We start from the raw sequence: 115,343 nt of genomic DNA on the forward strand, positions 1-115,343 counted from the left end.
CAGCCGTGGCGCTCAAGGATGCCATAAAGCTCATGCCTGTCATCATCAGTAAAATCGTAAAGAACACGGTAACCATAGCGGCAAGACACATAAAGCCCATCACAGAATGACGAACATCTGCACTGATCGTTCGCCCCTGAAACTTCATTGCAAAGACACCATTTGGATGCACCAAACGCTTTAATTCCAAAGAAATAGATTTCAAAGAAATAATATTCCGAATCACTTTATTACCGCCCGCTGTAGATCCTGCACAGCCGCCAATATAACCAACAAAAATCAATACTATTGAGGTCACTGCAGGCCAAGCACCAAAGTCGGTTGCGGCAAATCCGGTGCTGGTAATAAACGAAATAACATGAAAGAACGACTGCGTAATAGATACCCAAAGCCCGTCTTCTGAACCTGTCTGGAAAAGAAACAAAGCCAATAATAACGCCACAAAAGTAATGATTTTAAGAAAGCCACGCGTCTCTTCGTCTTTCCAATACAGTCTAATGCTACGGGCAATATAAATACGATAATGCAAAGCAAAGTTGACCGCGCCTAGCACCATGAAAAGATTACAAATCCACAAGATTAACGGGCTTTTAAAATAGCCCATGCTGGCATCATGAGTTGAAAAACCGCCAGTGGATACCGTGGTAAAACTGTGGCCAATGGCATCAAACGCCGACATACCAGCAAAGTAGTAACTCAGTGCACACAAGCCGGTAATAGCCAAATACACCATCCATAAATAATGGGTTGTACTAGATACACGAGGAGAAAGCTTATCGTCTTTAATCGGCCCCGGCGTTTCCGCTTTTAACAAACGCATGCCACCGATGTTTAACATAGGAAGAATCGCCACCACAAAGATCACCACACCAAGACCGCCCATCCATTGCAAAAACTGGCGATACATCAAAAAGGTCGGCGGCATATCATCCAAACCAGACAACACAGTAGCGCCCGTAGTCGTCAAAGCACTAATGGATTCAAACACGCCATCGGTAAAGGAAATATGCGTAACCGATATGATAGGGATCGCACCCAATACACCAACAGCTAACCAAGTTAACGTGGCAAACAGCATGGCTTCACGAGTATTTACGGAGGGTAAAGGGTATTTTTTAAAGCCCAATAAAAGAACCAAAGATATGGTAAACGTAATCAAGGCTGGCGTCGCAAAAGCACGCCCAACATCATCTTTAAATAACATAAAGGACAATTCACCGAATACAAACTGCACCACACTCATCCATAAACACGGCATAGTCAGCAAACGCATAATCAACAATGGGCGAATCATGAGTCGTCACGACTCCTATAAACAATCTGCACGGTATAAAAACATCTTTTATAGAGGGAATATTTCAACAGAGCTATAGGACCGAGGCACGCTATTGATCCTGATGCACACTATAAGTCAATAAAGCTAAATTCAAAACTTTTCATTACCGCAAACAAACATTTTAAGAAAGCCTATTTCGCAAATAGTATGGACGAATTATGAAACCTGTGCTTTTATTAAATAAAATAACAATGAATAAAAGCGCCAACAAAAGGAACGATCTATGGAAAACATGCTACTCGTTGATTTTTTTCACCTTTCAGCTCTTGCCACCACAGTTTGCTGTTTTTTAGTTATCAGCGGCAAACGCGTCATTGAACTTTGCTCGCAAACCAATTCAAGCAAATAAAAAAACCGAGCCTAAGCTCGGTTAAAGTCACCAAATTCACAACAGACTGCCTAACTTAATGCTAGGCGGTCATATTATCTATACTCTAATACAATTCTAAAGTTTGCTTGTCATTTCAGGAAGCACATCAAAAAGGTCGCCGACCAAACCATAATCTGCAACTTGGAAAATAGGCGCGTCTTCGTCTTTGTTTACCGCCACAATCACTTTTGAATCCTTCATGCCAGCCAAATGCTGAATGGCGCCAGAAATACCAAACGCCATATACAAATCTGGCGCAACAATTTTACCCGTCTGCCCGACCTGAAGATCATTCGATACAAAACCCGCATCAACTGCTGCACGAGAAGCACCAACCGCTGCGCCTAGTTTATCAGCTAAGGCTTCAACCAGCGCAAAGTTATCGCCACTACCAACACCACGACCACCAGATACAATACGGCTAGCACTAGCAAGATCAGGTCGCGCCGACTCGGTAATGTCATCTGATTGCCAACTAGACAAATTACTATCAGCAATAAAATCTACCACTTCAACAACACAGGCTTGATCATTCTGTTGAGTACTTTTATCAAATGAAGATGCTCGCACTGTAATGACTTTTTTGTCGTCTAACAGGGTTACCGTCGCAATGGCATTACCGGCATAAATTGGACGTTTAAACTGATCTGCGCTCAATACAGCGGAAATATCAGACACTTGACCAACATCTAATAAAGCGGCCACTCTTGGCATAAAGTCTTTCGATTCAGAATTAGACGGCGCGACAATATGCGAATAACTCGCAGATAAATGCACGACTAAATCGCCCATTGGCTCAGCCAATGCGTATTCATAGGTATCAGCATTTGCGCAAAGGACCTTAGTGACGCCAGACAAACGAGCTGCTGCATCCGCGACCGATTCAATGTTTTTACCTGCCACCAGCACATGAATCTCATTACCAATGACTTGAGCTGCCGTCAACGCAGATAAAGTAGAAGACGAAAGTACGCTTGAATTATGTTCTGCAATTAATAAAGTCGTCATTAGATCACCTTCGCTTCGTCTTTTAATTTACTGATCAATTCATCCACCGACGCCACTTTAATACCGGCACTACGAGTTGCAGGCGCTTCAACCTTATCTATTCGGCAATGCGCCTTTGATGTCACACCTAAATCTGCCAAAGATAGAGTCTCTAGTGGTTTACGCTTGGCTTTCATAATATCAGGCAATTTAGCGTAACGCGGTTCATTAAGGCGTAAATCTGTCGTAACTATCGCAGGCAGTGTCAGTGCAATAGTACGTAAGCCGCCATCAATTTCACGAGTAACGAGTGCTTTATCACCGTCAATAACCAGCTTAGAAGCAAAGGTTCCCTGTGGACGTTTTGTCAAAGCCGCCAACATTTGTCCCATTTGATTATTGTCTGAATCAATCGATTGCTTGCCAAGAATAACTAATCCAGGTTGCTCTTTTTCAACCACGGCAGCAAAGGCTTTGGCGACATTTAAAGGCTCAACGTCGCTTTCAGCTTCAACCAAGATGGCACGATCGGCACCTAACGCCATGGCGTTGCGAAGTTGCTCTTGGCTTTGTGTTGTTCCAACACTCATCACGATGACTTCTGACGCAACACCTGCTTCTTTAAGGCGAACCGCTTCTTCAACAGCGATTTCACAAAATGGGTTCATCGCCATTTTGACATTGGTTAAATCCACATTGCTTTGATCTGCTTTAACACGAACCTTGACGTTGTAATCAATGACTCGTTTAACACCCACTAAAATTTTCATTCTTTCACTGACCTTTCTGTTTAACCATGACTCAACATTTTGGCTCTGATGTCATCTGGGATTGGTTTGGCTTTAAGAACACCTTCTGCATTATGACAAGCCCAGACACGTTTTTCCGTGCATTCGACCGCTAAGTTACCATCATTAAAAAGCTGATGACGAATCCCAAAGCTAGCACGACCGACTTCAGTAATTTCGCTTTTGATAACCACCTTATCACCGAACTTAGAAGGCTTAAAAAACTGCGAGCGAGTATCGACCATTGGAAAGCCAACATCCTTTAACTCGTCTCGAATATGTCGAAGCGTATAACCCATCGCTTCAAACAAGGCGCCAGTTGATGCATCAAAGAATGCAAAATAACGCGGATAAAAAACAATATCGGCAGGGTCACAGTCGCCCCACTCGATTTGTAATTGACGCTCATTTTTAAACATGATGCTGCCTCTTTAAAATTATGGTTCTTCTTAAAGACTGATAACTAAGTCCGATAAGGGTTCTTGGTACAAAAGCTCAATTTGATCTTCTCGATGAGCTTGTACCGCACGCTGATTCAACGAACCTTTATCAGTAACTTCATGGGCATCAATACTGGGTGGAATCGCCTGCAACAGGATGCGTTGTACGACTGTTGAACTGCCCGTACTGTTATTCGAAAACTCAACCAACTTTTGTTTGAAAGCTTCACGAACTGCAAAATGTGCAATGATTTCTTCATTTGTCTCCATCAAATCATGAGGAAGAATCGCCTGACAATGAGCCCAATCGGGGAAAATCAACGCACTGATATAACCACGGTTTGTGCCACATAAGACAACATCCTGTACAAATGGCGCAAACGCGCTGATGAACTTGGCACGCAATGTCCCAGCACTTACCCAAGTACCGCTATCTAGTTTAAAATCTTCCGACACCCGGCCATCAAAACGGAAGCCGCGCTGTGGTTCGTTTTCATCAAGATAAGCGAAAGCATCGCCTAGACAGTAATAACCATCTTCATCAAACGCCTTTGCGGTCAACTCAGGTTGACGCCAATAACCTGGCATCACGGTTTCCGCTTTGACACGTGCTTCTAATTTGCCCTCGTTTGGAACAAGCTTGATAGACACACCCGGTGCTGGTACACCGATAACGCCTGAAGCGGATTCCTCAACCGAAGCAAATGTCGCTGACGGTGCCGTTTCGGTACATCCTAAACCAGTTACCATGGGGATTTTCTTGCCAGTATACTTAATCGCCAAGGCATCCAAATCGTCCCAAATATGCTGAGCCAAGCCTGCTGCGGCAAAAAATGTAAACTGCAAGCGTGAAAAAAACTTCTCAGCCAAATCATTATCGGCTTTTAAATTTTTCACTAATAACTCAAAGCCCTTTGGCACATTGAAATAAACAGTTGGAGAAACCTCAGCCAAGTTCTTTAAGGTCTTAGCAAACAATTTTTCGGTTGGTTTGCCATCATCAAGATACAAACTACCGCCATTGTACAAAGCAATACCGATATTATGATTGCCGCCAAAGGTATGATTCCAAGGAAGCCAATCCACCATAATAGGCGGCTGATCTTTAAAGAACTGCATAACCTGATGAATCATCACTTGGTTGGCGCAAATCATTCGCTGAGTATTGATAACGCCTTTTGGCATACCCGTTGTGCCAGAAGTGAAAAGCACTTTAGCAATGGTATCGCCATTCACTTGAGCGTTCTTTTCATTTATCGAGTCAGATTCAGGAAAATCCCAAAATGACTGAAATGAGAGCGTTGGATTTTTAATTTTCTGCGGAGTAATGTCGCCTTTAATAACAGCAACTGGCGTGTCCAGATCTTTGCAAACCGCTTGAATAGCATTTTCATAAGGTGCAAGTTCATCCACCACAATTAAACCAGGCGTCAATATATCGAAGATATGCTGTAACTTGCTATAGTCTGTAGCAACCAAAGAGTACGCTGGAGACACAGGGGCATGGGCAATTCCCACATACATACCAGCCAGCGCCAACATCAAATGTTCTAGACTGTTGCCACATAGAAAAACGATAGGACGCTCAACAGAAACTGGCTGAGTAATTAACCAAGATGCAATTTTACGCACTCGGGTTACTGCTTGTGCGTAGGTCACTTTTTGCCATTCACCTTGATCATCACGTTCTGCAACAAACATTTGATCAGGTGTTTTTGCCGCCCAATATTCAAGCTGATCTGTCCAACAACGTGCATACTCATCCAGCGCTTTTTGGCTATTGATGATTTGCACTCCGCCTTCGCGATTTTCAATGTGGATAGGATGCGCTACGACCTTAATTGGATGAAATTCACCGTTCATTTTTTGCTCCCACTCTCATCTTTTGCCCTTAAAAGGCACTTTGATTATTTTTATGGCTAGAGTTTTAGGGAGTGGTTTATAAACCACTGCCGAATTGTTATTGTTTTCTCGACTTCAGACCTAAACAGTCTGTTTAAAATTCGTACTCGCTGACACCCGCACCAGCGTTTTCAACGACCTTCAAAGCAGCCATCGCAGAAGGCAAACGATAAGCACCATAGAATGCTGCCAATGCTCTAAGATTCTGCATATAGGACTCGTCAGTGTTCTCTTGTACTTGCTGATAAGCCAACACATTTAATAACTGCCAAGTGCAACATAAGATGCCCATCGCTTCTAAAAAAGGCACCGACACAGCATGTAAAGACGTTGCATCGCTGCTACTGGTATTCCCCTGAGAGTTAAGCAAGTGAGAATCCAACAAAGACGTCACTTTAGTAACCACTTGCTGGGTTTCTTTTGCCATGGCAGCGAACACTTGGTCAGATTCAAATGAGCTCGCCAACTGAGTAATATCTGCAAGTAACTCAGTCAAGGCTTTGCCCTGATCACCACGGACTTTTCTAAACATCAAGTCACGGGCTTGAATGCCGGTTGTGCCCTCATATATCGTCGTGATTCGAGCATCCCGCATGATTTGCGCAACACCAGTTTCCTCAACAAAGCCCATACCGCCAAAAACTTGAATCACCTGTCCCGCCATGACATTGACACGCTCTGTCGCAAAGGCTTTAAAAATCGGAGTAAGTAAAGCGACTCTGTCTTTTTTGATTTGATTGCTTTCCGTTTTATCAACAGCTGATTCAGTTGCATCAATTTGTGCTGCAATCTGATAACCCAATGCGCGTAATGCAAAAGTTTCTGAACGCATTTCTAACAACATACGTTTCACATCAGCATGTTCAACAATGGCCACTTTTTCGCCTTGGCTATTTGTACCCTGAGTTCTTTCTTTGGCATATTCCAATGCCCGTTGATACCCTAACTCACCTAACGCTACACCTTGCAAACCACAACTTAAACGAGCTTCGTTCATCAGTACGAACATAGCCATTAAGCCTTGATTCAATTCGCCAACCAATTCACCGACACAGTCGTCTTGATCGCCATAACTAATGGAGCAAGTTGGGCTGCCATGAAGTCCCATTTTGTGCTCAATGCCAGTACAGTGAACATCGTTAAACTCACCCAAAGAGCCATCTTCAGAAACACGATATTTAGGTACGATAAAAAGCGAAATACCACGGCTACCCGTTGGCGCATCAGGCGTTCTCGCGAGCACCAAATGGGCAATATTATCGGTAAGATCATGATCACCATAGGTAATGTAAATCTTCTGGCCTTTGATTTTATAAGTGCCATCTTGTTGTGGAATAGCCTTGGTATTCAATGCGCCTAAATCAGAGCCAGCATTGGGTTCTGTCAACGCCATGGCGACGGTCCATTCACCGCTAACAATCTTTGGCAAATAGCGCTTTTGAATAGATTCGTTGGCAAAGGCCAATAAAATTTCAGAACCACCTTGTGCCAAGGCATGAAACATCACAAAGGCCAAATTCGCCGACAACCACATTTCGTTCACAGGTTGAGCTATGTACTTTGGCAGACCTTGACCACCAAACTCCTCGGGCAACGCCAAGCCAATCCAGCCCGATTCAGCAAATTGCTGATACGCATCTTGCCATCCATCTGGTGTGATCACATTGCCGTCCTGAAAGCGGCAACCTTGCATATCACCAACTGAGTTCAGTGGTGCAAGCACTCCAGCAGCAAATTTCGCCGCTTCTTCCATCACAGCATTGGCAAGCTCTGGATCAAAACCATCCAATGATTCGAGAGCATCCAAGCCTTGTTGCTGATAAGCTTGCGCCACCAGCAACTGCATGTCTTTATAAGGCGCTTGATAAGTCATCATCGGCTCCGTATCACTTCGCGGCCATACGAATGGCGCCGTCAAGACGAATCACTTCGCCATTCAACATGCTGTTTTCGATGATATGTTGAGCCAAAGAAGCGTATTCATCAGGTTCACCAAGACGTGGCGGAAATGGTACAGATTCACCTAAAGACTTTTGTACTTCTTCTGGAAGCACATCCATCATTGGTGTTTTAAATAGACCCGGCGCGATAGTCATCACACGAATACCGAAGCGCGCTAGTTCACGGGCAATCGGTAACGTCATGGCGCAAACACCACCTTTGGAAGCCGCGTAGCCTGCTTGACCAATCTGACCATCAAATGCCGCTACAGATGCGGTATTAATAATCACGCCACGCTCTAAATTGGCTTCTTGTTCGTTGTGCTGCATTTTGTCTGCAACCAAACGAATCATGTTAAAAGTACCAATTAAATTAACCGATACCGCACGCTGAAATGATGCTAAACGATGTGGACCTTCACGGCCGACGATACGTTCTGCGCCTGGAATACCAGCGCAGTTCACCAAACCACTAATAGGACCAAACGCTTCTAGGGCTTTATCGACCGCATTTTGTACCGATTCTTCGCTGACGATATCTGTCACGCAACCTTGTACACGTTCACCTAAAGAGGCTTTCACACGTGCTAAACCTTCTTCATTTACATCCGCTAGAGTGACTTTTGCCCCTAGACCATGTAAACGACGCGCAACCGCTTCACCAATACCAGAAGCAGAACCTGTAACCACAAAATGTTTGCCTTGAATTTGCATAAAATACACCTTTAATTTGCTTTGTTATTTTTAGAGCAACATCATTTACAAAAGAAAAATCTCTTACAGAAAAAAGCGCCTAGGATTTTTTACGATTCAAAAAAGCATCAATACGAGCTTTTACTTCGTCGCTGGTTTGCGTAATACCGCAAATCAATGACTCGGTGTACAAACCTTCTTGCGCAGACATATTGCTAATACGGCTAAGCCCTGTTGTCATTGCCCAGTTAGAATATTTAGAGTTTTTACCAATGCCTTCTGCGATCTCAAACGCCTTCGCCAACGCTTCACCATTACCAACAACATAATGTGCTAAACCAATACGCAAGCCTTCGTCAGATCTTACGTCTCGCCCTGTTAGCATCATTTCTGTCATACGGCTTGCACCAATAACACTCGCCACGTTTACAGAAGCACCACCACCGACAAAAATGCCGTGCTTGCCTTCAGGTAAACGGTAAAAAGTATTTTCTTCGGTGACTCGAACATGAGCACAAATAGCCAACTCCAAACCACCACCAATAACCGCACCATGCATCGCTGCCACAACAGGAATACCAGAATCACGGATATGACCAAAGACGCGATGCCACATATTCGAATGCTTAACCACCTCGAAAGGCTCGCGGGCTTTATGCTCTTGCAAATCAAGGCCAGAGCAGAACTCAGGACCATTTCCGGAAAAAACAATGACATTTACGTCATCGGTTAAATTCAAAAAAACGTGTTCAATCTCAAGACATAAGCTGTCATTGATGGCATTTTTCTTTTCTGGGCGATTAAGCTGCAAATGCGCCACGCCATTCTCTACGGAATAATTAATAAATTGATAAGTCATCTTGGATTACCTTTAATCTTATAATTAGCGATCTGAAACCTTGATTACTACGGCCATTCCAGTGTCCCCAGCAGCACACCCAGTGAACAAACCATAACCGCCGCCGTTGATAACCAGCTCTTCAATCAACTCAATAATGGCGCGCATGCCGGTTGGTCCTTGAGGATGCCCCCAAATCAAAGAACAGCCGTAGTTGTTCATTGTCATCACATCAATGCCCATGGCTTTTGCAAAGGCCACATCGTTAACCGCAAATGGATTGTGTGTTTTGATGGCTTTGACTTGTTTAATATCGATACCCGCAACCGCTAGCGCACGTTTCGCAGCTTCTATTGGTGCAGCTGGCATGAAAGCAAGATCATCACGTGCTTGACCAAAACCTAGTACTTCAATCTTGATTTCAGGACGAGAAGTAAGAGAAGTCACTTCTTCAGATCGGCAAAGAATTGCAGAGGCATTACCATCAGCAGGATGAGTTTGATTACCGAACGTAATTACTCCGCCTTCTTGAATCGGTTTAAGCTTCTGCAAACCTTCTAGTGTGGTTGGAAAAACTCCTTCATCACCCGTGATCACGGTCTCTTCTTTTTTGAAGTTAGCCGTTGGAACAGATAAAGGCAGCGTCATGTAACGCTTTTGAAAAGCTTGATCATCTTTTAATGCATCTTGGTACTGTTCGTAACGACGATAAGTGACTGTGTCTAATTCTTCACGAGTGATATCAAAACGCTTGGCAACGTTTTCACCAGTTTGCATCATCGAATGACCGCCAATACAATCGTTCATCATGTTGTAGGTCACTTGATCTTCTGAAGATCCAGCTGGGCCTTTCGCATTCGGGTAATAAATATGCGGACCATTTGAACAACGGTCTGCTGTCATCAAAAATGAGACATTCGCCATACCGCACACAATCTCTGATGCGGCAGCAAACAAACCACGCGCACTGGTCGCACATACCTGATTGACCGCATGACCCGCTGTATTCACAGCACCAATTTCATATAAAGGCCAAGGTGCGCCGTTAAAAGATTGATATTGGTTGATCGTCATGCCCAATACGCCAGAATCAAATACCAGCGGATCAATATTGCGTTTTGCCAATTCGGCTTTTGCCACATGAGCAGCAAACTTCATCGAGTGCAAATGCTGCAATGAACCTTGCCACTTGGTAAACGGAGTACTCCAATAAGCACCGTAAGGGATTTCTACATTCTTGATCGACATAAAATTTTCTCGCTTATTTATTCTTGTTGTTTTTACTGACCAGCCGCAGCCATCATGTCACCCAAACCGCCCCACTGCTCAGCAAAGATAGCTGCTGGCATGGTTTTAAGATCGTCAGCTATGATCGGACAAAACGCCATCACACTTAGTACATCTTTTTCTAAATCTAATCCCGGTGCAATTTCGGTTAATACCATGCCTTCTTGGCGCAGCTCTAACACGCAGCGTTCAGTTACAAACACCACTGGCTTATGGTTTTCTCGCGCTACAGCACCACTGAAAGTAATGTGATCAACGGCTTCGACAAATTTCTGCACCTTGCCTTCTTCTAATACTTTCATCTTGCCGTTTTCAAAGCCTAGTTTGGCGCCATTCACTAAAGTGCCGCAGAACACGACTTTTTTAGCGCTCTGAGAAATATTGATAAAACCACCCGGCCCGACTACTTTTGGACCAAATTTACTAACGTTTAAATTGCCTTCTTTATCTGCTTGCGCCAGTCCCAAGAACGCAATATCCAAACCGCCACCGTCATAAAAATCGAACTGAGCTTCATGTTCAATAATGGCATCTGCGTTCCACGCAGCACCAAAATCACCACCAGATGCAGGAATACCGCCGTAAGTACCAAGTTCGGTCGTTAAGGTAAATAAATGAGAGACTTTTTCTTCCGCAGCGATGGCCGCTACGCCATCAGGCATACCAATACCAAGGTTCACCATAACGTTGGCTTTTAGTTCCATTGCAGCACGACGGGCAATCACTTTACGGTCGCTGAACGGCATTGGTGGTAAGGCATTTAGCGGCACTCGGGAATTACCCGCTAAACCTGGGTTGTAGATTGTTGTGATGGTTTGTTTGTGATCTTCGGCTGGGGCAACGGTGATGTAATCCACCAACACACCAGGAACTTTAACTTCTTTTGGATGAATAGAATGGCGTTCGGCAATGTATTTCACTTGCGCAATAACAATACCGCCACTGTTTTTAGCGGCTTGAGCCATAGGCAAAATTTCCGCCAACATGGCCTCTTCTTCTACTGATAAATTTCCGTCTTCGTCGGCAGTAGTCGCACGAATCACTACGACATCTAATGGGAATTTTTTATAAAGCAGCCATTCTTCATCTTCAATTTCAATGCGTTTAACCAGATCTTCTGTAGTTAAAGACGTAACTTTACCGCCGCTAATCAAAGGATCAACATAGGTTCCCATGCCAATTTTAGTAATCACACCTGGTTTATTTCCCGCAATTTGACGCCACATGGTGGTCAATACACCTTGTGGCAGTAAATAAGCTTCAATGGCATTATCCGTGATCATCTGCGCCATTTTGGGCGCTTGGCCTGTGTGACCAGAGATCAAACGTTTAACTAGATTTGGATGCGCCATGTGCGACATGCCAGCGTCTTTTCCATCACCACAACCGCAGTCATGAATAAGTGTTAACTGCTGCGGATGGCCTGTTTCTTTAAAACGTTGCTCAACCGCTTTGGCTACAGCTTCGGCAAAATAAGACATGCCCACTGTTGACCAAGCAACGTTGGCACCATCAGAAATCAAGTTAGCGGCTTGCGCTAGGGAAATAACCTTACTCATTTTTACCCTCACATCTCTTTTATTTATTTGGTTAATCGGGCTTTAGTTTGTCGACTTTATTTTGTCAGGAATAATTCTGTTGTACACCACAACTATTTTTTTTACAAACATTTTGTCTGGGTGTTACTTTTTTTGAATACCTTGGGTGAAAATTAAATAAATACAAATGTTGAAAACAACAACAATTTATGTGAAAAACAAACTATGGTTTAGAGGGTAACAAGAAAAGCGGCCAGATAACGACTATGGCTGACTGTGCTAAAAGCTCACTGAACGACTGAATGAATGAAAATAGCGCTATAAATAACAATAAAATCAAAGGTGAAAAAATGAAAAAAATCCAACTAGCAGGTTTGGCGTTAATGGCTGGCTCAATGATATCTATGAATTCATTAGCTGCGGAGCCAGAGTATAGCCTCAAGCTACATCACTTCCTTCCGCCGATGTCTATGGCTCATACCCAATTTCTTGAGCCTTGGGCTAAAAAAGTAGAAGTCGAGTCAAATGGTCGAATTAAAATAGATGTCTATCCTGCAATGCAGTTGGGCGGTAAAGCGCCACAACTGTTTGATCAAGTGAGAAAAGGCATTGTCGATATTTCTTGGACTGTGGCTGGCTACACTCCTGGCCGTTTTCCTAAAATGACGTCATTTGAACTGCCATTTATTCCAGGCACAGCCAAAGCTACCAGCATGGCATTGCAAGAATACGCAGAAACAGAAATGCAAGATGAACTAAAAGATGTGCATTTAATTGCAGCTCATACTCATGCTCCCGGATCTTTTCATTCTAGAGACAAAGCCATTAAAACATTAGAAGATATAGAAGGGCTAAAAGTACGAGCGCCAAACAAAGTCATGTCAGATGCATTTAAAACTATTGGTACAAACACAATATTTCTACCGGTGACTGAAATGCCAAGCGCACTATCAAAAGGCGTAATTGATGTCGCTGTATTACCATTCGAAGTCGTTCTACCAACAAAAATTTATGAGCTAGTTAAACACCACACCGAATTTAAAGGGGCTGGCTTATACGCCAACACCTTCATATTCTCTATGAACAAAGATCTCTATGACAGTATGCCAGCAGATTTACAGAAGGTTATCGATAACAATTCAGGTATTACGTTAGCCGGACATATTGGTGATTTGTTTGATAATTATGAAGTTTTTGCTCGTAAATACGCAGTTGACCAAGGCAACAGCTTCGATTACATCGAAGGGGCTGAACACCAACGCTGGGAAAAGGCTATGGCTCCTGTGACAGAGCAGTGGCTTCAAGATATGAACAAGGATGGCTATGACGCTCAGCGCCTTTTAGACAAAACCAAATCTCTTATCAAAAAATATAATGACTTTTAAGCGATAGGTTTATTGCAATAAAAAAGCAACTACCGACATGAAGCGCTCTTTTCTAGAGCGCTTTTTAGCTTTTTTAAGAAGAATGTTTTTTTTGAATACCTTGAGTAAAAATTCTATAAACATGATTGTTGAAAAGCACAACAATTTATGTCACAAAGGATATAATTCTTAAGCATAAGCTAGAAAAGAAACAAAAATGACATTGTATTCAGCGATTATGGAAGGTTGTGAAATGTCATTAGAAATAGCAAAAAAACACTTAATAACAAAAACCACTTAATAAAAAAAATAAAGGTGATAAAAAATGAAAAAGTTCAAACTACAAAGCTTAGCGTTAATTGCTGGCTCTATAATGTCAATCAATGCGATAGCTGCAGAGCCTGAATACACCTTCAAGCTTCACCATATGCTTCCTCCTGTGTCTAATGCACACACAAATATTCTTCAGCCTTGGGCAGATAAAGTAGAAGCTGAATCCAATGGCCGTATTAAAATTGATATCTACCCAGCTATGCAATTAGGTGGCAAGCCACCACAGCTTTTTGACCAAGTTCGTAAAGGCGTTGTCGATATCACTTGGACTGTAGGTGGCTATACCCCAGGACGATTCCCAAAAGCGACAGTATTTGAATTACCTTTTATTCCGCTAAACGCTCGCATTACGAGTATGGCATTACAAGAATATGCTGAAAAAGAAATGCAAGATGAATTAAAAGACGTTCATCTGCTTGCCATGCACACTCACTTCCCTGGCTCACTTCATTCTCGTGATAAAGACATCAAATCACTAGAAGACCTTAAAGGTCTAAAAGTTCGTGCGCCAAACAAAATGATGGCTGACATCTTCAGCCAACTAGGCGCTAATACTATTTTCATGCCAGTACCAAGCATGCCGAGCGCCCTCTCAAAAGGCGTTATTGATGTAACAACGCTGCCTTTCGAAGTGGTTAAACCGCTCAAAATTGAAGAATTAGCACCACATCACACTGTGTTTAAAGGTGATCACGGCTTTTATACTCAGTTCTTCATTTTCGCAATGAATAATGATTCGTACGCAAAGCTTCCAGATGATTTAAAAGCCGTAATAGATCGTAACTCTGGCGTTAATTTAGCGGGCTTCTTCGGTGATGCATACGATGCTTATGAAATTGGGGCTAATGGTGATGCAGTAAAACGCGGCAATACGTTCAACTCAATTGAGGGTGCTGAGTTTGATCGCTGGAAAGAGAAATTTGCTCCAATTACAGCTCAATGGCTGAAAGAAATGAATGCTGACGGTTACGATGGACAGCGTCTATTAGATGAAGCTAAAGATCTTATCAAGAAGTATGAAAACTTTTAAGCCATACCGCACGTAGGATAATTAAACATGATACGTTTTACTACCGACTTACAGCGCTCTCTCCTAGGGCGCATCTCGGACATATTTGCACTGACAGGTGGGTTTATCATGTTAGTGGTAGCGGCGGTTACCGTCGCTAGCATTATTGGTCGAACCACTATAGGTCAATCGATAGAAGGCGATTACGAAATTACAGAAATGGGCCTAGGTATGGCCATATTTCTTTTTCTCCCTGCTTGCTATATACGCAAAGGCCACGTCATTGTTGATTTGTTTACAGCCAACTGTAAACCAAGCACCCTGCTCACTTTAGAAGTGATTAGCGACATAGTGTTTACCGTTGTTTCTTTTACTTTTGCTTATCGTATGAGTTTGAGCGGCATGGAAGCAAAAGAATATTTAGAACAAAGTATGCTACTTGAACTCCCCACTTGGTGGACTTTTATTATTGGTGTCGTTGCAATGACACTGTGCGGCCTATGCGGTCTATATCGCTTGTTCGCTACGCTTCGTGGAGGTAATCATGAGTAATATCGAATTGGCTTTTTTGATGATGGCGGTGCTACTGGTTTTAATGAGCATCCGCATTCCAATTGCGCTATCCATGTTAGTGTGTGGTGCTGTTGGTTACTCGATGATTGGCGGTTTTCCCGCTTTATTAGAATACCTAGGAACCACACCGGTTTCTAAATTTTCAAGTTATGATTTATCGGTCGTACCACTGTTCCTACTAATGGGCGAACTTGCTACCCGTTCTGGCATTACTGCTGAACTTTTTAGAACCTGTAATACTTGGATTGGACGTCAACGTGGCGGTATTGCTATGGCTGCGATTGCTGGTTGTGCAGCCTTTGGTGCCATTTGTGGATCATCATTAGCAACAGCATCAACCATGGGTAAAGTTGCCTTACCAGAAATGAAACGACTCAATTACTCTGGTAGCCTTGCTGCGGGTGCTCTGGCTGCGGGCGGAACACTGGGAATTTTGATTCCACCTTCAATGGTGCTAATCATCTTTGCGGTACTTACCGAGCAAAATATTTCAAAAATGTTTATCGCTGCGTTTATACCGGGTTTTTTAGCGGCAGGCGGTTACATTCTCGCCATTGCGATTTATGTGCGTCTATACCCTGAATCAGGTCCACGCGGTGAAAAAACCACCTTTGCGCAAAAGATAAAATCCACTAAAGACGTTTGGCACATTACAGGGATTTTTCTCATTGTGTTGGGCGGTATCTATCTAGGGATTTTCACGCCTACTGAGGCTGCATCTGTTGGTGTTATTTTGACAGCAATCCTAGCATTCACTCACGGAAAAATGCGCCTAGATGGTTTGCTAGTCTGCTTGATGAAAACGGCCGTATCTTCTGCAATGATCTTTTTCATTGTATTGGGCGCGGATCTTTTTAGTGTCTTTATCGCTCTATCAAGATTACCAGACTTGGGTGTGGAGCTTATTCAAAACTCCGGGCTTTCGCCTTATACCATCTTAGTCGTCATGCTTTTAACCTATTTGGTTATGGGTTGTTTCTTGGACAGCTTAGCGATGATATTGCTAACAATTCCAATCTACTTCCCTATGATTATGGCAATGGATTTTGGCATTCCTCAGGCAGACTTAGGAATTTGGTTTGGCATACTCGCCTTGATCGTTGTTGAAGTGGGGTTAATTACTCCCCCGGTTGGTATGAACGTCTTTATTATCAAATCGTTTGACGACTCACTAAAACTAAAAGAATGTTTCAAAGGCGTGATTCCATTCTTGATTTCTGACTTTGTTAGGGTTGCTTTGTTAATCCTCTTCCCTGGAATCACTCTTGGATTAGTCCACCTAATAGGCTAATACACATCAACAATAGCTGGAAACCAATCCAGCTATTGTTGTATAGAGAAGATTCTCAACAGTTTAGTGTTACACCAAATTAGTATTTTTATATTACAATGCTGGTTTATTTGATTAAAAATGAGACTTACATGGCAGACGATACAAAAAAAACAGACCAACCAGTAGACTTTGGAATACTAAATAACTTAGTTGGTTATCGCCTACGTCGAGCCCAAATGAACTTTTTCAGCAAGTTTTCGGAAGTCTGTTCTGACCTTGGCATCAGCCCTGGTTTATTCGCTATTATTGCTATCGTGGAACGTAACCCAGGGTTAACTCAAACAGCGGTAGCTCAAGCCCTTGGCAATGACAGATCTGCCATGGTTGCAGCGGTCGATAAACTAGAAAAAATGGACATTCTCGAACGCCGCCCAGCCATAAATGATCGTCGCTCTTATGCTTTGTTTATGACCAAAAAAGGTGAGAAGTTTTTCTTAACTCTAAGCGAGCGCGTCATGGAGCATGAACAAATCATGGCTGCACGTTTAGAAGGCGACAATGAACTAGATTGGTTACTGAAGACACTAGACACCTTATCCCATGGCTAAGGTTATTCTTGAAATCTAAGTCTATTCTTGAAATCTAAGTCGATGGGAAAGCTATCAGGTTTAAACACGACCTAATTGAAATACTGTTATAGATAAAAAAGCCTGATCATCACTTCATGATCAGGCTTTTTTTGTGTCACACGCAACAGATTACTTTAGCTGAGCAATGATAATAGCGAGCTCTTCTTCTAGCTCAACATGCAATTCAGTCGTGTTAATAGAAGCTAAACACGCTTCAATTTCTGCACTGCTCTCAGAAGTTTTTAATACATTTTCAAAAGCAAACAAGTGATTTGAAAGTTTCAATAATCCCATTGTCAATGCCGCACCTTTAAAAGTATGAAGGTACTCGCGTGTTTTCACTTTGTCTTTCTCGTTCACGCCTTCTTTTATCTTTTCTAATAAATCGTTTGCCTCAAGAGTAAAGCCTTCAACGACGCTTTTATAAAGATCAACACTGCCACCAAAGCGACTCAAGATAGACTCTATGTCTTCGTATTCATTAGACTCTGTCGCTGGCTCGACAGGATCAGATGACGTGCTCTGACCTTCCTTATGTTCATTGTGCTTGTGCGAACTTGCCTGATGTTCACTTTCCTGATGCTTAATAACAGTGTACTTAAGGATACAGGCAACCATTTGGTCGATGTCTAATGGCTTACCAATGTGGTCATTCATACCGGCATTAAAACAAGCCTGACGATCGACTTCCGATACATTAGCAGTCATGGCAATAATAGGAAGTGTGGTAAATCTCGCATCTTTACGAATTTGTTTGGTCGCTTCCAAACCATCCACATCAGGCATTTGCATATCCATTAGTACCAAATCGAACATTTCTTCTTTTCGATTCAATACCATAGCAACGCCTTCTAATCCGCTTTCCGCAACCATTACACTAGCGCCTTCAGCAATCAATAATTCTGTTGCTACCTGCCGATTAAAAACATTGTCTTCGACTAACAGCAACGACACGCCACTTAAGCGCCCTTCTTCACGACTATTACTGTGAACTATCTCTATTGGCGTTTTCATATCAGAGAGGGATTGATAAACAGCTTCTGATAATTTACTTAAGGTGACAGGCTTCAATAAATAGCCAGAGACAGACTCAAGTTCGCTTTCAGATTGATCGCTCATCATGCTGGTTAATAAGATTATTTTTGGATGACTTTCAGATGAAAAAGTTACCGCGTTAATGCTTTCGATACTTTTTTGTCCGCTGAAATCAGATGTTTTTGTGTCTAATAAAACAACATCATAAGGCTTATCCTGTTCGATAGCCTCATGAACTAATTTGCTAGCATATTCAAGTGATTCGGCTTTTTCACTCATCCAGCCCAGACTAAATGCCATACGAGCAAAAATGACTTGCGTCGCAACATTCGTATCAACAATTAAGATGCGTAGTGATTTTGACGATGTTTGATTAGGTATTTTTTCAACTTGAATATCAGCAAGGGGTAAGTCAATCGTAAAGTAAAAACGGCTACCTTCACCAAGAACACTGTCTACCTGTAAGGAGCCTCCCATTAACTCCACAAAGCGACGACAGATAACCAAACCTAAGCCTGAACCACCGAAGCGTCGCGCCGTAGAAGACTCCCCTTGAGAAAACACATCAAAAATAGAGTCTATTTGATCTTTCGCAATACCAATACCGGTATCTTTTACAGATACAGACAAACGTGACATTCTTGAATCAGTAGATAGCTGCTTGATTTCTAAAACTACGCTACCTTCTAGGGTAAATTTCACGGCGTTGCTTACTAGATTAATCAATATTTGCAGCAGGCGTAATTTATCGCCAATAAGATAAGCGGGAATGTCTTTATCAATATCAAAAATCAGCTCAACATCTTTTTCTAACGAACTTCCAGACAAGACAGTAGATAGTTCACATAATAATTCTTCGACTTCAAACGGCGCTTTCTCTAACTCTAACTTTCCAGCATCGACTTTAGAGAAATCTAAAATATCATTAATCAAACTCAACAAGGATTTCGCTGATATCTGCGCTTTTGACACATAGTCATTTTGTTGATGAGTTAAAGTCGTACGTTTGACTAAATGGAGCATGCCGAGAATTGCATTCATCGGTGTACGGATTTCATGGCTCATGTTAGCAAGAAAATTGGACTTGGCCGCGCTAGCAGCATCCGCTTCATCTTTGGCTTTTCGTAGCCGATCTTCTAACTCTCGCTCTTGGGTAATATCACGGTTAATGCCTGTTACTTTCGTCATCTTGCCTTCGGCATTTTTGTGCAAAGAAGCTCTGGCAAAAATAAAACGGACGCTATCATCTGGCAACACGATTCGGAACACTAAATTGTATTCATTAATTCCCTCAACAGCCTCTTTTAAAGCATTTTCGGCCATGTCTCTATCATCAGGATGAACTCGGTTATACCAATGTGCGTATTTAATCCCTTCTTGTTTTTGAGATTTAGAAAGGTGGTATATTTCAAACATTAAATCACTCCACTCAAGAGTGTCGTTTTCTATATCCCAAGTCCAAATCCCAAGCTCGGCAACTTCGGCGGCCAATAACAACTGATCTCTGGTAGAAATTAACTCACGCTGGGTTGTCTTTTGCTCGGAAATATCCATCGCGATACCAAGAAAACCAATCACTTCATCATCGCTACTTTTCATTGGTGTGACTACCAAGGAGACGGGACGAGCAATGCCATTTTTAGCAATATAAGTCCATTCTTGACTATCGTAGTTCTCGCGTAATGCTTTAAAGATTAAGACTTCCAGATTATCAGTAACATGCGTTCCCGTTGCTTTAAATATATCAGCACGCTGCTGCTCTATCTCAGATTGTAAGTGAAACCCCACTGGTGTTCTCTGGCCGACTACTTCATCAGTGGTATAGCCCAGCATTCTCTGTGCACCATGATTAAATAGCGTAATGATGCCCTTCGTATCAGTTGCAATGATTGAAACTTCTGACGACGCATTGACCACATCATTCAAGAGTAAGTTCAGATCAAGTAGTTCAGCGGTTCGCTCCTTAACTTGATGTTCTAAATTAGTATTCAACTCTCGGATTTTAGCTTCTGCCTTTTTACGCTCTGATATATCTCGAATACTTTGAGATACACCAATAATTCCATAGTCATCATTAAAAATAGGAGAAAATGTTAAAGAAACGGGAACTTCAGTACCTGCTTTAGTCGTTCTTCGAGTCTCTATCGATATCGACTCCTTTTTATCTTTGACACTAGAAAATATGCTTTTGTCTTCGTCTTGAAGTGAGTTTGGTACTAGCAGATCAAGTACTTTTTGCCCAATAACCTCCTCCTTTGTGTAACCGAAAATTGACTCAGCACCTTTATTCCAGCTAACAATAACGCCATCTAAATTTTTACTAATAATACCATCGGCTGAGCTTTCTACTAACGCAGTAATTCTTGACTGATGGGCCATCACTTCGCGCTGACGAACCATGTTAACTCTAACCACGATCACCAAAATAGTACTCAGCAAACTGATTAAAAAGCCAACCACTAAAAATACAAATGGATCGGAAAGGTGTAGATCAGCAATAAAGGCTGGGGAAACATGTAATCTACTCTGCCAATGACGACCATAAACTAAAGTCGTTTGAACCTGTTCATAACCGTCATCTTCTATTTCACCGCTATTATAAAAGAGAATAGGGTCGTCTAAATCCGTAATATCAATAAGCTCATAATGAAATTTAGTAGGATCATAATTTAAGCCAGCCAGCACTTCTTCCATTATCAAAGGCGCGTAACTCCAACCAAAACCTTTTTCTATTCTCTCTGCCTGAGTTACTGGAGTACTACCACCACGGTAAATCGGCATTAAGATTAAAAAAGATTGCTGTGGTTTTCCTGAGGCTTGTACCAAGGTAATTGGGCCGGTTAGGCGGACTTCACCTGAGTATAAAGAGGAAGTCGCGGCTTCCCGTCGATTTTTCTCAGAAGCAATATCCAACCCAACAGCCTGACGATTGCGCTCCACAGGTTCAATATATTGAATGACATAATGCTCGTTGAAATTAGGATTAAGCAATTTTATAGAAAAGTCCGGCCAACCGTCTTGGCGAGCCAGTGATGTAAAATTATCTACGTCTGATTGTGGCACGCGACGAATAAAACCGAAACCACGGGCACCAGCGAACTCATTATCCACATCTCTCGATCGGCTATAATGTTCAAAAATATCGCGCGTTATCGTATTTTCACCAGCCGTAAGTACAGCACCGCGCGCACCGCGAAGTCCATACTGGTAGAGCTCTATTCTTGAAGCAACTTCCTGCTTTAAGTTAACGGATGTATCGTAAGCAGCCTGCTTAATTCTTTCTTCGTTTGAGTGCTGAACGTTATAAGTAATGACGCAAGTTATCAGCGTGCCAGTCAGCAAAGTAACCATCACCCAGCGGTTATAGATATTTTCAGATGATATCCAATTCACATTTGCCTCCTGGCAAGGATCTTATTCAGCATGGACACCTAAAAAAGGCGTAATGAAGCCAACTAAATTAATTTTTAAGTGTAGATGAATTAATAACTTATAACTTAATAATGTGCGATAAAAACTAGCTGAGATTACAAAATCTTACGCTCTTTAAATAAGGTAAACTTTCCTTTATAAGCAAAAACCCATTGCCATAAATCAACACATTAACTATAAAAAGCACATCATCAGCCTTTTTTAAGTTATAACTGGCATAACCTTTTCTAACAAAACGACAGGATCACGTTTTATGAAAGTCGCTGTTTTCTCCTGCAAGCCTTACGACAAAAGAACTCTTTCTACCTTCGCCGACATGACAGACTTATCCATGACCTACTTTGAAAGCCGTCTAAGCATGGAAACTATCAGCTTAGTAAAAGGTTTTGATGCCGTCTCTTGTTTCGTCAACGACGATGTTAATGCCGAAGTCATTCAGTGTTTAAAGCAACAAGGCGTCAAAACCATCGCCTTGCGCTGCGCAGGATTCAATAACGTCGATCTCGATGCTGCAAAAAAAGAAGGCATCAAGGTATTTCACGTGCCAGATTACAGCCCAACCTCCGTGGCCGAACACGCTGTCGCACTCATCATGACGTTAAACCGAAAAACGCATCGCGCATATCATAGGGTAAAAGAAGGTAACTTTGCTTTAGAAGGGTTAATGGGCTTTAATTTAGAAGGAAAAACCGTCGGTTGCATTGGTACAGGAAGAATCGGCGCGGCGTTTTGTCGCATAATGAAGGGCTTCGGCTGCCATGTTTTATGTTATGACCTTTATCCATCACAAGAACTTATCGATCAAGGCTGTCAATACATTCCACTCGATGAAATCTACCAAAAAAGTGACATCATCAGCCTGCATTGCCCTTTGAACCCTTCGACTCATCACCTGATCAACAAAGACAGCCTAGCCAAAATGAAAGACGGCGTGATGATCATCAACACCAGCCGTGGCGCACTCGTCCATGCACAAGAAGCAATCGACGCACTTTACAGCGGAAAAATCGGCTATTTAGGTTTAGATGTCTACGAACAAGAAAACAAAATTTTCTTCGAAGACATGTCATCACACATCATTCAAGACAGCGTTTTCCAGCTCATGCTCACCTTCCCTAACGTCGTTGTTACAGGACACCAAGGCTACTTCACCATCGAAGCCCTTAACCATATTGCCGCCACAACAATCGACAACTTATTGCATCACCAAAGTGACAGTAGTGGCGCAAGACAATTGGCGTAGTTTTTAATTACTACTTTGAAAAAAGTACAAAGTTTATTGTCTTGTTAAAAAGGCAATAAACTTTCTAATTCAGCTCTAAAAAATCCTTTCTTACTGATCAACAAACCATCATCCTCATCAGGTATAATCCCATCTCATCTAAGTCAGATAAAAGGAATGGCGGCGTATGAACCTCGATAAACCAACTCAAGAAAGACTGATCAGCATCGTCCGTAGAGCAGGCCAAGAGATCGTCATGCCAAGCTTTCGCCAACTTAGTGCCACAGACGTAGAAACCAAAAGCAGTCTAACGGACCTTGTCACCATTGCCGACAAAGCCAGCGAAGCCTTTATTACCGATGAAATTCAGCAAGCGTTTCCTAATTGGGAAATCGTCGGCGAAGAAGCGGTAGCCGAAGATCCATCGACTACTGATAAAATTGGTACAGCAGATACTTGCGTAATCATCGACCCAATCGATGGCACATGGAACTACGCCCATGGCTTATCAGATTTCGGTATCATACTTGCCGTGGTAGTGAAAGGCGTAACGCGTTTTGGCTTGCTTTATGATCCCGTCAACGACGACTGGATTTACGCCAACCTAGGCGAAGGCGCATTTTTCCAACGCACCGCCATGAATGAAAAAGGCAAGAATCAAACTCCCGCTCAAGCGCCACTGGCCTTGCACATCACTGCAGAACCAGATCTAGATAAACTCGCTGGCATCATGTCGGTTAACTCTTATACCGGTCAGAGAAAACAAGACTTCGCACTAAAAGCCTCTCGCTTTGTACGCATCAACAACCTACCCTCTTGCCCAGCTTATCGACAAATCGCCCTAGGTCACTTTAACTTCAGTTTGACCTACAAAATGCTTCCTTGGGATCACGCCGCTGGCGTACTGGTTCACACCCAAGCTGGCGGCATCTGCCGAACACTAGACGGTCAAGAATACAGCCCAACCATGCTAGACGGCGAAATGCTCGCTGCTCAATCAGAAGAGCAATGGCAAGAGCTAGCGGAACACTTTAGGAAATAGGCTGAACGAACCCCCGCACTTTTACTCAAAGTAATCTGTGGCATAATACCAGAACGTATAGGCCAAAGAGACGACAAGGGCATGACCGAAGAACATCTACCAACGGAACGGTGGAAACAACGGTTACAAAATTATAGCGTAGTGCTTCAACATCTAAACGAAGCCGTAGAAGCCTACGACGAAAAATCACCAAACATCATAAAAGAAGGCGTGCTACAGAGATTCGAATTCACTCACGAACTCGCTTGGAAGGTTTTAAAAGACTACCTAGAATACGAAGGTCATCAAAACATCACAGGATCAAGAACCGCAACAAGACTGGCGTTTAACCTTGGTCTAATCCAAGACGGTCAAATATGGATAGACATGATAGAAAGCCGTAACAAAACGGTACATGCCTACGATGCGAGTATTCTTGAAACAGAATTTTCAAAAGTACGAGAAAGTTATAACGCCTGCTTCATCCAACTAAAAGAAAAACTGTCCACCCTATGACCCTTTCCCAATTCGGCATTCCAACAAACTTGTTACAAAAAATGTCTGAGACTTTTTCGAAGTATCCAGACATTGAAAAAGTGACTCTGTTTGGCTCCCGCGCCACAGGGAATTTTCGAAACTGCTCAGATATAGACCTTTCTATTTCAACACCAAAAGCAGACATCATCCCCACTCTTCGTATTGAACTAGACGATTTAAACAGCCCATATATGATCGACTTAGTTGATGAAAACAACCTCACCAACCAAGCCTTGTTGAAACAGATCCGAGAATCAGGAATAATCATTTATACCAGTTAAACGCTCGAGTTTCTTGCCCAACCGAATTTGGCAAAATCAATCTATCGCCAGCAGCTTGATCTCACTAATAGTGGTGGTTTCCCATACTTTGTGCACTGTGAATAGATCAGAATCCAACCAAGCTTGTACAGCGTCTAAATCAGGAAACGCTACATGAACGTTAGAGCCAATCATCTTGCCTTGATCATTAACCATGGCACCACCGCTAATAAAAGCCCCTTGCTTTGCCATGGCTCGCAGACCATTCAAATGCGCTTCACGATGTTCTAAACGACGCTCCAAAGCATCTTCATAATCAAACGCCGTTACTACAAATTGCATATCAACCTCTTTTTATTTTCTAGAAATTTTTTGTTTCAGTATGCGCCAAAATGGCGTGCTAGAAAGCGCAACAAACACAATAATAAACAACAAAGTAAGCGACAGCGGGCTGCTGAAAAGATTCGCCCAAAATGCCCCCAAATCATTACGCTCCACCAAAATGGCACGACGCCAATTCTCGTCCATAAGATGACTTAAAATCACCCCTAAAATAATAGGGCTCAGCGGATATCCATGACGACGCATGAAATATCCCATCACGCCAAATGCCAACATCCACCAAATATCCGACACACTGTTATGAATCGAATAAGCCCCAACAATCGATAACAAAAAGATAATAGGTATCAAGATACCTTTTGGGCACTGAATAATTTTAGAGAATACCTTGATGCCTGTGAGGCCAAAAATCAGCAGAAATACGTTCGCTAACAGTAATGTGCCCACAATAAACCAAAACATATCTGGGCGAGTCTCAATCAACAAAGGTCCAGGATTCACACCATGAATAAACAACGCACCGATAAACACAGCTGTCACAGCATCGCCCGGAATACCAAGCGTCAACATGGGGATAAACGCTCCACCCACAGCAGCATTATTAGATGACTCGGCTGCGATTAGACCTTCTTTTGCCCCTTCACCAAAAGGTACCTCAGGTTTTTTCGTTACACGACGAGCATGGTCATAAGCCATTAAAGAGGCTATTTCACCGCCTGTACCAGGCAAAGCACCAATAACCACCCCTATAAACGAACTTTGAATACTAAGCGGCAAATACTTTTTAATATCACCAAGCTTAGGAACAATCTTATCAACCTTCTGTTTGATCATTGCTTTATCAAGATTATGCAATTGCACCAAGGCTTCGGTTAAACCGAACAAACCAATCATCACGACAACAGGACTAATACCACTCCACAACTCAACATAGCCAAAAGTGAATCGCTCTTCTGCCGTAAGCGGGTCTAACCCCACTGTGCCGATACCAATACCTAAAGCACCAGCGAAAATGCCTTTTATTAAACTTCTACCCGATAAAGCCCCAACCAAGGTGATCCCCATAATACCCAACAGCAAATAATCACGAGGTTGAAACAACAAAGCAAAATCACTTACCGCAGGGGCAGCCACCGCTAACACGGCAATACCAACAAAGCCGCCAATCACCGACATAATGGTAGACAAACCAATAGCCTGCCCTGCTAAACCTTTCTTCGCTAATGGATAGCCATCAAGCGCGGTTACAATTGCTGCTGGAGCACCCGGAATATTCAACAAAATAGCAGTACGTGACCCACCGTAAACTCCGCCCATGTAGATACCAATCATCAAACACAAGGCATTGTTAATATCCCAAGAGAAAGTAAATGAGATCAAAATTGAGACAGCCATAGTGACAGACAAACCAGGAATGGCGCCCACATAAATACCCAGTAACGTCCCCAGTGCCGTCAGTAACACGTAATCAAGGGATACCCACGCATTGAGCATATACATTAAAGAATCCAAAGCCTTCTCTCCTTTAATTAAACAAGTTCTTTAGGTAAAACAAGATTTCACGCTCAGGAATCATTCCCTCAGGTAACATCACCTTAAAAACAATTCGGAAGACAAGGTACGTCACCAACACCACCAGCAAGGCCAAAGCAAACGACGTCACTAAGCGAGAGCCATTAATTGCGAAAACCAAAACGCCAATGAACACCAAAGAAGAGATCAAAAAACCAATTTCTTCTAAAAAAAGCGAATACAGCAGAATCATCAACAGAACAAGGAACACAGCCCTAGGTATTTTCTCGACTGGCCTAACACTAGAAAAAATAGACTTACCAAGAGCCATAAGAGATGCCATCACCATCACACTAAAGGCCATAATCGGAATCGATGCCGATGACCCTAAACCACTGTCTTCCGTAATGTGAAAAGCGTGGTATAGAAAAAATGAGCTGAATACAAGCAACAACAAATTAAATAATTGCTCAGAAGTAATACACATTCGGTTCATAACAAAGAATTACCTACTAAAGAAAGCAAAGGCGATTGCAGTAATAGCATCGCCTCCTTTGCGCTGATTATGGACGCGGGATGTTAAAATCTGCTGGCGACTTTTTCGAAAAGCCTGAGTCGTAAACAATCCAAGACGAAACCGAACGGTAACGTTCTAGGAAAGCCTCTGCCGAAGCACCAGACTCATTCATTATTTCAAAACCACGCTTCGCCATGAGCTGCTTAAATGACTCATTTTCAGCGGCAGCATGGAACGCCGCGACAAGCTTATCAATGGCCTCTTTGGGTGTGCCTTTCTTCACAAAAATACCGAAGAATGGCCCCCAAGGTAGGTAAGACGACAACTTAGGATAAGTATCGGTAATGGGCGCAATGCCTGGTAATAGGTTGTTCTCTTTCGCATCAATGACCGAGATCACCTTCATACGCCCCGCCTGAATGTGATCCAGAGCCGCACCAATCACTGATGACATCACATCAATGGTGCCACTTTGCAAAGCGGTCAAGGCAGGACCATCGCCATTATAAGGTACAGGCGTTAAATCTAATTTCACCTGAGACTCCAGCATTGCCAACACAATGGAAGTTAAACCACCATTCCCCGTCATCCCCGTTCTCACTTCGCCCGGATGCGCTTTTACATAAGCAACAAACTCCTCAAACGTGTTATAAGGCGCGTCATTATTGGCAACAATGATCGGCGTACCACGGGCCAGAATATTAATCGGAATCATGTCGCTGTAGTCGATAGAAGATAACCCCAGTACTTTATGCATCTGTGGGTTTTCAGCCCCCATCAACAAGGTGTAGCCATCTGATTTTTGGCTGTAAACATATTTGGTAGCAATCGCTCCAACACCACCAGAGCGGTTGGTCATGATGACATCGACACCCAACTTTTCTTCAGCATAAGGCGTAACTGATCGCATGACAGAATCGGTTGAGCCACCCGCACCCCACATGATAATGCCCTGAATATCTTTATTCGGATAGTCAGCCAAAGACTGCCCAGATGTCACTAAAGCAATGGAGGTTAACGATCCAAGCAGGAGGTTTTTTATTTTCATAGTGGTATCCTCATTCAATTATTTGTTTTTCTTTTGAATTGATTTAGAAAATCATATCGCTCTAAAGTAAATTGATTGATTTTCAAGTTAGTAAAAAGCTCTGAAAGCTGGTTACAAAGCCGCTCGGCATCATCAACCTCGACTAACACAAGCATTTTTTGCACGTCTTTGGCCTCCTTTTGTGACGCCCAAGGCAGTGCCACTACCGTCGTATCCTCCATGGCAAAACGCCAAGACCTTACCTGCTCAGCAAAGTGGGCTACGCATTTCTCCTTAAAAACATTCGTCGACAACTGTGCAGCCGCCACCGTAATAACCAACAAGGCTTGCGCAGGCTCTCCAAGATTGGGCGACGACTCGATGCCATGACACACCACCCGTCGGATATGTTTAAAATGCTGACGCATTTTTTGCGACCAAAGCGTCGGATGAGACAACAAACGCTTGTACTCTGGTGTATCCAATGTTGAAAGATCACGCATCTCATAGAGCGTAAAATATGGATACAAGGTATTTGCTGCATTTTTATAACGATAAGCATTGAGCATACCGGGTACTGTTAATCGCTCAGGCACATGCTCACCGGCATGCCATTCATTGTATTCTTGATCCAACGTAGGCTCAGTATCGTTCCAGAGAGCGAGCAAGCCTTTCCCATTACAACGCATTGACTACTCCGGCTTTATCACGATTTTGGTTGCTTTGCCCTCAATCGATAAACGAAAGCCCTCTTCGCCACGCTCAAGAGGCAAAACATGAGACACCATGGGTTTTAAGCGTTCGGCATGTTGACACAAGAATTCAACCATCTGTGGCCAAATACTTTCTAAGGGACGGAACGAACCTTTAATCTGAAATTGTTTACGAACCAGACTGGTCAGGTCCACAGGCACATCTTGCCCGTATATTCCCGCCACCACCAAAACGCCGTTTGGCTCAAGGATCGACATAGCCTTAGCCAACACGGGCGCAGCGCCCGCTGCTTCAAATACAACATCAAAAGCGCCATCATTAATCATACAATTTAAACGCGTATCAAAGTCCGCATCATCCCAATCTAAGGTGCTTTCGATTCCCACTTCGCGGGTACTTTGTAGACGGAACGCATCATTTTTACCAATGACAGTCACACGGCAGCCCGCCTCTTTGGCTAACACAGCAATGGCTTGACCAATAGTGCCAGGACCAAACACGGCTACCTTTTGATTTGATTTGAGTTCCGCGATATTCACCGCTTGCGCGGCAATGGTGAAAGGTTCGGTTAACGCAGCAATGTCTGCAGACAGGGAGTCAGGAATAACCAAGCAATTTTTTTCAGGAGCAAAGACTTGGCGAGCGAAACCACCATCACGTAGCATTCCAATGCTATCACGGGTACGACAACCATCAGGATTATTCGCCTTACAAGCCGTACACTCGCCACAGGTTACAGACGGACGAACAACAACCCGCTGCCCAACTTTTAGCCCTTGAACCTCATCGCCAATGGCATTGATCTCACCCACAAACTCATGACCGAGAGTAACGGGCAATTTAGAACGCATCCATTCGTAGCTCTTCGTCCACTCATAAACATGCAAATCACTACCGCAGATGCCTGCCGCCAAAACCGAAATACGAACTTCCTTCGCCTCAGGCAAGCCCAACTCAGGAACCTCAATTAACTCAATGCCCAATTCAGGCTTCGACTTTCTTAACGCAAGCATCAGATCTATCCCCAATCATCACCAAGCTCCATTGCATACTTTACAAAAGGAACCATGGAAAAATTCATTATTGTGGGAAGCAGTATCTGACATTCAATTGATATATAACAAATATCAATTTAGTATGCTTTCTATATATTAAAGATATAGGTAAAGCATGGAATTAAGACATTTACGCTACTTTATTACCGTCGCAGAAAGCGGTAGCTTCTCTGCCGCAGCGGAAAAGCTATTCATTTCTCAACCTCCTTTATCCATGCAAATTAAACAGTTAGAGGAAGAAGTGGGCGTCCCCTTATTAACTCGATTACCCAGGGGCGTGCGACTCACCCAAGCTGGCATTCGCTTCTTAGAAGAATCAAAAGCCATCCTGAACCACATTGAGCGAGCCAAAGATCTAGCGAAACATGAAGACAACGAACACGGTGGTCTCCTCAGCATTGGCTTCGTCCCTTCTGCTAGTCACACCGTTTTGCCCAAATTGATCAGCAAACTTCGTAGTCTGCGGCCTAATATCGAAATCAAAGTCAAAGAAATGGTCACGGCAGAGCAAATTACCGCCATTGAAGAACACAAAATTGATGTCGGCATTGCACGACCTTCCACAGTCACACGAAATAATACCAACATCGTCGCTGAGCTTAATGACCCTTTTTGCCTAGCTTTGCCTCTGCATCATCCTTTAGCTAAGCAAAAATCGTTAACACTGGACCAAGCAGAACATGAGCCATTTGTTTTCTTCACCCGTTTCATTGCGCATGCCTACTACGACCAAATCATTGGATTGTGTATCGATGCAGGCTTTTTCCCAAAGACTCAATGCGAAGCCAGTACCATATACGGCGTACTGGATCTTGTCAGCTCGGGACTTGGAGTGGCCATCGTACCCGCGTCAACCGTATTGCTGAGCACCAAAAACGTACAAATCGTTCCCCTCAAAAACCCAAGCCGCCCCAGCGGCATCGCACTCATGCACTCAGAAGAATCCGACAACGCTATAATCAAACTCGCCTCATCCTGTATGAAAGAAGCCCTATCAGAGATTGAAGCCGAAACCCGCGAACGGCTAATGCTCTGATGAACAAGTAATTAAAGGAGAACACACACATTCACCAAGGATGCTTAGCAAAGTAGCTGTCTAGATGATCGATTAAAGTGCGAACATTGGGCGATAAATGCTTTCGAGACGAGTAAAGCGCGTAGATAATCAGGTCTTTGGGTTTCCATTCAGGCAAGACATGGCACAAACTGCCGTCGTTGATGTAGCGATTCGCTAAATAAGTGGGTTGCAGACAAACGCCCATTCCATTCAATGTCGCATGCAAAAGCGCCGTTGCTTCATTGATACTTAAACGACAATCCAAAGAAACAGATTCAAATTGGTCATGCTGGGATAGATGCCAGATGTGACGTTCTAAGTTTTTGTACCCCAAACAATCGTGCTTAATTAGGTCTTGCGGATGTTGGATCTCGCCTATGGTTTGGCGAGATTTTTCAAGATAAGCCGGAGACGCTACCAAGACAGATTCACAAACAGCAATGGGTTTACCGATTAGGGAAGGATCTGGATTCGAGGCGATTCGTATGGCAAGGTCGATGCTTTTTTCAGTTAAATCTGCAGTGCTGTCTTCTAAATCAATATCGATATGAACTTTAGGATGTTGATCCATGAAATCTTGAATAGCGGGCATAAGTTGGGAGAAGCCAAACGACATGCTCGAGGTGATTCTCACCAAGCCTGACAACTCCTCGCTGGTATTCACCAGGGATATAAAATTATCGGCTTGCTCCAACCAAAGCTCGACGTCTTTTAAGCAGGCTTCACCAGCGCTAGTCAGTGATATTTTTCGTGTTGTGCGATGCAACAAACGAATCTTCAACCAGTCTTCCATTGCTTCTATATACCGCGTCACCATTGGTCGTGACATATTCAAACGATCTGCGGTACGAGAAAAGCTCCGCGATTGGGCAACATCGATAAAAACTTTAGCGGCTATCACTCTGTCCATAATTCTACTCACCCACTTGCACGATATAAGAAACAATCATGCTCATTTTTGTGTATTTTTCCGAGCACGTCAATTCTCTATTATGGCCACATGAATTAAACAATCACTCTTTGGAGAGAAACATGAAAAAATTGATTACATTGGCGGCTTCTGCACTTATCGCTCATTCTGCTTTTGCTGCAGACACTAAACCATTAACTCTAGATATATATAATGCAGCGCCTGGCAGCTTTGGTGTTACGTCTACTTTGGTTTATGGCGAAACCGAAGCCATGGTTGTTGATGCTGGTTTTACTAAAGCCGATGCTCTTCGCATTGCTGCAAAAGTATTGGATTCCAATAAAGAGCTAAAAACTATTTTTATTAGCCAAGCGGACCCTGATTATTACTTCGGTGCCGAGACTCTGCACGCTATTTTCCCTAAAGCCGACATTATTACGACTCCTGCGGTAAAAGCTGCAATTGAACAGAAATTGGCTGGTAAATTGGCTTTTTGGGGACCTCAAATGGGTGCAAACGCACCAGTTAATCCTATCGTTCCTAAGGCTTACACTCAGTCTACTTTGACTGTTGATGGTCAGACTATTGAGATTCGTGGTACTGAAGGTATTTTGGCAAGCCGCCCTTACCTTTGGATTCCTGCAAACAAAGCCATTTTGGGTAACGTAGCGGTATTCGGAAATATGCATTTATGGATGGCGGATGCGCAGTCTGATGAGACTCAAGCTGCTTGGAAAGCACAGTTACAAGAAATGCTTGCGCTTAAACCGACAACAGTTGTTCCTGGTCACATGACTCAAGGTACCGAGTTGACTGCAGATAACATTACCTTCTCTCTTAACTACATCACAGACTTCCAAAAGGCGAAGAAAGACAGCAAAGACAGCGCTGAATTGATTAAGACAATGTCAGCAAAATATCCAGATGCTCAAGGTGCGTTGAACCTAAACATTGCTGCGAAAGTACATAAAGGTGAAATGAAATGGTAAAAGTTCACTACTTCTTCGATCCTATGTGTGGTTGGTGCTATGGCGCAACAGCCTTAGTCGAAATACTGGCAGAAGTGCCTGAGTTTGAAATCACTTATCACCCTGGTGGCATGATTCCGAAACGAGCAATTGATCCGTCTTTTAGGCAGCATATTTTGCAGGCTGATAGTCAAATAGCCACTATGACGAAAGCACACTTTGGTGATGCTTATAAAGCGAGAGTTGCTGGCGCTGGCGATTTTATCGTGGATTCGTATTCCACAACTCGCGCCTTTCTTGTTGGTCAAGACATGGGGATCGAAGCACACAAGATGCTAGCAGCGATTCAAAAAGCACATTACCAAGATGGTAAGCATTTAGATGAGTTGAATGTTTTAGCGGATCTAGCTGTTTCTATGGGATTAGACAAAACCACATGGAACGAAAAAATGGCTGGCTCTGAAGCGAATATGATGAACCAAGTGGAGGAAAGTCATCAACTCATGGGGCAAATGCAAGTTAGCGGCTACCCTACTTTTATCATAGAAAAAGATAATCGTTTAATGCGTCTGCCACACAGTAATTATTATGGCAAAGCTGAAGAATGGAAAAACTATTTAGCGGGATTGGTTTAATCGCTCGCATTAAAAATCCCCTGTTATGAATAACAGGGGATTTTTATTAGTGGTAAATTCTCACACCACAAAGCAGTACTAGTTCAGAGTTAAGCAATCGTTGCTCTTGCACGAACATGCTTGTCTTCTAGTTCTGTTTTATCGGTTTTTAGAACATCTAGGTTAAACTCAACGTCTAAATATTCTTCATTAAAACCATGGCTATTATCATTTAATGTCGTTGCCTCTACGACCAATTCGTCACGAGTCGCAAAAGCGAAATCGTCATAAGTGTATTCATCACCCGCTAAGTTGATCTGCGTAGTTAGATGCTTAAAGCCTGGTTTAGAAACAAAGTAATGAATATGAGCAGGACGATTACCATGACGGCCAAGCTGACGAAGAACCTTCATTGTAGAGCCATCTGGTGGGCAGCCGTAGCCGTTTGGCACAATACTACGAGCGCGGTAGCAACCTTGCTCATCCGTTACAATTCTACGACGTAGATTGAATTCACTTTGTGTTGGATCAAAATAAGAGTAACCACCTTTCGAATCTGCATGCCAAATATCGACAATCGCACCTGCAACTGGATTACCCTCTTCATCCAATACTTTGCCGTGAAGCCACATACCCTGCCCCGGCGTTTGACCATCGTCCATGCGTGCTTCACCATCAGATATTGGCGCATTCTCTACATATAGAGGGCCTTCAATAGTACGCGGTGTTCCACCGGCTAAACCTGCCGCTTCGTCTTTAGCGTCTTCACGAATATCTAGGTAGTGATCAAAACCTAAACCAGGAGCAAGCAAAACCGCTTCTTTATTAGTGCCTAGCTCATTTAGGTAATTCACGCCATGCCAAAATTCATCAGGGGTAATATCTAGGTCTTCAATCATCTTATAGATGTCTGACATTAAACGAAAAATGATTTCTTTCGTGCGAGGACTACCTTGGTTATTTTCCAAGCCAGCCACTTTTTTCAATAGGGTTTGTACTGCTTCTGTTTGAATTGTTTTAACAGTCATTTTAATCTCTCCGCTTTTGGGTGCCATAACAGCACTTTTATTAAATTTATTTTTATTTTAAAAAGTTAGAGCTACTTTATAGACGATGGATGCTGACATAAGGCTGTCACTTCCATCGTCATAAATGGGTACAAAGGCAAGCCAGTAAGGATTTCATGCAAGTGAGCATTATCTTTCACGTCAAAGATACTCACATTTGAATACTGTCCCACTACGCGCCACAAATGCACCCAAATCCCAGCTTCTTGTAATTCTTGAGAATATTTTTTTTCCTTCAACTTAATGGCATCTGCCTCTGCCACCGGAAGGTCTTTAGGAATATTCACCGTCATTTCAACTTTAAAAAGCATGTTCATTTCCTCGTTATTGTTTACGTTGGTGCTGTGTTATTTACGTCGATAAAGCGCAAGCTTTACCTCGTCAATTTCGATTCCTAACCCTGGTAACTGTGGAACATCCACGCCGTTATCATGATAACGAAGCGGCTGTTTAATGATGTCGTCTTGCAGAAGAAGAGGACCAAACATTTCACTACCCCAATGCAATTTAGGTAACGTAGACCAAGCATGAATAGAAGCCGCGGTGCCGATAGAACCTTCTAATAAAGTACCACCATATAATCCCATACCGGATGCAGAGGAAACGGTAGCGGCATAAAGCGCCTCAATCGGTCCACCTGCTTTGGCAATTTTTAAGGCGATGCCACCATTAAAACCACGTTGAGCTAATTGAAAAATATCTGCAGCATCCGCCACGCCTTCGTCTGCCAAAATAGGAATAGTAAATTTTTGCGACAATCGAACCAAGGCATCCCATTCTTTTGCTGGGGTTGGTTGCTCAACTAAATCCACGCCAGCATCTTGTAACGCGGCCATGCCTTTTGTTGCTGTTGATTCGTCCCACGCTTGATTCACGTCAACTCGCACACTCGCGCTATTGCCCAATGCCGCTTTAATGGCGGCCACATGAGCAACGTCTTCATTAACATGTCGAGAACCAATTTTAAGTTTGAAGTCACAATGTCGACCGCTGGCAATAAGTGCTTTAGCTTCGGCAATGTCTTTATCAGTATCACCAGACGCCAATACCCAAAGGCAAGGAATATGTTGGTGAATAGCACCACCCAACAAGGTGGAGACAGGAACGCCTAAATGCTTGCCTTGCAAATCTAATAACGCGGTTTGCAAAGCGGATTTAGCAATCATATTACCTCGTACGGACATGCTTAAACGTTGAACAAGCAGCTTTATGCTATGAAGCGGCTGACCGATAAGCAAAGGGGCAAGGTAGGTATCAATGTTCATTTTGATGCTTTCAGGGCTTTCAGGACCATAGGCCAAACCGCCAATTGTAGTACCCTCTCCCAAGCCTTCACGACCTTGATCATCTTTGATGCGAATAATCACCATGGTTTGTACGGCCATAGACGTCATTGATAATTTATGAGGGCGAATGGTGGGAATATCCACAAGCATTGTTTCAATATGGGTGATTTTCGATGTCATGCTAAGGTGCTTCCGTTTATTGTTTTTTTCTACACTAGACCCACTCTAAACAGAGGACAAATATCAATTTAGTTCCCAGCAATACTCTTTAGGTATTGCTAGGGCAAATTCTTTGTCAAAATATGTTTTTCGATTTGATCTATGTTGCTGATTAATTTCCTGCTATGTGCCACTCTTTATTAGGCACCCGCTGCGGTTTCAATCAAGTCTTTACCAATTGAACCTTCAAACTCTTTCCATATCGGAGCCATTGTATTGACCCATTCAGCTCGTTGTTCTGGTGTTAAAGTATTTATTTTGCCACCGGCACGAAGAATATTTTCTCGATTCACCGCGTCTTTTTCTTTTACCAATTTATTCGCAGATTGCGTTGCTCTATCAACAAGATCTAAAAATTGCGTTCGGTCCTCATCAGATAAGCTGTTTAAAAAATCAGCAGAGGTCACAAATAAATAAGCTAAAACTTGATGGTTGGTTTCGGTAACACTGTCTTGTACTTCGTAAAACTTTTGCGTGTAAATATTTGACCAAGTATTTTCCTGACCATCGACCACGCCCGTTTGCAAAGCACCATAAACTTCAGAGAATGCTATGACTTGTGGCGAAGCCCCCATAGCTCTGATCATTTCTTTTGCAATTGTGGACGATTGGACACGAATCTTTAACCCTTTGGCATCACTCGGCACAAGCAAAGGTTTGTTCGCGGTAAAGTATTTCATACCTGACATCCAATAACCTAAACCAACAAAACCGGCGGAATCTTCCATAACATGAAGTAAGTCTTTAGCTTCTGGCGTTTTTGTAAAGCGGATAATCTGATCGAGATCTTTGAACAAAAATGGCAAATCAAATACGGCGTATTTATCCGTAAAAGCACCAAACTTTGCGATAGACGGAGCTAATAATTGAACGTCACCTAAAAGCAAGGCTTCCAGCTCTTTTGAATCGCCAAAGAGAGTAGAGTTCGGATACACCTCAACACACAATCGACCATTCATCTCACGATTGACGTTTGCAGCAAACTCATTAATCAAGATGACTTTAGGATGTGTTGTGCCACCAGTAACATGGCTAAATTTAACAACACGTTCTCCAGGATCGCATTCAGAAGCATGAAGAAAACCACTGAATAAAGAAGAGCACAGCGCTAGAGTAGTAAAGCAGGAAGATATTTTTTTCATTACGAATAACCTATTTTTATAATTATTATTTGCTGGATCAAGTGATGTGACGTAAGTTGCTTACTGCCTCATGCAAGTGATTATGCTAGAAGTGTATGTTTCATTATTTTTAGCTGCTCTACGTTAAACTCTGCAGATACATAGAACCAATATCAATTAAGTTGTTAGTAATACCTTGGAGGTATGATGGAGTTAAGACATCTACGTTATTTCTGCGCTGTTGCCGAGGAGAAAAACCTAACTCGTGCTGCTGAAAAGCTCTTTATTGCTCAACCGCCACTAACAAGACAGATAAAGCAATTGGAAGAAGATGTTGGTGCGCAACTTTTCGATCGTCACTCTAGAGGATTAACACTGACACCTGCGGGAAAATACTTTTGGGAGCAAGCAAAGCAGATGCTGGCTAAAGCCGATATGGTTATCGAAAATACCCGCCGAATAGCTGAAGAGCAAAAAGCTGTATTCAGTATTGGGTTTGTGCCTTCGGTATTTTATGGTCAATTGCCATCGCTGGTTAGGGATTTACGCCAACAAACCAACGCCAATATTTTGCTGCACGATTTAAAAACAGGCGAACAAATCGAGGCATTAAAAACAGGGAAAATTGATATTGGTTTTGGTCGTTTAACGATTCCCGACGAACAAGTGGAACAAACTATCTTATTCCAAGAACCCTTATTAGTTGCATTACATGTCGGGCATCCGCTTCTTAAAAAAGGTGAACCGACTCTGGAAGAGCTAGCGAAGATGCCGATGATCTTGTATCCGGCAAACAAAGCCGCGACTCCTACCTTCGCGGATATTTGCACTTCATTGTTTACCAGTCGAGGAATGACAACAAATGTAACTCAACAAGTAAATGACTTACAAACGGCGTTGGGCTTAGTAGCTTCTGAAATGGGGTTTGCTCTGGTGTCCGAACAAGTAAGGCATTTTGGACGAGATGATGTAGTGTTTATTCCTTTGCAGGATAAATCCATCACCTGTCCGGTTATTTTTAGTCGTAGAAAAGAACCTATGGATTCCATTACAGCGCTGGCCGTTAAGATCCTCAAAAATCTGGTTGAGAATCATCAAAGCAGTTTATAACTATTAATGAATACCAAGGTTATTTGGTGTGCAAACGAATTTGTTCTGCTACTTCCCGCAGCACAGGTAAGTATTCTTCTATCAAAGTTTGGTGGCTTACTCGCGATGCATTAGTGCTGAGATTAATCGCCCCAAGCAAGGATCCATCAAAAGTGAACGCTGGAACAGCCAACGAACGTAGACCAAGATCTAGCTCCTGATCAACTATGCAGAAATTCTGTTCAGCGACTTGTACAAGCATCTGCTCAAAGGCAGGCTTATCGACAATACTATGCTGAGTGAACTCCTCAAGAAAAACATTTTTGAGCCATTCTTTTTGTTCTTCTGATGGCAACTTAGCAACCAGCATACGCCCCATAGAAGTATAAGCAGCAGGCAATCGTGTCCCAGCACTTAAGGCTATCGACATCAAGCGATGGGCTGCTGGCGAACGAACCACATACATGATGTCTTGTTGATCCAGCACGGCAAGAGACGAAGATTCACCAAGCTGTGCGGTGATGTCATGCAGATAATGCTCAACCACATTGAGATGATCATTACTGGCATTATAGGCATAGCTGAGCGCCAATACTTTAGGCGTTAACGTAAACTGTCGCCCTTCCCGCTTAATGTATCCAAGCGCATGCAGGGTTAACAAAAAACGTCGAGCTTTTGCTCTGTCCATTCCTGTTTGCTCAGCCACTTCAGACAGCGTCATTTCCTTATGCTGTGGATCAAATGCCATGATGACATCCAGTCCTGACGCCAATGCACCTACATAATCTCTATTATCCGGTGACAGCTTTTCCTCATTCATACCCAGTTTACTCATTGCCATTAATAACCTCGCCATTATTTATGATTCGTTACAGGCTAGCTAGAGGGAAGAGACTTTTCATCGCATTTTTTATCTAAATCCAGATAAAAAAGACAAATACAAAATTTTGGCTTGACCATTAATCCTAGATTGATCTATCTTGTTCGTATTGCAAACTTAAATTCGTATAACGAACAGGATACATTATGACGAAGTTTATGACACTTAAAGACGCTGTCGCTACCTACGTAAAAGATGGTGACTCCATTGCACTTGAAGGCTTTACACATCTAATCCCTTTCGCCGCAGGGCACGAAATCATCCGTCAAAAGCGACGTAATTTATCCCTAATTCGTATGACACCAGATCTTATCTATGACCAATTAGTAGGCGCGGGTTGTGTTCGAAAATTAACTTTTTCTTGGGGCGGAAACCCTGGTGTTGGCTCGCTTCATCGGGTTCGTGATGCCATAGAAAATGATTACCCTTGCGCACTAGAAACGGTTGAACACAGCCATGCTGCTATGGCGAATGCTTATGAAGCTGGTGCGGCTGGTCTCCCATTGGCGGTTTTTCGCGGTTACGTGGGCAGTGAGTTGCCACTCGTCAACAAAGAGATAGCCTCCATAATTTGCCCTTTTACTGGCGAACAGTTAGCAGCCATTCCAGCCATTAAACCTGATGTGGGTATTATTCATGCCCAAAAAGCAGATCGCGCAGGCAATGTGCTTATCGAAGGAATTATTGGCGTTCAAAAAGAAGTTGTTCTGTCAGCCAAACGCAGCATTGTTACAGTAGAAGAAATTGTCGATAACTTGGAAGTCACACCAAACGCTTGCGTCTTACCAGCATGGACAATTGACGCTATTGCAGTCGCACCGGAAGGCGCGAAACCTTCTTATACGCTTGGTTATTACGACAGAGACAACAACTATTACAAACAATGGGACAACATCAGTCGCGACAGAGACAGCTTCAACCAATGGTTAGAATCCCATGTGTTTGGCCAAGGAGATGTTTAATATGACAACACATAACGATACGACTCAATATACTTCTGCAGAAATGATGACCATCACAGCAGCACGCGCCTTGACTAATAATATGACCTGCTTTGTGGGGATTGGTTTACCTAGCGAAGCCGCTAACGTAGCGCGTCTGACTCATGCTCCTGATGTTACCTTGATCTACGAATCCGGCACCTTGCAAACCAAACCTGAAGTGTTGCCTTTGTCCATTGGCGATGGTGAACTATGTGAGTCTGCTCTCACCACCGTATCCGTGCCAGAAATGTTCCGTTATTGGCTACAAGGTGGCCACATCGATGTTGGCTTTTTAGGGACAGCGCAGATCGACCGTTTTGCTAATTTGAATACCACGGTTATTGCAGCTAATCATCCTGAAGGCGGCAAAAACGGCGCTCACAGTTATGCAAATCCAAGAGTCCGTTTACCGGGTGGTGGCGGTGCGCCGGAAATTTCTACTAACGCCAAAGAAGTCTTTATTACGGTTAAGCACTCAAAACGTACTTTTGTAAAAGACGTGGACTTCATCACCACTATTGGTTTTGGCCGTGATGGCAAAGGCAGAGATAATTTACCAAATATCGGTCGTGGCCCAAGCGTGGTTATTACGGATTTATGTATTTTAAAACCTGACCCAGCGACCAAAGAGCTGATTGTCACCAGCTTGCATCCTGGCACAACAAAAGAAGACGTAATTGAAGCGACTGGCTGGGAAATTAAATTTGCCGACTCTCTTGAGACCACCCCAGTACCAAGCGAAAAAGAACTGCACGTATTACGCGAATTAAAAGCACGAACTGAAAAAGCACACAGTGCTCAGGAGGCAATATGAGCACTGTTTACATCTGTCACCCTAGACGCTCAGCCGTTGGCCGTTATGCAGGCTCCCTTGCGGCCGTTCGCCCAGACGACATGTTAGCTCAAGTCATTCAAGCGGTGCTAAGTGATGCACCAGGTCTTGATCCAGCGGCCATTGACGATGCTATTTTTGGTTGTGCCAATCAATCAGGTGAAGACAATCGTAACGTGGCGCGCATGGCTACGCTACTTTCTGGCATGCCTTATAGCGTGTCTGCCACAACGATGAACCGTTTATGCGGATCAGGTATGGATGCTGTCGGTACCGCATTTCGAGCCATTCAAGCCGGTGAAGCTGAATTAATATTAGCTGGCGGCGTTGAATCCATGTCTCGTGCTCCATTCGTTATGGGCAAACCAAGCGCAGCGTTTGATAGACAGCAAACATTAGAAGACACCACTATGGGCTGGCGTTTTATTAATCCAGTCTTAAAGTCATTGTATGGCACTGAATCCATGCCAGAAACGGCGGAAAACATTGCTGAGCGCTACAAAATAACGCGCCAACAACAAGATTTATTCGCTTTGCGTTCTCAACAAAAAGCCAAAGCGGCACAAGATGAAGGCCGCTTTGCTGAAGAGATAACCCCTATTACAATTAAGCCAAAACGTGGTAATCCAATTATCGTCGATCAAGACGAGCATTTACGCCCTGATACCACTTTGGAAGATTTAGCAAAACTGAGAGCACCGTTTAGAGACAATGGCTCAGTAACGGCGGGCAATGCATCCGGTATAAACGACGGTGCCGCTGCAATGTTGATTGCCAGTAAAGCAGCGGTCGAAAGCCACAAGCTTGAACCTTTAGCGAAAATTATTGGTATGGCAACCGCTGGTGTGGAACCAACAGTGATGGGCATGGGACCCGTTCCCGCAGTGCAAAAATTGCTAAAACGTACCGGCCTTACTCTCGCCGACATGGATGTGATCGAATTAAATGAAGCCTTTGCTGTACAAGGGTTAGCCTGTATACAAGAACTGGGGCTTTCACCAGAAGATGAACGCATTAACCCAAATGGCGGCGCGATTGCCCTTGGACATCCATTAGGTATGTCAGGCGCTCGTCTATTACAATCCGCCGCTATGCAGTTAAAACGCACAGGCGGACGCTATGCTATTTGCACCATGTGTATTGGCGTCGGACAAGGCATTGCCATGCTAATCGAACGGAGCGACATTTAATGAAGAACCTATTTTTTACACTTGAAGGCGATAGCAGCAAACCCGCTATAGTGCTTGGTCATCCTTTGGGAATGAACAGCCGAGTTTGGGATGGTATTGTTCCAGACTTATTGAAACAGTTTCGCGTCATTCGCTGGGATCTTCCTGGACACGGACTAAGTGCTGCCCTTGATTCAAATTCTTCACCATTAACAGCGAATGCTTTGGTTGATACATTAATTGAAAAATGCGATGAACTTGGTATTAAGCAGTTTCACTATGTGGGGACATCCATTGGCGGCATGATTGGTCAACAATTAGTAACTCAATATCCTGAGCGTTTATTGAGTGCGACCTTAACCAATACTGGGGCAAAAATTGGCAGCAAAGATGCGTGGCTAACCCGCCAACAGGACGTTATGGCTCTGGGTTTGAAGAGTATGGCGGCAACCTTAGTACTACGTTGGTTTAGTGAGCACAGCGTGCAAACTAAGCCTGCTTTGGCAAGCTACTGGCAAGAACAGCTCGCCCACGTCGATGACTTCAGCTACGGCGCACTCTGTGCTTGGCTTGGTAATATGGATCTCACCGATACATTGGGGCCAAGTTCACTACCGATACAATTAATCTGTGGTGAAAAAGACGTCGCAACGACGCCAGAACTGATGGGAACTCTCGCTTCGTTGCTACAAGTCGACAAGCTAGAAGTTATCAATCAGATTGGTCATGTTCCATCGGTGGAATCACCAGATCAACTCACCAGTCTACTTAAAAACTTTATCTCTCAGTGAGCGGTTCTCAGTAACCTGCTCTGCGTGATCCATGCTTAGACTTAAGGGCGTTAGGATAACGCTCTTAAGTTAATAAATGATCACTACTATAAGCTTTTACGGCTGCTGTGCACGCCAATAAAGTGTTAAAAATAGACTCAAAATGCTCATTTATAACTCGTTAAGAAACTAAAAAAATTGACTGAAAATTAGGCGTTGCTAGCTCCACAAAGTTCACCTAATATAAACAAACTAATAATAATTACAAAAATGGTCGTCAACTATGTTTACTAATGCCCTAAGCAATGCCGTTATTTTTAATCAGGCTCATCCGCTAGAAGTATCAGATTACATAAACAGCCACATTGGGCATCATACTTTGCTGTCTGAGTCTGTTAAGGATTCAGACGAATTCTGCTCCCAACTAAAACATCGAGATTTTGCCGAATTAGGATTATCTTCAATCCATTATGGTAACGAAGTTAAAATTCACTGTGCTGATTTAAATGACATTTACCACTTTCAAGTCGTCACTCATGGTCAATGTTGCTGGCAATTTGAAGAAGAGTCTTTATTGCTAAAGCCTGGCCAAGCTTTGATGATGAACCCACACGAAAAAATGGATATTTCCTATTCTGCAGATTGTGAAAAAATCATTGTCAAAGTTCCACAAGCCTTTATTAGAGATTTGTGTCTGGAGCAAAACAGGGTTATTTCAAGCTCTGGAATTTTATTTGAAAGGAAGGTTATTGAATTAGATAAGTCTTTGGGATTTCTTAGCTTGATGGGAGCTATTTTGCACGAAGCAAATGACGCTGAACTCGATTTATTGCAAATGCAATTACCTTATCGCGACCTACTTATTCGCAAGCTATTTCAACAATTCGACAATAATACCCCTGCCCTCTTAGACTCAGACTTGAACGATCGCAATTTCAATGCATTACTCAAACATATTGAAGAAAATATCAAAGAGGATATTGATGTAGAAGAGTTAGCAAATGTGGCCCATATCAGTATCAGAAAAGTCTACAACCTATTCGCCAAGCACTACCACATCACTCCAAAAGTTTTCATCAAGCAATCTAAGCTTAAACACTTAAGAAAAGAAATTATCATGAATAGTGACATACGTAATGTCACTGAAATTGCGCTGGATTATGGTTTTTCCCACCTTGGACGCTTTTCGTCTGATTACCGAAAAATGTTCGCAGAATTGCCTTCGGAAACACTAAAGCGTCGATAAATAAAATCCGTGGACAAGGAAGGGATTTCCTATTCCATGGTCAAAAAACAAGACTTAAAAAGAAGCCGCACCACATATTTCTTCAGTCACTTTATTCGCGTACTCTTTGACCAATCTTGGGTATAAGCTATTTACTTTAGTGCAACAGTCATTAGCCATTCCCATTAGGCTGATAACAGAAGATACATTGCCATTGATGTCATAAATACCACTACCAATTACATTGATATCCGGTAGGAAATCGCCAGAAAATGTACAAAGATTACTTTCTTTGATTGCATCTAAATGCTCATTAAAGGCTTCTTGATTCAGCGGCTTTCCCTGAAAGCGAGGTTTTGCAGGTAAATCTGAATAAAAGTCTTCTACCAGTTTTAATCGTCTAGCCAAAGGCAGATTGGCTAAAAAAATACGCCCAGAAACAGAAAAAAACGGTGAGAGTTCAGTGCCTAATCTCACATTCACTGCAATTTGCTGACTCGCATCTAACCATTTAATAACCAATGGCGCGTAACCATTCCAAATAGTCACAGATACTGTTTTATCCGTTTCCTCAGATAAACGCTCCACGGCTTCCAACGCTTGCTTGATTGGATCTATTTTTTTAATTGATGCTATGCCTAAGGTCAAACTGGCCTTTCCCAAAGCATATTGACTGCCATTTATTTGAGTGATGTATTCCATTCTTAATAGACTAACAAGATACTTATGCAAGCGGCTTGGTGAGTGAGACAGCTGATCGGATAAGCTTTTTAAAGTTGGAGGCTTAGGAGATTGAGCAATAATATTTAGAATTCTTAAACCAATTTCCAAAGAACCAATTCCTTGACGCGTACTATCTTGTTTCATTTCCGTTGTCTCAGACATCCGATATACACCTATAAAAACATAAAAGCAGTACTGTCATGACAAAGAAGCGTGTAAACGCCTGGCTCTAAGAGCCAGAATTCCGTTAATTAGATTGCCGTTAATAGAACAAACTACAGCGCGTTCCTTGTCATGCATAACTTAAACACATCAGTATAATCATATTGTCTGACTGACAGAAGACGGATAAAGCCATTACACGCCTAAATAACCTTCAACTTGGGCTAAGTTAGATTGTAGTTGCTCTGCGTCAAGGTTCATTACGACTTTCCCCTTCACAAGTACCACATGACGATCACAAAGCTTTTGTAAAACTTGAATGTTCTTGTCGACAATAATGGTCGATATACCGCTTTCTTTTATCGTGCGGATCACTTCCCAAATTTCTTTGCGAATGAGTGGCGCAAGCCCTTCTGTTGCTTCATCTAAAATCAACAATTCTGGGTTGGTCACTAGAGCTCGGCCTATCGCTAACATTTGCTGCTCACCACCAGATAATTGTGTGCCTAAATTTGAAAGTCGTTCTTTTAGGCGTGGAAACGTATCAAGTACGCGATCATAGTCCCAAATTTTTTCGCCTTGGTTATTCGCGCGAGCTGCCACTTGCAAGTGCTCTTTAACCGTTAAGTTATGAAACATTCCTCGACCTTCTGGAACATAAGCAATGTCTCGTTTCATCCGCTGCCAAGTGGCTAAATTGGTAATGTTCTCACCCTTAAACGAAACCGTGCCACTTCTAGGTGTCACTAGCCCCAAAATAGACTTCAAGGTGGTGGTTTTTCCCATGCCATTTCGCCCCATCAAACTAAGGGCTTGGCCTGAATCTAACGAAAAGCTAACACCGTGTAACACATGGCTTTCACCATACAAGCTATGAAGACTTTTTACTTCCAATAGATTACTCATCAATACACCTCATCGCCTTGCCCAAGATAAGCTTCTTTTACACGCGGATCATCTCTTACTTCATCCACACTTCCTGTTACCAAATGCTGCCCGTCAACCATCACAGTCAATTGATCCGATAACTCAAAAATGGCATCCATATCGTGCTCAACTAAAACAATGCAATACTCTTTTTTTAGACGACTAAGTAAATCGATAATTAACTGTGACTCTTCATGCCCCATACCGGCCATCGGTTCATCAAGTAATAAAACCTCTGGCGAAGTTGCTAATACCATTGCGATCTCAAGCTGCCTTTGCTCACCATAACTTATCTGCGATGCGATATGATCGCGTCGCTGTCCAAGCCCTACTTTTTCCAAAGCTTGCGTGGCAATCTCGTCGAGCATTTTCTGAGAATATCGTGAACGAAAGAAATTAAAGCTGCCGCCCATCAATCGCTGTACAGCCACGCTACAATTTTCTAGACACGTCGAATTGCTATAAATATTGGTTTTTTGAAAGCTTCGTCCAATGCCACGACGAGCAAATTCATAAGGCTTTATAGAGCTAATCGATTCACCTCGATGAAGGATCTTGCCACTTGTCGGTTTATAATGACCACATAGCATATTCAATAGCGTGCTTTTTCCTGCGCCATTTGGGCCAACGATACCGTGCAGCTGGTTATCATGAAACGCTAAAGACAGATCATCTAAAGCCTTCAATCCACCCCAGTATTTGCATAAACCTTCTGTTTCTAGAATGACATTATTTTCCATCACGTTTCTCCAAAAGATCCTCTAAGAAGCCAGCAATCCCCTTCTTAAATACCATCACCATCAAAATAATCAGCCCTCCCATAAAGAGCAGCCAATGTTCGGTTAAATGCTCTAATGAATAATGCAAACCTTCATATACCAACGTTCCTAAAATCGCCCCATAGATACTGCCCATTCCACCTAAAATCGACATAACAAGTGCGGTACCCGAGGTTGTCCAAGACAACATCGAAGGGTTTACAAAGCCGTACTGTAAAGTAAATAAATACCCAGCGTAGGCACCCAACGCTGACGCAACCACATAACTCACTAAACGGTAGATAAAAATGTTGTAACCTAGCGCCACAGTGCGTCCAGGATTCTCATGAATTGCATCCACAAGACGACCAAATCGAGAACGAATTAGAACTTTAAAAAAGAGCAAAGTATTAAACAAAGAAAACAAACAGAGGTAATAAAAGTGTGTTGGATTATCCAGATCAAATAAGCTTAATCCAAATATGCTGGTCTCAGGCTTAACATAAACAAAGACGCCATCAGTACCACCAAAATCAATGGAGTCAGAAAAGTAATAAAAAGTCATTTGTGCAAACGCGAGGGTAATCATAATCATATAAATGCCATTGGTACGTAACACTAAAAAACCAATAACAAAGGCGACCGTGGCAGAAATCGCACAAATATAAAAAGTATATATCCAAAAATTAACCGCTTCGTACTCAGGCGCTATCATCACAAAAATATAGCCACCTAAGCCATAAAACATAGCGTGACCCAATGTAATCAATCCACACTTGCCAACAAGATAATCTAGTGACATGACAAATATTGATAAAATCATGATGGTCGTTAGCTTATTAACGTAATACTCATTTTGCTCAAGAAACATCGGCATTAACAAAGCTAAAGGGAAAAATATCCATACAAACAGCCGCTCGGCCCGTTTATTTAACAACATAACCACACCTCCAAATTAAGAAGAAAACAAACCTTGAGGCTTTAATAAAAGAATGAAGGCCATGAAAATATAAATCATCATGCTAGAAAGTTCGGGGACTAAAACTGATGCAAACGTATCCACCAGTCCTACCATCAGTGCACCAATGAATGCGCCTTTAATCGATCCCATTCCGCCAATAACTACCACCACAAAACAGGTGATCAAGATATGCTCGCCCATACCAGGAACAATAGAGCTAATCGGTGCCGCCACCACACCCGCAACAGCAGACAACATCACCCCAATCGCAAAGACAATGGTATAAAGTCGGCTAATATCTATTCCTAAGCATTCGACCATTTCGCGATTAGATTCACCTGCGCGAATTAACATCCCTAAGCGTGTTTTACTGATTACGTAATACATAACACCCGCAACAACGACACAGAACACAGCGACGAAAATGCGATAAACCGGATACTCAATAATTCCAGCAAGAGGAATAGAGGCAGACAATGCTTGCGGCACATCTACGCCTAACGGATCATTGCCCCACAACAAACCCTGCAGCGCGTTAAAGACAAAAATCATGCCTATGGTGAGTAAAACCTGATCAAGATGATTACGACGATATAACTGACGAATCAGTGTCCGTTCGACTAGAAAGCCGATTAATAAAGCAATAACGGCTGAAATCACCGCACTAAAAGCAAAGCTGCCCGTTTGCTGAACAAAATACCAAGCAAGATAGGCTCCCACCATAAACATAGAGCCATGAGCCAAATTCAAAATACCCATGACGCCAAACACTAATGTGAGACCAGAAGCGATCAAAAAGAGTAACAGCCCATACTGAAGACCATTGATCAGCTGCACGATAAAAAGTGTGCTATCCATTAGAAAACCTACGACGTTAAGAAGAAAAAATTCGCTTCTTTAGATAACTATCAAAATGCAATCTAAAGAAGCGCAAACAACCAGAGAAACTTACATTGAACAACCGCGGGCCGGATCTTCAAGAGCAGAGGCTGCTAGTTTCACTACTTGGTTTTCACCATTTTCAACACGACGAAGATAAATATTTTGAATTGGATTGTGGGCTTTAGAGAAAGTGAAATCACCGCGAGGGCTTTTCACCTTAGTGTTTTCTAGGGCGTGGATCAGCGCTTTCTGATCACTGATATCACCATTAAGTGCTTTTACTGCACTGGCAATCATCAGACCTGTATCGTAACCCTGCACAGCGTATAAGTCAGACGGCTTACCGAACTTGTCGGCATAACCACGTCGGAATGTTTGATTTTCTTCATTTTTAAGAGGATCTGCATAATGAAGCGTAGTAAGTATGCCTTCAGCTGAATCACCTTGAGCCTCAAGCGTTCCCTCCGTTAAGAAACCAGCACCAAGCAACGGAATTTTTCCTTTCAACCCCATCGCATCATAGTCTTTAACAAACTTCACCGCTCCGCCACCTGCGAAAAACACAAAGACAGCATCTGGTTGAATAGACCCGATTTCAGATAAATAGGATTGGAATTCAGTTTTAGGAAAAGGGACCAGCATTTTTTTAACTATCTCGCCCCCACCTGACGTAAAGGACTCTTCAAATGCATCAAGACTTTCTTGGCCAAAACCGTAGTTCCAACTTAAAGTAACAACTTTTTTGAAGCCTTGTTCTAAAGCGACTTTGCCCATCGGATAAGAAGGCTGCCAAGCGGAAAAAGAAGTACGGAAAATATTAGGCGCACACAATGGTCCTGTTGCTGCATTTACCCCAGCGTTCGGAATAATCATAATCGTATCTTTATCTTTCAATACTTTGATCATCCCCATCGCAACGCCTGAATGCACCGGACCAATAATAAAATCGGCATGAGATTTATTTAACAAGGAATTCGCTATTTCAGGAGCTCGGGAAGGTTTTGCCTCCGTATCCATTTCAATGAATTCAATTTTACGCCCCTGCAGATCCGCAGCGTGTTCTTGTAAAGCCATTTTCAGTCCATTTCTAGTAGCTTCACCTAAACCACCGTAGACACCACTAAAGGGCAACATGACGCCCACTTTAATAGGATCCTGCTCGGCAGCAACCAGAGTGGTGCTGAGACTTACCAGTGACATTCCCAATAAAGCAGTATTCAGAATCTTATTTTTATTTTTCATTCTAGGCCTCTACATAACATTTATTAATAAACGTTATCGATTAAAGAGAAGGCCAAGCAATAACAATAGCCAATAGATGCAGAACTATGTCCAAAAAATGCAACTAGACAAAAGTTCACATTTATTAAATGTGAAAATTTATATTACAAAGTATTGCGATTTGATTAACGACTGAGCTAAGGTGAAAAAAAATAAAAACGACCTTATCGAGAATATCTATGACTAAAATTAACGTCCTTACTCCTGTACTTTGTGTTGTGCTTTGCTTCTTTTTGGGTATCAATTTGGCCACAAATGAAGCGTCATCTTTGCTGATGCAAATGACATTTGGATTAGCCATCATTTTAATTTTTTTATCTATTTACCCATTAAAATCAAACATTCAATCACGATCTCGAAATCCACCGGACGACTTAAGAGCAATGACAACAGCCTTATCCAATGGAGATTTCACAGTAAAAATTGATAAAAAAAAGCTCACCGACAACAGCATTTCGGCGTCGATCAGTGCATTCTCTGATCGTCTAAAAAATACCTTAGTGTATCTCTCTGAAGGAACGGTCAATGTGTCTATATCCGCACAGTTACTGCAAAAGAACTCAGAAAATCTAGTTCACAATATTGATACTGTAGGCGACCAATTAACTACCTCAGCGGCCGCAAGTGAGGAACTGTCGGCAACCGCTTTAGATGTCGCACAAATCTGTAATATTGCTACCCAAAATGCAACGCAGGCCATGAAAGTGGCAGGTGAAGGACAAGAAACTATTCAGAAAAACCTCATGTCTATTAATAAAATTTCCGACATTGTTAACCTCTGTGCAGCCACTATGAATAAGCTTGGTAAACGCAATGATGAGATTAATCAGATCGTAGAATTAATCAAAGGCATTGCTTCACAGACCAATTTATTAGCACTTAACGCGGCTATAGAGGCAGCAAGAGCTGGCGAACATGGACGGGGCTTTGCTGTTGTCTCTGACGAAGTTCGTAAGCTCGCCACAGAAACAGCTAACGCTACAGAACAAATAAGCCAAACAGTGGGCGCAATGCAATCTGAACTACAAAGTGCATTAGCGAACATGTCCGCAAGTGAACAAGCTACTCAGCAAGCAAAACAGGAAGCGACTTTTTCAGAGCAAGCTTTAAAAAACATTGTTGAACAAATAGAGCGAGTAGCAAAAGAGGTACAAAACATTAATCACACAACGACTGAACAAAAAAATACTGCCGTCGGGCTTTCTGAAACTTTGCAGCACATTGTTTCAGCAATGGACGAAAGTCGTAAAGATGTACATTCAAACCTCAGTGCGGTTACCAAGCTTTCTAATTTCTCTAAACTTGCCAAAGCGACTATTGGCGAATTCCGCCTTTTCCATCCACAAGATGCTGAAAACTTACTTAACAAAGCCTATGAGCACATAGAAAAACACGGGGAAGAAAAAGCCTTCTGTGATTTTGCGGATCCTAATGGCGGCTTCATTTATGGTGAGCTATTTATCGTTGCTATTACCTTTAGTGGCGAAGTATTAGCGTACGGTGCAAACCCAGAGTTAGTAGGTAGAAACCTTTATAATGCCAAAGATGCTGATGGACAATTAATGGTACAAGACATGATAAAGGTTGCAAAATCAAAGGACACGAAGTCCTACCAGTTTCGATTTGTAAATCCACAGACAGACCAAGTTGCTAGTAAACTTCTCTATATTACAAAGTTAAGAAATAACGCTTTTATGGGCTGTGGTGTCTATTTAAATCATTAATTTAATGGACAAAATGCCACCTTAATCTAACTCACGTTTACTCCTATCGCCCTCAGATGACTATCTGGCTGCTTTCCTCTTCCAATGAAAGCAGCTTTTTTAGATCTTAGCTATTCCCCCTACTTCTATCGATAACATCAGAAAAGTCCTTCTTATCTAAGTGTTTTTTTGCAGATAAAGGATAAAGAAAAACACAAGCTGGATAGTGACTAATAGTCTCAAAGCCTAATCTGTTTATAAATCAGGAGGGCATTACAATGCATAACGAACTCATTACAAAAATAAAAAGTATGATGGAAGTCGATACGGACAAAGGTCTTTATCGAGCTCGTCGAGATATGTTTACCGATCCAGAACTGTTTGACCTTGAAATGAAACACATTTTTGAAGGCAACTGGATCTATCTGGCTCATGAAAGCCAAATCCCTAATAAGAATGATTTTTTCACCGGTTATATGGGCCGCCAACCCATTTTTATTACTCGCAACAAAGACGACGAACTAAATTGTTTTATTAATGCTTGTAGCCACAGAGGCGCAATGCTTTGCCGTACGAAAAAAGGTAACAAGTCAGTGATGACCTGCCCTTTCCATGGCTGGAGCTTTAACAACTCAGGCAAGCTTATTAAGGTAAAAGACGCCACAGACGCTGGCTATCCTTCTTCCTTTAACTGTGATGGCTCTCATAATCTTAAAAAAGTTGCTCGTTTTGAATCCTATCGAGGCTTCTTATTTGGCAGTATCAATCCAGATGTTAAGCCTCTCACAGAACATCTAGGCGAAGCGGCAAAAATAATAGATATGATTGTCGACCAATCACCACAAGGTTTAGAGGTGCTAAGAGGCTCTTCCACTTATATTTATGATGGCAACTGGAAAGTTCAAGCCGAAAATGGTGCGGATGGTTATCATGTATCTTCCGTGCATTGGAACTATGTCGCAACGACTGCACACCGCAAATTAGGTGCTGTTGCCGATGAAACCAAAGCCATGGACGCGAGCACTTGGAACAAACAACAAGGCGGCTTCTATGCTTTTGAACATGGTCATATTTTATTATGGATGCGCTGGCCTAACCCAGAAGATCGTCCATTAGCAGAACGTCGCGCTGAGCTAGAAAAAGATTTTGGTGTAGAGCGTGCCGACTGGATGATCTCTAACCTTCGTAATTTATGCTTATACCCTAATGTCTTTTTGATGGATCAATTCAGCTCTCAAATTCGTGTCTTTCGCCCTATCTCCGTCAACAAAACCGAAGTGACTATCTATTGCATTGCACCTAAAGGTGAAAGTGATGCAGCTCGTGCTCAACGTATTCGCCAATATGAAGATTTCTTTAACGCTTCAGGTATGGCAACACCAGACGATTTAGAAGAGTTCCGTTCTTGCCAAGAAGGTTTTCTTGGTACTGATCTTCCTTGGAATGATCTTTCTCGTGGCGCTGAACACTGGGTGCAAGGCCCAGATGAAGCCGCTCAAAAGATACATTTAACCCCTCTTTTAAGTGGTAGGAAATCTGAAGATGAGGGTCTATTCAAAGTCCAGCATCAATATTGGGTAGACGCGATGACAAACGCCCTTAAAAAAGATAAAGAGCAGCAATAAGGAGCACACCATGACAATTCAATATGATGAAGTACGTAATTTTTTGTACGCCGAAGCTCGCTGTCTTGATGACAAAAAATGGGATGACTGGCTGACCTATTATCACCCTGATGTGGATTATTGGATGCCAAGTTGGGATGACGATGGTGAGCTTGTTACCGACCCGCACAGAGAAGTTTCTCTAATGTACTACGCCCACAAAGGTGGTCTAGAAGATCGTGTTTTTCGGATCAAAACCGAACGTTCCAGTGCATCAAGCCTACCTGAAGCCAGAACCAGTCACATGATCAGCAATATTGAGATCATGCAAAACTCAGAAGAAAGTACAGCGGTTCGCTACAACTGGAGCACAAACAGCTACAGATACAAAACAGTAGACACTTACTTTGGTACCACTTTTGTCACCTTAGTCAAAAGTGCCGAAGGTCAAATACAAATCAAGCGTAAGAAAATCATCTTGGTAAATGATTATATCCACCACGTGATTGATGTTTACCACGTTTAATTATGTTGTGTACTTCAAGTTAATTTCAGCCAACTACATTTTTTCTTTTTAGATAAAAAAATAATAAAAAGCCGCCCCAGAAAGGGGCTCAAGGTGATTTCTATGTATAAAATCGCACTGAATTTTGAAGACGGTGTCACCCGTTTTGTGCAAACACTTCCGGGAGAAACGGTTGCTGACGCAGCTTATCGCTCTGGCTTAAACATTCCGATGGATTGCCGCGATGGTGCTTGTGGTACCTGCAAATGCAAATCTGAGTCAGGTCAATTTGAAATGGAAGGCTATATAGAAGACGCCTTATCAGATGAAGAAGCAGAAGCAGGAATGGTATTAACTTGCTGCATGCGATTAGAATCCGATTGCGCTATTTCGGTTCCGGCCTCTTCCGAAGTTTGTGTCCGCAGCCAACAAGAAGATGTCAAAGGCACGATTTCCGATATTAACCGCCTATCGGATTCAACCCTCAGCTTTAGCATTGCGGGCGATCAAGTGAAGTCGATGAACTTCTTACCCGGCCAATATGTCAATGTCCATGTGCCAGGAACAGACCAAAAACGCGCCTATTCTTTTAGCTCTCTAGTTCAAGAAAGCAATGACTCTGCATCCTTTCTAATACGTGTGGTGCCAAACGGCCTCATGAGCACGTTTATGACAGAAACAGCAAAGGTAGGTGACAATATCACCTTGAGTGGTCCATTTGGCAGCTTCTATTTACGTGATATCAAACGCCCAATTTTAATGTTAGCTGGAGGCACCGGATTAGCCCCTTTTCTTGCCATGCTAGAAAGAATTAAAGCCATAGGAACAAACCAACCAGTTCATCTCATCTATGGCGTTACCCATGATGCAGATTTAGTAGAGATAGAAAAGCTAGAAGCCCTGACTGCAACAATAGAACAGGTCACTTTTAGCGCATGTGTCGCTTCAGAAGAAAGTAACTGGCCACAAAAAGGCTATGTGACTCAACATATTACGCCGTCTCATTTGAATGATGGCGATCTGGATATCTATCTATGTGGACCGCCGCCTATGGTAGAAGCAGTGAGTCAATTCATGAAAGAAAAAAACATCACACCTGTTAATTTTTACTATGAAAAATTCGCCGCTAGCAGCCATTAAGGAAGAACAAAATGAGAGCACTACGTTTCGAAAATAAGGTGGCAGTTATTACTGGATCGGCTCAAAGTATTGGTCGCCAAGTGGCGCTGCAAATGGCAAAGGAACATGCCACGTTAGTATTGCTTGATCGATCAGAGCTAGTTTATGACGTAGCTGAAGAGGCTAAAGCCGCAGGCGCAAAAGATGTGTTAGTCATCATCGCTGATTTAGAGAAATTTACAGACAGTCACAACGCCATGGCCTCAGCTGTAGAGAAATTCGGCCGCATTGATATTTTGATCAACAATGTGGGTGGCACTATTTGGGCAAAACCGTTTGAGCACTATGAAGAAGCGCAAATTGAAGCTGAAATACGACGTTCACTCTTCCCTACTTTATGGTGTTGTCATGCAGTACTAGACACTATGCAAAAACAAAAATTTGGCAACATAGTCAATGTGTCTTCAATCGCTACTCGCAGTATAAACCGAGTTCCCTACGCTGCAGCTAAGGGAGGCGTTAATGCCATGACGGCCTCTTTAGCATTTGAAAATGCTAAATATGGTATTCGCGTTAACGCAGTGGCCCCAGGCGGTACAGACGTTGGTGAGCGAAAAATACCACGCAACCAAGAGGTTATGACAGAACAGGAAAAAGCTTGGTATCAAGAAATTGTCGACCAAACTATCGATTCATCTTTAATGCATCGTTATAGCTCAACCGAAGAGCAAGCCAATGTTATTTTATTCTTCGCGAGTGACGAATCGTCCTACCTCACAGGCACGCTTCTTCCCGTTGGCGGTGGTGATTTAGGTTAGTTCATCACAACCAGTCATATTTCTGCTGGCTGGTTGTAACTCATTGCAAAAGTTATCCCTAACACAAAATTTGTAAGGTAATAAAAATGACAACTCGTAAAGCTATTGTACCTAAAGGCATGGAATTCGTTCGTGATGAAATCGGCTACGCTCCAGGCGTCTTAGTCGGTAGTACTCTTTATATTGCGGGTCAAATCGGACGCAATTCAGAGCGACAACTCGTTGAAGACAAACGCCAACAATTCATTCAATGCTTTGAAAATATGAAAGCAGTATTAAACACAGCAAAAATGAGTTTTAACGATGTTGTCGAAGTCACCAGCTACCACACTGACATGAGGGATCTTCCGCTCTATATGGAAGTTCGTAATCTTTATTTTGGTGATTGTCTACCTGCTTGGACAGCTATTGGGGCAGCATCTCTGTGCGGTATTCCTGGGTATTTCCTAGAAGTTAAGGCCATAGCTGTAAAAGGGTAACCGAAACAATAGGCTTTAGAAGTCCTGTGAAGGAGACGATAGGATGCTAAAAGATTTACACCTTTCAACTATCACTGCTGGATTGGTTGCTGTGCTTGTATCTTACTCAGGTCCACTGGCGATTTTTTTCCAAGCAGCTAACAGCGCTAATATTTCACCAGAGATGATGACATCATGGGTTTTCGCCATATCGATTGGCGCTGCGATCAGTGGTATTGCCCTTAGCATCTATTTTCGAGTACCGATTATTACTGCTTGGTCTGCACCGGGTACCGCTTTACTTGTGACGCTGTTTCCAAACCTTAGTTTAAATGAAGCTATTGGAGCGTATATAACGGCTGCCATTATTATCTTTTTCATTGGCATAAGTGGATGGTTTGACAAAGTCATCCATTGGATTCCGAAGAGCGTCGCAGCTGCTATGATGGCGGGGATTCTATTCAACTTTGGCATTTCTGCCTTTCAGTCGTTCAACAGTATTCCAATTTTGACGGTTTCGATGCTCATTGGTTTTGTTGTTTTTAAAGCCATCAGTAAAACCTATTATTTAATGTTATTAGTTGCCCTAGGTAGCTTTTTATCTATTACGGTTTTACATGCTGATTTCAGCCATTTTACATGGCAATTGGCATCACCTATTTGGATATCACCACAGTGGAGCTGGTCATCAACTTTAAGCCTAGCGCTTCCCCTCGTTATTGTTAGTCTTACAGGTCAGTTCTTACCGGGTTTTACTATTTTAAAAACATTTAATTATCAAGTGCCTACTCGCCCAGTTATCAGTGTACTTGGGCTAGTCTCCATTCCTATCGCTTTTTTTGGAGGTATAACCACTGTTATAGCTGCGATTACTGCGCCTATTTGCACCAGTCCAGATGCCCATCCAGATCCAAATAAACGCTACATAGCAGGTATTTTTAATGGTGTATTTTATTTAATTGGTGGTATTTTCGCAGGTAGCATTGTTCTATTTTTCACCACTTTCCCTGCACAAATGATTGCTATTATCGCAGGGTTGGCTCTTCTCGGAGCCATATTTAATAGCCTTACTCTTGCTTTAGAAGATAAGTCTAATATTGATGCAGCTGCTATTACGTTTATGACAACTGCCTCTGGTATTCAGCTATTCGGTATAGGATCAGCCTTTTGGGGCGTGGTACTAGGTACGGGAGCCTATGGGCTACTAATAGGTCTAAGGAAGTTCAAAAAAAATCAATAAAAACAATGAGGTAAACTATGACAACCACTACAGAATTCTTACCTGCTCCGTTATGGAATGAAGCACTTTTTACCGGTGAGTGGAGCCGCCCCGCAAAAGCATTAAGCTCAGTCGTTGAACCCGCCACAGGAAAATCTCTCGGCCATATAGCCATGGCTGATGAAGTTTTAATCCAACAAGCCTGCCAAGAAGCTCGACAAGCGCAAAGAAAATGGGCAGACCTACATTATGATGAACGCGCGAGCATCTTGCGAAAAGCCATTAGTATCGCAGAGCAACATTCAGATGAAATCGTAGACTGGTTAATAAAAGAAAGCGGCTCAATAGGACCTAAAGCTCAAGCGGAACTGGGTTTTACCATCAAGTCTCTAATTGAAAGTGCTGGTCTACCATCTCAAAGCCACGGGCAAGTTCTCCCATCTAGCGCTGGCCGACTTAGTATTGCAAGAAGAAAGCCCCTAGGCGTAGTTGGTGTTATCTCTCCCTTTAATTTCCCACTGTATTTGGCTATGCGTGCTGTCGCTCCAGCCATTGCCTTGGGTAATAGTGTCGTATTAAAGCCTGATCCTCGCACCGCTATTTCAGGTGGATTTGTGATTGCACGTATTTTTGAATTAGCAGGTTTACCTAAAGGAGTTCTATCTGTTCTTCCTGGTGATGGCGCTGCAGGTGCCGCATTAGTAGCTGATCCTAATGTAGCAATGATTCAATTTACCGGTTCAACTCCCGCCGGTCGTAAAGTTGGCGAAGCAGCTGGCAAACACCTTAAAAAAGTCTCATTGGAACTAGGTGGTAAAAACTCTCTCATTATTCTTGATGATGCTGACTTAGATATTGCATTAGCCAATGCCACATGGGGGGTTTATTTACACCAAGGACAAATTTGCATGTCTACCGGTCGAGTCTTGGTACAGCGCAAAATTTACGACAAGTTCAAAGCTATGATGATTGAAAAAGCGAAAAACCTACCTGCAGGAAATCCTGCCACGGAGCAAGTTGCATTGGGTCCATTAATCAATGAACAGCAACGGGACCATGCCGCGAATCTTGTTAAAGCAGCCGTCAAAGCAGGAGCAACATTGGAAGTTGGAGGAAACTACAATGGTTTATTTTTTGAGGCCACGGTCCTTAGCGATGTAAAACAAGATAACCCTGCTTTTATTGAAGAAGTATTTGGGCCTGTGGCAATTTTAGTCCCTTTCGATACAGACGCAGAAGCAATAGAACTGGCTAATGATACTGAATTTGGCTTGTCTGCAGCCATTATTTCGCGAGATGTTGGCAGAGCATTAGCACTAGGTGAGCGTTTACAAACAGGGCTATTACACATAAATGATCAAACAGTAAACGATGAAATTATTAACCCATTTGGTGGTGTTGGCGCATCTGGTAATGGAACCAGTATTGGTGGTCCTGCGAACTGGGAAGAATTTACGCAATGGCAATGGCTAACGTTAAAAGGCGAAGCGCCACAATATCCCCTTTAATGAGTAACAATTAGAGTCATCAACAACCATTAGAATTATCAATAATAAAAAAGGAAGCTTAATATGACTGATACACAATTCACTCAAATAACCGCCGCCGTCACTCGCTCAAAAGGTGCGCCTTTTACTATAGAAAAAGCGCAAATCAGAGCACCTAAGGCAGATGAAGTACTTGTTAAAATCGTTGCTACGGGCATGTGTCATACGGACATGATTGTACGTGATCAGTATTACCCAGTACCTTTACCTGCAATTCTTGGTCATGAAGGATCAGGTGTTGTAGAAGCAGTCGGACCTTTAGTAAAAAACATCGCTGTTGGAGACCACGTTGTTTTAACCTACGGCTATTGTTCACAATGTAATTCCTGTCATACAGGTCATGAATCTTATTGCCAAGAGTTCTACCCAAGAAACTTCGGTGGTGGCGACATGGAAGGAAAATCGGCGATTCAAGATGCTAAAGGCGAACCATTACATGATCACTTCTTCGCCCAATCCTCTTTTTCTACCTACGCATTAAGCCTTGAAAGCAATACCATCAAGGTCTCAAAAAAAGCACCTCTTGAGTTACTTGGGCCACTAGGTTGCGGTATTCAAACGGGCGCAGGAGCGGTAATTAATTCGCTAAAAGTCAGCCCCGGTAGCAGTTTCGTCACTTTTGGAGCTGGTGCTGTTGGTTTGTCGGCAGTACTCGCCGCTCAAGTTGCTGGCGCAACGACCATCATCGCAGTAGATGTCGTTCCTTCTAGATTAGAGCTTGCGAAAGAACTTGGAGCGACTCATGTCATCAACAGTAAAGAAGAAAATGCTGTCGAACGAGTAAAAGAAATCACAGGAAATGGTGCCAAATTTGCGCTTGAGTCTACCGGCATACCTGCTGTACTACGTCAAGGCATCGACGCCCTTGGGTCTCTGGGTACAATAGGCGTTGTTGGTGCACCTGCATTAGGAACAGACGCCAGCTTTGACGTGAATGACCTACTGCTTAATGGTAAATCCATTCGTGGTGTTGTAGAAGGTGACTCCACAACAAAAATATTCATCCCGCAATTAGTGGAACTCTATCTACAAGGCCGATTTGCCTTCGATAAGCTAGTCAAATTTTATGCTTTTGAAGACATCAATCAGGCTGCAGAAGACAGCGAAAAAGGGATTACATTAAAACCCATTATTCGCATTTCTGACCACGTTTAATGGCAAATATCTAAAGGCCATAAAAAGTATCCTTGTGATTGGCAAGGATACTTTTATTATCTATCAATTCAAACAAGGACAACTAAGTTTTAGAGATAGCCTCTACAGCAATAAAATCAAACGTAATTAAATTTGCCATGAAAACGTTAGTGTTCCATAACGCGTAAATTTATCCATTTCCCTGTCATTCTTATCACCATCAATACTAAATGGTGAATTAATAGCAAAAGCCAAAGCCATATCACCCCAAGAGTAAGTCAAGCCAGTGGTAAACGAATTACTGTTGTGGTTATAGTCTATAGATCGACTATTGCGGAAGGTATTACCATCGGTAAATATTTGATTAAATGTATAACCTACTTCAACTCCTGCAAAAACAAACCAACCTTCGTTAACAGCAATTGGGTTAGATGTTCTAGATTCCGCTAATAATACTGTGGCATAAGAATCATCAAGGTTCTGTCCATAACGCAACATAATCCCAGTATTTACTCCACTTCGTAAGGTACCAATACTCGCATTTGCGCCAGACAAAACATCAGTTCTACCATTATCCGCTACCCATGCTCGCCAAGTTCGTCCTCTGGATAACTCAAACACAACCTCGTTTTTTAATTGTGTATCCCAGCCCCTTGGGGTTTTAGCACTAATGACTCGATGCACTGCTTTTTGTGTTTGCTCACCCATTGCAATAGGACCAACAACACCTAAAGTCGTGCTGACTCTATCTGCATAATTTGGAGTCACGGAAATATAAGTATTCGTAAAACTTAATAGAGCGGAATAAGGAAAAGTTCCTTCAGCTGGGACCTTTTCTTCAATATCATATGGCGTAGTTAACGTTTGGCCTGCACTATAGATATTAACTGACGTTTTAACGTTTTCATTAGGCATACTCCACAATAATGGCTTAACCCAAAAAACAGGTTGCTGAATGGATTGAGCATTGTCACTAATCTCGAAGAATGAGACATATATACCATTGGTATAACCGTTGTCTTCATTGACAAAAAAGTCGTTATCTAGTGTTGCAGACATCCAGTTAACATCAGCATAAGCTGGCAGCATAAAAATCCAACAAAAGCCTATAAAACATTTCCGTAATCTTATAAGCCCTTTTTGATTATTAGAAACTGCACCGCACTGCCCGCCCATTACTCACCTGCTTTATTAGTATAAAAAGGGTAAATTATAAAGAGATCTTGGTGCAAAAACTGCAATAGATTACATCTATAACAATTTAATCATAAAAGAACAATTGGTGAGGAAACCCTTATGAATACGATTCTTTTGTGCACTTTTACAAACCATCAAAAAATAGAGGTATGAAAGTACAAAAACCTCTGCCGGGCATTTCCAGACAGAGGTTTCTATATATAATGCCAAATAGGAAAAATGGCAGACGAACTTAGCTAAGTAATATCTCTTAAAAAATCAAAAAACCTAGTGAAATAATCACTCCAGAACCGATTAAGGCCATCAAGCAATAACCCATTACGTCTTTTGCACCAAGCCCAGCAATTGCTAACGCTGGCAATGCCCAGAATGGTTGAATCATGTTTGTCCATGCATCACCCCAAGCAATCGCCATAGCCGTTTTCGCGGCATCAACACCCAATGCAGCGCCCGCTGGCATCATGATTGGCGCTTGTACCGCCCACTGACCACCACCGGAAGGAACAAAAAAGTTAACAATACCTGCACTCAAGAAAGTGAACAGCGGAAAAGTCGTTTCATTGGAGATAGACACAAACGCCTGAGAAATCACACCAGCTAATGATGCACCAGAATCACCCGTTGCTGTCATCATCCCCATGATCCCAGCATAGAATGGAAATTGCAGCAAAATACCAGAACAGTTACGCGCTCCTTGAGAAACCGAGTTCAACAAACTCTTTGGTGTTCCATGTAATAAAACAGCCGAAAACAAGAAGGTAAAGTTAACGACGTTTAAGTTCAGTGCAAAACCATTATTCACAAAGTAATAAATAATATAAGCAAAGCCCATTACACCTAGAAGCAATGACAAAACACGGCTATTTTCAAGACGTTCTGCCGGACTCATATCCGCTTTATTTGGGGTATCGACGACCTGCTCTTTCAATAATTCAGCGTCAATAGTAACCGTGTCTTGTGGTGCGGGATGCATCAAACGATTCAATAATGGAATCGTGATAAACATAACTGCCAAAATGGTTAAATTCATCGTTGAGAAAATAGTCTCAGAAGTTGGAATAGGACCGGTCACCGAACCATTTGTTACCTTTTCTATATTCGCACCACCTGCAATAGACAATGGAATAGAGCCAGACAACCCACCATGCCAAAACAAAAAACCGCTGTAAGCAGAAGCAATCAATAAACGATAATCAACGCCCTTTACACGAGCTGCAATTTCTTTAGCAAAAATAGCACCGACTACTAAGCCAAAACCCCAGTTAACCCAACACGCCATCGCGCTGATGACCGTTACCAAGATAATCGCTTGTCCTGGAGTTTTCGCAACACCTGCCAACATGGCTAGCTTGCGTTTGAACGCTGGCGCACTCGCCATGGCATGTCCTGTTACTACGACCATTGCCATCTGCATAGAGAAGCTAAGCAAGTTCCAAAACCCACCTGCCCACGCGTTTACCACTTGCATTGGCCCCTGCCCGGTACTAGGCATAACCAATAAAAACACGGCGAAAGTTAAAACGATGGCAAAAATGAAAGGATCAGGAAGATAGCGCTGCAACAGAGTAACGAAGAATTGGCTTACTTTTTGTAAACCTGTTTGTTTTTGTTCGAGAGTATTCATCAGTTTTATCCTGTTTTTTATATTTTTTATTGGACGAAAAAAGCAAAAAACAGAAAGAGAGACTAACTAGAAGTCCCCTTTCTGCATCACTTATTACGTTTATTAATTAGATTTTTTGTGCCAATTTCCTTAGCGAGAAACCAACAAAGCAACGCCCATCCCGCCACCAATACACAAGGTCGCCAATCCTTTTTTAAGGTCCTGGCGTTGCATTTCATGGAGCAATGTAACCAGAATTCGGCAACCAGAAGCACCAATAGGATGACCCAAGGCCACCGCGCCACCGTTCACGTTCACCTTACTAGCATCCAAACCAAGCTCTTTGTTGACACACAAAGCTTGTACCGAAAAAGCTTCGTTGGCTTCGATTAGATCCAAGTCAGATACTTGCCAATTAGCTTTCTTTAACACTTTTTGAGTGGCGGCAATGGGGCCTGTTCCCATGATTTCAGGATCAACACCCGCGCCATTCGCGGCTTCAATAACAGCAAGAATCGGCAAACCTAAACGCTTAGCTTCTACATCAGATGTCACTATCACCATGGCAGCACCATCGTTCAAGGTAGACGCATTACCTGCGGTGACAGTGCCGTCTTTAGCAAACGCAGCACGCAGTTTGCCAAGAGATTCAGCGGTAGTATCAGGACGAATTTGTTCATCGGCATCGACAATAACAGGCTCGCCTTTACGCTGAGGAATGGAGATAGGTAGAATCTCTTCAACAAATCGACCCGCAGCCTGTGCTTGCGCAGCTTTTTGCTGGGAGTTTGCGGCAAAGGCATCTTGTTCTTGACGACTAATATTCCAACGGTTAGCGATATTTTCAGCCGTTTGTCCCATGTGATAATCGTTAAACGCATCCCACAAACCATCGGTCACCATGGAATCCAACAGTTCCCAGTTGCCCATTTTTTTACCAGAGCGACTGTTTGGTAACACATGTGCCGCTTGACTCATGCTTTCTTGACCACCTGCAACGACCATGCTGGCATCACCGTTCAACACAGCTTGCGCCGCTAATTGCACAGCTTTTAAGCCAGAACCGCAGACTTTATTAATCGTCATAGCGGATACATGTTTTGGTAAGCCTGCATGAATAGCTGTTTGACGAGCAGGGTTTTGACCGCAGCCTGCAGCCAGTACTTGGCCTAAAATTACTTCTTCAATGTGATCTTTCAAAATAGGTTGTTTGGCTAACATGCCAGACAAGAGTTGAGTGCCTAATTGCACAGCACTCAACGAAGATAAAGCGCCATTAAAAGCACCAATAGGTGTTCTTGCAGCAGCAACGATAACGGCTTTCATAAAAAGCTCCTGTAGTTATTATTCGTTATTGATCTGATGATTTATCACTTATAGAGAGACAAACGTCATTTCAGGAACATGATCCGGCACGATGAGTTTGCCTTGAGTTTTTTCGATAATTTCTTCCACTGAAACACCCGGTGCTCTTTCTTTCAACACAAAAGTGCCATTTTCAATTTCCAGCCAAGCTAAATCTGTTAAAACTTTTTTGATACAACCTTTGCCAGTAAGAGGCAAAGAACAATTAGACAGCAGCTTTGATTCGCCATCTTTGGAAGCATGAGTCATGGTGACAATAATATTTTCTGCGCCAGCGACCAAATCCATCGCGCCGCCCATGCCTTTGATCAGTTTGTTGGGAATCATCCACGAGGCAATATTGCCGTTCACATCCACTTCGAATGCACCCAACACGGTCAAATCTACATGACCACCACGAATCATGGCAAAGGATTCAGCAGAGGAAAAAATCGACGCGCCTTTCACTGTGGTCACAGTTTGTTTACCCGCGTTGATCATGTCCGCATCAATGGTTTCTTCGGTAGGAAACTCGCCCATACCAAGTAAACCATTTTCAGATTGCAGCATGACGGCCATATTTTTGGGGACATAATTGGCAACTAAGGTAGGAATACCGATACCAAGGTTGACGTAAAAACCGTCTTGTAATTCTTGGGCAACACGTTGCGCCATTTGCTCTCTAGTAAGTGACATAAGAAACCTCTTTTTTATTCTATTATTCTGCTGTCTTAACGGTTCTTTTTTCGATGCGTTTTTCAAATGTACCGAGTACGACTCGATCCACATAAATACCGGGCGTATGGATGTGAGCAGGGTCTAATTCGCCAATCTCGACGATTTCTTCTACTTCTACAACGGTAATTTTGCCAGCGGTTGCGGCCAAAGGATTGAAGTTCTGTGCGGTATGGCGATAGATAACATTACCGTAACGGTCTGCTTTCCATCCTTTAACTATGGCGAAGTCACCGATGATGGCTTCTTCCAAAAGATATTCACGACCATTAAATTCTTTGGTTTCTTTGCCCTCTGCGACAGGTGTACCGACGCCAGTGGCGGTGTAAAAAGCTGGAATACCCGCGCCACCAGCGCGCATTTTTTCCGCCAGGGTACCTTGTGGAGTGAGTTCTACTTCTAGCTCACCATTCAATAATTGCTTTTCGAACAAGGCATTTTCGCCAACATAAGACGACACCATTTTGCGGACTTGCTTGTCTTCCAGCAAAATGCCCAAGCCAAAACCATCCACACCGCAGTTATTCGACACAACGGTTAAACCTTTTGTGCCTTTGCGCTTGATTTCAGCGATCAGGTTTTCTGGGATACCACACAGGCCAAAACCGCCCGCAAGCACCGTCATATCATCTTCTAGCCCGATCATGGCTTCTTCATAAGAAGCGACGACTTTGTCAAAACCGGCCATATTAATTCTCCTGTCTTATTATTTTTAGATAACTTTTAACTTCCAACCAGTTTGACCCAAGGCGATAAATTAATTAAATTTGTTTTTTCTATTTATTAATAAGTTTTCCAAATATATATTTAACGACGAAAACTCAATAAAAAAACTTTTAGCGTAAGTATTGGCAAACAAAGTAATTGTGCAAAGGTATCTATGAATATTAAACAAGTAAAAGCCTTCCTCGCTGTCGCTCAGTCAATGAGTTTTGCCAGCGCAGCCACACAGTTGCATTTGTCACAGCCGGCGTTGAGCCTGTCAATTAAAAGCCTAGAAGATAATTTAGGTGGGAAGTTACTGACTCGCACGACACGTCATATTGCATTGACACCGGAAGGCGAAGCTTTGATGCCAATCGCCAGACGGTTATTGGCACAATGGGAAAATGCTGAAGACGAGATGAAGCAACGTTTTGCGTTACAGCTTGGCAAAATCACCATTGCTTCCATGCCATCTTTTGCTGCTTCGTTGCTACCAAAAGCCATTCGTAATTACCATGCCTCGTACCCGAATATTCAGGTCGCCATCGACGATGTGTTATCCGATGTGGTTGTAGAAATGGTACGTAACAACCAAGTGGAGCTGGGAATTTCCTTCGAGCCAAGTAACCTTGTGGATTTGTCTTTCCATCCACTTTATGAAGACAGGTTTATCGCGATCTTGCCAAAAAATCACCCACTGGAAGGACAAGACACGATTTGTTGGCGGGCGCTTTTAGAATACGATTTCATCACCTTGCAACGCCCTTCTAGCGTTCGCGCCATGATAGAAAGCACACTCCATGAGGCAGGCATCGAACTCAATGTGGCGTTTGATGCTCACCAACTTGCTACGGTAGGACGCATGGTCAGCGAGGGAATGGGCGTGGCTGTTGTCCCGGCGTTGTGCCGACAACAAGCCATAGAACAAGGCGCAATCTGCCGACCAGTGATAGCACCCGAAATTCGCCGACGAGTTGGCGTGATCTGCCAACCCAGATCCAACCTATCCATCGCCGCAGCGGCCATGCTGGATGTGCTGATTAATACTTATGCTTGATACTATTTATTAAATTGCTTCATAAATAAATAAAAAAGCGCTTGAGGAAATACACCAAGCGCTTTAAGTAAACCCCTATCTGAAACTAGAATTAAGATTGGAGATAGACAACATGAGTATTTGTATATTCATACAAGCCATGTTTGCCATCTGCACCACCAATTCCAGACTTTCTAACACCTGCATGAAAGCCTTGCATTGCTTCAAAGTTCTCTCGGTTGATGTAAGTTTCACCAAAATCTAGCTCGCGCATTGCTTGCATCGCTTTGGACAAATCACGGGTGTAAATAGCTGATGTCAGACCGTATTCACAATCATTAGCGTGTGTGATTGCTTCATCTAAAGAATCAACTATTTGAATAGGCAGTACTGGTCCAAATGTTTCTTTACGCATTATGTCCATTGACATATCACATTGACTCAACACGGTTGGTTGGAAGAAATAACCTTTTCCAGTATCCGCAACTTTACCGCCACATTCTAACTTCGCACCTTGCTGTAAAGCTAACTCAACACTAGCTGCGACTTTATCAAGTCCAATCTTATTCACCATAGGTCCCATCGCAATATCGCTGTCTTTTAGTGGATCACCAAAAGTAACCTGTTCCATCGCTTGGGTAATACGCTTGGTAAACTCTGCTGCGACACCATTCTGTACATATACTCTTTCTGTACAGTTGCAAACTTGTCCAGAGTTAATAACACGAGAATCACAAATAGCTTTAACAGCAAGGTCTAAGTCCGCATCATCAAGAACAATCGCAGGAGCTTTACCACCCAATTCTAAATTCACTTTAGTGATATTTTTGGCGGCAGCGGCCATAATTTTTTCACCAGTAGCCACACTTCCTGTAAAACTAATCATATCTACATCTGGGGAAGCACTTAGTTGAGCACCTACTTCTCCACCTCCGCAAACCACATTAAAAACACCTTTCGGTAGAGACGTTTCTGCAAGTAACTTTGTAAATTCAAAACAGTTATTAGGTGTTTCTTCACTCGGCTTAATAACAATAGTATTACCTGTTACCAAGGCTGGCGCCATTTTTCGAGCAATCAAAAAAAATGGAAAATTCCATGGCAAAATACCAGCCACCACACCAACTGGTTTACGTAGTAAGAAAATATTTTCGTTTTGACGATCACTGGTGATCACCTCACCTTCTATACGACGAGCCCATTCGGCCATGTAGTCAATATAATCAGCAGTGAAATTCACTTCTACCTCAGCAAGAGGAAGTATTTTACCTTGCTCTTCGCTAATTACTTTTGCCAGTCTAGGTACGTGTTCACGAATTTTTGCGGCAATTTCACGTAAGTAACCAGCTCGTTCATTCGGTGTCTTACGAGACCAAGATTTTTGCGCCGTACGAGCTGCGGCAATAGCTTGCTGAACATCACTCTCAGAGGAAGCTGGAACGTGAGAGATTAACGCTTCCGTGGCAGGGTTAAATACATCTAGACTGGCTTCGCTTGAACAAAACTCACCATTGATAAAATTTTGATAAGTAGGAATGTTATTGTTTTTCATATTTTCTCCTATGTTTCTTATTTAGTAGGTGCCTGAGCTATTTGATTTAGAACTAACACCAAGGTATTTATTAAGGTTTTCTTTTGCTGCGCTACGCATCAATGAAATGTCTATTCCAACAGCAACAAAACTACAGCCCATTTCCATATATTTACGGGCATCGGCTTCTACAGGAGCCAAAATTCCACAAGCCTTTTCTGCTGAAAAAGTTGCATCAATCACAGATAGAATGCTGGATTGCACATCAGCATGATAAGGATTTCCTGGATGACCAAGACCAATTGAAAGGTCTGCAGGACCAATAAAGACCGCATCAACACCATCTACATTGGCGATTTCCGCCGCATTTTTAACGCCTAATGCTGATTCAATCTGAACAATCAAACACAACTCATCGCCAGCAATATTTAGGTAATTGTCTACAGAATCCCAACGTGTAGCTCGTGCAAGACCACCACCGACTCCCCGAATACCTTTTGGCGGGTAATGCATCGCTGAAACTAATGCCTTTGCTTGTTCTGCGGTCTCCACCATAGGAATCATCAAAGTTTGAACACCTATGTCCAAAAGACGCTTGATGTTGTCTTTATCCGAGCTTTCAGGACGTACGATAGGATGCGAATGATAAGGCGCTACGGCTTGTAACTGACTTAATAAAGACTGCGTGGTGTTGGGAGCATGTTCGCTGTCTACTAGCAACCAGTCATAACCTATCGTTGCTAAAATTTCAGCGGTATAACCTGTTGTTAAACCTGCCCAGCAACCATATTGCTTTTCAATACCTAAACGTGCTTTAAAAGTATTTTTTGGAAGCTTCATTACTTTCTCCTCCTCCAAATGTGCTCCGATGCCAGATTCAAGGCAAAATCCCCCCTGCCCATAACAATTGAGGCACACTTAGAGGCTATTAATAGGAATAATTTAGTGAGTGTAAGGCCGACTTAACTCACATGCAGGATTCAATCGAACACCAAATCCCGGTTTATCTAGAACAGATATATGCATCCTTCCATTGACTGGAATAGGTTCATCCAATAGCAGTGGGTTAAACATAGGAACAACTTTGTCGGCATTAGGGGCCATCATTAAAAACTCAGCAAATGGACTATTTTGACGAGTAAACACAAAGTGATAGCTATAAACAGACGACCCATGAGGAACCACAAGTTTGTTATGTGCGTCTGCTAATGCCGATATCTTTAAAAGTTCGGTCAAACCACCACACCAACCCACATCGGGCTGGATTAGATCACAACAGTTCTTGTCAAACAGCATGCGAAAACCCCAGCGAGTCGCTTCATGTTCACCAGTTGTCACCATCATCCCTTTAGGGATATTCTCACGCAGCTCGGCATACCCCCAATAATCATCAGGTGGAAGCGCCTCTTCAATCCATTTCAAACCATATTCGCTGGCTGCTTTTGCTAATTTGATTGAATAATTCAAATCTAAACTCATCCAACAATCGAACATTAACCAAAAATCATCGCCTACTTTTGAACGCATATTAGCAAGCGTTTCGATATTCTTTTTAAGTCCTTCTTCTCCATCAGCTGGCCCCCACTGCAATGGTAGCTTACCGCCAATAAACCCCATTTCTTTGGCCAAATCAGGACGAGCCCCTGTTGCATAGAATTTCAGTTCATCACGAACAGCACCACCAATCATCTTATGAACAGGCTCATTTCGAACTTTACCCAGCAAATCCCATAGGGCTAAATCAACACCAGAAATAGCATTTAACACCACGCCTTTACGACCATAGTACAACGTTGAGTTAAACATCTGATCCCAGATTTTTTCGATATCAGTAACATCAGCTCCCTCAAGGAAACGTGCTAAATGTTTTTCAACAATAAAAGCACCGATTTCTCCACCCGTAGTGACAGCAAAACCGACCGTTCCATCTACCGCTTCAATTTCAACAACTAAAGTACCTAATACATTGATACCAAAGCTTTTCCGGCTCTTTTTGTATTCTTCATATTTGCTCATTGGTGTACAGATATGATCATCTATCCAATGGGCTTCTGTTTGATCATGGTAATCAGCGCCACCGCCTCTCACCACAAAAGCGCGAACTTCTTTTATTTGCATTTTCATCACCTTAGTTAATGGGGTTTATTATTGTTTAAGCGCACTAGGTAGCCACAAAGCAATGTCTGGAAACATCATGACAATAGCTAAAGCAATTACCTGCAAAATAATGAAAGGGATTACTCCACGGAAAATATCCATAAGTGACACATCTTTAGGAGCAACACTCTTTAGATAAAAACAAGCAGGACCAAATGGTGGGGATATAAATGAAATCTGCATATTCATACAGAACAACACACCAAACCAAACTGGATCTAAGCCCAAAGATTTAATGATTGGAATAAAGATAGGCATGGTCAGTATCAAAATACCAATCCAGTCCATGAACATCCCCAAAATAGCTAAGATCACCATCATAATGATGACAATCACCATTGGTGAATAAGGTAACCCCTGCATTAAGCCCGAAAGATAACGTGACCCACCCATGATATTAAAAATACCAATAAGCGCTGTTGCTCCAAGGCTTAACCAGAAAAGCTTTCCACAGGTTTGCAGTGTTTCTAGCAACGCAGATTTCAGCGAGTCAGATGTCAGCATTCTTCGCTTAACTAATACTACAAAAGTAGCAATACAACCCATTGCAGCAGCTTCAGTTACCGAGCAGATACCTCCATAAATACTTCCAAGTACCCACAAGGCAATTAAGCCCGGACCAATCAAATTTTTTAGTGTTTTAATCTTTTCAGAAAAGCTCAACACTTCACTTTCAGGTAACGCTGGGCCATGATCCGGATTTAACTTACACAGCACATAGATATAAATCATGTACAAAGTAGCAAGTAATAAACCAGGTAATAACGTCGCTTTGAACAACTCGCCCGTCGACACTCCTGCAGTTACGCCATACATAATTAATACGATACTTGGAGGTATCATTGTTCCCAAAGCACCACCCGCAGCAATCGTACCAACAGCGAGCTGCTTGTTATATTTCAAACGTAACAGTTGCGGCAAGGCAACCAAGCCAAGCCAAGCATGACAGTTTCACCACCCACTATCCCAGTAATAGCAGCTAGAAGAACTGCTACGAACATTGTTTGAATAGCAACCCCACCTCGTAGACGCCCAGACCAAACATACATAGCGTTGAATAAGTCCTTAGCAACGCCCGATCGCTCCATGAAAGCCGCCATCAATACAAACATAGGAACGGCTAGTAATGATGGCTCCATCACAAAAGTGTACATACGAGCAGCAATTAGCGTAATCCCATCTGGACCAATCACCGCAAGCGTCGTAACAATTGCAATAGCCATTGTGACAAATGCTAAGGGCAACCCAAGCATCATCAGTACAATCATTGATCCTAAAATACTAAGAGTAACGTACTGAACAGACATTAGTATTTACTCCCTATTTCATGGCTAAAAGTATCTTCAATAAAGTTGACCAACGCTTGGAGAGACATGAATACTGCACTAACTGTAATCATAGGCTTGATAATGGCGGGAATGGGAACATCCCAACTTCCTCCAGTCGATTCACCACGCATGATGGCATCCATACCGAAACGCCATCCAGCCCATGCAATACATAAGCACACGACAAAACAAAAGAGGCTATTTAGCTGAACTAAACGATGCTGCCACTTTTCAGGCAACATCTCTTGTATTGCCGTAATCGCAATATGATCTCGTTCTTTCATCACATAACTACCGGATAAAATGATAGCAGCTGCAGACAAGGCCAAACTAAGATCAAAAACCCAAGTAGTAGGGCTATTTAAGAGGTAACGCATACCGACCTCATACCCAGTAATGGCAACACTGATTAAGAAAAACCAAGACACTACTTTTCCTAACCAATCTGAAATACCACGAATAATATTCATAATCCCCCCAAGAACCTTGTTATTCGAGTAAACCTAGGCGCTTCATGAAATTAACGTGCGACTCGTATGCTTTATGAGCCAAATCCGACTCTTTAGAAGCTTCTAACCAAACCCCCTTAGCAATTTCACGCATCTTGTTCTGCTCTTCTGCCGACCAATAAATAGGTTCAACCCCTTCAGCTTTATCTTTTTCCATTACCTCACCGCGAGAGACCATGTCAGATAAGTTGATTTGAACGGTTAAATCTCGGTAGGCTGTAGTGATGATTTGCTGGATATCTTTAGGTTGGGCATCCCACTTTTTCTTGCTCACAGACATAGAAAGGACAGGTAGGGAGTGGAAGTCAACGATAGGATACTTAGCCACTTCGTGATAACCAGCAGCGCTATTCATTACATAGCTACTGGCATCAGCTGCATCTATAACGCCTTTTTCAAGCGCAGAATAGATATCAGCCATCCCCATATTTAAAGGCGCGGCTCCCATATCAGAGAATATCTCCGAAGCAAGCCCAGAAGGAGCGCGAACTTTAACACCCTGAAAATCAGCTACAGTACGGATCGGCTTTTTAGCAATTAAAGATTCAATCCCTGCATTTGAACAGCCAACAAAATGAATATCGTAGTTGTCATATACTTCTTGGAAAAGCTCTTTACCTCCACCGAACTCACACCAAGCAAAAGCTTGTGTCCAATCAGTGTATCCACCAACTAAATCAGCCAGCATAGCAAAGCCTTTATCAAGACCAGCAAAGTAGGCAGGTGAAGTAATATCGCCATCTATAATGCCATATCCCATCGCATCGATAGTTTCACTGGCTGCAACAACAGAACCACCTGGAAGTAACTCAAGTCGTAAACGTCCACCTAACATTTCATTCACATTGTTCACCCATGCTTCTTCAGCTTGATAAACAATATGTCCAGTAGGTAGATGACTTTGAATTTTCCAAACATCTTCAGCAAGGGCATTTGAGGATAAAGCACCTAATGCCATGCCTAAAACGGCGACTTTAGATACAAGTGTATGTCTTTTTAACATTCTTATTCTCCACACTTTTATATACGTTTTTATTGTTAGGTACATAGGTAACCTGTCTGACAGGTTACCTATGTTTACTATTTAGCCTAGTTGAACTATTATTGTCAACATTAGATTTAAAAAATGCCTATTAAAAACGGCATCCAACAAAATGGATAATTTGAACAATGACCAAACTTTTAGAGTCACTCAATCTAGATCCTATCGACCGCGAATCCATTGCGGAAAAAGTAGTGAATAAAATTCTTTCTCTAGTTCAATCTGGTAATTTGAAACCAGGTGACAAACTGCCTTCCGAAAAAGAATTAATGACAGTTTTTTCTGTCAGTAGACCTACCCTCAGAGAAGCGCTACGCGCCTTATCAATACTAGGAATAACGGCGACTAAAAAAGGCGGAGGAACCTATATATCAGAATTAAAAGCCGCAGATTTATTGAGACCATTAGAATTTTTTGTCTCAATAGAAGATCAAAGTATTAGAGACATTTTTGAGTGCAGACGAATTCTAGAATGTGAGATGGTTGCTAAAGCAGCAGCTTGTGTAACAGATCAACAACTTATTGAATTCGACCAATTGATAAGCGTTCAAAAAGAAGCAGTAAAAGACCCTGTAGCGTTTCGAATTTCTGATCAGAAATTTCACGAGTTATTGGCCACTATTTCAGGCAATGTTGTTTTAGCCCGGTTAGCCGACGGAATGTATAACATCGCCATGGATGCTCGCCGCAAGGCAACAGAAATGGAAGGGGTTCTACCTCAGAGTATTGCAGACCACATCGCTATTGTTAATGCACTCAAGAAAAAAGATTCTACGCTTGCATCTGAAGCTATGAGAGAACATTTGAATAACATTGAAAACTCTACTCTGCTGGCAATATCAAATGAATAATTGAAAGATAGGTATCTTCCTCATAGGTAGTAATCTAAATAGTGGACAAAATAAGGAACGATGAGAATCTTTTGCATTTAAGTCGTTTTCAGCATGCTTTTATGTCGCTGAAAGGACTATTCTTTTTGCGACTGGTGACAAAATAACCAGTCGTGCACACAACAAAAACAACAGCAAAAAGGATGTCCATATGCATAATCACGCAAACCGAGGCGTTATTTATCAAGGTAATGGCACAGTCAAAGTCGAAGCCATCCCTTTTCCTGAACTCGCTATTGGCAAACGCCGTTGCGATCATGGAGTTATTCTCAAAGTCGTCACAACCAACATTTGTGGCAGCGATCAACACATGGTGCGAGGTCGAACGACTGCTGAAAAAGGCTTAGTGCTTGGTCATGAAATCACTGGCGAAGTCATCGAATGTGGCCGCGATGTGGAATTCATCAAGGTTGGAGACTTAGTTTCCGTACCTTTTAACATTGCCTGCGGCCGTTGCCGTAACTGTAAAGAAGGCAAAACCGGTATTTGTCTAAATGTTAACCCTGCTCGCCCCGGTGCGGCTTATGGTTATGTAGACATGGGCGGTTGGGTTGGCGGACAAGCCGACTATGTTATGGTGCCTTACGCCGATTTCAATTTGCTTAAATTCCCTAATGCCGATCAAGCTCGCGAGAAAATCCAAAGCCTCACGCTACTTTCTGATATTTTCCCAACAGGTTTCCATGGTTGCGTCACCGCTGGCGTGGGTCCAGGTTCTACAGTTTATATCGCTGGTGCCGGTCCTGTCGGTTTGGCGGCGGCGGCATCAGCGCATTTGCTTGGTGCAGCCTGCGTTATTGTCGGCGATATGATTGAAGATCGACTAAATCAAGCGCGTTCTTTTGGCTGTGAAACGATCGATCTAAAACAAGACGGCGATATTCAAGACAAAATCGAAGCTATTCTTGGTGATCGCGAAGTGGATGCTTTTGTGGATTGTGTGGGTTTTGAAGCCCATGCTTGTGGTTGTGATCACCATCAAGAATCCCCTGCTGTCGTATTGAACTCGGCCATGCAAATGACTCGCGCTGGCGGACAAATTGGTATTCCGGGCTTGTATGTCACAGAAGATCCAGGTGCAGTTGATAGCGCAGCTCAGCAAGGTAGTTTGAGTATGCGTTTTGGTCTAGGTTGGGCGAAATCTCATTCACTTCATACTGGCCAATGCCCAGTAATGAAATACCATCGCGCACTGATGCAAGCTATCTTGTTTGATAAAATTGACATTGCAAAAGCGGTTAACGTACAAATGATTTCACTTGATCAAGCACCACAAGGTTATGCAGATTTCGATGGCGGCGCAGCGAAGAAATTCGTTATCGATCCTCACAAAATGGTGAGTTAATCCTACCCTTACTTTTCTTGAGAAAAAAAACTCGTCAACGTAATGTTGACGAGTTTTTTATGTACAAACAAATAACGCGTTTTTACGGATTTAAACCGTTTGTCAATGTAGAGCCATCGATCGGTGCTGGCTTACCACCACCAAAACGATACGTTAAAGAGCCTAAAATCCGCGGTGATGAGGTATCATAGATATCCGACACAGACTCTCCACCTACTTTTTTCCATGCTGCAAAAACATCGGCACTCCAATTAGCATGCTCATATTTTAATCCAAAACCTGCACCAGCTAGATTTCGCGTTTCACTTATCAAAGAAGCGGTTGGTTTTGCATAGGTATTTATTCTACCTGCATCGTAAAATACATAAGGAGTGAAGTCGTTAATGTTATAACGCAACTCTAACTGCGTGTAATATCCTTCATCACCACCGCCGTTCTCGCCAGCTTCTCCTGAAGGATAGGCACGCACTGCATTCGTTCCACCCAAATACAGGTCTTCTGAAGAGTCTAAGTTTTTGTTAGTTTGTTGAGCGCTGCCTTTAACAAATAAACTGAACCCAGAAGGCAACGACTGAATACGCGCCACCTCTAATGTAGTTTTTACAAAATCGCCATCACTATTCACTGTGTCATCGTTATTAGAAAGATTACCCAAACCCACTGTGAAGACACCATAGGTAATACCACCACCCAAATACTGATCTCGTGTATCAAATGTAAGGGCTAGGGGGACGCTATTCACAAATTTTGTTAACTTGCTGTCCGCTGAGCGATAGAAGTCCATCAAGTCTTTACGCTCTATGTTAACTTTCGCGTTAACGTTCGTCAGTTGCGAACGAATCAACGGATAACTTAATCCTATACTATAAATATTTGAACTCCCAATGGCGTCCAACGATTCATACTCTCTCCCCAAGGTATATTCAGTCCGGCTAAAAGATACGTTGGCTCTTAAACCATTTGGCATGACAGGCAAACTGTATCCCAAATGACCAAACAACATATTTTCATCGGTATACATCGCACGTGCATTAACTTCATCACCAAATGTGAACATGTGTGCTTTTTTGACACCCGCCTGCACTCGGTTATAGCCTGTATAACGGCTGCCTTGATTATCAATCGTGACATCCCCGAACATTTGCTGTTCAGGGATTAAAAGCACATTAAGGTCTGCCGTTCCAGTTCTATCACCAGGACTAATTGAGGGTAAAGCTTTGTAGCCAGGAATATCATTCATGATAAGTGAAATACGCTCTAGCTTACTTGATTCAATCACGTCATTAGGTGCGATGGTTGATAAGTATGCTTGTGCTTTGGGCTGTATATCACGAGTGGCTGTGACTGTGGCCCGACCGTATTTGCCTTCCAACACGTCAATTCGCAACTCTCCATTTTTCATGCTCTGGGCTGGAATATAAGCTCTAGCAAATGGATAACCGCGATCTCGGTAAAAAAGGCTGATCTTATTTGCTAGATTGCGATAACCAGCCAAGTCATAAGACTTATCCAAAATATCACCTAAACTGGCCAATAGTTCCTCTTCTGTAAATACTGACAAACCTGTAATTTGCAGTTTGTTTAACACAGCTTGCGGACCTCCGGAAGCTGCTTCAGTTAATGCATTACCGTCAAATTGAATTCTAAAATCCGACGGCTCAGGCGCAACCAACCCTTGCTGAGTTTGCTGAATCACGGTTCCAGAGTTAGCAGGTGGTAAAGTCGCCGCATTAGATCCCAAAGAAACAGTTGTTAACAATGCTACAACGGATAAATTCAAAGGCGTTGCAGTGTTTTTAGTGAGTAATACTCTTTTCATAAAATCTAACCTTAATCCTAATTTTCGGAAATTTGTTATTTGACAGTCTCTTCTGTATTCACCGCTTGATCAGGATTAACTGTATTTATACCACCATCCACTATAAACACTTGGTTATCAAAACTAGCGCCATTATTAACCTGCGATAATAAAATAGTGTCTATTGAGGCTTCACCTTGCGCTCCTGAACTAACCGAAGTGGTTGAACCTGTAGACGCTATTGAAACCACTTGCATTCCCCCAACAGCGACCACTGGAGCATTACCCAAATTTGGTCGAGGAATAACCACAGGTGCTGGTGGGGGAGCTGGAATGAATACCACAGGAGGATTGTTAGGGTTGATATCAGCAATTGTTGTCATAGTACTTGCTGGTGCGGTTAAAGCACCCAAAGCATCTTTCACCATGACAATGTAGTTAGCCGAATCGACACCAGCAACACCTAGACCGTTAACGGTGACTGTTTTATTAATCCCTACTTGCTCGTCAGAGAAGCTAGCATCAGTAAAGGTCAAAAAGACTTTCTCATTCCCAACCACTCCATTGACGACTAATGGATTATTAATGTCGTTAAGGTTTCTTAGATTCACATCTTCTGTAGCTATAGTTAATGTCGTTTTAGCATCTGTTTTCGCATCGAATATTTTGTCTTGCGTTTTTGCAATAGCCACTAAAGAACGGACCGTGATAACAGCATCCCCCGTTGCGGTTATAGGTAAGTTGTAATTTGATTTTAAAGTATCATCGCCAGCTTCAAAGTCATCTGCGACCAAACTCGTAGTCACATTGTTTGCGTCAGCAACGTCTTTATCGTTATAAGCTCCTGTTGTTTTGTTAACGGTAAAGCTTTCACCAGCAACAAGGTTAGCTAGGCTGTAGTTGTCATTAGTCAGGGTTGCGTTCGTATTACCGTCATACACTTTTGTTGGCGTATCGATAATCGAGGCAGTAAGCGTTCTTGCAGTAATACTGCCTGCACCTGTGGCTGTCACTGGCATGATGTAGTTGCTGGCTAGAGTTTCATTCTCTTGAGTGAAATCTCCTTCAGCTAGACTAGTCGTGACAGTACTAGCGTCCACAACGTCTTTATCGTTGTAAGCCCCTGTTGCTTTGGTAACAGTGAAGCTCTCACCATCAACCAAGTTAGCAATGCTAAAATTGCCATTGGTCAATGTTGCATCGGTATTACCATCGTACACTTTTGTTGGCGTATCGATAATCGAAGCGGTAAGCGTTCTAGCGGTAATACTACCCTCACCTGTTGCTGTCACAGGCATAGTGTAATTACTCGCTAGCGTATCACTTCCTTCTGTGAAGTCCCCTTCAGCTAAACTAGTAGTAACACTGCTGGCGTCAAGTACGTCTTTATCGTTATAAGTTCCTGATGCTTTACTAACGGTGAAGCTTTCTCCATCAACTAAGTTCGCTATGCTGAAATTAGCATTAGTCAATGTCGCATCCGTATTGCCATCATAAACTTTGGTAGGTGTGTCGATAATGGAAGCAGTTAGAGCTCGTTTAGTAATGCTAGCATTACCTGTCACATTATTTTGAATAGTGTAATTACTCAACAATGTGCCTTCGTCTGCACTCAGCTTATTGGAAAGAACAGCCGTGACTGTTTTCGCATCAAGCACGTTTTTATCATTATAAGTGCCTTCTACTTGTGTGACCGATGCACCTTCCGTTTTCCCATCAACAGTAACAAAACCAGTTATGCTAAAATCTTTAGCTTCCAATATTGCTGATGTATTACCGTCATACACCTTGGTCTGATTGGCTAAACTAACCGTTAGGTCTTTACGTGCAATGGTGTACTTCAAGTTTTCTGAATTTACAACCTTGTAACCCAGTTCAGATGCGCCAGTATAAGTCCCAGTTCTTGCAATATTATACTCGCCAGCATTTAAGATTTTTTGATCTTCAACTGCATTTTTCCAAACTAGTTGGTCTGTAAACTGCGATTTATCACCATTCACAATACCTGTAAACGAAGCCGAAGTAGAGCTAGGTGCCAATTCAAGGCCGTCGTATACCTTCTCAAAACTAAAACCAATGGTTAGAGTTGGTTGCTCACGGTAAATTGCGTATTTGCCAGCCCCTAAAGTAGTCGTATAGTTTTTACTTGTTTCATCACTATTATATCGGTAATGCCCATCACCAAAATTATACGAACCACTGTCTTCGATACTGCCGGTATAAACGATGACTTGACCGCCCGATCCTGTTGTTAGGTTGGCATTTAACAGTACATTACCACCAGTAGCAGTGCCTGCATCAGTTGTTGAGCCGGCATTAAGCGTTATCGCACCATTTGCCGCTGATGTGGTCGTAATGTTGTTATTGACTGTTAGATCGTCGGCTTTAGTGGCAATACTTACTGTACCTGTTGCTGATACACCATTTACAGATGAAAGACTACCAACGACTAGGGCGTTTTCCGTAGTAACATTCAAGTTAGCTACGCCCGTTGCGGCTAACGTTCCTGCTGCAAAGTCTGTACCTGCCCCAGTACCGATGACACCAGTAACAGTGTAATTACCTGGCCCTTTGAGCAACAAGTTACCCGCACTTAGATCACTCCAAGTAAAAGAACCACCATCCATTTGACCAATGGTAACTTGACCTGTTGCAGAATACTTAGTGGTATCAAAGGCACTATTTAAGTTACCGCCACCTATCATACTGAAGTTATTAAACGTTGTTTTCTCTGTGGAGGAATCTATCAAGGCTATTGAGCCATTATTGGCTGCATAGGTCTCTGCCCCCTTATTACCACTGGTATCTATTGCAAAAGAGTAGGTTGGATCATTATTAGTAAGTTTGGCTCCTGTGCTACCAATGGTGACTGATCCCGCAGTGACACCCGATGTCGTTGATATTTGGCCAGAAACAAATCCGGTGTAAGTATCAATCGAAACATCATTAGCTAAGACTACTTCAGAGCCTAGTACGTCAATATTGGCCTGATTAGACTGTAAGCCACCATTAAGCGTAATAGTTGACCCTGTATAGCTTTGAGCACTGGTGGTTGTGTAAGAAGAGCCTGAATTTTTAGTCGTGGTGACCGCTGGCAATGTAATTGTGCCAGAGGACGTTGACCCCGAAGCATTAACAGTCATCGAACCAGCACTAAATGTGCCTGTGGTTGAGGCAGGGTACAAATTGACGTTGCCACCATTGCCACCTGTAGAACTGGTATTGAAGACATAATTTCGGTTGGCATTTCCTGATAAGCTATAACCAGAGAACGTAATATCACCACTGTTCGTGATTGACTGATTCGTATCTATTAACACGCTAGGTATATTTGTTGCGGATGAAGTCGATTCTCCACCACTTAAAGCAACATTACCTGTTGCTGTAAAATCACCATTAAGCGCAAAACTTGCCCCCGTTAATGAAATCGAACCGTCTTGATCAGTCGTTACTCCAGAGCCAATAAACGATAGTCCCGTTAAGTATGAACCTGCGCTTTTGGTGGCATTCATATCTGTCGTGATACTTCCACCAGAAGTATTACTGGAGCTTGAATCAAGCGTTAACGTAGCCAATACGCCTGTATTGGCTGAAACATCAACACCTCTACTGCCCTTGCTATTATTCAACGAGATACTGCCTGAATTGCCTAATGACGTTGAATTGCTAGCATTATCAGAATTGCTATCAATGCGTGATGAACTGGCGAGTTTAAAAGTATTACTTTCTAACGAGATATTACCGCCATTGGTATTAACATCGCCATTCAAAGTAATACTATTATTGTATGAAGTCACATTAAAATAGCCGGAACCACCATAAAAGTTGTTAACCTGAATATCTTTATTGTAGGCATACAAATCAAAGTTACGATTAAAACCAGACAAATCTATACTACTAGCGTCTAGGGTAATAAGACCATTTCCCGTATCTGAGTAATTAAGGTTTTCAGTGACTGAATTGTTATCATACAAATCAATAGCTACAGTATGCGCTCTTGCAGTGCTATCAGTGCTTGAATAATTGACTTTAATGGTTTTAAAGTGCTCAGCAGACAGCTCATTAATAGCAATATCGCCACTCTCATTATTAATAGTCAGTACATTACTGCCCACATTTGCTTCACCCGTTTCTCCGCCTCTCGCGACTTTAAGTGTATAATCGCTTCCACCAATTGAGGCGGTATTTGTCGTGTTATAGGCAGTTGTTAAATTCAAGTTACCGACTGTTACGGTCGCAATATCAGGATTGGCTTCTGTAGTGGCCGTTATTACACCGCTACCTTGAACATGGTCTGTAGAATACGCTGAAATACTTTTACCATAATATGACGTTAATGAAAGTGTTGCGGCACCAATATCAATGGCATTATCTGCCATGATAATATCTCTTGATTGAGAAATAGATAAGCCAGTTTTTAAGCTAACGTTTTTGTTATCTGTTTTAATACCTGATAATTTATTCATATCATCAATGGTATGAACAATAGTTTTCGCATCCGCGGTGGTTTCTATGTTGAAGAAGTCACCATTGGTGGACAGAATGTGATGATGGCCAGCGACATTCGCATTGCTATCGACAGCCGAGAAGGTAATGCTGTTAAAGTCACTATTACGAAGCCAAGTTGAACCACCGGAGTTATTCACATTTAATGTATTAGCTGTTACCTCTAGAGCATTACTCCAGTCGTCACCACTATTTTTAACACCAAAGTTACTGGCATTTAAGTTTAATGTTCCATTTTGGATATAAATTTCTTTATTACTAAAGTCATCTGGTGCTGACGTTGAGCTGTAATAATCTGCGGCATTATCTGCCTTAATTTCACCGTAAGTGGAGCCAGACAATGCCGTTAAGGTCAAATTCAATCCCGTTCCATCTAAAACAGAACTGTCAGAAGAATTAACAGACGTAGATCCTCCAGTGGCAACAATAGCGCCATTAGCCAAGGTAATGTTAGGCGCTTTAATAGTAATGTTTTTAGAAGAGGTTTCGTCTACAAAGCCGCCTGTTGCAATGCTAAACAGGCCATTTGCATCCGTTGTTGCTAACAGCCTATGTGATCCATCGCTATTAAATTCTATCCGTTGTGTGGTGTTTTTAGTATTGACATCTGTCGTTAAGTTTAGATTCGAAAAATTAGAGTCATCGTACCCATTAGCAAACTTAATATATGAGTTTCCGCCAGTATTGGTAATATTAATGGTTCCATTACTACTAGAGAATAATACTGGAGAGTCTTCAGAACCAATATTCTCAGCACTCGTCACATTTACCATTGCGGACGAAGAGTTCGTGCTAATTTTAGTAGAGTCTGTACTTGCGCCAATAATTGAACCGCCGGCTTCTAAAGTTAAAGAAGTCGGAACCGTGGCTACCTGCTCATAATTAGGAGTACCAGAACGATTAGCGTTGGTTTCCGTTTCATTATTATAGCCGGAAGAACCAGCAGTAGAATTTATCGAAAAAGATTTACCAGCAGCATCCCCTGTAGGCAAATTAATATCATCCGTCACCTTCAATACTAAAGAACCACTGCCAACATTTATTTGACTACCTGTATTCATTGTAAAGTTTTCAGCAGAAGCGGTAACAATGTCATGATAGTCTTGGTCATTATAGGCGTACCCAACGCCGTTAGTCGCTTGCCCTAGTGTCACTGAGCCAACATAAAAATTACCATTATTCGTTGTTACGCTGCCATTAGAACCAAAAATAACATCACCGCCATCCGTGGCATCGTTATTAGCGGTAAGAATCAGGTTAAGACGTTGTTTCTCTGAACTAATCGCACTATTGATGGTGATGTCATTTTTTGAACTAATGGTTAACGTTGTGTCAGTTGAAATGTCATAAACAGGCGATGGCGATGTTCCACTCGTACCGGCGGATACCTTAGTGATCACATCATTGATAGTAATACTGCCAAAATCGGCGCTAGTAATGTCTGCATTTGTATTGACATCTATTAGATTATTTTGGCCTGCTAACGTTTCACTTAACGTCACTTTGGCGCTACTGGCCGTCAGCGTATAATTGGCTGTTTTTAACGCATCAGATATGGTTTGCCCGGTAATATCACCACCGGTTGCAGCTACGACGGTATCAAACGTCGAAACAGGCGTTTTCCAGGTTCCATTTGCTGTATTACCAGCTGTTGTGACATTAGCACTGGTATTTAAAAACACGGATTGACCATTGGTGATAATCGTACCACCTGTGCCATTGGTCGTGCTGGCATTTAACACACCCTCAAGACTGATAAAATCCGCTGCCGTTGAAGCATCTTTTGCTAAAGTAATGTTACCACCATTAGTGGTTGTACTACTGGCGTCCAAGGTGCCTTGGTTGGTAATTTTGCTACTATATAAGTTAATTATTGGGGCGGTCAGTGTTTTACCGCTTCCTACCGTAATATCGCCGGCAGAGGTAACCGTTAACCCTGTCGTTGCCGTCATGTTACCCATTGCTAACGCAGCGGAATGGACAAAGTCTACACTTCCAGTATTAGCGGTTAGTGTTCCAATAGAGTTGCCTTCATCTGTCAGAGTATGCGTGCCACCCGTACCAAGTAGATTCAAGTCTTGCCCACCGGTAATGGCTCCGGTTTGGGTCACTGTGCCCGTTGACTGTAAAGTCAATGCGTCGTTAAACGCAGTGGCACCAATGGTAATATTGCCTGATTGACTGGAATCACCAATCACAATGCTAGAGAAACCATCCGCAATTTTAGAGACAAAATCAGCAGAAAGTAGTTGAAGTGTGTCCACTGCATTATCGTCAATCGTATCCACAATACTAATCGCGTCGCTGGCAGTATCGCTCGTGATGTTCAATGTACCCGTGCCAGAAATAGCTTTGCCATCGGCTACCGAAAGTTCACCCACTTTTAACGTCAGATTATTCGCACCAGCTGCTAAATTATTACTGACTGACAAAGCACCACTAGTTTGCAGTATTGCTGCGTCTTTAAAGGTTGTATCTGCGCCAATTTCAATACCACCAGTATGACCGACACCACCGATAGTGATATTTGCAAACCCGTCGGCAAAATCCGTACTAATGTTTGTAGTCGTTAATTGCAGAGCATCGGCTGTTGCGCCACCTACATCAATCAGTTTATTTGCTGTTTTAGTGGTGATTTGCAAAGTTCCAGAACCAGCCACTGTTTTTCCATCCGCTATCGTTAAAGCGTCGGTATTGAATGTGATGTTACCAGCACCAGTGGCGATATTTTCGTTGATAGTTAACGCATCAGAAGTCAGGTTCAAAGCTCCTGATGTCGTAATAGCACCAGTGGTTTGATCTAAACTATTCACTAACGCCACGCTACCAGTGTTGGCGGTTAAATTACCAATTTCATTATCAGCATTAGTCAGGGTATGCGTGCCACCTGAGCCAAGTAAATTCAAGTCTTGTCCACCAGTAATGGCTCCGGTTTGGGTCACAGTACCCGTTGTCTGTAAAGTCAATGCGTCATTAAACGCGGTGGCACCAATGGTAATATTGCCTGATTGACTGGAATCACCAATCACAATGCCAGAGAAACTATCAGCAATTTTTGAGACAAAATCAGCAGAAAGTAGTTGAAGTGTGTCTACTGCAGTATTGTCAATCGTATCCACAATACTAATCGCGTCGCTGGCAGTATCGCTCCCAATATTCAATGTACCCGAGCCAGAAATAGCTTTGCCATCGGCTACCGAAAGTTCGCCCACTTTTAACGTCAGATTATTCGCACCAGCAGCTAGATTATGGTCAACAGATAAGGCTCCACTGGTTTGCATTGTAACAGCGGCGGCCAAGGTAGAATCTTCTACAATATTAATGCCACCTGTTTGATCTGCTCCACCAATGACAATGTCAGAAAAACCATTTGCAATTTTGCTACCAAAATCCGCTGCATTTAATTGCTGGCTTGTCCCACCAATGTCAATCGCTTCGCTGTCTGTCTCAGAAGCAACCGTCAACAAACCTGTACCAGAAATGGTTTTATCATCTGCTATAGTGAGCTGGCCTACTTTTAGCGTCAGGTTGTTTGCGAGAGCATCTAGATCATTGTTAACCGATAAAATACCGCCCGTTTGCAATGTTGTCGCATCATTAAGTGTAGTGTTTGCGCCAATTTCAATGCCACCAGTATGATCGGCACTGCCTATGGTTATAGCTGAGAAACCATCGGCAAAATCAGCCGTAGAGATTTGTAAAGCCCCAGAACCGCCATTAACACCAATCGTCGTAGCAACTGATTTAGTTGCTACTTGTAAAGTCCCCGACCCTGTAACCGTTTTGTCACTCGCAATCGTCAGAGAGTCGGTGTTGAATGTGATGTTACCCGCACCAGTGGCAATGTTTTCGTTAATGGTTAAGTCATCAGAAGTCAGATTAAGTGCGCCTTTTGTGGTAATAGCGCCGGTAATTTGGGCTGAACTATTCACCAACTCCACACTGCCCGTGTCTGCAGTGAGTGTTCCAATCGCATTGTTAGCATTGGTTAAAGTGTATGTGCCTGTACCCAATAAGTTTAATGCTTGATCACCCGTAATGGCGGTATCAGTAGCTTGCGTAACAGTGCCAGTGGAAGACAGTTCAACTGCACCTGTGGTGACAATAGACCCAAGGGTAAAATCATGATTATTGGTAACACTTAAGCTACCAGTATTGGCGGCCAGCGAGGCAATTTCATTACCCGTGTTAGTTAGAGTGTATGTGCCTGCACCTTGTAGGTTTAGAGCTTGTCCTCCTATAATTGCACCTGTTTGCGTAACAGTACCATCAGAAGACAAGGTAACATCGCCTGTTGTTACAATAGATCCAAGGGTGAAATCATGATTATTGGTAACACTTAAGGTGCCGGTATTAGCAGCCAATGAGGCAATCTCATTGCCCGTATTATTTAAGGTGTATGTTCCTGTACCAAGCAAGTTCAAAGCCTGATCACCGATAATGGCACCTGTCTGAGTAACTTCTCCCGTAGAGGATAGCTCAACATCGCCTGTGGTGATAATAGATCCAAGAGAGAAATTATGGTTGTTGGTAACACTTAGACTGCCTGTATTGGCAGCCAACGAAGCGATTTCATTGCCCGTGTTATTTAGGGTATACGCACCATTTACACCAAACAAACTTAGCGCTTGATCTCCTGTGATGGCCGTATCACTTGCTTGTGTTACGGTACCTGTACTGGATAGCTGAATAGCACCTGTGGTAGCAATATTTCCTAAAGTGAATTCTGTACCGTGGAAAGTTAATGCACCGCTGGTAGCTGTTAACTGGCCTATCGCATTGTCAGCATTATTTAATGTGTGTGTACCACCACCTATCAACGTCAGGTTTTGATCACCGGTAATGGCACCGTTTTGAGTGATATTGCCTTTGGTTTGCAGTGTCAATGCATCTTTCAATACGGTGGCATCGACATCAATATTTCCTGATTGATTCTCGCCGCCAATCGTAATCTCTGAGAATCCATCGACGAAATCTGTACTGAAATTAGTCGCCGTAACTTGCAGAGTGCCTGTTCCACCACCAATACCAATCGTTGCGGAGGCTGTTTTGGCCGCTATCTGTAGTGCACCAGTACTTTTAACCGTGCTGCTGGTAACAGTCAGTGCATCAGTATTAAATGTTATATCCCCAGCGCCGGCATCGATATCGCCATTGATCGTCAGTGCATCAGAGGTCAAGCTTAACGACCCAGTTGTAGTAATAGCGCCAGTAGTTTGTGCAGAGCCACTCACCAATTCCACACTGCCAGTATTAGCCGTAAGCGTGCCAATCTCATTATTAGCGTTGGTAAGGATGTATGTTCCCTCTGTGCCAAGCAAGTTTAACGCTTGACCGCCCGTAATGGCCGTACCATCGGTTTGAGTTACCGTGCCAGTGGAAGACAGTTCAATATCGCCAGTGGTAACGATAGCCCCAAGAGAAAAATCATGATTGTTGGTAACGCTTAAAGTGCCGGTATTAGCGGCCAACGAAGCAATCTCATTGCCAGCGTTGGTTAGAGTATATGTGCCTGAACCTTGTAGGTTTAGAGCTTGCCCTCCTGTAATAGCGCCAGTTTGCGTAACTGCACCAGTGGAAGACAGTTCCACCGTACCTGTCGATGTAATACTCCCTAAACTAATATCCCCCGTGGATAAAATTTTAACGTTACCCGCTGCTGCAGTTATAGCTTGTGTTGTCACACTTGCAGCTGGACTCGTGTCTGTTGCACCACCAATCCAAACATCACCGCCATTCGTGTCAATCGAGGATCCAGCGCCCATGCTGACACTACCGGAACTGTTGTCATCGTTGTCAGCACGAAGCACGGTGTTCAGTGCCCCAGTTGTCGAGGTAATAGACACGTTTTCATTAATAACAATGTTATTTGCAGCGGTTAAGGTGAGCGTTGCATCTGCTCCAGATGATTTCGAAATATTCGCAGCAAGGGTGATATCCCCCTCACCGGCCACTTCTGAATCTGTCTGAACCGTAACATTGGTACCTGCATTTAACGCTGTCTCGATTGTTTCTGCCCCAATGTCACTTTGAGTTTCGCCACTCGTCAAACTACCATCACTGCCTGCGCTAATAGTAATGTTCGTTGGATCAAGCAACCATTCTGAGGCTTTTACTGTGGTGCCTTTTGCAACATTTAGCACATGACCGGAGGTTTCGATCTTGCCACCGTTTGCGTTTTCACCCAGACCTTTCGCACTGATGTTACCAGCAACTTTAGTAACACTTTCAGCATCATTTACGTCTGACCAAACAACGACTTTACCACCGTCGCCCTGCGTCGTAGCGTTGGCTGAAATTTGACTGGTTTCCGTTAAAGTCACTTTCGTTGCATGTGGGTATAGGTCAGCATTGGCACCTTGCCAATCCCCACCGATTAGGATTTCGCCACCACCTGTTGCACCATCAGCGACTAATGTACCGCTATTGGTGATGTCATCACCCATAAAAACAATTTCACCGCCCCGTGACGTTAAACTGGTGGCTTCAACAATACCTGTATTATTTACAACACTGGCGGTTAGATCGCTAGCGGCCTTAGCAGTAAACAAAATATGACCGCCGTCTGCTTTTATTGCTCCACCATTTTGAATCAATGCGTCAATGGCACCTTTCTGCACTTCGACACTAACGGTGCCTCCCATATTAACTAATACAGAATCGCCAGCAGCCAAGCGCACACTACCTTGATTAGCAACAATATCGCCCATATTTTCGATTTTGGCGGCAATCATAACGACATAGCCACCTTCCGCTGCAACCAAACGCCCTTGGTTGACAACAGCATTACTATTGCCACCTTCGAATAGATAATTATCAGCACCAAAGTTTTCGTTTGTTAAATTTCGCGTAGAAGCAATCAGACCACCGACGTTAACCTGTGCTGTTGTACCAAATAAGATACCGTTAGGGTTTATAAGGAAGACTTGACCGTTTGCGTTAATAGCACCTTGTATACTCGAAACATCAGATCCAGTGACACGGTTTAACGCAACAGATGAAGATGAAGGTTGAATAAAGTTAACAACACTGTCTTTACCGACGTTAAACGACTGCCAATCAATGGCCATTTTGTTGGTATTTTGAGTAATATTAAGCGTTTTCCCATTTGGCTGAGAAATACTGCCTGAGCCTAAACTTACAGTTCCATTGGTTGGCAATGCATCAGCGTAAGCTTGGGCACTGACTATAAACACGCTACCCGCTATCAAACTTAGTCTTGCTCGGTGGCGACGGCCGTGATTTTTCTTTTTCCCGGCACTTTTGCCAATTTCACTCACAGCTTGCCAAACACCTATCGACGAATTCCAGATAACGCGGTAAATACGGTTCATAAACCAACCTCTGTGTAATGTTTTCGACTACCCTGGACAATCTCAGCCACCCAGGATAGTTCCTTATTTTTTTGCCATTACTTACCACTTTATTACCATTTACTGTAATTTTCTGTAAATTTTCATCATTTCTTTACGTTTTATTTATATTTTTTGAATGTAGCCTATTTTATTAATTGGTAAATGTTAGTTTTTTGACTTTTACCCAGCAGCTCTGATGTATTTGTATAGACTAAAACTGACATTTGATGACTCGGAATAGGAGCTCAATGCTCTATCACAATACCCGCCTCGATGAACCGAGTTTGAATCGATTGTTTATTCGAAGTTCCAAGGATCAATCTAACGTCAGCCGTGTATTTCCCTATTTTTTTACGCCACGATAACTGGACATAGAAACACAAACGATTGATTTTACTGCAATATAAGGAGGGAGGTAATTGAGATTAAATTCATTCTCTAAACTGACTAAGTGAAATGAAAACCAGTGACTGACTTCCAGCAAGATCTTGCAATCTAGCGCTACTCATCCGTTAAGGCTTTAGATCCATTGGCACTTACTTTTAGAAAATATAAGAGAAAGGGGGTATTGCCTTACCTTAGGGACTTAAATACTGCCTTTTAAAAACGGCTAACACCTTAGGCAAATGCTCAGGCAAATCTTCGGCAATAAGCCCTGCTCCAACTTCATTTCCCACTTCGCCATGCATCCAAACAGCTGCAGCAGCGGCATCAAATGGCGACATGCCTTGAGCAAGCAGCCCCAAAATAAACCCAGCCAATACGTCCCCTGAACCACCCGTAGCAAGATCCGCAGGCGCGTTTGAATTGATAATCGCTCGGCCATCAGGAGAGGCGATCACGGTATCCGCACCTTTTAATACCACGACCGCACCACTTTGTTTGGCGGCAAGTCGAGCACGCGTTAATTTGTCGTCTGCAAGGTTGTTATTAATTTCAGGGCTTTTATTAATCTTAGGAAATAACCGAGCAAACTCCCCTTCATGGGGCGTCATTACACAAGGGCCATTAATGGCATCAAAAAGCGTTTGTGGGTCATTGGCAAAAGCACTGAGTGCATCGGCATCCAACACAGTCGCACGACCGGTAATAAGTGCAGCAAGAACAATTTTGCGTGTCCGAATACTTTCGAAGCCTGCTAAACCAGCGCCCGGCCCCACCGCAATGGCGTTATGACGCGTGTCTAATAACAACTCTTCAAAATCCTCCGCTTCTTGGCTCTGCTCTAACTTAGCCACCATCACACCAGTTAATGCTGTGGCATACACAGCCCACGCTTTAATCGGTGCTGCTAGCGTGACTAAACCAGCGCCGATTCGCATGGCGCTACGAGCGGTTAAACGACTCGCACCTGTGATGTTTTCACCACCAAACACCAACGCATGGCCGCGATGAAACTTGTGTCCATCCAATCGCGGCCAAGGATAATCTCGATACCAAAGCTCTGGACTATTTTCCCATGTTTGAAGATTTAGCTCGTCCAGCACAGTGACAGGAATACCTATATCAGCAACAACGAGTTCACCGCATAAACCTCGACCGGGAAACAATAAATGACCGGGCTTTTTACGAAAGAAAGTCACAGTTAACTCTGCTGGAGCAACCTTACCAAGTACAGCACCTGTAGTGCCATCAATACCGCTGGGGACATCTACCGCACAAATTGGTATCTCGCGCTCAATCAGGGCATCGACCATGTCGCGAGCTTTGCCTTCTAAAGAACGAGTCAAACCCGCACCAAACATGGCGTCGATGACCAAATCGGTTTGCTCTAGTAGATCGACAGAATACTCTTCAACTTCACCTTGCCAAGCATGAAAAAAACACGCAGCTTCTGGTGATAATTTTTCTACCGAACCCATAAATGCTAACCGCACAGACCAGCCAGCAGCTTGCAAAAGCTTGGCGACAACAAATCCATCGCCGCCATTATTTCCCGGCCCACAAAGCACTAATACCGAACATGTAGACCAGCGCTCCAGCACAGCATCGGCTACCGCTTTTCCAGCTGCGGCCATCAGATCCATAACAGGTACACCAGCCACCACAGCGGATTTATCCGCCATACCCATTTCGCTTGCTGTTAAAAGTAATTGAGGATATTGCTTATGCATGTGAGCCATTGACTTCCACCTATTAATAACTGAACACATGATATCAGCCGATGTTAACCGCTACCTCATGAGATCTCGTTTACTCTAAACCCATCAGCAAGGCTCATCAAAATTATAATATATAGCGCATTTGAACAGCAGCTGAAACTAGGCTTTACTATATTGTCTAAGCCGTCACAGGTATGATGGCACATTCTTAACCTTTTAAACTTTTCGACTTATTACCGGACACTTTTATGAACGACGAGATCAACTACACAAACAATCCTCTACACGGTCTGGGGTTACAAGAATTGCTCACCCAGATAGTTGATCACTATGGTTTTGAGATTCTTTACGCCTATCTAAACATCAACTGCTTCAAGACTAACCCGAGCATTGAATCCAGTGTTAAATTCCTCAAGAAAACCGAGTGGGCACGGGAAAAAGTTGAAATTTTCTACCTTTATAAATTTAAAAACCTGCCACGAGTGTCATCTGAGCAATTTGAATTGCCACCTAGAAAGCGGATTATTCCAGAAGGCCAGACACCACGAGAACCTGCAGAATTAAGTATGGAAGACGCCGAACGCGTACGAGAGAAGCAGGCGCAGAAAGCTGCTGAACATGGCAAGACAAAAAGATATGGCAACGGCAAGCCTGATAGATTTTAATAAACATCAGCTGGCTAGTAGCTCTCCTTGCCAGCGTCCTGACTCCCACTCGGCTTTTGTGACTTCCTTTATAAGAGGAATTACCGCGTTTAATAAAGCCGTTTGTGGGCGATCTGCAGCAGTTGACACACAAACATCTCGCCATAACGTCGGCTCCACAATTTCTATTGCCTGTATCTGATTCGCCTGCTGTAAATGATAAAAAGCGGATGTGGGCGATAGCAATACTCCATGTCCATCCACCACATAGCGCAGTGTCGTCATTAATTGACCAAACGCAGCTTTATGAGGCAACCTAATACCCGTTTTCTCCTCATATTGACTCAAAACATATCCAAGCGAATCACGAGGGCCTGTGACAATCACTTCATGGTGGGCCAGCTCTGAAAATGTAATCGTTTTTGCTCCACTCAGTTTTTTATATGATGCCACTTTGGAATCACAACCAACTGCAAGAAACAGCTTTTCTCGAAACAGCTTTATTTGACGTATTTGACTCATATCTGACCCATCAGGCGATGAAATAGCTATATCTATTTCCCCTGATTGCAGTTGATTGGATAAGTTGTAAGACAGCCCAGCATGAAGATCTAACGTGATTTTAGGATAACGTTGCTCGACCAGTGCCAATAATGGCACCGAAATAATATTGCCAATTGGCTGCGTCATTCCAATTGATAAAACACCCGAGGGTTCATGTTCAAACTGATGCACATCGCATTTTGCTTGTTCCATTTGACGCATAATCGATTCTGCATGGGCGAGAAAAATCTGCCCACTCTGCGTCAACACCACACCACGAAAGCTACGATCAAATAAATTAGTACCAAGTTCATGCTCTAAGTTTTCAAGCTGCAAACTAATACTAGGTTGGGCAACATCTAATGCTCTTGCCGCTGCTGCGATGCTATTAAGCTCGGCTGTTTTTAGGAAAAAGGTGAGCTGCTTACTATTCATAATTATTATGGATACATAAAAAGTATTGAGCTATACCATATTTATTTTTGTTTTTTATAGCCAGTTTTTTATTTAGCCTATCAACAAAATAACAACACAAAGAGAGAAGTCATGTCTTCAACAAAGCGATATTTTGAAAAACCTAGTCGATTTAGTGATGCAGAATGGCAAGCTAGACTTGACCTAGCCGCCATGTATCGAATCTTTGCCTACCTAAAATGGGATGAATCCATTTATAACCATATCTCATTGCGCGTACCTGGCGAAGATGCACACTATTTGATTAACCCTTTTGGTTTACATTACAGCGAGGTCACCGCTTCCAATTTGGTTAAAGTCGACCTAAAAGGCAATATCGTTGGTCATTCGGATTGGCCGATTAACCCTGCTGGCTTTACCTTTCACAGCGCTATTCATGACAAAGTAGAAGGCGCACATTGCGTTATGCACGTCCATACTACGCCTACTTTAGCTGTTTGCTGTTTAGAAGAAGGGATTTCTTACAGCAATTTCTACTCGGCGCAAATTTACAACAAAGTGGCTTACCATGACTTCGAAGGCATAACACTACACATGGATGAAGGCCAGCGCATTCTTGACAGTGCAGATGGCAAACCTATTTTAATGCTAAGAAACCACGGCCCTGTCGTCATGGGCGCAACATTAGCTCAAGCGTTTGCTCTAATGTGGTTAGTCAATCGAGCTTGCGAAGTACAAATGGCGACCATGTCGATGGGGAAAGTAAGAGAAATCCCTGAAGAAATCTGCAAAAAATGCACTGCGGACTCTCTACCATTAGACCCCAAATACGGCGCTGGTGAAGATGTATTTGCCGCGATGAAACGTATTATTGAAAAACAGGATCCTTCCTATAAACAGTAAATACCATTCCCACAACTAGTCTTATTATTTGATGTGCCAGTAAATTTAATAAATATCGATAGCGTTCCGTTTTTTACAATACTCATTTACATAATTCTCTTTGAATGAAGGGGGTTACAAATCTTGTAAAAACACACTGGAGCAATCGATGAATAATAAGAAAAATACTATCGTAGCCGCCGCAGTTGCGGCTCTTTCTCTCATTACTAGTAATACTGTAATGGCCCATGGAGGATCCCCCAACTATATAAAAATAGAGGACTCTCTCAAAAGTTCTGGCGCCTCTTTTTTCTACGACAAAACAGCAAAAGAAGTGCATATTGCATTAGAAAAAGTGCATGCCTGTATTAAAGTTGGTGCAATGGAAGCCGAAGTAAATGGCAAAAAAATCCACCTTGATGCTCCTATCAAACTTGAGCATGGTAATCTTTTAGTAGAGAGTGGATTTGCTAATGATCTCTTTGAAGAATATGTTCCTCAAACTATTTCTATCAGTGATGCCAAACACCCTTTGGATCCCTTATCTCAAGCAGAAATCACCTTAACTCAGCAAACCGTCCAAGCTTCTAAATACTTCCGCAGCAATCTACGCTTTACTGAAATAAAATTAGCAGAGCCTGAAAAAAGCAAAGTGTGGGCGTGGTCATTTGGACAGAAGGAAGACTTTCAGCGTCTGGCGAACTTTACGATTTTAGATGGTAAACAAGTCATTGAAGGCACCATCAATTTAGAAACAAAAATTGTCACTCGCTGGCAGCCAATCAAAGATGTTCACGGAATGGTGATCTTGGACGACTTTGTCGCTGCCCAAGAAATTGTTGAAGGCAGTAAAGAGTATGCTGATGCACTTAAAAAACGAGGTATCAGTAATGTTAAGGAAGTCGTTGCAACACCGTTAACCGTCGGCTTTTTTGATGGGGAAGATGGGCTAAAAGAAGACGATCGCCTATTAAAAATAGTTTCTTATTTAGACATTGGTGATGGCAATTTTTGGGCCCATCCTATTGAAGGCCTAGTTGCTGTTGTTAACCTCGAAACCAAATCCATTGAAAAAATTGAAGACAGCGGCGTCATACCTGTTCCAATGAAGCCAAACCCTTATGATGGACGAGATCATAAAAATAAGGCATCCGTAAAACCAATTGCCATTTCAGAACCTAAAGGTACTAATTACAAAATTTCTGGCAACACTATCCATTGGCAAAACTGGGATTTCCACCTAAAACTTGATCCACGTGTTGGCCCTGTTCTCTCTACGATGACGTACAACGACCAAGGCACCAAACGTAAAATCATGTACGAAGGCTCCCTTGGCGGAATGATTGTCCCCTACGGTGACCCTGATATTGGTTGGTATTTTAAAGCGTACCTAGATTCAGGCGATTACGGTATGGGAGGACTTACTTCTCCTCTTGAGTTGGGTACTGACGTTCCACCTAATGCCAAATTATTACCAGCAACCTTAGCTGATAACAGCGGTGCACCTTATACGATCCCTAATGCCATCGCGATATTCGAGCGCTATGCTGGCCCAGAATACAAACATAATGAAATGCTAGGAAGCGGAGCAGGAAATCAAAGCCGTGCGCGCAGAGAGCTTGTGGTTCGCTGGGTAAGTACCATCGGCAACTACGACTACATGTTTGATTGGGTATTGCTAGCAAATGGTACGATCAAACTAGACGTTGGTGCATCGGGTATTGAAGCCGTGAAAGGTGTGAAAACCAAAACCATGCACGATGCTACCGCTAAAGATGACACTCGTTACGGCACTCTGATTGATCACAATATTGTGGGCACTACGCACCAGCACATCTATAACTTCCGTTTAGATCTAGATGTTGACGGTGAGAAAAACTCCTTGGTAGAGCTTAACCCTGCGGTTGAAAAAAATACTTCTGGAGGTCCACGTAAAAGCGTTATGGTCGTGAATCAGCATACCGTGAAAGACGAGCAAGAAGCGTCTCAAAAGTTCGATCCATCCACTATTCGCTTGATGAGCAATGCAAACAAAGAAAACCGTATGGGCAACCCTGTTTCCTACCAAATCATTCCATTTGCTGGGGGAACTCATCCTATCGCCAAAGGTGCTCTCTTTAGCAAGGATGAATGGATATTCAAACGCGTAAACTTTATGGATAAGCAAATTTGGGTCACCAATTACAAACCTGAAGAACGTTTCCCAGAAGGTACTTACCCTAACCGTGCTAAAACAGATACCGGTCTGAAGGTGTTCATTGAAGACAATGAGTCTATTGAAAATAAAGATAACGTATTATGGATAACAACAGGGGCGACACACATAGCTCGTGCAGAAGAGTGGCCAATAATGCCAACTGAGTACGTGCACGCCATGCTCAAACCATGGAACTTCTTTGATCAAACACCAACACTTAATCTGCCAGCAGAAACAATGGAAAAATAGAAATATATCAAAGTAGGGGCGAATAAGAGCGATTTAACAGCTTGTTCGCCTTTTCCTTCTTGATATTTGAGCAATGTTAAAAAAGTGACAGCTGAAATCACAAAGCTAATGGAGTGTAGAATTATATAAACTCACCATTCAAACTAACGTTTAAGTAGGATGTATTAAGTCATCTAGGTAAAGAGCTGGGGTTAGTAAAAAAGAATCATTATTATCTAGCGATCTTTTCTTGATGAGTCACTAGGAAAGGTATTGGCTGTTTGATACTCAGCCAATACCCTACTAATAAATAACTACTTAATAAGGTCAGAAGCATCGTTTCTAGTAATATTAATATCAAGCATTTTCTCCAAAAAAAAACTTGGCGTCATCTGAGTAAAAAATTTAAAATCTTTAATTAAATGAGAATCATCATAGTATGAAAAACCCATAAAATCTGTGTGATTATTTTTTTGAAAACTTTCACCATATAAAACATCACTAATAATATTTTGAAAGCGAACAATGCGACTATATTGCTTTGGCGACATACCAATACTTTTATTAAACTTCTTTCTAAGCAATCGCTCACTTATCCCTATATCATTTGAAATATCTGTAATTCTCTTTGTTCCGTGGCTGTTTATAATTTTATCTATACAATAATCAATCAAATCTACTTTGTAGCCATCTAGCGCACCAGATTCTTTCAGCCAGTTTTCTAAAATTTTAATGCGAGAAGAAAAGCTAACAGCCAACGTTAAATCATCTAATAAACATGAATCGTCTTTAATAACCGCGCCCAATGGAATACCAAGATTTATTATTTCAGCATAAGGTATAAAAGATAATCTTCGGCTAACAGAAGTTGAAATACGAATGCCACAGTACATTTTTTCTTGCTGATAATTAATAGTCGTTGGTGTAATGACAGATCCCCAAAGGATAGCAGATTGGCACCCATCATCACAACAAAACTGAAAATCAGCACAACCATCTGCAATAACAATAGTTTCGTTAAAAACAGAAGTGCTAAATTGATAGTAAAGAACTGAAATATTGGAGTAATGAACAATACGTTCATTATAATTATTAAAGTCTAGTGCAAAACAATATTGAGCAGGAATCGAATGGTGGGCTTTCATATAAACCTCTTTTTTTAATAGTAGACTCCTTTCTAATGTTGAATGAAAAGCCATTATCAATTTTGATAATGGCTTTTTGATATCATCCGCAAAACATCTAGGTGTTACTGACTTAATTCGCTTACATTTTTTCTAAAGTAAGCAAGCGCTGCTTTTGCATCCACTTTACGATCAGATACAGAGTCAATCCACGCTTGATCTATTCCCTCTTCTAATTTGTCCATATCTTTTACGATAGCATCATCTTTAGAAAGATAGACCACGTTCACACCGTTCGCTTTTGCCTCCAAGATACCGTCTTGATCTTCTTTACCCCAAGCTGCGCCAGCGAGTCTTGAAAGCTTTTCACCTGATACACTCATGATAGCGTCTTGGTCTTTTTTGCTAAGACTGTCTAGCGTATCAGGGTTCATCACAATACTAAATGCGGTGGTATAAAGCCCTTTAGGGAACAAAATAAGGTCAGTCGTCACTTCATTTAATCGCAAGGTCTTTTGCTGCGAAGCCGGTAAAAATGTGCCATCTACCACACCTTGCTGCATCATTTCATAAGATTTAGGTGCAGGAGCAGAAACGGGTGTCACTTCTAAACGTTCAGCAAGAGTATTCACCAAACCACCACCAATACGCATTTTTTTACCTTTCAAATCGTCTAACGATTTGACTGGAAAGTTGGTATTCAACTGACCTGGACCATGTACAAACAAGGCAAGCAATTCAAGACCTCTGAATTCTTGGTCTGCTTTGAAGAATTTTTCATAGGTATGCCACAACGCCACAGAACCAACTTCTGCATCGGTTATTTCACCTGGGATTTCAGCCACACTGGCTAACTTAAATCGACCTGGCAAATAAGCGTTAACACTAAAACCTACATCATATACACCATCTTCTACGGCATCGAAAATCGTTTTAGGATCACCAGTATAGTTTTCGATAACCACTTCAACACGGCCCTCAGTCGCCTTTTCAACCCACTGCTTCCAAGTTGGCCAAACAATTGAGTTTTGCGAACTCGTTGGCGGTAACCAAGTAGCAACATGTAAAGTCGTCTCTGCAGCTGAAGCCAGTCCGGATGCTAAAATTGATGTACCGCAAACTGCCCAAAGTAGATTTTTTTTAACACTAATCATATTTATTATTCCTATAGTTTATGATTTACATTGATAAAAAATTAGCTCTCTCATAACAATGACTTTATATAAAATCAGTAAAAACCTCATAATTATGTAAAGTCAAAAACACCCTAACCATCAATAAAACACATTTTAAAAATCATTAGTCATATAAAAAATTAGGCAAAAACATCGATACTGGAACGATAAACACAATGATCAAAAGTCGAATAATATCCACACACCAAAACGGTGTAACACCTTTAAAAATAGTGCCCGCTTTTACATCTTTTAATACCGCACTTAATACAAAGACATTCATCCCGACCGGCGGGGTTATTAAGCTAATCTCCGTCACGACGACAACAACAATGCCAAACCAAACAAGGTCGAAGCCCAAGCTAGACACAAGAGGATAAAAAACCGGCACTGTCAGTAGCAACATGGAAAGACTTTCGAACACCATTCCAAGAATGATATAAATGGCGAGGATAACCATAATCACCAGCATAGGACTTAATTCCAAGGCCGTGACAAAACTCAATAAGGCGTCAGGCAAACCAGCTCGGGTAATAAAGTCCGAAAAGATAAACGCCCCGATCACAACACAAAACAACATGGCAGACGTTCGCGCTGTATCCACTAAGGTCTCAACGATTCCTCCAAAGCTCAGACTATGCCGAGCCAAACCAATAATTAGTGCTCCACCTGCACCAATACCAGCCGCTTCAGTCGGTGTAAATACACCTAAATAAATACCGCCCATCACAATAGTGAAAAGCAATAAAACGCCCCAAATACTCTTTAGAGCAACCATTCGTTCTTTAAAACCCATTCGCTCCCCAGCAGGGCCCGCCTTAGGGTTTCGCCATACAACGTAACGAACAGCACACATATAAAGAAAAATGCCCAACATGCCAGGAATAAAGCCAGCCGCAAATAACTCACGAATACTGGTTTGTGTTAGCAAGCCATAAATAACCAGGATAACGCTAGGAGGAATCAAGATGCCCAGTGTTCCACCTGCGGCGATAGATGCCGTTGCCAGACTATCCGCATAACCAAACTTACGCATTGGTGGCATAGCCACTTTTGCCATGGTTGCAGAAGTGGCCAAACTAGAACCACAAATAGCCGAAAAGCCACCACAAGCTAAGACTGTCGACATAGCTAGTCCACCTTTTCGATGCCCTAAAAAAGCATAAGAGGCGTTATATAATTCCTGAGATAAACCAGAACGAGTTACTAAATTCCCCATTAGAATGAACAAGGGAATCACTGATAAATTGTAGTCTTGTACTGTTCCTATCACCCGACTGGACGCCAGTGTCAGCGCTGAAGTCCAACGAAAAGACAGTACATTATCAAAACTTAGACCCTGCAAAATAGCAAAACCTAAAAAGCCAACCACTCCCATTGCAAAAGCGATCGGCATACGAATGATCAGAATTAAAAACAACAGAACGGCAAAGCCGATTAATACAACTGACATGCTACTCTCCAAACTGCTGTGATTCGTTATTGCCTTTCAGTACGCGATACGCACCGTAAGTCAACATACAAGCTGCCGTGATCCAGCTCATAATGGCGATATATTCGGTTAAATATCCAGTTGGTATTTTTAAATACTCGCTAACTTCTCCACGACGCAGAGAGCGCTCAGCCAGTTCATAAATACGAATGGCTAAGAAATAAAACGAAGAAGAGATAATAAATACTGAAAAGATGCCAAGCACTTTAACGATACGACTGCCTAAAATATGATCTAGCAAATCCACAACCACATGACTACCACGCCATGTAATCAACGGCATTTGAGCAAAAACCATAATAGCCAAGCCCATTTGAGTCAGTTCAAAGGCACCATTAATAGAATTATTAAACAGATAGCGGCCCACCACATCCACACAAGTAAGTGCCATCAACAAAAACAAAACCGTTGCAGAAATCCCTTCTAATACCAAACCAACCCAGCGATAGAGGTTTGGTTCTGGGTAATTTTTATCAATCCAGTCTCTTATCGACATAACAACTCCTAAATTCTTTTATTGTTTTAAACTAGGTAAAATGCGCAAGACTTGAAAAAGGGAGAATAACTCCCCCTTGTAATAATCAATCAAATTGCTTTTTAACTAAAGTTAAAATGTCGTAACTGGCAACTAATTCATCATGCTGGTTAGTGACTTGAACATCCCAAACCACCACACCTTGAGGTTCGCCTTTCGGACTTAACTTACCTTGGTCAATTTTGCGTTTGCAGGTTAAACGCGCTCGAATGGTGTCGCCAATTGGAACTGGAGTGATAAAGCGCAAGGTATCCAAGCCATAATTTGCCAATACCGGACCTTCTCCAGGAGAAACAAATAAACCCGCGGCAGCCGATAAAACAAAATAACCATGGGCAATACGCTGCTCGAACTGAGAATCGCGTGCGGCTATATCGTCGAAGTGCATATAGAAATGATCACCGGACAAACAACCAAAGTTCACTATGTCGGTTTCCGTAACAGTACGTCGATGAGTAAGCAAAGACTCGCCAATGCGAAGATCTTCGAAATAACGACGGAATGGATGCACATCACTTTCATAGGTTTCGCCACCACGAACATATTCTCCGGTGACCGCAGACAACATCGTTGGAGAACCCTGAATAGCAGCACGTTGCATGTAGTGTTTAACACCACGTATACCGCCTAATTCTTCACCACCACCAGCGCGTCCTGGACCACCATGCTTTAACATTGGCAGCGGAGAGCCATGTCCGGTAGATTCTTTTGAGGATGCTTCGTTCAAGATATGTACTCGGCCGTGCCATGCGGCTAAAGCGGGCACCACTTTTCTTGCAATCTCAGGGTCTTGAGTCACTAAAGTTGTTACCAAAGATCCCTTACCACGAGCTGCAAGCGCAATAGCATGGTCGATATTTTTATAAGGCATTAAGGTGCTGATTGGACCGAACGCTTCTATGTCATGCGCTCCGCCTTCTGCATCAGGATCATTACTCAGCAGCAAGGTAGGTTGCACAAAAGCACCTTTTTCTGAGCCTTTACCTAAAAGCTCAAAACTGTCTTCATGACCATAAACAACCTGACTGCTTTTTAATAACTCTTCAAGCTGCGCCAAGACGTCTGCTTTTTGCTCAAAAGAGGCCAATGCACCCATGCGAACGGTATCTAAATGCGGATCGCCGATAGACACTTTGGCAAGACGTGCGGTTAGGCGCTCTGAAACCGCCTGGACTTGATTTTCAGGAATCAATACACGACGAATCGCAGTACATTTCTGCCCTGCTTTCACAGTCATTTCACGTGCGACTTCTTTAATGAAAAGATCAAATTCTGGGCTATCTACTGATACGTCGGGCGCTAAGATGGCACAGTTCAATGAATCGGCTTCAGCATTAAAAGGAATAGAGTTATTGATGATATTCGGTGTGACTTTTAATTTGGCGGCAGTGCTCGCAGAACCCGTAAAAGTCACCACATCTTGACCATCCAAACGATCTAATAAGTCGCCAGTACGTCCAATGATTAACTGCAAACTGCCTTCTGGCAACAAACCAGACTCTTGCATCAAACGCACACAAGCCTCAGTCAAATAAGAGGTAGACGTCGCAGGCTTAACAATACACGGCATGCCCGCCAAAAAGTTAGCTGCGAATTTTTCTAACATGCCCCAAATTGGGAAGTTAAACGCATTGATATGTACGGCAACACCTTGGCGAGGCACCAAAATATGCGTACCGAAAAACTGCCCATCACGACCCAAAGGAAAGGCATCATCTTCGTGAATCAGGTTGCCGGATGGCAACTCACGTCGGCCTACGCTCGCGTACGCAAATAAAGTACCTGCACCACCTTCTATGTCTACCCAACTGTCATTGCGAGTCGCTCCAGTCAACAGAGAAATGGCGTATAACGACTCTTTATATTCGAGTAAATGTTTGCCTAAGTCGCGTAAACAAGACGCGCGACTTTGAAAGTCCATTGCCATTAAAGAAGCACGACCTTTGGTGCGGGCAAATTTCAGTGAACGGCCAAAATCAATGGTTTCAGCGTGTGTGTGATAAATCGTTTCACCGTTGACAGGGCTAGCTAACGCTTGTCCAGCTTGATTACCTAACCACTCCCCAGCAATAAAGCTTTGTAGAACTGGGCTTTTTAAAGTATGGCTTTGGCTCATAGTGTTCTCCATCGATGGCACATTCGCCACCGTCATCTTTGTTGTTTTTATGATGTATCGATCGTATTTTTTATGCTTTAACTTTCTTTATGCTTTCTTTCATGATCAGGCGAGTGATCAAGCAGAATTAGACTTGGTCAAAATCCAATACAACCTTCTTCGACACAGGGTAAGACTGACAAGAAAGCACATAACCCGCTTCCACTTCGTAGTCTTCAAGACCAATGCTGATGTCCATGTCCACTTCGCCTTCAACGACCTTGCATTTACAGGTAGAACACACGCCTGCTCGACACGAAAACGGCAGATCTGCACCATGCTCGTTACCCGCATTCAGCAAGTTTTCTGTATTCTGTTTCAGGTCAAAGCTCATTGCATGACCATCACGAATGACGGTAATTTCCGACATATCTGCATTGGCAGCAGCTTGTGCACGCTGCTCTCGTTTGCGCTCATTACCTGCCGCGGCAAACAGTTCAAAATGGATGTTTTCTTCTGGTGTACCAGACTCTTTTAATATGTCTCTAACCGTTTCCGTCATGGATTGAGGCCCGCAAATAAACGCCCCAGCCAATGTCTTCACATTCACCCAACGTTCAAATAAAGCACGGCATTTATCTTCATCAATGTGACCGTTATACAAATCGATATCTTGCTGTTCACGACTCAAGACGAAAATCAGATTCAAACGATCCATATAAGTGTTTTTTAGATCGGCAAGTTGATCTCGGAACATGGTGGAAGAAGTAGAACGATTACCATATAAAAGCGTGACTTTACTGTACGGCTCAGTGGCCAAAGTCGTTTTTGCAATAGACAGAATTGGGGTAATCCCACTGCCAGCGGCAACCAATAAATAGTCACCATGACGGGAAGGATCAAGCTCTGAATAAAAGTGCCCTAGCGGTGGCATTACCTCAAGAACATCACCAACCTTAATCGAATCATTAGCAAAGGTAGAAAAAAGCCCATCAGGCACACGCTTTATTGCTACTCGCATTTCATTGTCTTGAACGCCACTGCAAATAGAATAAGAACGACGTACTTCTTGGCCATCAATTTGAGTACGCAGTGTCAAAAATTGACCTTGTTTGAATTGATATCTCTGCGCTAAATCCTCTGGGATATCAAAAGCGAGCGAAATAGAATCACGAGTTTCACGACGTAAATCTGAAACGGTAAGTGAGTGAAATTGATTCATCTGTGTCTCCACGGCCACGTTATTTTTATCTATGGCTCAAATGCATTTAAAATAATCAAACGGTTCTAAACAGGACTTACACCGATACAAGGATTTGCAGGCTGTCGAGCCGAATTCACTTAATTGCTCAGTGTCTTCACTACCACAATTTGGACATTCAACTTGTGTAATTCCCGACAACAAAGAGCGCTTGTTTGAGCTCCCAACTGGAGGCGCAATCCCGTAGGCTTTAAGGCGGCTTCGACCCTGTTCGGTAATCCAATCGGTTGTCCAAGCTGGATCTAAACGCTGCGATACTTTCGGGTGTGAAAAGCCCGCATCTTGCAGCGCATCACGTATCGACGTTTCGATATATTCTGTCGCAGGACAACCTGAATACGTTGGTGTGACAACTACATAAAGATGTCCATCCGCCCAACTGACGTCCCGAACAATACCAAGGTCCATCACACTCACCACAGGTACTTCAGGATCCATGACGTCTTCCAGCACGCTATATGCTTGCTGGATATCGGCCTCGCTCCCTGAACGACCTTGTTGGTCGGTGGTAATTAACTCACCAGCTTGCATCGGGATAAGCTCGTTGTAAGAACTGCATTTCTGCCAATAACGTCCCCAAATGTTCTGAATGCATACCTGTTCGAGCACTCAAATAGAAAGTGTTTGGTGCATCAGGAAGCGTTAACGTCGCCTTTGCGAATACTTCGTTTACTGTCGCCAGCCATTGTTCCGGCAATTCGGTAAGCGCCGGAATATGTCCTGATTCAGACAGAGCCAATTCAGCGTCATTTTTTTCAACCAGTTCAAAGGTAAAACGCCAAACGATATCTACCGCTTTTTCCATGCGTTGATGACTTTCTTCGGTACCGTCACCTAAACGTTCAACCCATTGAGATGAGCGACGCAAATGGTAAGTCACTTCTTTTAATGATTTCGCTGCAATCGCCGCAATACGCTCATCGTTTGCACCTTTTAGCATCGTAAGCAGGTGAAACTGCCAAGCGTCATAGAAAAACTGTTTTGTCATGGTGACGGCAAAGTCACCATTAGGTTGTTCTACCAATAACAAATTACGAAACGCACGCTCATCACGGCGAAACGCTAATGTATCGGCATCTGTACCGTCGTTAATTCGTTCAGCGGCGTATTCATACCAATTGCGAGCCTGACCGACTAAGTCAAGACCGACGTTCATCATGCCCATTTCTTCTTCAAGAGCTGGAGCACGTCCTGTCCATTCGCATAACCGCTGAGCTTGGATCAAGGCACTGTCACCAAGACGCAATAAAAATTCAGTTAATTCATCGTATTTAGTCATAACCACCTCACATATGCCCTACTTCATCAGGCAGCTCATAAAAGCTGGCATGACGATAGACTTTGTCTTCTGATGGATCGAATAAAGGCTCTTTCTCATCACTCGCGGTTGCTGTGATTGATGCAGATGGCACAACCCAAATACTCACGCCTTCATTTCGACGCGTGTAAAGGTCTCTGGCATTTTCAATGGCCATTTCAGCATCCACTGCGTGAACACTGCCAACATGCTTGTGATTTAAGCCGTGTTTACTACGGATAAATACTTCAAAAAGTGTCCATTCAGACATGGGAGATACCTCAAAATTAGTTAGGCAGCAGCCTGTTGTTTTTGTTTTTTGTTTGCATGGGCTACCGCCGCTTCACGTACCCAAGCTCCGTCTTGAATCGCATTTCGACGCGTTTCCAAACGCTCTCGATTACAAGGGCCATTGCCTTTGAGAACCTCGTAGAATTCTTCCCACTGAATCTCACCAAAGTCGTAGTGACCACGCTCTTCATTCCATTTCAAATCAGGGTCTGGAACTGTGCAGCCTAATAGCTCTAGCTGCGGAATGGTTTGGTCAATAAAGCGTTGACGCAGTTCGTCATTGGTATGGCGTTTGATTTTCCATGCCATAGATTGAGCCGAGTTAGGAGACTCTGCATCGCTTGGGCCAAACATCATCAATGACGGCCACCACAAGCGATTGATGGCATCCTGTACCATGTCTTTTTGTGCTTGGATACCATGACGCATCATGTGCAAAAGGATTTCGTAGCCTTGGCGCTGATGAAAGCTTTCTTCTTTGCAGACTCGGATCATGGCACGAGAATAAGGGCCGTAAGAGGTACGTTGAAGGGGTACCTGATTGACAATCGCAGCGCCATCAACCAACCAACCCACAGCGCCCATATCGGCCCAATTAAGAGTTGGATAATTAAAAATACTTGAATACTTAGCACGACCAGAGTGCAGCTTTTCGATCTCTTCATCGCGATCCGCACCGAGCGTTTCCATCGCGCTATACAGATACAAACCATGGCCCGCTTCATCCTGAATTTTGGCCATAAGTTGCAACTTACGTTTCAAGGTTGGCGCGCGGGTCACCCAATTACCTTCTGGCAACATACCCACAATTTCAGAATGAGCATGCTGGGAAATTTGACGGATCAAGGTTTTGCGATAGTTATCTGGCATCCAGTTTTTAGCCTCGATTTTAATCTCGGCATCAATTTTTTCCTGAAATGCCCTTTCTTCTGGCCCCATTTCAGCTAGGGATTTTATTGCTTTCGTCCCTGTTTCAACCTGTTGTGCGTACATGAGAACATCTCCAATACCGTAGAAATAAGTCAGCTTCTTTATAAAAGAATAGACTAATGATACATAAATTCAAGTTAATTTTTAACTTTATGTATCATTTAATATTCTAATTTTCTGGCAACAGAAAATCCTAGCCCCTTAAAACAAGAGGCTACTCTTTATCAAATAGAAAGATTAATTAAACGGAAATTCGTTCGTCGTAGACGTGTTTAGCCTTGCCCTCTGAACGAGCTATGCTGCCTATTTCTCTGAGCTTAACGTTAATGCTGATCCCTATAGACGACTTCACATGGTGACGCAATTCATTAATGGCACCATTGATTTTTTGCTCATCAAAACCAGCACAATCAGGACGCAGCTCAACATGCACATCCATACTATCCATATTACCTTTGCGATACAGATGTATTTCATAGTTTTCTGAAAAGTGATTTACTTTAATTACTTCTTCTTCAATCTGCGTTGGGAAAACGTTCACACCGCGAATAATCATCATGTCGTCGCTACGGCCAGTAATTTTATCGATGCGGCGCATACGGCGAGCGGTTCCCGGCAATAATCGAGTTAAATCCCGCGTACGGTAACGAATCATTGGCAAGGCTTCTTTACTTAGGCTGGTAAACACCAACTCTCCCATCTCACCATCTGGCAGCACATCACCCGTATTCGGATCGACAATTTCAGGATAGAAATGATCTTCCCATACCGTAGGTCCATCCTGACTTTCTGCGCATTCCATCGCCACACCAGGCCCCATGATTTCAGACAAACCATAAATATCCATGGCACGAATACCAGCTCGCTCTTCTACTGAGCGACGTAATTCTTGAGTCCATGGCTCTGCACCAAAAATACCTAAACGCAACTTAAGCCCAAGCGGATCGATGCCTTGTTTTTCCATTTCATCTAGCAAGTTCAACATATAAGATGGCGTCACCATAATAATGTCAGGCTGAAAATCTTGAATCAGACGCACTTGCTTTTCGGTTTGCCCACCAGACATTGGAATAACCGTACAACCAAGACGTTCGGCGCCATAATGTGCACCCAAGCCGCCAGTAAACAGGCCGTAACCATAAGCATTATGTAGCATATCGCCTTTGCGCCCGCCCGCAGCACGGATCGAACGAGCCACGATGTTGGCCCAATTATCGATATCATTTTGGGTGTATCCAACGACCGTTGGCTTACCTGTCGTTCCACTTGATGCATGAAGGCGAACCACTTGATTCATCGGTGTCGCAAACATACCGTACGGATAGTTATCTCGTAGGTCCGATTTTGTAGTGAAAGGAAGTTTGGCAAGATCGTCCAACGTTTTAATATCATCAGGGTGCAACCCTAACTGATCAAATCGCTGTTTATACATAGGAACATTGCTATAAGCGTGATTGACTGTCCACTGCAAACGCTCTAATTGATGAGCTCGCAACTCATCAATACTGGCTGTTTCCATTGGGTCAAGTTGATCTGGATTAAACCGACTACGAATATCCATTGCTGCGCTCTCTCTGTTATTATTTTTAGAATTTAGTATTCATGGCTGTATTATTTTTTTGGTAACACAACCTTATTATTTTGACTGCTAGGTAAATTGAAACCGTTTTACGACTACAACGCGACGCATGACGCCCCACAACGTCACGACAGCCCACGACGTTACGAGCGAAGCCAAGACAAGGCAAAAACAGACGAAAAAGCAGAGTTTATGGGTTATAAATGAGCATTTTGAGTCTGTTTTTAACACAGTATTGGCGAGCACAGTAGTCGTTAATCAAGTCGCTCAATCACCATTGCTATACCCTGACCCACACCAATACACATAGTGCACAAGGCATACCGCTTATTCTTAATTTCCAATTCATTTAACGCGGTGGTAATCAATCGCGCACCACTCATCCCTAATGGATGACCTAATGCAATGGCACCGCCATTTGGGTTAACTCGAGCATCGTCATCTGCTAAACCAAGCTCGCGCAATACCGCCAAACCTTGTGACGCAAAGGCTTCATTTAATTCAATAACATCCATATCCTCTAAGGTAAGACCCACTTGCTCAAGTACCTTTTTAGACGCTGGAGCAGGACCAATTCCCATAATACGCGGCTCAACACCTGCCGCCGCCATACCCAATACTCGCCCACGCGCTTTTAAACCATATGTCGCTGCAGCTTCTTCGCTTGCCAATAACAAGGCACAAGCGCCGTCGTTAACACCAGACGCATTACCTGCTGTAACCGATCCTTTGCCATCGCGACGAAAAGGCGTAGCAAGATTCGACAACGCTTCCAAACTGGTGTCTGCGCGAGGATGCTCATCCTGACTAACCACGACTGGATCGCCTTTACGTTGCGGAATCACAACTGGGATAATCTCTTTCGATAGACGTCCATTTTCTTGAGCAACAGCGGTTTTCTGCTGGCTACGCAAAGCGAATAAATCTTGATCTGCGCGGGAAATATTAAACTCTTCCGCTACATTTTCAGCGGTTTCGGGCATAGAATGCACGCCAAACTGATCTGCCATCAGTTTATTAACAAAACGCCAGCCGATCGTCGTGTCATACATATCCGCTTGGCGCGAAAAAGCCTGATCTGCTTTACCCAATACGAATGGCGCTCGTGACATAGATTCGACACCACCCGCAATCATCAATCCCGCTTCACCAGCACGAATAGTTCTGGCTGCCAAGCCAACCGCATCCATACCAGAACCACACAAACGATTGATCGTCGAACCTGGCACACTATGAGGAAGCCCTGATAACAAAGAAGACATTCGAGCCACATTGCGATTGTCTTCACCTGCTTGGTTCGCACAGCCATACAAGACATCGTCTACTTTTGACCAATCAACCGTCGGGTTTCGATCCATTAGAGATTTAATCGGAATAGCACCCAAATCGTCTGCCCTAACTTTAGAAAGCGCGCCGCCGTAACGTCCAATCGGCGTACGGATAGCATCAATAATAAGAGCATCACTCATTTATGTTCTCCTGTGAAAGTATCTCGCCTTTAACGCGGTAAGATTTGCCGTGAAATATAGCGATCAATTGATCTTGTTGGTTATGAACCTCTACGTCGTAGTTTCCTGTCCGCCCACCACGACTTTTCTCACAACAGCTTGCGGTAAGCACATCACCTTGATAAGCAGGTGCAACGTAATCAATAGAACAGCCAAGCGCGACAGTCGGTTGGTTGTAGGTATTACAGGCAAACGCAAAAGCCGAATCGGCCAAGGTAAACATATAGCCGCCGTGGCAAGTTTTATGCCCTTGCAACATAAAGTCTTGCACTGTCATGCGAACTTGCGACTGACCCGGCGCAGAAAATAGCAACTCAATACCTAAATGCTGAGTGGCAACATCTCGCTCATACAAAGCTTGTGCGCAACGCTCAGCAAGCTGCACTTTCATTTGTTCTTCAGTAAAGTTATTGGACATGGAAGTTTCCTTCTAACATAGCGATACGACGAATTAACAAAGAAGGACGGTAACGGTCCTCACCATATGACTGCTGCAAGTTACGCAACACCGTTTCCACATCAGCAACACCAATAGATTCTGCCCACGCCAGTGGACCTTTCGGATAATTCACGCCAAAACACATGGCCGTATCGACACCTTCTGCCGTTGCGACGCCCTGCAAAACCGCATCAGCGGCCTCGTTCGCCAACATAGCGACCGTTCGCATCACGACCAAAGCTGGCGAATCCACTACTTCACTTACCTTAATTCCAAGCTGATCAAGACACTGAACAACGTCATTAAACGCGCCCTCAGATGTCGATGCTGAACGACTCAAGGCAATATGTGTTGCACTCTGATAATCCAGTGCCAAGTCCACCAAAACAAGATCGCTTAACTGCTCATCTTTGGCTCGTTCACACGCCATACGTCCGTCGGTTAACGCCAGCAAGGCACTACCAATTTTTAGATAGCCTTTCGCCAACCCAGAAGCTTTAGTCACTTGAATACCAGCCTGAGACAAACGCTCAACCAATCCAGTAAGATGGCCAATCTCTTCTGACACTTCACACTGAATATTGCTCGCATTAGTCGAAGACGAGACAGAGACGATTTGAGCCTCAGGCTTTTCGGCACCCTCTTGATAAGAATAAAAACCTTGACCAGTTTTCCTCCCTAAAAAGCCAGCATCTACTAAGTCTTTTTGAATCAAAGAAGGCTGAAAACGAAAATCGCCATAATAAGCATCGAACACAGAACAGGTGACGGCATAATTCACATCATGACCTATCATATCGGTCAGTTCAAAAGCGCCCATTCGAAAACCACCAGCGCCTTTTAACAAAGCATCCAGAGTCGCACAGTCGGCCACTTGCTCTTGTCGTAATCGAAAGCTTTCAGCATAAAAAGGACGTGCCACTCGATTGACAATAAAACCCGGAGTAGAAGCGGCATAAACAGGCTTTTTCCCCCAATTCAAAGCGGTTTCATAAACACAGGCCGCGACATCAGAATCCGTTGCCAAACCAGACACCACTTCAACCAACTTCATAATCGGAGCTGGATTAAAGAAATGCATTCCCACCATGCGTTCGGGATGTTTCATTCCCGCCGCTAAACGGGTAATAGAGATAGAAGAGGTATTACTGGCTAAAATACAATTCGCTGAACAAATCGTTTCCAAGGCATCAAAAATACTTTTCTTAACGTCAATATTTTCAACGATGGCTTCCACCACCAACCCAGTATCAGACAATTCATCCAGCGTGTTTGCCACCGACAAGCGAGCTAATATTTGTTGCACCTGCTCAGCCGTAAACTTATTGCGCTCCACCAATTTCGCTAATTGCTTTGCCATTGAATCGATAGACGTTTGAGCAACCCCTTCGCGGTTGTCATAAAGCTTCACTTGATGACCCGCTTGAGCGGCCACCTGCGCTATCCCTGCGCCCATTGCGCCAGCACCAATTACTCCAATCACCGCACTTTGATTTAAAGCAGACATAATTATTCCCCTTTAAATTCTGGAGTACGTTTTTCCATAAATGCTTTTACGCCTTCACGGTAATCCTGCGTCTGACCCGCCATTCGCTGTAAATCACGCTCAACATCTAGTTGAGTATTAAAATCGTGATCAAAACTTTGATTGAGTGCACGCTTAACAAAAGACAAACCTTTGGTTGGTTGAGTTGCCAGACGACGCGCCAACGACATTGCCTCTTCGCGCAAATTTTCATCGTCTACGACTTTATAAATCATTCCCCACTCCAGCGCTTTTTCCGCCATAAGTGGCTCGCCTAACAACGCCAACTCTTTGGCTCTTGCTATACCGATCAAGCGCGGTAAAAACCAGGTTCCACCTGAGTCAGGTATTAAACCGATCTTACAAAAAGCCTGAATAAATTTGGCAGAACGCGCCGCAATAACCAGGTCGCACGCCAAAGGAATATTCGCCCCAGCACCTGCCGCCACACCATTAACAGCACATATCACTGGCATTGGAAAAGCCTGTAACTGTTTAATCAGTGGATTGTAAAAACGTTCTATTGAAATACCCAGATCAGGTGACGCGGCATTAGGATCAACATTACGATCAGACAAATCTTGCCCAGCACAGAAACCTCGCCCCTCAGCCGTTAAAACCAGCGCCCTAACCTGCTTGTCTTTTAGAGCGGATTTTAGTGCTTGCTGCACTTCAAGGTGCATGGCTTCATTAAAGCTATTAAGCGCCTTGGGGCGATTTAAGCTCAGTAATGCCACACCAGAATCAACCGAATATAGAATGTGTTCGAAGCTCATTTACTATTGCCTCTCTAAAAATTGAAAAATAACGCCAGAAAATTAGCGACCAGAAAAGTTGGGCTGACGTTTTTCTTTAAACGCCATAATCCCTTCTTTCCTATCTTCAGTACCTGCCAGCACAGTAAAAGCATGGCGTTCAAAACGCAGGCCTGTTGCTAAGTCAGTATCCATGCCTTTTAGAATGGATTCTTTTGCTAAGCGCACAGCAAGGCTGCCTTTACTCGCAATGACTTTCGCCAAAGCCAAAGCTCTGGTAACAGTAAGTTCAGGTTGGGTTATTTCACTAATGAGACCAGCATCTTTTGCCTGCTGGGCATTGATAGGTTGACCGGTAAGCACCATTTGCATGGTGAGAGATTTACCAACAGCGCGTAACAGACGTTGGGTTCCGCCTGCTCCAGGCATGATACCTAGATTGATTTCAGGTTGACCAAATTGCGCATCACGACCGGCAATAAGAATATCCGCATGCATGGCCAACTCGCAGCCACCACCCAAACAGTAACCATTAATGGCAGCAATAACGGGTTTAGAGAAACGCGTTATACGCTGCCAATATTGCTGACGCGGATCATTCAGCATACCAACGAGATCACGTTCTGCCATCTCATTAATATCGGCTCCAGCAGCAAACGCTTTCGAGCTTCCAGTAAGAACCAAAACTCGAATATCATCCGATGCCTCAGCGACATCCATAACATCGTATAATTCTGCCAATAGCTCTGTCGTTAATGCATTCAATGCTTCTGGACGGTTCAACTGTACCAACTGAACCCCACTTTCAGCCTGATGCACCACCAATGATTGGTAATTTTTATTTGTCATTTGATTCAAACACTCGATCTTATTGTTATTAATTCGCTCAGCCAAACACACTCTAGCGAGCTCAATCGCGTTTCACTTAATATAAAGATGAACCATAATTAGATACAAAACAATAATAAATTTAAATTTTTACGTATCCCTTTAGTTAGACAAACAAATAAAACCAACTCATTAACAAAAAATGCATTTAAAAATCAGATACTTAAAATTAAAAACTATGATTTAAAATTCATTAAAGCAAAAATAAATCTTGATAATTTTCGAATTTAACGTAAAAAAACGAAAGAATTTAAAACATATCGACACAAAATAATCTAAAATTAAAGAAATAAAGAACCAAATAAAAAAGGAAAAAACATGCCTTACTACAAAATAGATGGTGTCACTCCTGTCGTACACCCTAGTGCATACGTACACCCAACCGCGACGCTGATTGGCGACGTAATCATTGGAGAAGGCTGTTATGTTGGCCCAGGAGCCTGTTTGAGAGGGGATTTTGGGCGCATTACTATGGAAGAAGAGTCAAACATCCAAGACAACTGTGTTGTTCATGGCTTTTCTGATAGCCATACCATCATTCGTAAACATGGGCACATTGGCCATGGCGCCGTTTTACATGGCTGTATCGTTGGAAAAGATGCTCTGATCGGCATGAACAGCGTTGTCATGGATTACGCTGAAATCGGCGAAGGTTCAATCATTGCTGCATCCTCATTTATAAAGAATCGCTTTACTTGTCCACCTAGATCTCTGGTGATGGGCTCGCCAGGAAAAATCGTTCGATCCGTCACAGATGACGAATTAAAATGGAAGCAAACAGGAACACGAGAATACATAGAACTCTCCAAAAGATGCCTAACTTCAATGGTTGAATGTATTCCACTCAATGCCATAGAAGAAGATAGACCAACACTGCAAAGTCGGTTACATCAGCCAAAAGGCTAGTACATTCCTATGTTGCAATGCACTTAGTCTACCCTTTAAGACTATTCCACTTTACTAAGCCGGACAGGTTTAAGAGAATGACCTCTGGCTTAACTCACTGGATCACCAGTCACCAATGAACAGAATTAATACTTTAGATACTTTAATCACTCGTTTTCAACAGCAAAAACCCATTCGAGCATCATCTCTCGTCATCACTTTATACGGTGATACGATTGAACCTCATGGCGGAACCGTTTGGCTAGGCAGTTTAATCAAGCTGCTTGAACCAATGGGCATCAACGAACGATTAATGAGAACCACCATCTTTCGTTTGACTCAGGATGGCTGGCTGACCAGTGACAAGGTGGGAAGAAAAAGTTACTACAGCTTAACAGGTTCTGGTCGACGTAAGTTTGAACAAGCTTTCCGACGCGTGTACAGCGCCAACCAAACCGTATGGGATGGTTCTTGGTGTTTAATCATGACACAACAATTGTCTGCCGAGGAAAGAAAGCAGCTACTAGACGATCTCAACTGGCAAGGTTTTGGCGTACTAACTGGTCAGCTTATTGGTAGTCCAAACACCAATCTAAGTGACGTAAATACCGTCTTAGCCTCATCTGGTTTACAAAGCAAAGTCATTGTATTTAAAACACATCAACAAGAAGAGCTAGCAGGAAGACAGATTCGAATGCTAGTAAGAGACTGTTGGGAACTCGATAAACTTGGCGCTCACTACCAAGAATTCATCAACCTGTTTCGCCCTGTATGGCAAGAACTTGATGAAAAAGACAATCTTGACCCTGAATCATGCTTCCTGACTCGCACTCTGTTAATCCATGAATACAGAAAGCTCTTGCTGCGAGACCCACAACTACCTGAAGAGCTCCTACCGGGAGACTGGGAAGGCAGAGCCGCAAGACAGCTATGTCGAAACATTTACCGCAAAGTCACCCCAGCTGCAGAACACTGGCTAGGGAAAAACCTAGAATCCGCAGATGGGCCACTTCCAGAAGCTTCACAAGCTTTTTATCAAAGATTTGGCGGACTGAACTAAGCAACAAGCTTTATATAGTGGTCAAACAACACTGACCGCTATATAAAGTTAATTCAGCTACCCCTTCTTTCTTATTACAAGGTCATAATCACACTCAATTAGATGAGCTAAATCCACTTTTCACTAACGCTTTTTTTGCCAATACGTTTTGTACCAATTATCTTCTTCTATTAACAGGTCGTGGGAACCACTCTGTATGATACGCCCGCCCTCCATGACAATCACTCGATCAGCTTGACTGGCTAAATCAAGATCATGAGTGACAATTATTCTAGTGGTGTCTTTGCATTGTGTGAACAATGTATTACTTATCACTCCTCTATAATACACATCTAAAGAAGAGCTAGGTTCATCAAGAATAAGAATAGAAGGGGTACGAGCTAAGGCACGTGCAAATGCTACACGCTGCTTTTCCCCTCCTGACAGGTCAGCACAAGTTTTGTCGATA

At 42.8% G+C, this 115,343-nt stretch carries 97 protein-coding genes (2 of these 97 only partly in view); 35 read left to right on the forward strand and 62 right to left on the reverse strand.

Annotated features, from left to right (window positions below; genetic code table 11):
* The 10 genes from BUA59_RS02695 to BUA59_RS02740 all read right to left on the reverse strand — a co-directional run.
* On the reverse strand, positions 1 to 1,294 hold the 5' portion of the coding sequence (locus tag BUA59_RS02695) for a TrkH family potassium uptake protein (protein ID WP_072838185.1). It extends 161 nt beyond the left edge of the window; the window shows 1,294 of its 1,455 coding nt (coding positions 1-1,294); the start codon lies at positions 1,292 to 1,294; its stop codon lies off the left edge, out of view.
* A 487-nt stretch (positions 1,295 to 1,781) separates the two neighbouring features.
* Positions 1,782 to 2,714 carry an electron transfer flavoprotein subunit alpha/FixB family protein gene (locus tag BUA59_RS02700; RefSeq protein ID WP_072838186.1) on the reverse strand — a complete coding sequence of 311 codons (933 nt, stop codon included), beginning with the start codon at positions 2,712 to 2,714 and terminating at the stop codon, positions 1,782 to 1,784.
* The gene (locus BUA59_RS02705; protein ID WP_072838187.1) at positions 2,714 to 3,463 is read right to left on the reverse strand and encodes an electron transfer flavoprotein subunit beta/FixA family protein; all 750 of its coding nucleotides are present in this window, start codon (positions 3,461 to 3,463) and stop codon (positions 2,714 to 2,716) included. The genes BUA59_RS02700 and BUA59_RS02705 overlap by 1 nt, the downstream gene beginning before the upstream one ends.
* Before the next feature lie 20 nt (positions 3,464 to 3,483).
* The gene (locus BUA59_RS02710; RefSeq protein WP_072838188.1) at positions 3,484 to 3,900 is read right to left on the reverse strand and encodes an acyl-CoA thioesterase; all 417 of its coding nucleotides are present in this window, start codon (positions 3,898 to 3,900) and stop codon (positions 3,484 to 3,486) included.
* Between the two features lie 30 nt (positions 3,901 to 3,930).
* Positions 3,931 to 5,784: a feruloyl-CoA synthase gene (locus BUA59_RS02715; protein WP_072838189.1), complete on the reverse strand. Its 1,854-nt coding sequence runs from the start codon at positions 5,782 to 5,784 to the stop codon at positions 3,931 to 3,933.
* A 133-nt stretch (positions 5,785 to 5,917) separates the two neighbouring features.
* Positions 5,918 to 7,696, reverse strand: a complete 1,779-nt coding sequence (locus BUA59_RS02720) for an acyl-CoA dehydrogenase family protein (protein ID WP_217653718.1) — start codon at positions 7,694 to 7,696, stop codon at positions 5,918 to 5,920.
* A gap of 13 nt (positions 7,697 to 7,709) precedes the next feature.
* Complete coding sequence (locus tag BUA59_RS02725) at positions 7,710 to 8,477, reverse strand: 3-hydroxyacyl-CoA dehydrogenase (protein ID WP_072838191.1); 768 nt, start codon at positions 8,475 to 8,477, stop codon at positions 7,710 to 7,712.
* Between the two features lie 79 nt (positions 8,478 to 8,556).
* Complete coding sequence (locus tag BUA59_RS02730) at positions 8,557 to 9,315, reverse strand: crotonase/enoyl-CoA hydratase family protein (RefSeq protein ID WP_072838192.1); 759 nt, start codon at positions 9,313 to 9,315, stop codon at positions 8,557 to 8,559.
* Between the two features lie 24 nt (positions 9,316 to 9,339).
* Positions 9,340 to 10,542 carry a thiolase family protein gene (locus BUA59_RS02735; protein WP_072838193.1) on the reverse strand — a complete coding sequence of 401 codons (1,203 nt, stop codon included), beginning with the start codon at positions 10,540 to 10,542 and terminating at the stop codon, positions 9,340 to 9,342.
* Between the two features lie 32 nt (positions 10,543 to 10,574).
* Positions 10,575 to 12,140, reverse strand: coding sequence for an acyl CoA:acetate/3-ketoacid CoA transferase (locus tag BUA59_RS02740; protein ID WP_072838194.1), 1,566 nt, complete (start codon positions 12,138 to 12,140; stop codon positions 10,575 to 10,577).
* A gap of 329 nt (positions 12,141 to 12,469) precedes the next feature.
* Between BUA59_RS02740 and BUA59_RS02745 the strand changes: the two genes are divergently transcribed.
* The 5 genes from BUA59_RS02745 (at position 12,470) to BUA59_RS02765 (ending at position 17,279) form a co-directional block, all read left to right on the forward strand.
* Complete coding sequence (locus tag BUA59_RS02745) at positions 12,470 to 13,504, forward strand: TRAP transporter substrate-binding protein (RefSeq protein WP_072838414.1); 1,035 nt, start codon at positions 12,470 to 12,472, stop codon at positions 13,502 to 13,504.
* 304 nt (positions 13,505 to 13,808) lie between these two features.
* The gene (locus tag BUA59_RS02750; protein ID WP_072838195.1) at positions 13,809 to 14,846 is read left to right on the forward strand and encodes a TRAP transporter substrate-binding protein; all 1,038 of its coding nucleotides are present in this window, start codon (positions 13,809 to 13,811) and stop codon (positions 14,844 to 14,846) included.
* Positions 14,847 to 14,873: 27 nt separating this feature from the next.
* A complete protein-coding gene (locus BUA59_RS02755; RefSeq protein ID WP_072838196.1) occupies positions 14,874 to 15,377 on the forward strand; it encodes a TRAP transporter small permease in 504 nt (167 codons plus the stop codon).
* Positions 15,370 to 16,689: a TRAP transporter large permease gene (locus tag BUA59_RS02760; protein ID WP_072838197.1), complete on the forward strand. Its 1,320-nt coding sequence runs from the start codon at positions 15,370 to 15,372 to the stop codon at positions 16,687 to 16,689. Before BUA59_RS02755 ends, BUA59_RS02760 begins: the two co-directional genes overlap by 8 nt.
* A gap of 131 nt (positions 16,690 to 16,820) precedes the next feature.
* On the forward strand, positions 16,821 to 17,279 hold the full coding sequence (locus BUA59_RS02765; protein WP_072838198.1) for a MarR family winged helix-turn-helix transcriptional regulator: 459 nt from the start codon (positions 16,821 to 16,823) through the stop codon (positions 17,277 to 17,279).
* Between the two features lie 150 nt (positions 17,280 to 17,429).
* On the opposite strand, the gene BUA59_RS02770 is transcribed toward BUA59_RS02765, so the two are convergent.
* Positions 17,430 to 21,728: a CHASE domain-containing protein gene (locus tag BUA59_RS02770; RefSeq protein WP_072838199.1), complete on the reverse strand. Its 4,299-nt coding sequence runs from the start codon at positions 21,726 to 21,728 to the stop codon at positions 17,430 to 17,432.
* Positions 21,729 to 22,020: 292 nt separating this feature from the next.
* On the opposite strand from BUA59_RS02770, the gene BUA59_RS02775 reads away from it, so the two are divergent.
* The 4 genes from BUA59_RS02775 to BUA59_RS02790 all read left to right on the forward strand — a co-directional run bounded on the left by BUA59_RS02775 (position 22,021) and on the right by BUA59_RS02790 (position 24,828).
* Positions 22,021 to 23,010: a 2-hydroxyacid dehydrogenase gene (locus BUA59_RS02775; RefSeq protein ID WP_072838200.1), complete on the forward strand. Its 990-nt coding sequence runs from the start codon at positions 22,021 to 22,023 to the stop codon at positions 23,008 to 23,010.
* 166 nt (positions 23,011 to 23,176) lie between these two features.
* Entirely contained in the window at positions 23,177 to 24,031 is an 855-nt protein-coding gene (locus tag BUA59_RS02780) for an inositol monophosphatase family protein (protein WP_072838201.1), read from the forward strand.
* Positions 24,032 to 24,112: 81 nt separating this feature from the next.
* Positions 24,113 to 24,526 (forward strand): nucleotidyltransferase substrate binding protein, encoded by a 414-nt coding sequence (locus BUA59_RS02785; RefSeq protein ID WP_072838202.1) that lies wholly within the window; start codon positions 24,113 to 24,115, stop codon positions 24,524 to 24,526.
* Positions 24,523 to 24,828, forward strand: coding sequence for a nucleotidyltransferase domain-containing protein (locus BUA59_RS02790; protein WP_072838203.1), 306 nt, complete (start codon positions 24,523 to 24,525; stop codon positions 24,826 to 24,828). The genes BUA59_RS02785 and BUA59_RS02790 overlap by 4 nt, the downstream gene beginning before the upstream one ends.
* A 36-nt stretch (positions 24,829 to 24,864) precedes the next feature.
* Here BUA59_RS02790 and BUA59_RS02795 read toward each other — a convergent pair whose 3' ends face one another.
* The 6 genes from BUA59_RS02795 to BUA59_RS02820 form a co-directional block, all read right to left on the reverse strand.
* Positions 24,865 to 25,149, reverse strand: coding sequence for a YciI family protein (locus BUA59_RS02795; protein WP_072838204.1), 285 nt, complete (start codon positions 25,147 to 25,149; stop codon positions 24,865 to 24,867).
* 12 nt (positions 25,150 to 25,161) lie between these two features.
* Positions 25,162 to 26,661 carry a tripartite tricarboxylate transporter permease gene (locus BUA59_RS02800; RefSeq protein ID WP_072838205.1) on the reverse strand — a complete coding sequence of 500 codons (1,500 nt, stop codon included), beginning with the start codon at positions 26,659 to 26,661 and terminating at the stop codon, positions 25,162 to 25,164.
* A gap of 13 nt (positions 26,662 to 26,674) precedes the next feature.
* Positions 26,675 to 27,157, reverse strand: coding sequence for a tripartite tricarboxylate transporter TctB family protein (locus BUA59_RS02805; protein WP_072838206.1), 483 nt, complete (start codon positions 27,155 to 27,157; stop codon positions 26,675 to 26,677).
* 67 nt (positions 27,158 to 27,224) lie between these two features.
* On the reverse strand, positions 27,225 to 28,226 hold the full coding sequence (locus BUA59_RS02810) for a tripartite tricarboxylate transporter substrate binding protein (protein ID WP_072838207.1): 1,002 nt from the start codon (positions 28,224 to 28,226) through the stop codon (positions 27,225 to 27,227).
* Positions 28,227 to 28,240: 14 nt separating this feature from the next.
* A complete protein-coding gene (locus BUA59_RS02815) occupies positions 28,241 to 28,894 on the reverse strand; it encodes a DUF4286 family protein (protein WP_072838208.1) in 654 nt (217 codons plus the stop codon).
* 3 nt (positions 28,895 to 28,897) lie between these two features.
* Positions 28,898 to 29,932, reverse strand: coding sequence for a zinc-dependent alcohol dehydrogenase (locus BUA59_RS02820; RefSeq protein ID WP_072838209.1), 1,035 nt, complete (start codon positions 29,930 to 29,932; stop codon positions 28,898 to 28,900).
* A gap of 157 nt (positions 29,933 to 30,089) precedes the next feature.
* On the opposite strand from BUA59_RS02820, the gene BUA59_RS02825 reads away from it, so the two are divergent.
* Positions 30,090 to 31,010, forward strand: coding sequence for a LysR family transcriptional regulator (locus BUA59_RS02825; protein WP_072838210.1), 921 nt, complete (start codon positions 30,090 to 30,092; stop codon positions 31,008 to 31,010).
* 31 nt (positions 31,011 to 31,041) lie between these two features.
* Here BUA59_RS02825 and BUA59_RS02830 read toward each other — a convergent pair whose 3' ends face one another.
* Complete coding sequence (locus BUA59_RS02830; RefSeq protein ID WP_072838211.1) at positions 31,042 to 31,941, reverse strand: LysR family transcriptional regulator; 900 nt, start codon at positions 31,939 to 31,941, stop codon at positions 31,042 to 31,044.
* Positions 31,942 to 32,063: 122 nt separating this feature from the next.
* Here BUA59_RS02830 and BUA59_RS02835 point away from each other — a divergent pair, with 122 nt between their 5' ends.
* Both BUA59_RS02835 and BUA59_RS02840 read left to right on the forward strand, forming a co-directional pair.
* Positions 32,064 to 32,930 carry an MBL fold metallo-hydrolase gene (locus BUA59_RS02835; RefSeq protein WP_072838212.1) on the forward strand — a complete coding sequence of 289 codons (867 nt, stop codon included), beginning with the start codon at positions 32,064 to 32,066 and terminating at the stop codon, positions 32,928 to 32,930.
* Entirely contained in the window at positions 32,924 to 33,544 is a 621-nt protein-coding gene (locus tag BUA59_RS02840) for a DsbA family protein (protein ID WP_072838213.1), read from the forward strand. Before BUA59_RS02835 ends, BUA59_RS02840 begins: the two co-directional genes overlap by 7 nt.
* An 89-nt stretch (positions 33,545 to 33,633) precedes the next feature.
* Here the strand turns inward: BUA59_RS02840 and catA are convergent, their stop codons facing one another.
* The 4 genes from catA to BUA59_RS02860 form a co-directional block, all read right to left on the reverse strand.
* Positions 33,634 to 34,551 carry a catechol 1,2-dioxygenase gene (gene catA / locus BUA59_RS02845; protein ID WP_072838415.1) on the reverse strand — a complete coding sequence of 306 codons (918 nt, stop codon included), beginning with the start codon at positions 34,549 to 34,551 and terminating at the stop codon, positions 33,634 to 33,636.
* A gap of 71 nt (positions 34,552 to 34,622) precedes the next feature.
* On the reverse strand, positions 34,623 to 34,901 hold the full coding sequence (catC, locus tag BUA59_RS02850; protein WP_072838214.1) for a muconolactone Delta-isomerase: 279 nt from the start codon (positions 34,899 to 34,901) through the stop codon (positions 34,623 to 34,625).
* A 36-nt stretch (positions 34,902 to 34,937) separates the two neighbouring features.
* A complete protein-coding gene (locus tag BUA59_RS02855) occupies positions 34,938 to 36,056 on the reverse strand; it encodes a muconate/chloromuconate family cycloisomerase (RefSeq protein ID WP_072838215.1) in 1,119 nt (372 codons plus the stop codon).
* A gap of 179 nt (positions 36,057 to 36,235) precedes the next feature.
* Positions 36,236 to 37,237, reverse strand: a complete 1,002-nt coding sequence (locus BUA59_RS02860) for a TRAP transporter substrate-binding protein (protein WP_072838216.1) — start codon at positions 37,235 to 37,237, stop codon at positions 36,236 to 36,238.
* Between the two features lie 186 nt (positions 37,238 to 37,423).
* Between BUA59_RS02860 and BUA59_RS02865 the strand changes: the two genes are divergently transcribed.
* On the forward strand, positions 37,424 to 38,326 hold the full coding sequence (locus tag BUA59_RS02865) for a LysR family transcriptional regulator (RefSeq protein ID WP_072838217.1): 903 nt from the start codon (positions 37,424 to 37,426) through the stop codon (positions 38,324 to 38,326).
* Positions 38,327 to 38,345: 19 nt separating this feature from the next.
* Here BUA59_RS02865 and BUA59_RS02870 read toward each other — a convergent pair whose 3' ends face one another.
* Positions 38,346 to 39,146: an IclR family transcriptional regulator domain-containing protein gene (locus BUA59_RS02870; RefSeq protein WP_084122103.1), complete on the reverse strand. Its 801-nt coding sequence runs from the start codon at positions 39,144 to 39,146 to the stop codon at positions 38,346 to 38,348.
* Between the two features lie 185 nt (positions 39,147 to 39,331).
* Between BUA59_RS02870 and BUA59_RS02875 the strand changes: the two genes are divergently transcribed.
* From BUA59_RS02875 to BUA59_RS02895, 5 genes are all read left to right on the forward strand, one after another.
* Entirely contained in the window at positions 39,332 to 40,147 is an 816-nt protein-coding gene (locus tag BUA59_RS02875; RefSeq protein ID WP_012070728.1) for a CoA transferase subunit A, read from the forward strand.
* Between the two features lies 1 nt (position 40,148).
* The gene (locus BUA59_RS02880) at positions 40,149 to 40,982 is read left to right on the forward strand and encodes a CoA-transferase subunit beta (protein ID WP_072838218.1); all 834 of its coding nucleotides are present in this window, start codon (positions 40,149 to 40,151) and stop codon (positions 40,980 to 40,982) included.
* Positions 40,979 to 42,190 carry a 3-oxoadipyl-CoA thiolase gene (gene pcaF / locus BUA59_RS02885; RefSeq protein ID WP_072838219.1) on the forward strand — a complete coding sequence of 404 codons (1,212 nt, stop codon included), beginning with the start codon at positions 40,979 to 40,981 and terminating at the stop codon, positions 42,188 to 42,190. Before BUA59_RS02880 ends, pcaF (BUA59_RS02885) begins: the two co-directional genes overlap by 4 nt.
* Positions 42,190 to 42,960, forward strand: a complete 771-nt coding sequence (locus BUA59_RS02890; RefSeq protein WP_072838220.1) for an alpha/beta fold hydrolase — start codon at positions 42,190 to 42,192, stop codon at positions 42,958 to 42,960. The genes pcaF (BUA59_RS02885) and BUA59_RS02890 overlap by 1 nt, the downstream gene beginning before the upstream one ends.
* A 262-nt stretch (positions 42,961 to 43,222) precedes the next feature.
* On the forward strand, positions 43,223 to 44,185 hold the full coding sequence (locus tag BUA59_RS02895) for an AraC family transcriptional regulator (protein ID WP_072838221.1): 963 nt from the start codon (positions 43,223 to 43,225) through the stop codon (positions 44,183 to 44,185).
* Between the two features lie 54 nt (positions 44,186 to 44,239).
* On the opposite strand, the gene BUA59_RS02900 is transcribed toward BUA59_RS02895, so the two are convergent.
* The 6 genes from BUA59_RS02900 to BUA59_RS02925 form a co-directional block, all read right to left on the reverse strand.
* Positions 44,240 to 45,049, reverse strand: a complete 810-nt coding sequence (locus tag BUA59_RS02900; protein WP_072838222.1) for an IclR family transcriptional regulator — start codon at positions 45,047 to 45,049, stop codon at positions 44,240 to 44,242.
* Positions 45,050 to 45,244: 195 nt separating this feature from the next.
* Entirely contained in the window at positions 45,245 to 45,955 is a 711-nt protein-coding gene (locus tag BUA59_RS02905; protein WP_072838223.1) for an ABC transporter ATP-binding protein, read from the reverse strand.
* Positions 45,955 to 46,716, reverse strand: coding sequence for an ABC transporter ATP-binding protein (locus BUA59_RS02910; RefSeq protein ID WP_072838224.1), 762 nt, complete (start codon positions 46,714 to 46,716; stop codon positions 45,955 to 45,957). The genes BUA59_RS02905 and BUA59_RS02910 overlap by 1 nt, the downstream gene beginning before the upstream one ends.
* Positions 46,706 to 47,674 carry a branched-chain amino acid ABC transporter permease gene (locus BUA59_RS02915; RefSeq protein ID WP_072838225.1) on the reverse strand — a complete coding sequence of 323 codons (969 nt, stop codon included), beginning with the start codon at positions 47,672 to 47,674 and terminating at the stop codon, positions 46,706 to 46,708. The genes BUA59_RS02910 and BUA59_RS02915 overlap by 11 nt, the downstream gene beginning before the upstream one ends.
* A 15-nt stretch (positions 47,675 to 47,689) precedes the next feature.
* A complete protein-coding gene (locus BUA59_RS02920; protein ID WP_072838226.1) occupies positions 47,690 to 48,553 on the reverse strand; it encodes a branched-chain amino acid ABC transporter permease in 864 nt (287 codons plus the stop codon).
* Positions 48,554 to 48,643: 90 nt separating this feature from the next.
* Complete coding sequence (locus BUA59_RS02925) at positions 48,644 to 49,819, reverse strand: ABC transporter substrate-binding protein (protein WP_072838227.1); 1,176 nt, start codon at positions 49,817 to 49,819, stop codon at positions 48,644 to 48,646.
* 218 nt (positions 49,820 to 50,037) lie between these two features.
* Between BUA59_RS02925 and BUA59_RS02930 the strand changes: the two genes are divergently transcribed.
* The 9 genes from BUA59_RS02930 (at position 50,038) to BUA59_RS02970 (ending at position 59,986) form a co-directional block, all read left to right on the forward strand.
* Positions 50,038 to 51,582: a methyl-accepting chemotaxis protein gene (locus BUA59_RS02930; RefSeq protein ID WP_072838228.1), complete on the forward strand. Its 1,545-nt coding sequence runs from the start codon at positions 50,038 to 50,040 to the stop codon at positions 51,580 to 51,582.
* A gap of 257 nt (positions 51,583 to 51,839) precedes the next feature.
* Complete coding sequence (benA, locus tag BUA59_RS02935) at positions 51,840 to 53,186, forward strand: benzoate 1,2-dioxygenase large subunit (protein ID WP_072838229.1); 1,347 nt, start codon at positions 51,840 to 51,842, stop codon at positions 53,184 to 53,186.
* 10 nt (positions 53,187 to 53,196) lie between these two features.
* Complete coding sequence (gene benB, locus BUA59_RS02940; protein WP_072838230.1) at positions 53,197 to 53,691, forward strand: benzoate 1,2-dioxygenase small subunit; 495 nt, start codon at positions 53,197 to 53,199, stop codon at positions 53,689 to 53,691.
* Between the two features lie 102 nt (positions 53,692 to 53,793).
* On the forward strand, positions 53,794 to 54,810 hold the full coding sequence (benC, locus tag BUA59_RS02945; protein ID WP_072838231.1) for a benzoate 1,2-dioxygenase electron transfer component BenC: 1,017 nt from the start codon (positions 53,794 to 53,796) through the stop codon (positions 54,808 to 54,810).
* An 11-nt stretch (positions 54,811 to 54,821) separates the two neighbouring features.
* Positions 54,822 to 55,607, forward strand: coding sequence for a 1,6-dihydroxycyclohexa-2,4-diene-1-carboxylate dehydrogenase (locus BUA59_RS02950; RefSeq protein WP_072838232.1), 786 nt, complete (start codon positions 54,822 to 54,824; stop codon positions 55,605 to 55,607).
* Positions 55,608 to 55,693: 86 nt separating this feature from the next.
* The gene (locus tag BUA59_RS02955) at positions 55,694 to 56,086 is read left to right on the forward strand and encodes a RidA family protein (protein WP_072838233.1); all 393 of its coding nucleotides are present in this window, start codon (positions 55,694 to 55,696) and stop codon (positions 56,084 to 56,086) included.
* A gap of 43 nt (positions 56,087 to 56,129) precedes the next feature.
* Positions 56,130 to 57,305: a benzoate/H(+) symporter BenE family transporter gene (locus BUA59_RS02960; protein WP_072838234.1), complete on the forward strand. Its 1,176-nt coding sequence runs from the start codon at positions 56,130 to 56,132 to the stop codon at positions 57,303 to 57,305.
* 17 nt (positions 57,306 to 57,322) lie between these two features.
* The gene (locus BUA59_RS02965) at positions 57,323 to 58,792 is read left to right on the forward strand and encodes a benzaldehyde dehydrogenase (RefSeq protein ID WP_072838235.1); all 1,470 of its coding nucleotides are present in this window, start codon (positions 57,323 to 57,325) and stop codon (positions 58,790 to 58,792) included.
* Between the two features lie 63 nt (positions 58,793 to 58,855).
* A complete protein-coding gene (locus BUA59_RS02970) occupies positions 58,856 to 59,986 on the forward strand; it encodes an NAD(P)-dependent alcohol dehydrogenase (RefSeq protein WP_072838236.1) in 1,131 nt (376 codons plus the stop codon).
* Between the two features lie 126 nt (positions 59,987 to 60,112).
* Here the strand turns inward: BUA59_RS02970 and BUA59_RS02975 are convergent, their stop codons facing one another.
* The 5 genes from BUA59_RS02975 to BUA59_RS02995 form a co-directional block, all read right to left on the reverse strand.
* Positions 60,113 to 61,054 carry a lipid A deacylase LpxR family protein gene (locus BUA59_RS02975; protein ID WP_245813082.1) on the reverse strand — a complete coding sequence of 314 codons (942 nt, stop codon included), beginning with the start codon at positions 61,052 to 61,054 and terminating at the stop codon, positions 60,113 to 60,115.
* A 358-nt stretch (positions 61,055 to 61,412) separates the two neighbouring features.
* Complete coding sequence (locus BUA59_RS02980; protein WP_072838238.1) at positions 61,413 to 62,786, reverse strand: short-chain fatty acid transporter; 1,374 nt, start codon at positions 62,784 to 62,786, stop codon at positions 61,413 to 61,415.
* A gap of 129 nt (positions 62,787 to 62,915) precedes the next feature.
* Positions 62,916 to 64,091, reverse strand: a complete 1,176-nt coding sequence (locus tag BUA59_RS02985) for an acetyl-CoA C-acetyltransferase (protein ID WP_072838239.1) — start codon at positions 64,089 to 64,091, stop codon at positions 62,916 to 62,918.
* 48 nt (positions 64,092 to 64,139) lie between these two features.
* Positions 64,140 to 64,805 (reverse strand): CoA transferase subunit B, encoded by a 666-nt coding sequence (locus BUA59_RS02990; protein WP_072838240.1) that lies wholly within the window; start codon positions 64,803 to 64,805, stop codon positions 64,140 to 64,142.
* A 22-nt stretch (positions 64,806 to 64,827) separates the two neighbouring features.
* Entirely contained in the window at positions 64,828 to 65,532 is a 705-nt protein-coding gene (locus tag BUA59_RS02995) for a CoA transferase subunit A (protein ID WP_072838241.1), read from the reverse strand.
* 192 nt (positions 65,533 to 65,724) lie between these two features.
* Between BUA59_RS02995 and BUA59_RS03000 the strand changes: the two genes are divergently transcribed.
* Positions 65,725 to 66,606 carry a LysR family transcriptional regulator gene (locus BUA59_RS03000; protein ID WP_072838242.1) on the forward strand — a complete coding sequence of 294 codons (882 nt, stop codon included), beginning with the start codon at positions 65,725 to 65,727 and terminating at the stop codon, positions 66,604 to 66,606.
* A 91-nt stretch (positions 66,607 to 66,697) separates the two neighbouring features.
* Here BUA59_RS03000 and aldA read toward each other — a convergent pair whose 3' ends face one another.
* The 7 genes from aldA to dctP form a co-directional block, all read right to left on the reverse strand.
* A complete protein-coding gene (gene aldA, locus BUA59_RS03005) occupies positions 66,698 to 68,137 on the reverse strand; it encodes an aldehyde dehydrogenase (RefSeq protein WP_072838243.1) in 1,440 nt (479 codons plus the stop codon).
* A gap of 21 nt (positions 68,138 to 68,158) precedes the next feature.
* Positions 68,159 to 68,956 (reverse strand): HpcH/HpaI aldolase family protein, encoded by a 798-nt coding sequence (locus BUA59_RS03010; RefSeq protein ID WP_072838244.1) that lies wholly within the window; start codon positions 68,954 to 68,956, stop codon positions 68,159 to 68,161.
* Positions 68,957 to 69,058: 102 nt separating this feature from the next.
* Positions 69,059 to 70,234, reverse strand: a complete 1,176-nt coding sequence (gene rhmD, locus BUA59_RS03015; protein ID WP_245813083.1) for an L-rhamnonate dehydratase — start codon at positions 70,232 to 70,234, stop codon at positions 69,059 to 69,061.
* 27 nt (positions 70,235 to 70,261) lie between these two features.
* Positions 70,262 to 71,194 carry a TRAP transporter large permease gene (locus tag BUA59_RS03020; RefSeq protein WP_342742462.1) on the reverse strand — a complete coding sequence of 311 codons (933 nt, stop codon included), beginning with the start codon at positions 71,192 to 71,194 and terminating at the stop codon, positions 70,262 to 70,264.
* The gene (locus BUA59_RS24325; protein WP_342742463.1) at positions 71,173 to 71,580 is read right to left on the reverse strand and encodes a TRAP transporter large permease subunit; all 408 of its coding nucleotides are present in this window, start codon (positions 71,578 to 71,580) and stop codon (positions 71,173 to 71,175) included. Before BUA59_RS24325 ends, BUA59_RS03020 begins: the two co-directional genes overlap by 22 nt.
* Positions 71,580 to 72,071, reverse strand: a complete 492-nt coding sequence (locus tag BUA59_RS03025; protein ID WP_072838246.1) for a TRAP transporter small permease subunit — start codon at positions 72,069 to 72,071, stop codon at positions 71,580 to 71,582. The genes BUA59_RS24325 and BUA59_RS03025 overlap by 1 nt, the downstream gene beginning before the upstream one ends.
* Positions 72,072 to 72,090: 19 nt before the next feature.
* Complete coding sequence (gene dctP / locus BUA59_RS03030) at positions 72,091 to 73,113, reverse strand: TRAP transporter substrate-binding protein DctP (RefSeq protein ID WP_175550743.1); 1,023 nt, start codon at positions 73,111 to 73,113, stop codon at positions 72,091 to 72,093.
* A gap of 167 nt (positions 73,114 to 73,280) precedes the next feature.
* On the opposite strand from dctP, the gene BUA59_RS03035 reads away from it, so the two are divergent.
* Together BUA59_RS03035 and fdhA are read left to right on the forward strand one after the other, a co-directional pair.
* The gene (locus tag BUA59_RS03035; protein ID WP_072838247.1) at positions 73,281 to 74,003 is read left to right on the forward strand and encodes a FadR/GntR family transcriptional regulator; all 723 of its coding nucleotides are present in this window, start codon (positions 73,281 to 73,283) and stop codon (positions 74,001 to 74,003) included.
* 190 nt (positions 74,004 to 74,193) lie between these two features.
* Positions 74,194 to 75,387 (forward strand): formaldehyde dehydrogenase, glutathione-independent, encoded by a 1,194-nt coding sequence (gene fdhA, locus BUA59_RS03040; protein WP_072838248.1) that lies wholly within the window; start codon positions 74,194 to 74,196, stop codon positions 75,385 to 75,387.
* An 82-nt stretch (positions 75,388 to 75,469) separates the two neighbouring features.
* Here the strand turns inward: fdhA and BUA59_RS03045 are convergent, their stop codons facing one another.
* The 3 genes from BUA59_RS03045 to BUA59_RS03055 form a co-directional block, all read right to left on the reverse strand.
* Positions 75,470 to 77,206, reverse strand: coding sequence for a ShlB/FhaC/HecB family hemolysin secretion/activation protein (locus BUA59_RS03045; RefSeq protein WP_072838249.1), 1,737 nt, complete (start codon positions 77,204 to 77,206; stop codon positions 75,470 to 75,472).
* A gap of 35 nt (positions 77,207 to 77,241) precedes the next feature.
* Positions 77,242 to 89,025, reverse strand: coding sequence for a two-partner secretion domain-containing protein (locus tag BUA59_RS03050; protein WP_072838250.1), 11,784 nt, complete (start codon positions 89,023 to 89,025; stop codon positions 77,242 to 77,244).
* Between the two features lie 599 nt (positions 89,026 to 89,624).
* The gene (locus BUA59_RS03055; protein WP_072838251.1) at positions 89,625 to 91,169 is read right to left on the reverse strand and encodes a bifunctional ADP-dependent NAD(P)H-hydrate dehydratase/NAD(P)H-hydrate epimerase; all 1,545 of its coding nucleotides are present in this window, start codon (positions 91,167 to 91,169) and stop codon (positions 89,625 to 89,627) included.
* 227 nt (positions 91,170 to 91,396) lie between these two features.
* On the opposite strand from BUA59_RS03055, the gene BUA59_RS03060 reads away from it, so the two are divergent.
* Positions 91,397 to 91,813: a VF530 family protein gene (locus tag BUA59_RS03060; protein ID WP_072838252.1), complete on the forward strand. Its 417-nt coding sequence runs from the start codon at positions 91,397 to 91,399 to the stop codon at positions 91,811 to 91,813.
* 6 nt (positions 91,814 to 91,819) lie between these two features.
* On the opposite strand, the gene BUA59_RS03065 is transcribed toward BUA59_RS03060, so the two are convergent.
* Complete coding sequence (locus BUA59_RS03065) at positions 91,820 to 92,770, reverse strand: LysR family transcriptional regulator (RefSeq protein WP_072838253.1); 951 nt, start codon at positions 92,768 to 92,770, stop codon at positions 91,820 to 91,822.
* Positions 92,771 to 92,881: 111 nt separating this feature from the next.
* Between BUA59_RS03065 and BUA59_RS03070 the strand changes: the two genes are divergently transcribed.
* Both BUA59_RS03070 and BUA59_RS03075 read left to right on the forward strand, forming a co-directional pair.
* Positions 92,882 to 93,652, forward strand: coding sequence for a class II aldolase/adducin family protein (locus BUA59_RS03070; protein WP_072838254.1), 771 nt, complete (start codon positions 92,882 to 92,884; stop codon positions 93,650 to 93,652).
* A gap of 148 nt (positions 93,653 to 93,800) precedes the next feature.
* A complete protein-coding gene (locus tag BUA59_RS03075; protein ID WP_072838255.1) occupies positions 93,801 to 96,077 on the forward strand; it encodes a copper amine oxidase in 2,277 nt (758 codons plus the stop codon).
* Between the two features lie 293 nt (positions 96,078 to 96,370).
* On the opposite strand, the gene BUA59_RS03080 is transcribed toward BUA59_RS03075, so the two are convergent.
* The 16 genes from BUA59_RS03080 to paaF form a co-directional block, all read right to left on the reverse strand.
* A complete protein-coding gene (locus BUA59_RS03080) occupies positions 96,371 to 97,201 on the reverse strand; it encodes a helix-turn-helix domain-containing protein (protein WP_072838256.1) in 831 nt (276 codons plus the stop codon).
* Positions 97,202 to 97,305: 104 nt separating this feature from the next.
* Entirely contained in the window at positions 97,306 to 98,334 is a 1,029-nt protein-coding gene (locus BUA59_RS03085; protein WP_072838257.1) for a TRAP transporter substrate-binding protein, read from the reverse strand.
* Between the two features lie 145 nt (positions 98,335 to 98,479).
* Positions 98,480 to 99,808 carry a TRAP transporter large permease gene (locus BUA59_RS03090; RefSeq protein WP_072838258.1) on the reverse strand — a complete coding sequence of 443 codons (1,329 nt, stop codon included), beginning with the start codon at positions 99,806 to 99,808 and terminating at the stop codon, positions 98,480 to 98,482.
* 1 nt (position 99,809) lies between these two features.
* The gene (locus BUA59_RS03095) at positions 99,810 to 100,343 is read right to left on the reverse strand and encodes a TRAP transporter small permease (protein WP_072838259.1); all 534 of its coding nucleotides are present in this window, start codon (positions 100,341 to 100,343) and stop codon (positions 99,810 to 99,812) included.
* 85 nt (positions 100,344 to 100,428) lie between these two features.
* A complete protein-coding gene (gene paaZ, locus BUA59_RS03100) occupies positions 100,429 to 102,498 on the reverse strand; it encodes a phenylacetic acid degradation bifunctional protein PaaZ (protein WP_072838260.1) in 2,070 nt (689 codons plus the stop codon).
* A gap of 127 nt (positions 102,499 to 102,625) precedes the next feature.
* Positions 102,626 to 103,699 (reverse strand): 1,2-phenylacetyl-CoA epoxidase subunit PaaE, encoded by a 1,074-nt coding sequence (gene paaE, locus BUA59_RS03105; RefSeq protein WP_072838261.1) that lies wholly within the window; start codon positions 103,697 to 103,699, stop codon positions 102,626 to 102,628.
* A gap of 36 nt (positions 103,700 to 103,735) precedes the next feature.
* On the reverse strand, positions 103,736 to 104,269 hold the full coding sequence (gene paaD, locus BUA59_RS03110) for a 1,2-phenylacetyl-CoA epoxidase subunit PaaD (RefSeq protein ID WP_072838262.1): 534 nt from the start codon (positions 104,267 to 104,269) through the stop codon (positions 103,736 to 103,738).
* On the reverse strand, positions 104,256 to 105,017 hold the full coding sequence (paaC, locus tag BUA59_RS03115; protein WP_072838263.1) for a 1,2-phenylacetyl-CoA epoxidase subunit PaaC: 762 nt from the start codon (positions 105,015 to 105,017) through the stop codon (positions 104,256 to 104,258). Before paaC ends, paaD begins: the two co-directional genes overlap by 14 nt.
* Before the next feature lie 7 nt (positions 105,018 to 105,024).
* Complete coding sequence (gene paaB / locus BUA59_RS03120; protein WP_072838264.1) at positions 105,025 to 105,306, reverse strand: 1,2-phenylacetyl-CoA epoxidase subunit PaaB; 282 nt, start codon at positions 105,304 to 105,306, stop codon at positions 105,025 to 105,027.
* 20 nt (positions 105,307 to 105,326) lie between these two features.
* On the reverse strand, positions 105,327 to 106,319 hold the full coding sequence (paaA, locus tag BUA59_RS03125) for a 1,2-phenylacetyl-CoA epoxidase subunit PaaA (RefSeq protein WP_072838265.1): 993 nt from the start codon (positions 106,317 to 106,319) through the stop codon (positions 105,327 to 105,329).
* A 178-nt stretch (positions 106,320 to 106,497) separates the two neighbouring features.
* The gene (paaK, locus tag BUA59_RS03130; protein ID WP_072838266.1) at positions 106,498 to 107,817 is read right to left on the reverse strand and encodes a phenylacetate--CoA ligase PaaK; all 1,320 of its coding nucleotides are present in this window, start codon (positions 107,815 to 107,817) and stop codon (positions 106,498 to 106,500) included.
* A 272-nt stretch (positions 107,818 to 108,089) separates the two neighbouring features.
* On the reverse strand, positions 108,090 to 109,304 hold the full coding sequence (pcaF, locus tag BUA59_RS03135; protein WP_072838267.1) for a 3-oxoadipyl-CoA thiolase: 1,215 nt from the start codon (positions 109,302 to 109,304) through the stop codon (positions 108,090 to 108,092).
* Positions 109,297 to 109,761, reverse strand: a complete 465-nt coding sequence (paaI, locus tag BUA59_RS03140; RefSeq protein WP_072838268.1) for a hydroxyphenylacetyl-CoA thioesterase PaaI — start codon at positions 109,759 to 109,761, stop codon at positions 109,297 to 109,299. The genes pcaF (BUA59_RS03135) and paaI overlap by 8 nt, the downstream gene beginning before the upstream one ends.
* Positions 109,751 to 111,289 carry a 3-hydroxyacyl-CoA dehydrogenase PaaH gene (gene paaH / locus BUA59_RS03145; protein WP_072838269.1) on the reverse strand — a complete coding sequence of 513 codons (1,539 nt, stop codon included), beginning with the start codon at positions 111,287 to 111,289 and terminating at the stop codon, positions 109,751 to 109,753. The genes paaI and paaH overlap by 11 nt, the downstream gene beginning before the upstream one ends.
* A 2-nt stretch (positions 111,290 to 111,291) precedes the next feature.
* Positions 111,292 to 112,083, reverse strand: coding sequence for a 2-(1,2-epoxy-1,2-dihydrophenyl)acetyl-CoA isomerase PaaG (paaG, locus tag BUA59_RS03150; protein WP_072838270.1), 792 nt, complete (start codon positions 112,081 to 112,083; stop codon positions 111,292 to 111,294).
* Between the two features lie 42 nt (positions 112,084 to 112,125).
* Positions 112,126 to 112,911, reverse strand: a complete 786-nt coding sequence (paaF, locus tag BUA59_RS03155) for a 2,3-dehydroadipyl-CoA hydratase PaaF (protein ID WP_072838418.1) — start codon at positions 112,909 to 112,911, stop codon at positions 112,126 to 112,128.
* A gap of 357 nt (positions 112,912 to 113,268) precedes the next feature.
* On the opposite strand from paaF, the gene BUA59_RS03160 reads away from it, so the two are divergent.
* Positions 113,269 to 113,856 (forward strand): phenylacetic acid degradation protein PaaY, encoded by a 588-nt coding sequence (locus BUA59_RS03160; RefSeq protein WP_072838271.1) that lies wholly within the window; start codon positions 113,269 to 113,271, stop codon positions 113,854 to 113,856.
* 115 nt (positions 113,857 to 113,971) lie between these two features.
* The gene (paaX, locus tag BUA59_RS03165) at positions 113,972 to 114,895 is read left to right on the forward strand and encodes a phenylacetic acid degradation operon negative regulatory protein PaaX (RefSeq protein ID WP_072838272.1); all 924 of its coding nucleotides are present in this window, start codon (positions 113,972 to 113,974) and stop codon (positions 114,893 to 114,895) included.
* 123 nt (positions 114,896 to 115,018) lie between these two features.
* On the opposite strand, the gene BUA59_RS03170 is transcribed toward paaX, so the two are convergent.
* Positions 115,019 to 115,343: the end of an ATP-binding cassette domain-containing protein gene (locus tag BUA59_RS03170; protein WP_072838273.1), read on the reverse strand. The gene runs 1,400 nt beyond the window's last position; only the last 325 of its 1,725 coding nucleotides appear in the window; the start codon falls outside the window, past its right edge; it ends in the stop codon at positions 115,019 to 115,021.

This window comes from Marinomonas polaris DSM 16579, from assembly GCF_900129155.1.
GTDB lineage: Bacteria > Pseudomonadota > Gammaproteobacteria > Pseudomonadales > Marinomonadaceae > Marinomonas > Marinomonas polaris.

What these genes read in the sequence shown, in the direction of transcription:
- BUA59_RS02895 (WP_072838221.1), top strand. Translation starts at nt 43,223, where the DNA reads ATGTTTACTAATGCCCTAAGCAATGCCGTTATTTTTAATCAGGCTCAT.
- BUA59_RS03045 (WP_072838249.1), bottom strand. Translation starts at nt 77,206, where the DNA reads ATGAAAAGAGTATTACTCACTAAAAACACTGCAACGCCTTTGAATTTA.
- BUA59_RS03070 (WP_072838254.1), top strand. Translation starts at nt 92,882, where the DNA reads ATGTCTTCAACAAAGCGATATTTTGAAAAACCTAGTCGATTTAGTGAT.
- BUA59_RS02860 (WP_072838216.1), bottom strand. Translation starts at nt 37,237, where the DNA reads ATGAAAAAAATATCTTCCTGCTTTACTACTCTAGCGCTGTGCTCTTCT.
- BUA59_RS03010 (WP_072838244.1), bottom strand. Translation starts at nt 68,956, where the DNA reads ATGAAGCTTCCAAAAAATACTTTTAAAGCACGTTTAGGTATTGAAAAG.
- BUA59_RS02760 (WP_072838197.1), top strand. Translation starts at nt 15,370, where the DNA reads ATGAGTAATATCGAATTGGCTTTTTTGATGATGGCGGTGCTACTGGTT.
- BUA59_RS02900 (WP_072838222.1), bottom strand. Translation starts at nt 45,049, where the DNA reads ATGTCTGAGACAACGGAAATGAAACAAGATAGTACGCGTCAAGGAATT.
- paaG (WP_072838270.1), bottom strand. Translation starts at nt 112,083, where the DNA reads ATGAGCTTCGAACACATTCTATATTCGGTTGATTCTGGTGTGGCATTA.
- paaB (WP_072838264.1), bottom strand. Translation starts at nt 105,306, where the DNA reads ATGTCTGAATGGACACTTTTTGAAGTATTTATCCGTAGTAAACACGGC.
- BUA59_RS02915 (WP_072838225.1), bottom strand. Translation starts at nt 47,674, where the DNA reads ATGTTGTTAAATAAACGGGCCGAGCGGCTGTTTGTATGGATATTTTTC.
- paaH (WP_072838269.1), bottom strand. Translation starts at nt 111,289, where the DNA reads ATGTCTGCTTTAAATCAAAGTGCGGTGATTGGAGTAATTGGTGCTGGC.
- BUA59_RS02990 (WP_072838240.1), bottom strand. Translation starts at nt 64,805, where the DNA reads ATGTCACTTACTAGAGAGCAAATGGCGCAACGTGTTGCCCAAGAATTA.
- paaF (WP_072838418.1), bottom strand. Translation starts at nt 112,911, where the DNA reads ATGACAAATAAAAATTACCAATCATTGGTGGTGCATCAGGCTGAAAGT.
- BUA59_RS02750 (WP_072838195.1), top strand. Translation starts at nt 13,809, where the DNA reads ATGAAAAAGTTCAAACTACAAAGCTTAGCGTTAATTGCTGGCTCTATA.
- catC (WP_072838214.1), bottom strand. Translation starts at nt 34,901, where the DNA reads ATGCTTTTTAAAGTTGAAATGACGGTGAATATTCCTAAAGACCTTCCG.
- BUA59_RS03090 (WP_072838258.1), bottom strand. Translation starts at nt 99,808, where the DNA reads ATGTCAGTTGTATTAATCGGCTTTGCCGTTCTGTTGTTTTTAATTCTG.
- BUA59_RS02775 (WP_072838200.1), top strand. Translation starts at nt 22,021, where the DNA reads ATGAAAGTCGCTGTTTTCTCCTGCAAGCCTTACGACAAAAGAACTCTT.
- BUA59_RS02975 (WP_245813082.1), bottom strand. Translation starts at nt 61,054, where the DNA reads ATGCTGCCAGCTTATGCTGATGTTAACTGGATGTCTGCAACACTAGAT.
- pcaF (WP_072838267.1), bottom strand. Translation starts at nt 109,304, where the DNA reads ATGAGTGATGCTCTTATTATTGATGCTATCCGTACGCCGATTGGACGT.
- BUA59_RS02890 (WP_072838220.1), top strand. Translation starts at nt 42,190, where the DNA reads ATGAAGAACCTATTTTTTACACTTGAAGGCGATAGCAGCAAACCCGCT.
- BUA59_RS02700 (WP_072838186.1), bottom strand. Translation starts at nt 2,714, where the DNA reads ATGACGACTTTATTAATTGCAGAACATAATTCAAGCGTACTTTCGTCT.
- BUA59_RS02920 (WP_072838226.1), bottom strand. Translation starts at nt 48,553, where the DNA reads ATGGATAGCACACTTTTTATCGTGCAGCTGATCAATGGTCTTCAGTAT.
- BUA59_RS02745 (WP_072838414.1), top strand. Translation starts at nt 12,470, where the DNA reads ATGAAAAAAATCCAACTAGCAGGTTTGGCGTTAATGGCTGGCTCAATG.
- BUA59_RS02790 (WP_072838203.1), top strand. Translation starts at nt 24,523, where the DNA reads ATGACCCTTTCCCAATTCGGCATTCCAACAAACTTGTTACAAAAAATG.
- catA (WP_072838415.1), bottom strand. Translation starts at nt 34,551, where the DNA reads ATGACTGTTAAAACAATTCAAACAGAAGCAGTACAAACCCTATTGAAA.
- BUA59_RS02815 (WP_072838208.1), bottom strand. Translation starts at nt 28,894, where the DNA reads ATGCGTTGTAATGGGAAAGGCTTGCTCGCTCTCTGGAACGATACTGAG.
- BUA59_RS02910 (WP_072838224.1), bottom strand. Translation starts at nt 46,716, where the DNA reads ATGGAAAATAATGTCATTCTAGAAACAGAAGGTTTATGCAAATACTGG.
- BUA59_RS02960 (WP_072838234.1), top strand. Translation starts at nt 56,130, where the DNA reads ATGCTAAAAGATTTACACCTTTCAACTATCACTGCTGGATTGGTTGCT.
- BUA59_RS03060 (WP_072838252.1), top strand. Translation starts at nt 91,397, where the DNA reads ATGAACGACGAGATCAACTACACAAACAATCCTCTACACGGTCTGGGG.
- BUA59_RS03055 (WP_072838251.1), bottom strand. Translation starts at nt 91,169, where the DNA reads ATGGCTCACATGCATAAGCAATATCCTCAATTACTTTTAACAGCAAGC.
- BUA59_RS02780 (WP_072838201.1), top strand. Translation starts at nt 23,177, where the DNA reads ATGAACCTCGATAAACCAACTCAAGAAAGACTGATCAGCATCGTCCGT.
- BUA59_RS02825 (WP_072838210.1), top strand. Translation starts at nt 30,090, where the DNA reads ATGGAATTAAGACATTTACGCTACTTTATTACCGTCGCAGAAAGCGGT.
- BUA59_RS02765 (WP_072838198.1), top strand. Translation starts at nt 16,821, where the DNA reads ATGGCAGACGATACAAAAAAAACAGACCAACCAGTAGACTTTGGAATA.
- BUA59_RS03065 (WP_072838253.1), bottom strand. Translation starts at nt 92,770, where the DNA reads ATGAATAGTAAGCAGCTCACCTTTTTCCTAAAAACAGCCGAGCTTAAT.
- BUA59_RS02725 (WP_072838191.1), bottom strand. Translation starts at nt 8,477, where the DNA reads ATGCAAATTCAAGGCAAACATTTTGTGGTTACAGGTTCTGCTTCTGGT.
- benC (WP_072838231.1), top strand. Translation starts at nt 53,794, where the DNA reads ATGTATAAAATCGCACTGAATTTTGAAGACGGTGTCACCCGTTTTGTG.
- paaZ (WP_072838260.1), bottom strand. Translation starts at nt 102,498, where the DNA reads ATGAGCCAAAGCCATACTTTAAAAAGCCCAGTTCTACAAAGCTTTATT.
- BUA59_RS02955 (WP_072838233.1), top strand. Translation starts at nt 55,694, where the DNA reads ATGACAACTCGTAAAGCTATTGTACCTAAAGGCATGGAATTCGTTCGT.
- BUA59_RS02855 (WP_072838215.1), bottom strand. Translation starts at nt 36,056, where the DNA reads ATGACATCGAAAATCACCCATATTGAAACAATGCTTGTGGATATTCCC.
- BUA59_RS02810 (WP_072838207.1), bottom strand. Translation starts at nt 28,226, where the DNA reads ATGAAAATAAAAAACCTCCTGCTTGGATCGTTAACCTCCATTGCTTTA.
- paaD (WP_072838262.1), bottom strand. Translation starts at nt 104,269, where the DNA reads ATGCAAGCTGGTGAGTTAATTACCACCGACCAACAAGGTCGTTCAGGG.
- paaK (WP_072838266.1), bottom strand. Translation starts at nt 107,817, where the DNA reads ATGGATATTCGTAGTCGGTTTAATCCAGATCAACTTGACCCAATGGAA.
- BUA59_RS03085 (WP_072838257.1), bottom strand. Translation starts at nt 98,334, where the DNA reads ATGATTAGTGTTAAAAAAAATCTACTTTGGGCAGTTTGCGGTACATCA.
- BUA59_RS03035 (WP_072838247.1), top strand. Translation starts at nt 73,281, where the DNA reads ATGACCAAACTTTTAGAGTCACTCAATCTAGATCCTATCGACCGCGAA.
- BUA59_RS02875 (WP_012070728.1), top strand. Translation starts at nt 39,332, where the DNA reads ATGACGAAGTTTATGACACTTAAAGACGCTGTCGCTACCTACGTAAAA.
- BUA59_RS02865 (WP_072838217.1), top strand. Translation starts at nt 37,424, where the DNA reads ATGGAGTTAAGACATCTACGTTATTTCTGCGCTGTTGCCGAGGAGAAA.
- BUA59_RS03025 (WP_072838246.1), bottom strand. Translation starts at nt 72,071, where the DNA reads ATGAATATTATTCGTGGTATTTCAGATTGGTTAGGAAAAGTAGTGTCT.
- BUA59_RS02905 (WP_072838223.1), bottom strand. Translation starts at nt 45,955, where the DNA reads ATGAGTAATCTATTGGAAGTAAAAAGTCTTCATAGCTTGTATGGTGAA.
- BUA59_RS02980 (WP_072838238.1), bottom strand. Translation starts at nt 62,786, where the DNA reads ATGAATACTCTCGAACAAAAACAAACAGGTTTACAAAAAGTAAGCCAA.
- BUA59_RS02730 (WP_072838192.1), bottom strand. Translation starts at nt 9,315, where the DNA reads ATGACTTATCAATTTATTAATTATTCCGTAGAGAATGGCGTGGCGCAT.
- BUA59_RS02830 (WP_072838211.1), bottom strand. Translation starts at nt 31,941, where the DNA reads ATGGACAGAGTGATAGCCGCTAAAGTTTTTATCGATGTTGCCCAATCG.
- paaI (WP_072838268.1), bottom strand. Translation starts at nt 109,761, where the DNA reads ATGTCCAATAACTTTACTGAAGAACAAATGAAAGTGCAGCTTGCTGAG.
- dctP (WP_175550743.1), bottom strand. Translation starts at nt 73,113, where the DNA reads ATGTTAAAAAGACATACACTTGTATCTAAAGTCGCCGTTTTAGGCATG.
- BUA59_RS02925 (WP_072838227.1), bottom strand. Translation starts at nt 49,819, where the DNA reads ATGAAAAATAAAAATAAGATTCTGAATACTGCTTTATTGGGAATGTCA.
- BUA59_RS02880 (WP_072838218.1), top strand. Translation starts at nt 40,149, where the DNA reads ATGACAACACATAACGATACGACTCAATATACTTCTGCAGAAATGATG.
- benB (WP_072838230.1), top strand. Translation starts at nt 53,197, where the DNA reads ATGACAATTCAATATGATGAAGTACGTAATTTTTTGTACGCCGAAGCT.
- BUA59_RS03000 (WP_072838242.1), top strand. Translation starts at nt 65,725, where the DNA reads ATGAATATTAAACAAGTAAAAGCCTTCCTCGCTGTCGCTCAGTCAATG.
- BUA59_RS02705 (WP_072838187.1), bottom strand. Translation starts at nt 3,463, where the DNA reads ATGAAAATTTTAGTGGGTGTTAAACGAGTCATTGATTACAACGTCAAG.
- BUA59_RS03050 (WP_072838250.1), bottom strand. Translation starts at nt 89,025, where the DNA reads ATGAACCGTATTTACCGCGTTATCTGGAATTCGTCGATAGGTGTTTGG.
- rhmD (WP_245813083.1), bottom strand. Translation starts at nt 70,234, where the DNA reads ATGCAAATAAAAGAAGTTCGCGCTTTTGTGGTGAGAGGCGGTGGCGCT.
- BUA59_RS02835 (WP_072838212.1), top strand. Translation starts at nt 32,064, where the DNA reads ATGAAAAAATTGATTACATTGGCGGCTTCTGCACTTATCGCTCATTCT.
- BUA59_RS03095 (WP_072838259.1), bottom strand. Translation starts at nt 100,343, where the DNA reads ATGTCGATAAGAGACTGGATTGATAAAAATTACCCAGAACCAAACCTC.
- BUA59_RS02755 (WP_072838196.1), top strand. Translation starts at nt 14,874, where the DNA reads ATGATACGTTTTACTACCGACTTACAGCGCTCTCTCCTAGGGCGCATC.
- BUA59_RS02970 (WP_072838236.1), top strand. Translation starts at nt 58,856, where the DNA reads ATGACTGATACACAATTCACTCAAATAACCGCCGCCGTCACTCGCTCA.
- BUA59_RS03080 (WP_072838256.1), bottom strand. Translation starts at nt 97,201, where the DNA reads ATGAAAGCCCACCATTCGATTCCTGCTCAATATTGTTTTGCACTAGAC.
- pcaF (WP_072838219.1), top strand. Translation starts at nt 40,979, where the DNA reads ATGAGCACTGTTTACATCTGTCACCCTAGACGCTCAGCCGTTGGCCGT.
- BUA59_RS02985 (WP_072838239.1), bottom strand. Translation starts at nt 64,091, where the DNA reads ATGAAAGCCGTTATCGTTGCTGCTGCAAGAACACCTATTGGTGCTTTT.
- BUA59_RS02785 (WP_072838202.1), top strand. Translation starts at nt 24,113, where the DNA reads ATGACCGAAGAACATCTACCAACGGAACGGTGGAAACAACGGTTACAA.
- paaX (WP_072838272.1), top strand. Translation starts at nt 113,972, where the DNA reads ATGAACAGAATTAATACTTTAGATACTTTAATCACTCGTTTTCAACAG.
- BUA59_RS02950 (WP_072838232.1), top strand. Translation starts at nt 54,822, where the DNA reads ATGAGAGCACTACGTTTCGAAAATAAGGTGGCAGTTATTACTGGATCG.
- BUA59_RS02740 (WP_072838194.1), bottom strand. Translation starts at nt 12,140, where the DNA reads ATGAGTAAGGTTATTTCCCTAGCGCAAGCCGCTAACTTGATTTCTGAT.
- BUA59_RS02820 (WP_072838209.1), bottom strand. Translation starts at nt 29,932, where the DNA reads ATGCTTGCGTTAAGAAAGTCGAAGCCTGAATTGGGCATTGAGTTAATT.
- BUA59_RS03075 (WP_072838255.1), top strand. Translation starts at nt 93,801, where the DNA reads ATGAATAATAAGAAAAATACTATCGTAGCCGCCGCAGTTGCGGCTCTT.
- BUA59_RS24325 (WP_342742463.1), bottom strand. Translation starts at nt 71,580, where the DNA reads ATGTCTGTTCAGTACGTTACTCTTAGTATTTTAGGATCAATGATTGTA.
- BUA59_RS02715 (WP_072838189.1), bottom strand. Translation starts at nt 5,784, where the DNA reads ATGAACGGTGAATTTCATCCAATTAAGGTCGTAGCGCATCCTATCCAC.
- BUA59_RS02840 (WP_072838213.1), top strand. Translation starts at nt 32,924, where the DNA reads ATGGTAAAAGTTCACTACTTCTTCGATCCTATGTGTGGTTGGTGCTAT.
- fdhA (WP_072838248.1), top strand. Translation starts at nt 74,194, where the DNA reads ATGCATAATCACGCAAACCGAGGCGTTATTTATCAAGGTAATGGCACA.
- BUA59_RS02930 (WP_072838228.1), top strand. Translation starts at nt 50,038, where the DNA reads ATGACTAAAATTAACGTCCTTACTCCTGTACTTTGTGTTGTGCTTTGC.
- aldA (WP_072838243.1), bottom strand. Translation starts at nt 68,137, where the DNA reads ATGAAAAACAATAACATTCCTACTTATCAAAATTTTATCAATGGTGAG.
- BUA59_RS02805 (WP_072838206.1), bottom strand. Translation starts at nt 27,157, where the DNA reads ATGAACCGAATGTGTATTACTTCTGAGCAATTATTTAATTTGTTGTTG.
- BUA59_RS02870 (WP_084122103.1), bottom strand. Translation starts at nt 39,146, where the DNA reads ATGGCAATGAGTAAACTGGGTATGAATGAGGAAAAGCTGTCACCGGAT.
- BUA59_RS02720 (WP_217653718.1), bottom strand. Translation starts at nt 7,696, where the DNA reads ATGACTTATCAAGCGCCTTATAAAGACATGCAGTTGCTGGTGGCGCAA.
- BUA59_RS02995 (WP_072838241.1), bottom strand. Translation starts at nt 65,532, where the DNA reads ATGGCCGGTTTTGACAAAGTCGTCGCTTCTTATGAAGAAGCCATGATC.
- paaC (WP_072838263.1), bottom strand. Translation starts at nt 105,017, where the DNA reads ATGACTAAATACGATGAATTAACTGAATTTTTATTGCGTCTTGGTGAC.
- paaA (WP_072838265.1), bottom strand. Translation starts at nt 106,319, where the DNA reads ATGTACGCACAACAGGTTGAAACAGGGACGAAAGCAATAAAATCCCTA.
- BUA59_RS02795 (WP_072838204.1), bottom strand. Translation starts at nt 25,149, where the DNA reads ATGCAATTTGTAGTAACGGCGTTTGATTATGAAGATGCTTTGGAGCGT.
- paaE (WP_072838261.1), bottom strand. Translation starts at nt 103,699, where the DNA reads ATGAATCAATTTCACTCACTTACCGTTTCAGATTTACGTCGTGAAACT.
- BUA59_RS02965 (WP_072838235.1), top strand. Translation starts at nt 57,323, where the DNA reads ATGACAACCACTACAGAATTCTTACCTGCTCCGTTATGGAATGAAGCA.
- benA (WP_072838229.1), top strand. Translation starts at nt 51,840, where the DNA reads ATGCATAACGAACTCATTACAAAAATAAAAAGTATGATGGAAGTCGAT.
- BUA59_RS02735 (WP_072838193.1), bottom strand. Translation starts at nt 10,542, where the DNA reads ATGTCGATCAAGAATGTAGAAATCCCTTACGGTGCTTATTGGAGTACT.
- BUA59_RS03160 (WP_072838271.1), top strand. Translation starts at nt 113,269, where the DNA reads ATGCCTTACTACAAAATAGATGGTGTCACTCCTGTCGTACACCCTAGT.
- BUA59_RS02710 (WP_072838188.1), bottom strand. Translation starts at nt 3,900, where the DNA reads ATGTTTAAAAATGAGCGTCAATTACAAATCGAGTGGGGCGACTGTGAC.